Raw genomic sequence first — 115343 nt, 5'->3', positions numbered from 1 at the left:
GTCATTCTCCATTCGTTAAGATCATTGAGAGTTGATGTTGATTGATATCAGCATCTTGTCTCTCACCAATCGAACTTAACGAACATATACTTATTAACGCGGGGTGGAGCAGTTCGGTAGCTCGTTGGGCTCATAACCCAAAGGTCGCAGGTTCAAATCCTGCCCCCGCAATTACCAAGGTCCCGTGGTGTAGCGGTTAACATGCCTGCCTGTCACGCAGGAGATCGCCGGTTCGATCCCGGTCGGGACCGCCATTTCAATTAAGTTTAAATGAATACAAACTTAAGATTGTAAAAAGAGGAAATACATAGTACGATTTATTTGATTATTTTCATCTGGCTTTGTAGCTCAGTCGGTAGAGCAATGGACTGAAAATCCATGTGTCGGCGGTTCGATTCCGTCCAAAGCCACCTTTTTAAAGTAACAGGCTTGATACAAGCAGCTATAATAATGGAGGGGTAGCGAAGTGGCTAAACGCGGCGGACTGTAAATCCGCTCCTTCGGGTTCGGCAGTTCGAATCTGCCCCCCTCCACCATTTAGGGGCATAGTTTAAAGGTAGAACAGAGGTCTCCAAAACCTCCGGTGTGGGTTCGATTCCTACTGCCCCTGCCAATTATAATTTCATTGTGGCGGTCGTGGCGAAGTGGTTAACGCACCTGATTGTGGTTCAGGCATTCGTGGGTTCGATTCCCATCGGTCGCCCCATTTTAATATTAATGGGCTATAGCCAAGCGGTAAGGCAACGGATTTTGATTCCGTCATTCCCAGGTTCGATCCCTGGTAGCCCAGCTTAAGCGGGAGTAGTTCAGTGGTAGAACACCACCTTGCCAAGGTGGGGGTCGCGAGTTCGAATCTCGTCTTCCGCTCCATTTTTATTTTGGCGGCATAGCCAAGTGGTAAGGCAGAGGTCTGCAAAACCTTTACCACCGGTTCGAGTCCGGTTGCCGCCTCCAACATTATGATTCTAGATTTTTTATATCTCAATAGTATTATGAAGACGTGCCGATGTGGCGGAATTGGCAGACGCGCACGACTCAAAATCGTGTTCCTTCGGGAGTGCCGGTTCGACCCCGGCCATCGGTATCCCAAAATCCTTTCTGCGTTATGCAGAAAGGATTTTTTGTTTTAAATTAGTGGGAATAAAGTAAGACCATACTTAATACAATACTAGTGTGCAGCTGGTGAATTGATTGGTAAAGTAAGAATTACGGATGAAACAGTACTGGAGTAAAGTGTTATTATGAAACATAAATTATAGTAAAATCATAAAAGTATTAATTTTTTTGTCGGATTGTGTTGACGTTTCGTAAAATTAATGATAAATTTATATACATTGCTGATGCGGGTGTAGTTTAGTGGTAAAACCTCAGCCTTCCAAGCTGATGTCGTGAGTTCGATTCTCATCACCCGCTCCACAATACATAACCAACGCAGTGTTTCGTTGTTAGCCAACGAAGCATTGCGTTTTTTCTTTGTAGCTTTGTTTGAGAGGTATAAATAAAAGCGGATGAATAAGCTTCATCCGCTTCCTACATACGATTTGAGAGTATTTGAATCGTGCCGGTTCCACCATGAACCTGAATAAACATATCTTTTAACGATGAGGTTAGTCTTTCATGATCACTGCTTGGCAGGCTGGGGCGCAGATAGATAACTTGAACCGCTTCTGTTGTGTCCACCGTGACTGCTGTTCGGACAGAGTCGACGTAAGGGCTGCCAAAGGGGCCTTTTCTGTCGGAGGTTACCAAAAGGTTTTCCAGGGAGTTTGTGCGGCCATTGAGTCCTTCATAGATATCTCCATCCACGCCTAACCGTATGCTGATATCTCCTTCAATCTTTGACTGGTCATACAGCCCGATAGGAGACTGATATTCTAGCGAGAAAAAATTATTAATATCAATTCCGGAGTGGACGCTTTGCAGGTAGTTTTGTTTCTTAATCCTGCGGAAAAGAGCTTCTGCACTGTGACGGTAACGGTTGGGGTCTTTCCCCAGTGCTTTAAAGATGCCTCGCCATTCGTTTATACCGTCAAAGGCGGTAACTGGTTGATCCTGAAGCTCAAAAAAGATTGATTCCTGAAACAGCTGCAGGCGGCCTTTGAGCATTTGTGGCGAATCGCCTATTTGAATATTGTTGTAGTGAATAATGCCAAAAGTAAGCGGCTGTTCATGTGAGAAAAGAGATGGATGAATTGAAATCTTCATAAAAACAGCTCCTGTCTGATAGATGATTTCAGTTTACCATAGATCAATGCTGTTCATGATAGAATAAGGACATATGGAAGGAGGGTTACGATGGATTATCGATTGTTAAAACAGGAAATTATTGAACATGCAGCATCACTTGGAATTGATAAAATCGGCTTTACGACAGCTGATGTATTTACGGAAATGAAAAACCACCTGATTAGACAGGAACAGCTTGGCTATCAATCGGGTTTTGAAGAAAAGGATATCAACAAACGCGTTGATCCATCGCTAACTTTTTCCGAACCGCGCTCTATTATCGCCATAGCTCTTGCATACCCTTCAAAAATGAAGGATGCCCCTAAAAGCATAAAAGGAGCCAGAAGAGGAATCTTCGCCAGAGCGTCATGGGGAACAGACTATCATACGGTCCTCAGAGACCGTTTAAGTAAGCTTGAAGCCTTTATACAGAAACGAGTGCCAAAAGCCCGTTTTCGCTCTATGGTGGACACTGGAGAGCTTGCTGACAGGGCCGTGGCGGAAAGAGCAGGAATAGGGTGGAGCGCCAAAAATTGTGCAGTCATCACACCGGAATTTGGATCCTATGTTTATTTAGGCGAGATGATTACCAATCTTCCTTTTGAGCCGGATGAACCGATGCAGGATCAATGCGGAACATGCAATAAATGTGTGGATGCATGTCCGACCGGTGCACTGGTTCAGGGAGGGCAGCTGAATGCACAAAAATGCATCGCATTTTTAACACAAACAAAGGGATTTTTACCCGATGAATATAGAAATAAGATAGGGAACCGTATTTATGGATGCGATACCTGTCAAACGGTCTGTCCAAAAAATAAAGGAAAAGATTTTCATTTTCATCGTGAAATGGAGCCGGACGGTGAAATCGCAAAACCTCTCCTTGAACCTTTATTGACGATCAGCAATCGTGAGTTTAAAGAGAAATTCGGACATGTTTCCGGTTCCTGGAGAGGGAAAAAACCAATTCAGCGGAATGCGATCATCGCTCTTGCTCATTTTAAAGAAGAAAGCGCTCTTCCTGCTTTAATCGGAGTCATGTCAGAGGATGTGCGGCCGGTAATTCGTGGAACAGCTGCCTGGGCAGCAGGTAAAATTGGCGGTGATCAGGCAAAAGAAGCGCTGTTGAAGCGCCGTCTGGAGGAAAAAGACGAAGAAGTTTTAGCTGAAATTGAAAAAGGTTTGTCCTTCCTGAAGAATTAATCATGTTCCCTAAAAATCCGTCGTAGGATGGCACATAGGGGTGATGAGCATGGCATATAACCGGGGAGCGGCAATTCTTTATGCAGAAAAGTGGTGGGACAGCAGAAATCCCGCTTATCCATCGTTCGAAGTGGACTGCACCAATTTTATTTCGCAGTGTCTGCATGCTGGCGGCCTGCCGATGCATGGCTATCCAAATCGATCGAAGGGCTGGTGGATGCGGACCAATTCCTGGAGTTTCAGCTGGAGTGTTGCGCATTCGTTAAAGTGGTATTTGGATGCCAGCGATGCAGCAGTCCGGGTGTGGGATGTCAGTGAGTTAAAGCAGGGAGATGTTATTTGTTACGATTTTGAGGGAGATGGAAGAATAAATCATACGACGATTGTTACGGCAATCCGGTCAGGTGATCCGCTTGTTAACGCCCATACCAGTGACAGCCGTATGAGAAATTGGGAATATACCGATTCCTCTGCGTACACGCCATCAATAAAGTATTACTTTTACACAATCTCGTGATAAAATGGAGAAATGATTTAAGGAATTGAAATGACTGCTTGAGGTGAAAAGATTGGGAAATCATATTGTTTTGTTTCAACCTGAAATACCAGCTAACACGGGTAACATTGCTCGAACCTGTGCAGCAACAGACACGACGCTGCATTTAATCCGGCCATTGGGCTTTTCAACAGATGATAAAATGCTAAAGCGTGCGGGTCTGGATTATTGGAATTTCGTTAACATCATGTATTATGATTCGCTTGATGAGTTTTTTAAGGAAAATGAGAATGGCGAATTTTTCTTTTTAACGAAATATGGCGAAAAGCCGCACTCTACATTTGATTACACGGATACACAGAAGGACTATTACTTTATTTTCGGCCGGGAAACATCCGGGCTTCCGCAGGATGTAATTGAAAAAAATAAAGATAGAGCTCTCCGGATTCCAATGAATGATCATGTTCGTTCGCTGAATCTTTCTAACACAGCTGCAATATTAGTGTATGAGGCTTTGCGTCAGCAGAATTATCCGGGTGTGAAGTAAAAAATCTGGACAAAATACACTAAAATCCCCTTGAGAAGATGTACATTTTCTCAAGGGGATTTTTTGTGCAGATTTATTTTAAGCGGGTTAGGTGAATCCTTCTGGCTCCAGCGTGACAGACGGGACCATAAAAAAATTCAGCTCGAAAAAGGGTCACAGCCGCGCCCAGAAACGAAAATTTCAATGTATTTTTCGCCCGAACTTGTTTTAGCTGCCGATTTTTGTGCATTTTTTTTGATTTTTTGAAGTGATTCTGTAAAACTGATTTGTAACCACTGAAGGAGGCAAATGAATGAATTCAACTATCGAAACATTAATGAATCATCGGTCGGTTCGTAAATTTAAAGAAATCCCCTTATCCACCGACCAAATCAACACGATCGTACAAGCAGCACAAATGGCTTCTACTTCAAGCTTCATTCAGGCATATACAATTATCGGCGTGACTGATCCTGAGAAGAAAAAGAAACTTGCCGAGCTGGCAGGAGGACAGGATTATGTAGCAGAGAGCGGACATTTTTTTATTTTCTGTGCAGACCTTTACCGTCACTCGTTAATTGGTAAATGGGAGGATGCAGACATTGACGACTCGATTCAATCTACTGAAAAGTTTATGGTCACAGTCATTGATGCAGCTTTAGCAGCACAAAATGCAGCGATTGCCGCTGAATCACTTGGTCTCGGCATTTGTTACATAGGTGGAATCCGGAACAATCTTGAAGAGGTAAACAAGGTGATAGAAGCGCCCGAATATGTGGTGCCCTTATTCGGTCTTACCGTTGGACATCCGGATCAGCAGACAGACATCAAGCCAAGGATGCCGGTTAGCATGGTCTACCAGGAAAATGCGTACCAGCATAACCCTGAAGCAGTGAAAGAAGATATTAAAGCGTATGATGAGCAAATTTCAGCCTACTATGAAAAACGGACGAACGGGTTGAGAAATGATGGATGGTCCGGTCAAATGGCTAAAATGCTTCAGAGAAAAAGCAGGATGTATATGAAAGATTTTATAAAGGAAAAGAAATTAGATCTTAAATAACACGAAAAGCTGCCTTAAAGGCAGCTTTTTTGCGTTGAATTAGTCTTTGGTCGTACCTGGCTTGGAGTCGTAGCCTGCAGTGAAAATAGCTGCTAGGAACGCAACACAGATACCTAAAATTAATGCTGTACCCATTTGTAATGGCCTCCTTATAACGAGAAGTATGAATACTACATTAAATTATACCCTAAAATGCGTCTTAAGTGAATCATCTGTGACTGTTTATTATGGAGAAATCATGAAAATGCTGGCAGGAAAGTATTCAGTGCTTTAACTCTTAATGAAGAATGAGAATTGAAAATCAGTAATAGAGTAATCTGTTCGTGGTTTTTTGTATGAATTAATATTGTCTTTCATGTGAGCAGGGGTTGCCGCATACATTTTCACATAAGGGCCAATAAGGAGGCGACGCAGTTGGATATTTTAAGAAGAATGGCTGAATATAGAAGTGAAGAAGAAAGCTTAAAATGGGAAGGTACTTTTTCTGAATATGTGGAGCTTTTAAAAGAACGACCTTGGGTAGCTCAATCGGCCCACTCCCGCGTTTATAACATGATAAAAGATGCCGGTGTGAAAGAAGTAAATGGAAAACGTGATTATTTATTTTTTAGAAATCAGTTATTCGGTTTATCAGAGCCACTTGAAAAATTAGTAGAAGAATACTTTCACCCTGCCGCCAGACGGCTCGATGTAAAAAAACGAATTTTACTGCTTATGGGACCGGTCAGCGGAGGGAAATCAACGCTGGTTACGATGATGAAAAGAGGAATGGAAGCTTATTCTAGAACCGACAGAGGCGCTGTTTATGCTATTAAAGGATGCCCTATGCAGGAAGATCCGCTTCACCTTATTCCACATGCTTTAAGGGAAGATTTTCAAAAAGAGTATGGAATAAAAATTGAAGGAAACTTATCACCACTGAATTTAATGAGGCTGGAAAAAGAATTTGACGGCCAGATTGAAAATGTTCCGGTTGAACGGATATTTTTCTCTGAGGATAAGCGTGTGGGGATTGGAACATTCAGTCCATCTGATCCAAAGTCTCAGGATATTGCCGATCTGACAGGCAGTCTGGATTTTTCTACGATAGCGGAATATGGTTCAGAATCTGATCCGCGTGCCTACCGTTTCGATGGAGAATTAAACAAGGCGAACCGTGGAATGATGGAATTTCAGGAGATGCTGAAATGTGATGAAAAATTCCTCTGGCATTTACTTTCACTGACTCAGGAAGGAAATTTCAAAGCAGGCAGGTTTGCCTTAATTTCAGCGGATGAAATGATTGTTGCTCACACGAACGAAACCGAATACCGCTCTTTTATTTCCAATCGTAAAAATGAAGCACTTCATTCCCGTATTATTGTTATGCCGATTCCGTATAACCTGCAGGTAACGCAGGAAGAAAAAATATATGAAAAGCTCATTGCTGACAGTGATGTGGCAGGCGTTCATATTGCTCCGCACACCTTGCGAATTGCCGCAATGTTTACGATATTAACCCGATTAAAAGAACCTAAGCGCAAAGACATCGACTTAATTAAAAAAATGCGATTGTATGATGGAGAGATGGTTGAAGGCTTTAATGAAGCGGATGTGCAGGAGCTGAAAACAGAGTATGATGATGAGGGAATGAATGGCATTGATCCGCGTTATGTCATTAACCGCATTTCCTCGACGATTATACGGAAAGAGGTATCGTCCATCAATGCGCTGGATGTTCTGCGTTCTTTAAAAGAAGGTCTTGACCAGCATGCATCGATCACAAAAGATGTGAAAGAGTCCTATCTTGGCTTTATTTCATTGGCAAGACGGGAATTTGATGATATGGCCAAAAAAGAAGTTCAAAAAGCTTTTGTTTATTCATATGAAGAATCAGCTAAGACCTTAATGGATAATTACCTGGATAATGTAGAAGCTTATTGTCATAAATCAAAGCTGCGGGATCCTCTGACCGGTGAAGAGATGACGCCGGATGAGAAATTAATGCGTTCGATTGAGGAACAAATCGGGATATCTGAAAATGCGAAAAAAGCATTCCGTGAAGAAATTCTTATTCGAATTTCGACTTACGCACGGAAGGGGAAACGATTTAATTACCAATCTCATGACCGCCTGCGTGAGGCCATACAGAAAAAACTATTTGCGGATTTAAAAGATGTGGTTAAAATTACCACTTCATCTAAAACACCGGATGAGCAGCAGCTTAAGAAGATGAATGAAGTAATTGCACGCCTGATTGATGAGCATGGCTATAACACATCAAGTGCAAATGAACTGCTTAAATATGTGGGCAGTCTGCTAAACCGCTAACCTGTCTTTGTAAATAATTTTTTGGAAAGAGGAGCCCTCCTCTTTCTTTTTTTATTTTTGACTGAATATTCTAAAAATGATAAAATGGTTGTACAAAAGAATAGTTGAAGGAGGATTACGATGCCTGGGAGGGAACACTTCAAGGAGACGGACCCATTTAGTGTCATGATGACAAGCGACAGGGGAGAACTTGTGTTATTGGGGAAACAAATGGAGAAGCTGCGTTCAGGAGATCAGTTGAAGCAAAATCATCGTCAATCCGATCCCGTACAATTTGAAGAGAAATCGATGAGAGCCAGATCTTAATCTGGCTCTTTTTTATATTTAATGGCAGCTGTCGGACTTCTTCCGATTTTTCTTCATAAATCGTGCTGCTCATGCCGATAATACCAGAAGGGCAGACAATTATTCCTGCAGTGGCTTTACCTGTATCAAGTACAAGATAGCCTTTAATTATTCCTGCTCAAAAATGAAGACAGTTGAAATCAATATTAAATGAAACCTCTTTTGATCTGAATCGTATACTTATAGTAACAAGTTTATTCGGCAGTTATTGGCATAATATAAATCGTTATTAGAGAAAGGACGATTTTAAACATGAAAACATCAACCACACTTAAATGGATCACAGGAGGTTTGGAAGCCTTTTTTTCAATCCCTATACTCGGGGGGATTGTTATCCTGTCATTTGGCTGGACACCGTTATGGATCATGCTCGGACTTCATATTATAACGCTTATTTTTTCAGTTCGTGAATTTGAGGGGAAATCGGGCAGTATTTTAGGAATTGTTACCTGCTTAGTTGGGGTTATTCCGTTTCTTGGGTTTGCGCTGCATGTCGCAACCTCGGTTGTTCTCTTGATCGACGCAGCCCGAACGACTGCCAGGGAAAGAGAAGAAGCAATATAAAGGAAAACTATTCCGGACAAGTGAGTCTGCCTTAAATGGCAGGCTTTTTCTTTTAAATATTAATATTTAAATTTTCTGACTAATTAGCTTTTGATTCTTTTAAAACAGGCAGTTTTAGAACAGCATCGATCCCATCATTTAAGCAATTTCAAGAACAGAACTGACTTCTTCCACTTTTAGTTGTAAATATTTATCGACTCTCGCATACAATGAATTACGAATGGAAGAAGGGAGAGCAGACCATGACAATGGATGAAAGGTCGTCCACAATCCTATCACAAGAAGATTGGTCCCTTCACCGACAAGGACAGGATGATCAAAAGCGGCATCAGGAAAAAGTGAATGAAGCTATTAAGGATCAATTGCCAGAGCTTATTTCTGAAGAAAGCATTGTAATGTCCGATGGCAAGCAAGTAGTGAAGATTCCAATCCGATCCTTGGATGAATACAAAATCCGGTACAACTACGACAAGAAAAAGCATGTAGGGCAGGGAAGCGGAGACAGTCAGGTTGGAGATTTAATCGCCAAAGGCAAGCCTGAACCAGGCCAGGGGCAGGGTGAAGGAGCTGGAGATCAGGCGGGTGTTGATTACGTCGAAGCAGAAGTTTCCCTGTTGGAAATCGAAGAAGCTTTATTTAAGGAATTGTCACTGCCTAAGCTAAAACAAAAAGAAGAGTCAGTTGAGATTACGCGCGATATTGAGTTTAATGATATCCGAAACAAAGGGCTTACAGGAAACATTGACAAGAAGAAAACAATGATGAGTGCCTTTAAAAGAAATGCGATGTCAGGAGCACCGGCGTTCAATCCGATTTTACCTGAAGATTTACGTTTTAGAACATGGAATGAATCAATTGAACGGGAAACTAAAGCGGTAGTACTAGCTTTGATGGATACAAGCGGATCAATGGGAGCATTTGAAAAATATGTAGCCCGAAGCTTTTTCTTCTGGCTCACCCGCTTTTTAAAGTACAAGTATGATCATGTGGAACTGCGTTTTATTGCCCATCACACCGAAGCAAAAGAAGTGGAAGAAGAAACATTCTTCTCCAAAGGGGAGAGCGGAGGAACAATTTGTTCATCCGCTTATCGTAAAGCATTGGAATTAATTCAAAATGAATACCCCGTTCAGCGCTATAATATTTATGCCTTTCATTTTTCTGATGGTGATAACTTAACCTCTGATAATCAACGGTGTCTGCCTCTTATTGAAGAATTGTCCCGATTATGTAATCTGTTTGGATACGGAGAGGTTAACCAATATCAGCGTCAGTCCTCTCTCATGTCTATTTACAAAAACATTCCTGAGGACGAACTGAGGTATTTTATTTTAAGAAGAAAGTCGGATGTATTCTTTGCATTGAAGCACTTTCTAAAAGAAGAAACATAACTAAAATAGCCAGTTAAAGCCGGGGGAGGGGAAAGTTCTTCGGCTTTTTTTCATTGGGGAGAGAGCAGCGAGTGATCTGCTACCAAAAGATAAAAAATGAGATTGGGACAAATGTGTCTCAATTCTTCTAACCGGTTTGGAATTAAAATAGGCTCAATTCACATAACTTTTGGCGTTATGTGAATTGAGCCTCATTCTTATATGGGTTATCTGCTCCCTGGCAACTGCAAAACAGCTTCTGCAGCACGGGTTAGGATTAATGGGGCAGAAATACCAGCTGATAAGCGAATAATACTGCAAAGATGTAGACAAGTATATGAACTTCTTTCCATTTTCCGCGGAAGATTTTTAGGATTGGGTACGAAATAAATCCAAGTGCGATACCAGTCGCGATACTTGATGTCAGCGGCATGCTCAGAATGATGAGAAACGCCGGGAAAGCTTCATCTAATTCATCCCAGTCAATTTTAGCAATACTGCCCATCATCAAGCTTCCGACAATGATTAATGCGGGTGCAGTAATAGCCGACACACCTGAAACAGCACTTACTAACGGACCGAAAAAAGCAGCCAGAATAAAAAGAAATGAAACGGTTAAGGTGGTCAGTCCCGTCCGTCCTCCGGCAGCTACTCCTGCTGAAGATTCGATATAAGCAGACGTTGGGCTTGTTCCGACCATTGCACCTGCTGTAGTGGCAATTGAATCGGCTAACAGCGCCTGTCTTGCTCTTGGCATTGATTTGCCTTTCATGAGGCCTGCCTGCTGCGCAACCCCGATCATTGTTCCAGTTGTATCAAAGATTGTGACCAGCAGAAAAGAAAATACTACTGCGTATAATCCATATTGGATTACGTCTTCAATTGCACTAATGGGATTTGAGACAATAAACCCTTCAGGCATGCTTGGAAATGCCATAATGCCGTCAAAAGAAAGCTGGTTGGTAAAGTAGGCGATTGCACCTGTTATCAGCATTCCTAAAAATAAAGCACCATTTACGCGAAGAACCATTAAGATCAGCGTGATGGCTAGCCCCGAAAACGCAAGGATAACCGGTGCAGAATGAAGGTCGCCAAGAGCCACTAAATTGTCAGGGTGCGCTACGATAATGCCGGTCAATCGCATGCCAATGAAAGCGATAAACAAACCGATTCCTGCTGTAATCCCATGCTTTAGATTGGATGGGATTGCTTCGATCAGTTTTTTTCGGAAAGGTGTCAGAGAAAGAATGGTAAATAAGACGCCGGAAACGAAAACTGCGGCAAACGCTATTTCATACGTTATATTGGGATTGGCTCCAACGACAGAAAAGGCAAAGTATGCATTTAATCCCATTCCGGGTGCGATAGCGATTGGATAATTTGCGCAAAGGGCCATCCAGAGTGTTCCAATGACGGTGGCGATAATCGTTGCCAGGAATACTTGATCAAACGGGACACCTGCGCTTGATAAAATAATAGGGTTAACGACTACAATATAAACCATAGTCATGAAAGTGGTGAATCCAGCCATAATCTCCGTCTTGACGGTTGTTTGGTTATCTTTTAAGTTAAATCGAAACATACATTGTCATCCCCTTGGAAAAAATACGAACAATAAAAAATCACAAAACCAATAATATTCGTTTTTGATACTGAATACAACCCTTTTTTCGAAAAAGATAAAGGAAATTCATGAATATGAATATTTCTTAACGTTGCAATTTTCTAACGATTCGTTAAGATGAGGATAGGCAGTTAAATAATTATTCTTATTGAAAGAAGGATGTCTTATGTACAAAGATCTCAAGGGTAAAACAGCTGCAGAGCAGGCAGAGTGGCTGACCCGCTGTTTAATTGCAGCAAAAAGCTATACAGGCACAAGCGGGGAGTCAGAGAAAGCTGAACTCATTTATTCAATTATTAAATCGTTTCCATACTTTAAAGAAAATCCTGAAGCTGTCTGGGTACAGGAAATACCCAACGATCCTTATAGCCGTAAAAATGTCTGGGCCATCGTATCGGGCGCTCAGGCAAAAACAGTTCTGTTCCACAGCCATATTGATACAGTGGGTACAGATGACTTTGGGATGCTTCAGTCTATCGCCCATGATCCTGATGCACTGGAAGCCTATTTTTCGACTTACAACGGGGATGATTTAGTAAAGGAGCAGGCACTCACTGGGGATTGGCTGTTTGGCCGTGGATCTCTTGATATGCAAAGCGGTGCAGCCATCCATTTAACTAATCTCCTGGAGTTATCGGAGCAAAAGACTGCATTAGACGGTACGATGTTATTTTTGTTTAATCCTGATGAAGAAAGTGAACATGCGGGCATGCTCGCAGCTCTTTTGGAATTAGAAAGATTGAAAACGGAGGGACTGCAGTATGTAGCAGCCATTAACAATGATTTTATTGCACCCATGCATGATAAGGACGAAATAAAATACATTTACACTGGAGCGGCTGGTAAAGTGCTTCCTTCTTTTTATATATACGGCCGTGAAGCTCATGTAGGGGATGTGCTGACAGCGATTGATCCAACTTTGGTGGGGTCCGAAATCAACCGGAAAATCAATCAAAATCTTAATCTGACTGAAGAGCTCGAAGGAGAATACGTTTTGCCTCCTGCCTGTTTATACTTTAAGGAAGATAAGCATGATTACAATGTTCAGACCGCTGTCAGCGCAAGGCTGTATTTTAACTACTTTGTGTTTGAGCAAACGGCCAAAGATGTAATGGATAAATTGCGTGCCATCACGTTGAATACGGTAGAGGAATTAAAGCAGCAAAGTGAACAGCGTTATGATGAACATAGACAAAGACACGGTTTCCCGCCAAGTAAATGGAAGTGGGATATGGAAGTATGCACGTTTGATGAACTTAAAGAGAAACTGAGAGATATGGGACTGCCTGTTGATCAGGTGCTTGATGAAGTGGTTGAAAAGTGGAAGGGGAAGGATCGCAGAGAAACGTCCTTTGCTTTGGTGGAAGCTCTTCAGCAGCTTGATCCGGATAAGACGCCAAGAGTGATCCTGTTTTTTGCACCGCCGTTTTTACCGCATAATTATTTAAATGACCAGTATGAATTTGGCACGGAAATAAAACAAAAGCTCAGTAAACGGTTGAAAATTGTCTCAGATAAAACAAAAGAAACATTTTTAACCAAACGCTTTTTCCCTTACCTTGCAGATGGAAGCTATCTTTCCTTGCATGAGACCGAGGCGGAAGTGGATGTCCTGAGGCAAAATATGCCACGGATGAACGATATTTATCCTCTGCCGCTGGATTTAATCCGCAGCGTTAATATCCCATCTATCAATATCGGTGTATATGGACGGGACGGTCATAAATGGACGGAGAGGGTGTATAAACCGTATACCTTCCACGTGCTTCCAGGGCTGATTAAAGACTTTGCTCTGGACTTAACCACAGAAAAAAATCGAACATAAGGGAATAGCTTCATACAAAAAACAGCGTGAGGAATGCTCCTCACGCTGTTTTTATTTTTTTATACAAATGAAACTAAATCATTAATATCCAATCTGCCTGCAGGGCGGGCATCTTTTGAGCCTTTGCCGACTGTGATCAGCATAACCGGAATGTAACGGTCTGAAATATCGAACTCCTCAACCAGCTGTGTTGCATTAAATCCGCCAATCGGGCATGTGTCCCAGCCTTTTGCTTTTGCTGCCAGCATAAACTGCATTGCTGCCAATGAAGCGTTTGTAAAAGCTGCATCACGGGAAAATTGTTCATTTTCATAAGCGCCTTGTATTTGGCCGTTCAGTGCTTGTTTAATTTCCTCAGACATATGACCAGCTTCAACAGCCGGGTCAAATACCGGGTCTACGTTTTCATTTGCCCGTACATCACCTAAGATGGCAATTACTGCAGAGGCTTCTACAATTTGCTGCTGATTGTAAGCGATCGGCAGCAGACGCTCTTGCGATTCCTTATTATGAAAAGCAAGGAATTGCCAGTGCTGAAGGTTCCAGGCGGATGGAGCCTGCCCTGTAATTTCCAGTAATTCCATAAGTTCTTCACGCGACATCTCTGCATTGGCATCATATTGCTTTGTTGCACGGCGTTCCTGCATAACAGAAAGTACATTTTGCTCTTGAGTTGTAATAGACATCTATTTTTCCTCCTTATAAGTACAATTGATTATAGGTTAGTTACTTTTAGTAAGCAGTGTTTAATATAGTATAGAAATTCAGCATAGTCAAGAGATTGTCCTTTTAACATAGAAGGTCAGCTTGATATTTGGAACTAGCTTTTTTTCTTTACATAAATGTTTCCTTTTCCATAATAATTCTAATCATAGGTTCATTGCAGAGGAAGGCGCCGCCGGCCATTTTGGAAAGCATATTTTAGTCGATTCCACAAAAAAACCCCGGATAATTATCCGGGGCATGTTTATTGTCTATTTTTTATTTTTTGAAGAAATGGGCCATTTGATTTAGCTGAACAGCTTCTTTTGCCATATCACCCGGTTTTCTTGCTTCTCCAATAAAATAGTTCTTAAAATCCATCCCCATAAATTCGAAAATAAGTTGAAATTGCTGGATTAGAGGAAGTGCTTTTAGATTTACTTTATCTCCGCCGCAGGTGATAACATAAGCCGGTTTGTTTTTCATTTCTTCTTTAAAATTTAATTCCGGATCTCTCAGCGCCTGTGACCAGCGATCTACAAAGGTCTTCATATAACCGCTCATTCCATACCAGTAAACAGGTGTAGCAAACAAAATGCTATCCGCCTTAACCATCTTTTTAATCAGATCCCGATGATCATCTTCAACTGAAGTAAAACCATTTGCCGTATGTCTTTCATCCACGATTTGCAAAATGGATTGATTTCGTAAATGAATCCACTCTACTTCTCCGTCGTACGCCTTCGCTGCTTCCTTTGCAAGAAACTCCGTATTGCCGTTTTCTCTAGAGCTGCCGCTTATAATTAATAACATATAATTTCCCCTGCCTTTACGTTTAGTAATGAACATCTAATAAGATACAAATTCTTTTATTCTATGCATCTTTCGCCCGGATATGTGCCTCGTATAACCCAAAAGGGGAAATACCATCACGATCAGATGAAAACTATCTTTTGTTTAAATATTCTTAATTCAGGGCAATATAAAATGGTATGCAGTTTATTCAGAATATGTAAATGTATTAGTTTTATAAACTTAAGGGAGAGATGCGCGTATGTCAAATACTAAATTAGCGGTTATTTATTACAGCTCTACAGGCACCAATTACAAGATGGCGAAATGGGCGGAAGCAGCAGCAAGAGAAGCAGGGGCTGAAGTAAAGGTTTTGAAGGCGGAGGAAACAGCACCACAGGAAGCAATCGCCGGCAACCCGGCATGGAAGGAACATTACGAGGATACGAAGGATGTCCCGATTGTCACCTTGCATGATCTGGAGTGGGCTGATGCCATTATCTTCAGTGCCCCGACCAGATACGGTAGCATTCCGGCACAGTTGAGATCATTTATTGATACAACGGGCGGTCTTTGGTTTAAAAACAAACTTTCCAATAAGGTTGTCAGTGCGATGAGCTCTGCTCAAAACCCTCACGGAGGACAGGAGTCAACGATTCTTTCACTTTACACAACCCTGATGCACTGGGGGGCGATTATTGCAGCGCCAGGCTATACGGATCCAGTGGCCTTTTCATCTGGAGGTAATCCGTACGGCACAAGTGTAACGGTCGATCAGGATGGAAATATGCAGGAGGATGTAGAAGAAGCAGTTAAGCACCAGACCAGACGAACACTTGAAATTGCATCCTGGGTACTGGCTGGATCAAGATAACCCGTAAAAGTACCAGGGCAGCAATCGGGTCACTGAAAATCTGGTGATTTATTGGCAAAGCCGCCGTTCATTCCATTAACCCGGAATTAGCAGCGGCTTTTTTAATTTGAACGAAATCTTGGGGGATCATGGCTGTCAGGTGCAACAACCGTCAGCTCCTCATTTGTAAAAGGATGCTTCAATGAGATGCTCACAGCATGAAGTGCCTGCACAGAGTGCTTCGTTGTTTTTTTGCCGCCATACAAAACGTCGCCAGCCAAAGGGTGTCCCATATAAGATAAATGCACACGAATTTGGTGGGTGCGGCCGGTATCAAGCTGCAGCTCGAGCCATGATAAAGGCTGATTTTTTAAATGCGTTATGGTTTTAAAGTGAGTAACTGCACGCTGACCACTGGGTGACACTCTTTTTCGTGTATTATGGTGTCTGTCATTTCCGATGGGTTCATTTATTGACCCGGACTTTTTTTTCACATGACCTTCTGCAAGCGCCCAGTACGTTCTCTTAATTAAACGCTGTTCCAGCATGCGGTCGAGCAAGGGCTTGACAGCAGAATGCTTGGCAAGCAGAATGGCCCCTGTTGTATCCCGGTCCAGCCTGTGAATGGGCTGAGCATAACCGGAATGACCTTTTTGCATTAAATAATGGACTGCTCCATTGACCAGTGTATTATCCGATGAGAGATCATTCGGATGGGTGTCAATGCCGGCTGGTTTATTAATAATAAGCAGATGCTCATCTTCAAATAATGGCTTGATAGCCAAATCAGCAGGCTTATAGGTGGGAGCATCGCCGGAGAGCCTAATTGTGACCTTATCCCCTTCAGCCAGGGTAGCTTTCCACTGTGTTAAGCTTCCATTTAAATCAATCGCCTTATCCATGCGCCATTGATGGATCAGTTTTTTGCTAAACCCCCATTGTTCCTTAAGCGCCTGTTCAATGGTTTGGCCTGCCAGCGATTCAGTGACGGTAATAGAAAATGCATTTTTACTCATGTGGCCGCTCCTTTACTTTTGAAAAAAACCTCTTCAGTTTAATGAAGAGGTTTTTCTTTATTTATTGTTTCACATTCCGATTAAAGAAATCTTCGTAGTCGCTTTCACTTGCTGATCCAACAATGCCGTCTACCGCTTTTCCATCTTCAAAATGAACAAGTGTAGGGGTGGATTGAATATTGTATTGATCCCAAACATCAAATTCTCTAAGATTCATTTTCACCATATCGACATCCATGTCTTCCGCTAAGGGGGAAAGCATTGGCGTCGTTTTTAAGCAGTGCTGGCAATCCGGGGCGAAAAAGTATACGGTGGTTGGTTCGCCGCTTTCTATCTTCGCCTCCAGATCATCAGGGAGGATCTGATTTTCATAATTGGGATCATCCAGCAGTTCGACTGTGGAAGGGTGAAGATCTTCTTTGCCGTAAGGATTTCCCTCTGTTTTTGATTCGTTTTGCATGTTCGTAATAATAGCAATTGCTCCAAAGATCACGACAATAACAGCTGCAAATATCAGTATTTTTTTCATTGTGATGCTGCTCCTTTCAGTTGCTTCAGAATTGATAAGCTTAATACGAAGATAATCACAAATGCGGTTAGGGCTAAAAAGGGAATAGTAATAAAGCCAAGCAAGTTGATGTATTCACCAGTACAGGGAACTCTCCCGCATGCCGGTGCTGTGTCTGACAGAAAATCTAGTTTCTGTATGCTGTAATGATAAATCGAGATCAGCCCGCCAATGCCGGATAAAATGGCCGAATAAAGTGCTGCTTTTGCGTCCTTCTTAATAATGGCTGCTGCAAGTATAATGACAATCGGGTACATAAAAATCCGCTGGTACCAGCAAAGTTCGCACGGTTCGAAACCCCTTATTTCGGAAAAATAAAGAGATCCCATGGCTGCAACAAACGAAGTCGCCCATACTGCGAATAGCTTATTTTCAATTGACTTGTTCATTTTGATGCCTCTTTTCCTATTTATAAAGCTTTGAATGTTCTCCAAAATTGTAAAAGTTAATTCAAAATAAAACAAGAGATGTTTAATAGATTAAAGAAATTATTTATAGTATTTGTCTATTTTTTGGCAGGTTGCAGCCCTGCACAATGCCAAATGAGCTTGAATTTTTGTAAATCGATCCCCTGTAAAAATATTTCGTTTAAATTTAAACCTGAATGAAGAAGCTTTATCATTTTAAAACCCTCTTTTAGGAGATATACTATTAGAAGGCTGTAATTGGTTTATATCTTTGGGGATACGGGGATATATACCGTTGTGAAGGAGTGGAAAAGTCAGATGTCAGAGAAATTAGATTTGTCTCAATTTGAGAAAAAGATGATCATCAGAAGAATGATTCATCCTGATATAGAAAAGATTATTGCTATGCAGCGCATGTGCTTTCCAGGAATGGAGCCATGGAAAGTGGAACAGCTGGAAAGTCATTTAGATATTTTCCCTGATGGGCAGCTTGTAGCTGAGCTGGACGGGGAGATCATTGGTTCATGCTCCGGCTTAATTATCAATTTCGATGAATACGATGACCGCCATACATGGGATGACGTAACCGATGAAGGATATATTACTAATCATAATCCTGATGGTTATAACCTGTACGGTATAGAGGTTATGGTACATCCAGAATACCGCCGCATGAAGGTTGGGCACCGTTTATATGAAGCGAGAAGAGATCTTGCAAGAGAATACAATTTAAAAAGCATTATTATCGGGGGACGAATTCCCAATTATCATAAATACTCGGAAGAAATGTCTCCAAGGGAATATGTAGATGCTGTTCAGATGCACCGTGTCTATGATCCTGTATTATCTTTTCAGCTGCTGAACGGATTTACATTGATGCGTATTAATCCAAATTATCTGCCGGATGATAAGCAGTCGAACAAATATGCAACGCTGATGGAATGGAACAATGTGGATTACCGACCTAAATCAAAAAGACATTTTAAAACCAGCCATCCAGTCCGAATATGTGTGGTTCAATACATGATGCGCCAAATTGATTCGTTCACAGACTTCGCCAATCAGGTAGAATATTTTACAGACGTGGCTTCCGATGCGCATTCAGACTTTGTTGTGTTCCCGGAGATTTTCACCACGCAGTTAATGTCCTTTTTAAATGAGAAATCTCCAAGTATGGCGGTACGCAAGCTGACGAATTATACAGAGGACTATATTGAGCTTTTCACCGATCTTGCTGTCCGTTACAATGTCAATATTATCGGGGGTTCTCACTTCGTAAAAGAAGATGACGATCAAATCTATAATATCGCTTATTTATTCCGAAGAGATGGCACGATCGAAAAGCAATATAAGCTTCATATTACGCCAAACGAGCGTAAATGGTGGGGAATCAGTGCAGGCGATACCGTACGCGTTTTTGATACGGATTGCGGAAAAATTGCCATTCAGATTTGCTATGATATTGAGTTTCCTGAACTTGCACGCCTTGCAACAGACATGGGCGCTAAAATCATTTTTACTCCGTTCTGTACAGAGGATCGCCAGGGCTATCTGCGTGTCCGATACTGTTCTCAGGCCCGGGCAGTGGAAAATCAAATTTATACGGTTATTTCAGGAACAGTTGGCAATCTTCCTGAAACAGAAAACATGGACATCCAATATGCCCAGTCCGGGATATTTGCACCGTCTGATTTTGAATTCGCCCGCGACGGCATTGTCGGTGAAACAGATCCGAACCTTGAAATGGTTATGATAGGGGACGTTGACCTGGAAATTCTTCGCCGCCAGCGTCAGGGAGGAACTGTCCGCCAGCTTAAAGACCGCAGACACGATATCTATAATATTAACTATAAAAAATAAATGGACAAAGCCTCAAAAGGGAAACCGCCTTTTGAGGTCTTTTTTGCATAATTAACCAACTCTAGTAATTCGGAACATGATACAATAGATTGCAAGGCATGTCCTTAGTTGAAACCTTGGGAGGGAACAGTATGAGCTATCAAGTATCCTATGATAAATGGTTTTCATTTGATCAATTGGATGAAGAAGTCTATTCAGAACTGCAACAGATGAAGGACAATGAAAAAGGGAAAGAAGATGCATTTTACAAAAACCTGGAATTTGGCACCGGAGGCATGCGCGGGGAAATCGGGGCGGGCACAAACCGCATGAATGTGTATACTGTTCGCAAAGCGGCTGAAGGATTGGCACGCTATATTTCTAACCGCGGAGACGAAGCGAAATCCAGAGGTGTTGTATTAGCCTATGACTGCAGAAGAAAATCGCCTGAATTCTCGATTGAAATTGCACGTACACTAGCTTCTCACGGCATACAAACGTATGTCTTTGAATCGCTGCGATCCACACCTGAGCTTTCATTTGCCGTTCGTTCATTACATACTTTTATGGGTGGCATGATTACAGCCAGTCATAATCCCCCTGAATATAACGGTTTTAAAGTATACGGGGAAGATGGTGCACAGCTTAACTTAGCTGATGCAGATGCCGTCATTGAAGAAATCAATGCCATTACAAATGAGCTGGATATTCAGGTGGGTTCGATTGAAGAATTTAAAGAATCAGGGCTAATCAAAATGATTTCCCATGAAGTAGATGACTCTTATGTTGAGCATCTGATTACAGTTTCGGAAAAACCTCAGCTTGCGAAAGAAACAGATCTTAAAGTGGTATTTTCTCCGCTGCATGGTGCTTCAAATGAAATGGTGCAGCGTGGACTAAAAGCACTTGGGTATGAAAATATTCACATAGTAAAAGAACAGGAACAGCCGGATTCTGAATTTCCGACTGTAGCATCACCAAATCCCGAAGAACCTGGTGCATTTGAATATGCAATCCGGGATGGCAAAAAAATCGGTGCAGACCTTCTCATTACAGCAGATCCGGACGGCGACCGTCTTGGGTTGGCCGTTAAAGGCCCGGATGGGGAATATGTTTTGCTTACCGGAAATCAAACTGGTGCGCTTCTTCTTGACTACCTGCTTGGCAGAAAAAAAGACAAAGGCACATTGCCTGAAAACGGACGCGTTTTTAAAACAATCGTCACATCTGAAATTGGCCGTAAAATAGCAGAGCATTATGGCGCATCGACGGAAGATGTCTTAACCGGATTTAAGTTTATCGGGGAAAAAATTAAACATTATGAAGCAACGGGAGAACATACTTTCCTATTTGGCTATGAAGAGAGCTACGGCTATTTAGTCAAAGATTTTGCACGCGACAAAGATGCTGTTCAGGCGGCTCTGGTAGCAGTCGAAGCAGCTGCTTTCCATAAGCAGCAGGGGAATACGATGTATGAAGTCCTTCTGTCTCTTTTTGAGCAGCATGGGTATTACCGTGAAGGACTCGAATCCCTTACGCTAAAAGGAAAAGATGGGGCAGATAAAATTCAGTCCATTCTAACTGCTTTCCGGGAGCATCCAATTCGTGAAGTTGCCGGACTGGCTGTTCATTCGCAAGAAGACTACGGCACTTCAAAGCGCTTACTTACATCACAAGGAACAGAAGAAGATATCCTGCTTCCTCCTTCCAATGTATTAAAGTACTTTTTAGAAGATGGTTCATGGGTGTGCGTGCGTCCTAGCGGAACTGAGCCTAAAGTGAAGTTTTATTTCAGTGTTGTCGGACAAAGTCTTGAGGACAGCAAAGACAAACTTACGAGCATCAAAGAAGCCTTTATGGACAAGGTTAAGTCAGTAATGTAGCTAAAAACGTAACATACAGCTCCCAAATGCGGGGGCTGTATTTTTTTAAGATCTTTTTTCATTCATAAGTCGTAGTCTTCCTTCAGACAATAGGGGAATGCAATTTTGGGTGTTGATGGATATACTAAAAAGGAATAGGGGTGGTAATTTGAAGGACCCGTCGGATGTTATCATTTTAAAAGAAATTGCCGAATTGCTGAATGAAGAAACAGAATTGGAACCCATGCTGCAGGGCGCCCTGGAAAAATTTTTGGCTGGAACAGCGTTTCAAGCTGGATGGATTTTTTTCATTGAAGACAACGGCAGGCACACTTTACTTGCACACAATGACCTGCCTGACGCACTTGTAGAGGAAAACTGCCATTTTATGAAAGCAGGAGGATGCTGGTGTGTAAATCGATTTAAAAAGGGTGCCCTAAAAAAAGCATCTAATATTATAGAATGTAAACGGATTGTAGATGCTATCGATACCAAGCGGAAAGGGACTGGAGGAATTACGCATCATGCAACTGTTCCTCTGCAGTCGGGGGCTGAGCGGTTCGGCCTGCTTAATGTGGCAACGCCGGGCAGAAGTGAATTTGAAGAGCATGAGCTTGCCCTTTTGGAGTCCGCAGCATTTCAGATCGGATCGGCCATTAAACGAATTCAATTAACAAAAAAAGAACAGGAAATTGCTTTAATGCAGGAACGGAACCGATTAGCCAGAGATTTGCATGACTCTGTGAATCAACTGCTGTTTTCCATGACGCTCACTGCACGCGGAGGGGTCGAAATGACCGGCGAGGAGGAAGTAAAAGAAACATTCGTTGGTTTGCAATCCCTTGCTCAGGAAGCTCTGACTGAAATGAGAGCGCTTATTTGGCAGCTGCGTCCCCGAGGGCTGGAAGGGGGAATTATTGAAGCAGTGAAGGGTTATGGAGATGTGTTAGGCTTAGAAGTAACAACAGATATAAAAGGTGTGCTGTCCCTTCCTTCCAAGGTAGAGGAATCAATTTTTCGCATTACACAGGAAGCGTTAACGAATTGCAAAAGACATGCCAATACCGACAAAGTGTCGATCGTTATAGAAGCACTGTCCAATGAAATTATACTGAAGATAGAAGATAAAGGATGCGGATTTCATGCCGAGCATATTCGATCGCTCCCGTCGGTGGGTATGACCAGCATGCAGGAACGCACACGGATGCTTGGGGGTTCTTTTGAAGTTGACAGCGCGCCGGGAAAAGGAACCGCGATCCGGGTTTCTTTACCATATTAGGGGGGAGATGAATGAGCATCAGATTATTAATTGCAGATGACCACCATGTAGTAAGAAGAGGGCTTGTCTTTTTTTTGAAAACACAAAAAGATATTGAAATTGTTGGGGAAGCTAAAAATGGGCGTGAAGCAGTTCAGCTGGTCAAGGAGCTCCATCCCGATATTGTACTGATGGATTTGGTTATGCCGGAGATGGATGGAATTCAGGCCACCCGTGAAATCAAACAATGCTTTCCAAAAACTGAAATCATGATGCTCACAAGTTTTTCTGATCAGGATCATGTGATTCCTGCGATAGAAGCCGGGGCAGCTGGTTATCAATTAAAAGATATCGAACCGGACGAACTGGTAGCATCAATCAGAAAGCTGGTTAACGGTGAAAATACATTGCATCCAAAAGCAACAAATCATTTATTGGCCCGTATTAATAAAAGTGACCCTTCACCTCATGAGGTTCACAAGCTTACGCGGCGGGAGAAGGATGTTTTACTTGAACTTACAAAAGGAAAAAGCAATAAGGAAATTGCCAGTGCCCTTTATATAACAGAAAAAACAGTAAAAACACATATCTCAAATGTATTCACTAAGCTGGAAGTTTCAGACCGTACCCAAGCCGCTCTTTATGCCGTTAAGCATGGTCTGGCTACACATAACGATTAAGGACATAATGAAAAATCTTCCATTCATAAAACAATCATCTTGTTAATGGATGGAAGATCGATTCCTTACAGTATTTTTGCACCTTTTGACCGGAACATGGAAGCGCAGTGTTCTGAATAACGAAATAATTCAGCGTAATCATAGGCAGTCGTTTCTCGTGCTTGTGGATAATGAATTCCTTTTAGCAGCGATTTAATTTTTTTGGAAAGGAGATCATCTTTTGTCCGTACCATTAGTATCAGCATATCATCCCAGGAGTGGCGGTAAAGATAAAGCAGGGTACGATCGTAATCATTGTTCATAAATGTTGTACATCCTCCTTTCAAAGAGGTTATAAATAGTATGTGCCGAAAATCCATATTTCGTTCTAGGAAAAATGAGTGAAAAAATGGGGGCATTGGATCATCTTTTTACAATTTGGAAAAAGTAAAATGATCATTACGAAAACATAAAAAAACACGCTTTCGAAAAAGCGTGTGAGGTAAAAATTTTATTAATCCCGATCGTGATCAATGCTTAGGATTTCACCGGTTTCAGCATCAATTTCAATATCTGTTTCACCTTTATCAGTTTGAACTTCTATGTCATACTCTACCCGATTATCATCGTGGTCACGTTCCACCTTGTTTACCGTTCCGGGAACTTCTTTGGTGGCAATTTCGATGGCTTTCTCTTCTGTAATCAAATCTTCTTCCTTAACGTTTGTTGCATCTTCAGAACGATCGTCATCTCCGTCATCATCTTTTTCTTCTTTAACCTTTAGAAATTCTCCGGTTTCAGCATCCAGATCGATATCGTATTCCATTACCCCATCTTTAATTTCAATTTCGTAAATATCTTTTCTCCATTCCTTATCGAGTTCAATGCTCTCAATTACACCATTGTATTCTGCCAGGGCAAGTTTTTTTGCTTCTTCCATTGTCATTACTTTTGATTCAGTAGAAGTGTTAGATGCAGCAGTTTGCTCCGTGTTGATTCCTACTGTGCGAAAGTTATCAGTCATGGCACCTGCTCCTAACGCTCCGCCTAAAATAATTGTACTCGCGATTGTTCCAACCAAAATCTTTTTATTCATTTTTGTTTCCTCCTCAAATTGTTTTGTATTTGTTATTGATTTCATCTTATCGCGTCAAGATGAGAAGAAAAGGATAGGAACATTAGAATTTAATGAGAAACAAATAAAGGTGTGTATTCATGATCTTATGATTCCGACATATATTTTTATGGAGGGAAGGGACGTGATGGACATGAGTGATAAAGAATTATTAAGAGCAATTGATGAGATTACGGAGGTTGCCAAAGGGTTTGGGCTTGATTTCTTTCCAATGAGATATGAAATTTGCCCGGCATCTATTTTATATACATTTGGAGCTTATGGGATGCCAACGCGATTTTCTCATTGGAGCTTTGGAAAGCAATATCACCGTATGAAGCTTCAATATGACCTTGGGCTGAGTAAGATTTATGAACTGGTGATCAATTCGGATCCCTGTTATGCATTTTTATTAGATACTAACTCATTAATCCAAAATAAATTAATTGTAGCCCACGTACTGGCCCATTGTGACTTTTTTAAAAATAATGTTCGCTTCAGCCAGACGAAAAGGGATATGGTAAACAGCATGACCGCTACAGCCGAAAGGATACGGGCTTATGAATTAGAAATTGGGAAGCATGAAGTGGAAGAATTTCTAGATGCTGTATTAGCGATTGAAGAACATGTGGATCCATCATTTAATCGATCATCGTTCGATTGGAAAGTGGACGAGTGGGAGGTTGAAGTAAAACAAACAAAGAAATCTCCTTACGATGATATTTGGAATATGGAGACTGAGTTATCAAAAACATCGAATATACCGCGGGTGCGCAGAAAGAAATTCCCTCCGGAGCCCGAAAAAGATGTCATGCTGTTCATCCAGCAGTATAGTCGTGAACTGGAGGAGTGGCAGCGGGATATTATGACGATGGTGCGTGAGGAGATGCTTTATTTTTGGCCTCAGCTGGAAACGAAAATAATGAATGAGGGCTGGGCATCTTACTGGCACCAAAAAATTATGCGCGAGCTTGATTTAACAAGTGGAGAATCAATTGAATTTGCCACTTTGAATGCAAATGTTGTCCAGCCATCTAAAACGCAGATCAATCCCTATTATTTAGGAATCAAATTATTTGAGCATATTGAAGACCGCTGGAATAATCCTGATGAAGACGCGATAAGGAATGGGGTAAAACCAAACAGCGGGCGATCGAAAATTTTTGAGGTCAGGGAAATGGAGTCAGACCAGTCCTTTATCCGAAATTACTTATCAAAGGAATTTGTTGAACAGGAAGATATGTTTTTATTCCAGCGTTCTGGCCGCGATTACCGTATTGTGGATAAACAGTGGGAAGGCATAAGAGACGAGTTGGTTTCCTCAAGAGTTAATGGCGGGTTCCCGTATATTGTGGTCGAAGATGGGGATTATCTAAAGAATGGGGAACTTTATTTAATGCATAAATTTGAGGGCATAGAGCTGGATGTTAATTATCTGGAGCGAGTGCTTCCACATGTATACCGCTTATGGGGCAGAACCGTTCATCTTGAAACGATTATCGATGATAAGAGCGTTTGTTTTGTTCACAATGGCCGTACGTTGCAACGCAAGCATTTGCAGTAATCATGAGCAGATCTATTGCAATAAACAAAGAACCCCTTTAAAATTATCTCATATTCAAGATAATTTCTTGATTATCTAAGCCACTTTTAAAGGAGTTTTTTTAAAATGAATGTACTAGTTGTTAAAGCTAATAATCGTCCATCGAATGCATCCGTTTCTTCACACATGTATGAATTATTTTTGGAAGAAATAAAAAAGAATAAAGAAATCAATCTTGACACAGTTGAATTGTTTAACGAAGATCTCCCTTATATTGGACAGGATTTTCTTTCAGCTCAATTTAAATCGGCTCAAAGTGAACCTTTGACTCCGGCGGAAGATAAGGTTTTAAGAATCGCCAATGGTCATCTTGACCGGTTTAAAGCAGCGGATGTGGTAGTGTTCGCGTTTCCATTGTGGAACTTTACTGTACCTGCAGTACTGCATACGTATTTTGATTATCTTTTCCGTGCAGGTGACACATTCAAGTATACTAACGAAGGACCGCAGGGATTATTAACAGATAAAAAAGCCATTATCCTTAATGCAAGAGGCGGAGATTATTCAGCACCTGCCATGCAGGGCCTTGAAATGAGTGTAAACTTTGTTAAAAATGCACTTGGATTCTTTGGTATCTCTGAGCAAACTGATGTTATTATTGAAGGTCACAACCAATACCCTGATCGTGCAGATCAAATTAAACAAGCAGGGTTTGATGAAGTAACAAGAGTAGCGAGTGAATTGTCTTCTACCGTAACTGCTCGATAAATAGGCTTTTCATCAAGCACTCAATAATTAATTCAAAAAGCAAAATGATAATTCACAAAAAATAAAGGATGTTTTCATGAATACGTTCATGAGAACATCCTTTTTGTCATTTAATACACTTTGAACCAGCCTGCAGCTAAAAGTGCATGTAAGGACATAGCAAATCATATGCTGGTAGAGAAACTTTTTAAAGAGTGCATCGCTCGTGTTACTTTTTTTAAACATTCACGTCTGTTAAGGGGTAATAAAAAATAAATAGGTACAGGTGATGAACATGGACTGGTGGGCAGTTATTGTAGCAATTATACTCGGCATAGTGGAAGGGTTAACGGAGTTTGCGCCTGTTTCTTCAACAGGCCATATGATTATAGTGGATGATCTTTGGCTGAAATCGAAAGAATTATTTTCGCCTGATGTAGCGAATACCTTTAAAATTGTGGTTCAGCTCGGTTCCATACTCGCTGTAGTAGTTGTTTTTTGGGATCGATTATGGAGCTTAATCGGAATAGAGCGGAAGGGCGTAAAAAAACAAAACGAAGGTCAATCGTTAAGGCTTCCCATGGTCATTGTGGGATTGATTCCGGCTACAGTGCTTGGTTTTTTATTTGAAGATTTTATTGATGAACATTTATTTTCAATTGAGACAGTTCTAATCGGATTAATTGGCGGCTCTTTTTTGATGATCGCAGCAGACTTGCTACATATGAACAAAAAAAGAGTGACTCATACAGTCGATCAGTTGAGCTATAAACAGGCGCTTATTATGGGATTATTTCAGTGCATTGCTTTATGGCCCGGTTTCTCCCGTTCCGGTTCAACCATTTCAGGCGGTGTGATCGCAGGCATTAGTCACAGGGCATCAGCTGATTTTACATTTATAATGGCGGTACCCATTATGATGGGAGCAAGCGGACTATCTCTGTATAAGAACTGGGAGTATATGACCCCTGAAGCTCTTCCGTTTTTTATTGCTGGATTTATTAGTGCATTTTTATTTGCTTTGATTTCAATTCGATTCTTCCTGGCATTAATCAGTAAGGTACAGCTTGTACCGTTTGCCATTTACCGCATAATACTTGGCGTCATCTTAATGATTATTGTTTATGCATAAAGCAAAAGCACTTTTTTTGTATGTGCTTTGTCAAATTTTAAAGATTAACTTATTCCCGTCCTAATGAAATGTAGGCAAAAACTTAGTAAAAAGAGGGTGGGACAAATATGTCCCACCCTCTTTTTACCGGTTCACTGCGCTTCAGGCGGACGCTTTCCGCAGGGACTCTGCTTTAGCCCTCCTCAGGCTGCGCCTTGCGGGGTCTCAAGCCTCGTCAAATCCTGCAGGAGTCGCCACCTTCCGCTCCGTTCACCTCATCGTAACATTTCAGACTCATTCTACCTCATAATACTTTGGGCTTAATAATCTTTATGTTTCACCATAATAGTAATTCTTAAGTTATTGTGGCTTAGTGGGCGTCATGCTGTTTGCTTTTGCGTACATACCATATGATGAATAAAACAGCGAGAATGCCTAGAGCGATATAAATAACGAAGGAATATACATCCATTAATTCGATTATATCCTCCCACGATTCACCCAGCTGAGCACCAGCAACAACAAGAAGAGTGTTCCAGATGATTGTACCCAGTGTGGTGAAGACTAAAAATAATAGAAAAGGCATATTCGCCATACCGGCCGGGATGGAGATTAAACTTCGCAAAAGGGGGACCATGCGGCAAAAGAACACTGTCCAAATGCCATATTTATCAAACCAGGCATCCGCTTTATGTATATCAGCTTTTTTTACTCGTAATATTTTACCGTACCGATCAATGATTTTTTCCAAACGCTCTACATCCAGCAGTAATCCAAGGCCATAAAGAATCATAGCACCAATAACAGACCCAGCGGTAGAAGCGGTGATTACTCCTACAACTGTTAATTCCGTATTGGTGGTCATAAAACCGCCAAACGGCAAAATGACTTCCGATGGAATAGGGGGAAATAAATTTTCCAGTGCAATAATTAAGAAAATCCCCAAATAGCCATACTGTTCCATAAATGACATAATCCATTCCTGCATTTATTCATCTCCACTCTTTCTATAACAGTATCTTACTAGGAGAATATGTTGCATGTGAGAAAATATATCCCGTTTTCTACTCTTCCAGTAATAATGGATCTGTCAGATTTTAAAATGACTTTATTATTTACTTTATCATTTTTTTAAAAAAACAACCAAGCATATACTAATGGTTTTTACATATTTAAACAAACACTGGACTTCGTATAAAAAAGACGCACGCCTAAAAAAGGGGAGCGTCTTTTCCGTTATTCGATATCCGGCTCTATATGGACATGGATATTAGTGTGAGGACGGCTGTTTTTTAATGCCATTTCCAGTTCTTCTGTAATGTCGTGGCTTTCGATAACATTCAGGTCTGGATCTACTTTAATCGTTAAATCGATAAATGTTAGATTGCCATGAGAACGTCCTTTTATTTCTTTTACTGAACGGACACCTGGAATTTCTTCAACACTCTCCGTTATTTCTCTGACTTCATCTTCATCGAAGCCGTCTGTAAGAGTATGGGTAGCGTCTTTAAAAATCTCGATAGCTGTCTTTAAAATGATTAACCCTACAATTAGAGCAGCCAGCGGGTCAAGCCATGTTACACCCAGGACACTTCCAATAATACCAACCGCTGCACCAATACTTACGAGTGCATCGGATTTGTTGTCCTGAGCAGCTGCAAACAAAGAAGAGCTGCTAATGGCTTTTGATAAGCGTATATTGTATCGGTACACGCCTAACATTACGACAGCACTTCCAATTGCAACCCATGCCGCTAAAAGACTAGGCGGCTCACTGTGTCCGCCCTGAAACAGGATGGTACCTGCCTGCGTTAAAACCTGTAAGGCTACGGCAGCCATAATAAAAGCCGCAACAGTGGATGCAATTGATTCTGCGCGCATATGCCCGTAGTGATGATCTTTATCCGGCGGTTTTCGTGAAACCTTAAGCCCGATTAAAACGGCAATAGATGCAATAACATCTGTAGTATTATTCAGTCCATCTGCTTTTAATGCTTCAGAACCCGTAAAATAGCCAACGGCAAGCTTTATTGCTGCAAGAACAAGATAGGCCCCGATACTAATCCATGCACCGCGCTCACCTCGTTTAAGATTATCGTACAACTCCATGTTAAGGCCTCCAAAAAAAATGATCTTTATAATTATTTCCCATTAACAAGATTATCAGACAAGCATCGTTTGGGTCTAGAGCAACGTTGTAAGCTGATGCCACGCTTATTGCGATCAGGGAAATAAGTTGGTCAAAGGCAATTGAAATCAGAAAACTCGGGAAATAAAACATAAACAAAACTCATTGAGTTACAAAAAGAATGTCCACATTTGAGGACATTCTTTTTGTTGTGCAGATTTTTTTGAGCACTTAGGTTCATTGGAGCGGAAAGCGGCGACTCCAGCGTGAAAAAGCGGGAAGCGTCCGCCTGCAGCGGAAATGAACCGGTCTTTTGTCGTGTCTATGTTTAGTATGCCCCCGAGCCTTTACATAACAGTTTTCCTACACATGATACACTCGCGCCTCATAAGGTTTTAATACAAGCGTAGAAGCATCCTGATGAGCAGCAACCTGGAGGTTTTGAAGAAGAAGGTTTTCGCTCGAAACCTTAATATCAAAATCCTCCATGATCGCATCTTTTTTAGAGAGGTTCGTTATAATTAATACCCGTTCTTTTTTCAGTGTTCTGGTATAAGCAAAAATCTGATGATGATTTGGCAATAGAAGTTCATATTTGCCATAAGTAAATACATCATTATGTTTTTTTAGCTGAATCATTTTTTTATAAAAAGAAAGAATGGAGTGTTCGTCTTTTTGCTGATCCGAAACATTAATATCAGTGTAATTAGGATTTACCTTCATCCATGGTGTACCGGAAGTAAAGCCTCCGTTTGCTTCACCTGACCATTGCATCGGGGTGCGGCTGTTATCTCTTGATGACGCCCACAGGATTCGTAGAATATCGTCATGCGGAACGCCTTCCTCAGTACGAATACGGTACAGATTTTTAGCTGATACATCATCATAATCATCAATTGATTCAAAATGGACGTTCGTCATGCCGATTTCCTGTCCCTGATAGATAAAAGGGGTACCTTGCATAAGAAAGTACATGGCTGCCATAGAGGTTGCACTTTCATACCAGAATTCGTGATCATCACCCCAGGTGGAAACCACCCGCGGTTTATCGTGATTTTCGATAAAAAGGGCATTCCATCCGTTATTCTCCAGACCGGTTTGCCATCGGCTCAGAACGTCTTTTAACTCTATAATATCAAGCTCAAGATTTGTTTCAGCATCCCATAAGCCCAAATGTTCAAATTGAAAAATCATATCCATTTTTCCGTTTTCTTCACCGACCCACAGATCTGCCTCATCAACTGAGACACCGTTTGCTTCACCAACGGTCATCACATCATAGCTGCCATATGTTTTGTTCTTAAATTCTTCTAAAAATGGCTGGATTCCTTCCTGGTTCATATGCATATCAAAAGAAGATACGTATTTTTTCTTTTTAGGGTTTGGCATATCCGGGAAGCCGGGACGTTTTTTAATATGACTCACTGCATCAATTCTAAAACCATCGATTCCTTTTTCAAGCCACCAGTTGACCATATCGTATACTGCTTGCCGGGCCTCAGCATTTTCCCAATTAATGTCGGGCTGTTTAGTCGAGAATACATGCAGATAATATTGATCCGTTTTTTCATCGTATTCCCACGCAGAGCCTCCAAAAATACTTTCCCAATTGTTTGGCTCAGCAACCGTTTTCCCTTGATTGTTTCGAATGCCTTCACGCCAGATATACCAGTCACGTTTAGGGTTATCAATAGAGGAGCGGGATTCTACAAACCAGTTGTGTTCATCACTCGTATGATTTGGAACAAAATCAATAATCAGCTTCATTTCACGTTGATGGACTTCATCCATCAGCTGTTCAAAATCCTCCATTGTTCCAAAGTCATCCATGATATCCTGGTAATCAGATATATCATAGCCATTGTCGTCATTAGGGGATTTGTACATAGGACAAATCCAGATAACATCTATTCCAAGTTCCTTTAAATAATCTAAACGCTGGATAATTCCTTGTAAATCACCGATTCCGTCTCCATTGGAATCTTGAAAACTTCTCGGATATATTTGATAACCAACAGCTTCTTTCCACCAAATTTTTTCCAAAAACCTGCACCTCCGACAATTTGTGCAATCGTTTGCATTACTGATCATAAAAAAATCGGATCATTAATCCGTTTAGATCAAAAACAACCAGACTGTACTTTCTACCCGTATATTTTACCTTTTTATTATAAGGTTAGCAATGATTTTTTTATATAAAAAGCCGGATGTAATGATACCATCCAGCTTTTTGAAATTAAGCTTCTCTTGTTTGAATTGTCCCATTTGCCCGGGTCTCTTCGAGTGTTGATTGTTCTTCTTCAGACATTTTCCACACTTCTAAGTAGAGGATGTGGTAGCCGTCTACATCGTTGACTTTAAATACATAACCCTGTTCATAAAGCTCATCACCAATTTCTGCGTCAAAGTTACGCGTCATAAACCAGCCGCCTATTGTATCGACATCTTCATCATCAATATCAATCCCTAGCAGATCGTTGGCATTTTGCACAAGTACCTTTGAGTCCAGAATGTAGTGATTTTCATTTACTTTTTGAACCTCGGGAATTTCATCTTCGTCGAATTCATCCTGAATTTCTCCGACAATTTCCTCAATAATATCTTCCATGGTCACAAGTCCTGATGTCCCGCCGTATTCATCCAGTAAAATACCCATGTGCATGCGTTCTTTTTGAAACTTAAGCAGCAATTCATTAATGGGAATACTGTCAATAACCTGAATGATGGGGTGAGTATATTCAGCAACCAGTCTGTCGCCATAGTCTTGATTTTCAATAAACGATGTCATCAGTTCCTTCATGTTTATCATTCCGATAACATTGTCTTTATCTCCATCCTCAACTACAGGATAGCGTGTATATTGTTCTTCTTTCATAACCTGGAATACTTCACGTAAGGTAAGGCCGCTGTTCACACTAATTATTTCGGTGCGGGGCACCATAATTTCTTTTGCAACGCGCTCATCAAATTCAAATATTTTATTCACATAGCTGTATTCTGATTGATTGATTTCACCGCTTTTTAAGCTTTCAGATAAGATAATTCTCAGCTCTTCTTCTGAATGGGCAAGTTCGTGTTCAGAAGCCGGCTTTAATCCAAAGAATCCGGTAAACAATCTTGCTGAGCCATTTAAGAACCAAATAAAAGGGAACATGATTCGGTAAAATAGTATAAGCGGCTTAGCAAGAAGCAGGGAAACTGCCTCGGCTTTTTGAATGGCCAGAATCTTAGGTGCTAATTCTCCAATTACAACATGTAAAAATGTAATGATCGAAAAGGCAACGGCAAATGAAATCAAATGAGTAATTGATGATGAAATACCCCAATCAGCCAGGACTGGTGCAATCAGATCTGCTATTGTGGGTTCACCCAACCAGCCTAATCCAAGGGCGGTTACGGTAATACCCAGCTGACAAGCTGACAAATACTCATCAAGATTTGTCGTCACTTTTTTAGCAGCAATTGCTTTTGTATTACCCTCAGCTATCAGCTGATCCAGTCGTGAACTTCGAATTTTAACGATGGCAAATTCTGAAGCAACAAAAAATGCTGTTAGTGCTATAAGAACAGCGACCATGATTAAATTGACTATTTCCAATGATTTGAGACAATCCCAAAGAGAAGGTTCTCTGTTCGTGGGGATGTCTCTCACACCTCCTATTATGATGAAATGTACAACCAATATTTCTTCGCAGTGATGTTATTGAGAAGAAAAAATGAGTTGACAAGGCTCAATTGGAGCTTATTCGTTCAATTCCAGCTGGATGAAAGTATTCTTTTTCCAGCCCTTACGTCTCACGCTTCTGATAAGTAGAATGTGATGAATTGATTTGATGAATTTCCCAATTGGCACTTGAGTCAAGCCAGTGTACCCAATGAATTAAGTGACGATTATTCTTGCCAATGGTAAGCATCACAACCCCATCGAACATTCCCCCAATCAAAATATAATGATTTTATTTTATCATAAATCAATAATAATTAACTAACATTATTTTATTCGGTGAAGGGACTTTATGCGAATGCTTATGGCACTTCATGACCAAGAGACGCCTGATAAATATGATACCAGTGGTGAGGAGTCAGCTTGTGTTTGAGTGAGTTAATAGCAGTCTGTATCCGTTCAACCTTTCCGGATCCAACAATAGGCATAATCGATGAAGGATGATTTAACAACCAGGCGTATAGGACTTCATCCACCGCTTTAATATTTAATTCTTCCCCGACTTCATTTAGTGCTTTTCGAAGTCTTTTTGCTTTTTCACTTTCTCCATTAAATAATTCACCGCCTGCAAGTGGTGACCAGGCCATTGGGGGAGCCTGCATTTCAAGTGAAAGGTCAAGAGTCCCATCCTCAAAATTCTCTAAATTATATGGATTAAGCTCAATCTGATTCGTAATAAGAGGCTGTGATACATACGTTTCCAGCATTTTTAATTGGCTTCTTTTAAAGTTTGATACGCCAAAATGCCGGACTTTTCCTTCGTTAACTAGCTGATCAAACGCTTCTGCCACTTCCTCAGGGTTCATTAAAGGATCGGGGCGGTGAATCAATAGAAGATCGATGTAATCTGTATGCAGGTTTTTTAGCGATTGTTCAACGGAAGTCACAATGTGTTTTTTGCTCGTATCATAATGATGGCTTCTATGTGAAGGGCGATTAGGCGCTTCCAGCACAATGCCGCACTTTGTAATAATCTCCATTTTTTCACGGATAGAAGGCTTAAGGGAAACCGCCTCACCAAACAGTTCCTCACACTGGTATTTCCCGTAGATGTCTGCGTGGTCAAATGTAGTAATTTCCAATTCCATTACCTGTTCAATAAATGAAAGTCTTTCTTCCTTGGTCATATTCCATTCAGACAGACGCATCATACCGTGTATAATTCTGGAAAAATGTAATTCCTCTGTTAACGCTACTCGTTGCATTTTGTGTACCTCCTGCTAGTTAGGATTAAATAAAGTGTAGTATAAAGAAAAAACTAATCCTGCGATCATCGCAGACCTCGTCAAGTCACTCTCACTCATCATGCCGATTAAATACAAAGAGGTAATTAATATGTAGGTATTGTATTTATGTTCAGCAGAGTGATGATGTTTTATTTCAAATATAAATGCCAGTAAACCCAATAGGGGCAATGTGTAAATTACTGCTTTAGCGAGCAGCGGCTCTGCTATAAGAAAGGGGATAAGCAACATAGCAAGCAAAACTCGAATAAATATTAAGCTGCTGTGCTTTTTCATAAGCAGTCCCCCTGTCATTCCCTTTATCGAATCCTGTTAACATTTACGATATGATGATACCATAGATAAACAGGCAGGATTGATAATTCATCTTGCCTTATAATTGCTGAAGTTTAAAAATACCATTGAGCCGTGAGTAAAAGGGGATGAAGCTTATGCGCGAAAAGGCTGTACTTCTGGACAAACAAGATAAATTGCAGCCGTTCAGAAATGAATTTTACCTTCAGGAGGGCCAGATCTATTTAGACGGCAACTCGCTGGGACTGCTTTCTAAAAGAGCGGAGAAGTCCACACTTGATTTACTGAATAGTTGGAAAATACACGGAATTGATGGTTGGACAGAAGGAGAAAATCCATGGTTTACGCTGTCTGAAACACTTGGCGTGCAATCGGCACATCTGGTGGGGGCAAAAAAAAGTGAAGTGATCGTTACAGGGTCTATTACAACAAATCTTCACCAAATGATTGCCAGTTTTTATCAGCCTGCACAGTCAAAGCCGGCTATTTTAGCAGATGAGCTTAATTTTCCTTCTGACATTTATGCAGTACAGAGTCAGCTTGAATTAAAAGGCTTTGATCCGGCACTGCACTTAAAAAAAGTTATTTCACATGATGGGCAGACGCTGGAACTATGTGAGATCAAAAAGGCCATCACAGAAGATGTTGGTCTGATTTTATTGCCATCCGTATTGTACCGGAGCGGTCAATTGCTGCCGATGAAAGAAATCGTTGAATTTGCTCATAAGAAAGATATTATTGTAGGATTTGATTTAGCACATTCAATCGGTGCTGTGCCGCATGAGCTCCATAATTGGGGTGTCGATTTTGCTGTCTGGTGCAATTATAAATATGTTAACAGCGGACCAGGAGGGACGGGCGGGCTCTACGTTCACGAACGCCATCATGGCAAAATGCCTGGACTCAAAGGCTGGTTCGGTTCTGAAAAAGAAAAACAATTCGATATGGATCATGCCTTTACTCCTTCAAACGGGGCTGGAGCGTATCAAATTGGAACACCGCATATTTTATCAAGTGCACCATTACTGGGAAGCCTGTCTATGTTTGAGGAAGCGGGAATTGAGGGAATCAGGAAAAAATCACTTAAGCAGACTGATTATTTAATAGAACTGCTGGAGGAACACGTACCCTCTTATGGACTAAAACTGGTTACTCCAAAATCTCTGAACGAAAGAGGGGGACATATCGCACTTGAGCATCCTTCTGCAGCAAGCATTTGCAAAGCGTTGAAACACTATAACGTGATACCTGATTTTAGAGCGCCCAATCTGATACGGCTTGCACCAGCTGCTCTGTATACGAGTTATGCCGATATTTTTGATGCAGTTATGATTCTGAAGAAAATAATGAAAGACAAAGAGTATGAGCGTTTTCAAAATACCCGTAATGTCATAGCTTAGGAGGAAAAGGATGTCAAAAATTATTGATATATCCATGCCGCTTTCCAATCAAACACCCGCCTGGCCCGGAGATACGCCATTTCATTATGAGGTTTCGTGGACAAAAGAAGAAAGCGGATCTGTTAATGTAGGCAAGGTTGAAACAAGCACTCATGTTGGCACGCACATTGATGCACCGTTTCATTTTGACAATGATGGGAAAAAAGTTGATGAGCTTTCTCTGGACCGGTATATTTCTAAAGCTGTAGTGGTTGATTGCTTAAACAAATCGAAGATACAGGCAAGCGATGTCATTCCTTTTTTGCATGAAGGGGTAACATCAGTCCTGTTTAAAACAACCTATTGGAAAGATCGGCAGGAGTTTCCAAAAAGCATTCCTACTATGGATAGAGAATTGCCAAAAATTCTTGCCGATAAAGGGATTTTGCTGATAGGAGTGGATCTGCCTTCTGTTGATCCAATTAACAGTAAGGAGCTTGATATTCATCACGAGCTCTTAGAACACGATATTTTGATTTTAGAAGGAATTGTCCTGGATCATGTTGATACGGGATTGTACGAACTCATTTCGCTTCCCCTAAAACTGGAGGGGGCTGATGGCAGTCCTGTTCGGGCTGTCCTCAAAAAAGAATAAAAAAAATAGCCCAATCAGCTATATCAGCTAAATGAGCTTAAAGTGGGGAAGAAAAACTTTTTCCAAGATCACGAATTCTAAGGGCGATATCGTCGCAAATTTCCTGAAACAGCAGCCAGGTTTCTGAAGGGTTACTGGATCTTTTTTCCGGGTTAATGATATTCCAGTTTAAAATCTTTTTTGCAATAGTAGGGGAAAGGTAGATTCTTTCATCTTTATCAAAATCCTGTATTAAAATAATCATATCGGCATTTTCCAATTCTTCTATATTTAAATGATGAGGTTTAATGGTTGATAGATCAATGCAAATTTCCTTCATGGCTTCGATAGAGAAAGAATTCACTCGTGCGCTTTCCCAACCGGCACTGCGAAACGTAATGTTTTTTGCATTAAGCCGTGATGCCCACCCTTCAGCAATTAGACTGCGTTCGTGGTTAGATGATATAAAATAAACTGTTTTATTAGCCATATCGCAGATCCCTTTCTGATTGATGTTATAGTTATCTATACCCATACGTCATTCAATTTATGCATTTTTATGAGATTTACCTAATTGAGATTGATATTCTTCGGGCTAGGCATTAAATTGATTATAGCAAAAGTTTTAAAAATACAATTAATACATATTAAAAGGAACGTACATGATTGGAGGAAGTTTTATGAAATTGAACTTAACGGCAAAGATTCTGATAGCTCTGGTGCTTGGTATTATCGTTGGGCTATCATTAAATGTTTTAGCGCCTGATTTATTTTCCACTTTAGATAAATATTTCTTTTCACCTCTTGGAGAAATTTTTCTTAGCTTAATTAATATGCTCGTAGTGCCTATTGTATTCTTCTCACTCGTTCTTGGAGTTGCAGGATTGGGTGACACAAAAAAACTTGGGCGGATGGGAATCAAAACAATTGCTACTTTTCTTATTACGACTGCCATTGCAATCACGATCGGCTTATTCTTGGCTGCTGTTATTCAGCCCGGTTCAAACTCTCCTTTTTCTGAAGAGGAAAGACAAGCGGCTTCGTTTAATGAAGAAGAGACCCCATCTGTTGCAGAAACACTTCTGAATATTATTCCAACAAATCCAGTGGCAGCTTTAGCCGAAGGGAATATGCTTCAGATTATTGCATTCTCTATTTTTATCGGACTGGCTTTAACAGTTCTTAAAGAAAAAACTAAAGGGGTCTATAAGCTATTCGAGCAGGGGAATGACATTATGATGTACCTGGTTGGGGTAGTGATGAAATTTGCTCCATACGGTACATTTGGATTGATTGCTTCTGCCCTTGGAGAAGCTGGTTTTGAATCTCTTCAAAGTATACTAATGTATGTACTCGTTGTACTATTGGCCCTGGTTGTTCATGCCGTCGTAACTTACGGCAGCATCATTTTGTTTTTGGCTAAAAAGAGCCCCATCTGGTTTTACAAAGGTTTCTTTCCAGCCATGACAGTAGGTTTTAGTACGTCCAGCAGTAATGCTACGCTGCCAATTTCAATGGAAACGGCTCAAAAGAATTTAAATGTATCAAAAGCATCCAGTTCTTTTGTTCAGCCTCTGGGAGCAACAATCAATATGGACGGCACGGCCATTATGCAGGGTGTAGCCACAATCTTTATTGCTCAGGTATATGCAGTTGATTTAACCTTTGTTGAACTGCTGACCGTTGTTATGACAGCCGTTCTAGCCAGTATTGGGACTGCAGGGGTACCAGGCGTAGGATTAATATTACTGGCAATGGTACTGAATTCAGTTGGACTCCCGGTAGCCGGCATTGGTCTTATTTTAGGAATTGACCGCCTGCTTGATATGTGCAGAACGGCGATCAATATTTCCGGGGACGCTGCAGTTGCACTATATGTATCTGAATCAGAAAAGAAAAGAAAAATTAAAGAACAACGCGGTGAGGGATAACGAATGTTCACCAAATGAACATTTTCTCAATATGAATTTCTTTTAGATGGAGGTATACTGAATTCATCTGATAGAAAAGGGGCGGCGATTGATGAATCTTGGTTTTGGTGAAATCGTCATAATTCTTTTTGTTGCACTGATCGTTTTTGGTCCCTCCAAGCTGCCGCAGCTGGGAAGAACCGCAGGACTTACACTACATGAATTTAAAAAAGGATTAAACTCTATAATGGAAGAGGATTCAAAAGATAAGAAGGAATCCTGAAAAAACCGTTCTCCTTAATGGGGAACGGTTTTTTCTATGTGCAGGAGATAAAAATCCCTGAAATTTATTTATCAGGGATCACTGCGTCATTTTTTTACGGCTATTCCATGTTCAATCAAGCTGAAAATCATTTCTGACCACTGTTTAGCAGGCACCCGCTCCATATTGGGAATTAATACTGTATTAAAGAAAATACTTGCAACAAGCTGCGAGGACAGATCCTGACGGATTGAGCCTTCTTTTTTAGCATTTTCAATTTCGATCGTTAAGATCTTAAATAATTCCTGTGAATGGCTGTCTAATTCATTTAAATCCTTTATGACCGTTGGGGATTTGCTTTTATTTAAAGCGGGCCGCATTTTGATCATATCGTAGACCTGAGAATACTCCATAAATAAGGTCAGCAGTTCTTTAAGCATTTGAAAGGAAGACGGCTGTGTTTGTATGGCTTTTACCTTTTCCATAACCTCCGTCATTAACAGCCTCATATAATCCGTTATCAATTCATCTTTATTGCTGTAGTATTCATATATTGTACTTCTTGCTACATCTAATTTTTCTGATAATGCTTTAAAATGAAAACCCTCATAACCTTTTTCAAGCAGGAGTTCTTCTGTTGCTTTCAATAGCTCGTTCATATCCATTTTGCGCTGTCTAGCCACATTCCATCATCCTTTAATGATCCATACTTATCTTTTATTATAACCGATAAATTGGGATGAAGGAGGATTTAGCGTGTTTATTCGCAAATAGGACCCTCAAAGCTTGTATTATTTTACTACTAGAACATGACACGGGGCTTCCTGCACTATTTTTTCACTGACACTGCCTAAAAACCATTTTTGAAAGCTGTTTTTTTCTGTGCATCCTACAATAATTAAATCCACTTTATTATAGGAAGCATATTCGACAATCGTTTCAGCAGGGGAGCCGGTCAGTGGATAAAATCCTGATTCGATTCCTCTGGCATCAAGGCTTTTTTTTGCCATTTGCAATGCGTCATCAAGTTCCTCTGTTAAACGATGAGCTGTAACAGAAGTTTGATTAGGCGGAGATGGCCGCATATACGGAGTGCTCATTTTATCAATTCCGGGGGTCATAATCGGTGCTGCTTCTCTTGCGTTGCTATAAATCGTTGTATCCTTTGAATGTTTTTCAGTGGAAACATGCGTAATGGTCAATTCTGCAGCAGGATGAAGCGATAAAATATCTACTGCGGTTTCTAAAGCATTTTGGCTGCTGTGGGTGTGGTCAAAAGCGACAAGAATGTTTTTATACATTAATTTCAGCTCCTTTAACCAATTTAAGTTTTAATTACCCTTACATTGTATTGAATATTCCGATAATAGTAAATAGGTCTGAAAATTGTCAGGAGAAAGTATGGACAATAAAAAAAAGCCTAAAATTAGGCTTTTTAATTATGTTATGAACGGAATAGTATGTGCTTAAGTAAAATATAATTTCGGTAATCGTTTATCCACAAAAAAAGGGAATAGTTATTAACCGATAAGGTTAATTAAGAAAAAGATTACAACGATAGCACCAATAATCATGAGGATAGTTCTTAACATTTCATTCACCCCTTTACTGAGTTCCAAAATAAGAATCAAACTTAAATCGGTTATTAATATGTTCCCCAATAATAGATAAATCAAACACACTCATTTAAATTTATGGGGAAGCTGCGTTATTTTGAATTGTTGCTAATACTTACTGAGGAATTGTTAGAAAAAACTAAAAAATGATTGACAGCGTTGAATTGGTAGGATAATCTAAGTATGTTCAAACAATGGACAAATTTTAAAACACTTAAAGAAGGGAGTTGCGTGTCATGAAAAACTTAATTGCTGTTTCCAAAAATCGTTTTAACCAACTTAATAACACGCAGCGGCAACCTCTTACTTAACAGAAAACATTTCATTTTTATGTTGAAATTTATGAACTGTCATGTTGAAGGCATGGGCTGCGTATCGTAGTCTGTGCCTTTTTTGACGGAAGCATACTGTGTGCTTTTGCGGCCCAGTATGCTTTTTTTTGTTCAATTTAAGGAACTTACAAGTGTTTTAAGCTGCAGTGACTACAGGTACAGCCTGTTTTCATAAATGATGCCAGGAATCCTGAGCATCAACAATAATTAAAGGAGGAAGTAAAATGATGAACATTATTAAGTGGAAGGCAGTAAAAACGGTGGAGCTGGAATCTGGGTAGCTCACCGCATCGGATTGAAGGGAGGCAGATATAAATGTTCGATATATTTTTTAAGCTGAAATGGTTTTTTAAACAGCATTGGAAGCGATACACCATCGCGATTGTTCTCCTGCTGATTGCAAATGTGGTGGAAGTCATCCCGCCGCTCTTAGTAGGTCTGGCGATTGATGATATTTTCCAAGGCGAATTAACTTCAAATTTATTGGTGCAATACGTGCTGATCCTGCTGGGGATCGCTGTGGCGTCTTATCTAATTAATTATGTGTGGCAATATCTCTTGTTTAGCGGCGCAAATGAAATTGAAAGGCGGCTGCGATCCATGTTCATGGGTCATCTGCTCCGAATGACACCGACATTTTATGAGCGCAACAGAACGGGCGATTTAATGGCCAGATCAACAAATGATCTTAAAGCAGTGTCAGTAACAGCAGGTTTCGGGGTGCTGACGTTAATTGATTCCACCGCCTATATGTTAACAATTTTAGTTACCATGGGAATTGTGGTCTCCTGGGAACTAACGCTGGCTGCTATTTTGCCGCTTCCAATATTAGCTGTAGTGATGCAGCTGCTTGGAAAAAGAATTCACGAGCGCTATACAAGTGCTCAGGATGCTTTTGGCGATTTAAATGACCGTGTATTAGAATCCGTTGCTGGAGTGCGGGTTATAAGGGCTTATGTACAAGAACAGGCGGATCAAAAGCAGTTCTATAACGATACTGAAGATGTGTTTCATAAAAACATGAAAGTCGCATTAATTGACGCATTATTTAATCCCTTAACAAAAATTCTAACAGGGATCAGTTATATGATTGGACTTGGTTATGGTTCGTTCCTTGTTTTCAATCAAACGATTACTCTTGGAGAGCTGGTTGCTTTTAATGTTTATTTGGGCATGTTAATTTGGCCTATGTTTGCAGTAGGTGAATTAATAAACATTATGCAGCGTGGAAATGCTTCGATGGACAGAGTCAATGAAACGCTCGGTTATAAAGAAGACGTAGTGGATGTTACCACCCCGATCAACACTGAGAGCGTGAACGAAATCTTTTTTGACCACAGCGGATTTCAGTATCCATCTTCTAATGTGAAAAATTTGGATGCTGTAAACCTCAGCCTGAAACAAGGGCAGACGCTGGGTGTTGTAGGAAAAACAGGGAGCGGAAAAACAACGCTTATAAAACAATTGCTAAAAGAATATCCAATGGGAGAGGGTTCAATTTTACTGGGCAGCGCTCCGATTGATCAGCAGGAAAAAGATCATGTGCGTTCCTGGTTTGGCTATGTGCCACAGGATCACGTTTTATTTTCAAGAAGCATTCAGGAAAATATTTTATTTGGAGCAGAAAATGCGAAAAAGGAAGATATTCTTCGCGCTGTTAAAATGGCTCATTTTGAAAACGACCTGAAGATGCTTCCAGAAGGATTAGAAACGCTTGTTGGTGAAAAAGGTGTTGCCCTGTCAGGTGGACAAAAACAGCGAATATCGATTGCACGCGCCGTGATAAAGGACCCATCAGTACTTATACTGGATGATTCATTATCTGCAGTTGACGCAAAAACCGAATCAAGTATTCTGGAAAATATTCGAAACGAACGCAAAGGAAAAACAACGATCATCACCACACACCGCCTGTCAGCAGTTGAACATGCCGACTGGATCATTGTGCTGGAAGAGGGTCGCGTAACAGAAGAAGGAACACATCATCAATTGCTTGCGAAGAAAGGCTGGTATTATGAACAGTTTCAGCGTCAGCAGATAGAGGGTTCGCTTCTTGAGGAGGTGAGCTCATGAGTGTAGGAAAACGATTATATCACTATGCTTTGTTATTTAAAAAGACCATTATTATCGCTCTTTTAATGCTGACAGTATCCGTTGGTGCAGAGCTTATTGGACCTTTTATTGCTAAGAAAATGATTGATGATCATATTTTAGGGATCGAACAAACATGGTATGAAACGGGAGAAACGAAGGACGCTGTCGCTTATAATAATACCTTTTATAAACGGGGGGACTATCTTCTGCCGGATGAAGCAGGAGGAGAAGAGGCACATATATTCCAAATCGGATTGCGTTTTTTCTTTGTCGATGACAAAGTTACAGCCGATGGGGAACGCTCCTTTAAAGATGGAAAGCTGATATTCTCCTCAAAAGATGGAGAACGTTCATACGATGCATTGGAACTATCTGGATCGCAAATTATGGCATTTTACAAGCCCGAAATTCCAAGGATTATTCAGCTCGTCATTTTGTATTTTGCTTTAACAGTTGTTGCGGCTATTTTCCATTTTGGACAGGATTATCAGCTTCAGCGTTCAGCAAACCGTATTATACAAAAAATGCGTACAGATGTATTCGGTCATATCCAACGTCTGCCGATTCACTATTTTGATAATCTGCCTGCTGGAAAAGTAGTGGCAAGGATCACGAACGATACTGAAGCAATCAGGGAATTGTATGTTCAGGTGCTATCTCAATTTTTCTACAGTGGTGTATACATTACAGGGATATTTGTAGCGCTGTTTATTTTGGATCCAAAGCTTGCAGCAATCTGTTTAATTCTTTTGCCGATATTGTATATTTGGATGACCATCTACCGAAAATATGCTTCTAAATACAATCATGTAGTACGGTCAAAAGTAAGTGAAATCAATGCTTCCATTAATGAATCTATCCAGGGAATGACCATTATTCAAGCATTCCAACGTGAAAAGAAGACGCAGGATGAATTTGAGGTTATGAATAACACTCACTTTCGCTATCAAAACAAACTGCTCAATTTAAATTCATTTATGTCGCACAATCTGGTTGCGATTTTGAGAAACATCACTTTTGTTACCTTCATTTGGTATTTTGGAAGCAGTGCTGTAGGGGGAGAATCTGTCGTGACAGTAGGGATCCTGTATGCATTTGTGGATTACATTACACGAATGTTCCAGCCGGTAACGGGGATTGTAAATCAATTGGCAAATTTAGAGATCGCGCTGGTAGCAGGTGAACGGGTCTTTAGCTTGCTCGATGAAGAAGGTGAAGATGTTAAGAATGACAAAACCCCCCGTTACAAGGGGCATGTAGTATTTGATCAAGTTTCCTTTGCCTATAAAAAGGACGATTATGTTTTAAAAAACTTATCCTTTGAAGCAAAGCCAGGAGAAACAATCGGTTTGGTGGGACATACAGGTTCAGGAAAAAGTTCCATTATGAATTTATTGTTCCGCTTCTATGACTGCCAAAAAGGGTCCATTCAAATTGATGATCAGGACATTAAAACTCTGCCCCGTCAGACAATTCGTGATCATATGGGAATTGTGCTCCAGGATCCCTACCTGTTCACAGGGACTATTGCCTCCAATGTTTCTCTTAATGATCCACGCGTCTCACGGGAGAAAATTGAGGAGTCACTAAAAGCGGTAGGAGCAGATCGTGTACTCAAACATCTTGAGAAAGGTATTGATGAGCCTGTAATTGAAAAGGGGAGCACGCTTTCTTCCGGGCAGCGGCAATTAATTTCGTTTGCACGTGCGCTTGCCTTTGATCCAGCCGTGTTGATTCTGGATGAAGCTACCTCTAGTGTAGACACGGAAACTGAAGCGATCATTCAGGAAGCCATGGACACTTTAAAGACCGGCAGAACTACTTTTATCATTGCTCACCGGTTGTCAACGATCAAAAATGCCGACCAGATTCTTGTATTAGACCGCGGAGCGATCGTCGAAAAGGGATCACACGATGACCTTATGGCCCTTCGTGGCAAGTATTATCAGATGTATAAATTGCAGCAGGGAAATAAGCAGGCAGGATAAATTCTGGACCAACTCTTTTTTTAGAGTTGGTTTTTTTGTGGGAGAGAAGTGGAGAGGTGGGAGGAGGGCTGGAAGTTTGATCGATATAATTGAAATGATGATCGATATAATGCTTCAGATGATCGATAAACGGTGATAGATGTGAGATAAAATGGAGGAAAAAGCCGATTTGATCGATAAAAGAGAAAAGATGAGAGATAAATCCGGAAAGAAGTACGATAAACGCGGAAAAGTGATCGATATTTTGGAAAAGGAGATCGATATAATGCTCCCGCCAGAGTTCGCGCTCCCGCCCAGCATATCTCCTGCTAGAGGTTCATGCTCCCGCCCTGCCTTTGTCTCTGAATTTGACCATAGCCGGCACAAAAAAGCATCCAATCAGGAAAATCCCCTAATTGAATGCTCATACCCATGGCTGTAAACGCAGCTAATCTCCTATCTCCAGCAAAACAGCAAATGAAAACTAATAAGTAATTCCAACTCTTTTTTTCAAGTATTGATCTGACTGTAAAAGAGAGTATGCGAAATCGCCTGTATCGTACATGGAAATGCTTGATGGGCTGTCTGGCAATGTGTTGATTTCTGTACGGTATTTTCCGATGCGTTCGCCGTCCGGCAAATAGGTTGGACAGACGATTGTCCAGTCCATTGATGACTGCTTCAGCATTAAATATGCGCGGCAATGGTCTTCTGCCGCAGTACTTAATCTACGGTTTGATTCTGTTGAATGAAAACGAAGCTTGCCAGGATCTCTTTTTGAGTCCAGTATGCCTGCTGTGCCGATGGTGATGATTTTTGTTATGGATTCTTTCCGCATAGCGGGCAGGATATGAATCATTGATTTTGTAAGAGCATCATTTTTGTCGGTGCCCAGTGCGCTGATTACGGCGTCGCAGCCTTTTATGGTTTTATAAATATCCGCTTTATTGGAAACATCCCCGTAGTGGATATGTAAGTGTTTATGCTTAAGATCTGTTTGACTTCGAAACAGTGCGCGGACGCTGTGCCCGTCTTTAAGTGCCAGTTCAGCGATTACACTTCCTACCCGGCCCGTTGCACCAAATATAGCAATTTTCATGTTAATCCTCCTTTCGTTAAAATCCTCACTGTTATAAGTGTAGCTGATCTTGATTAAATCGAAAAGGTTTCTCCCTCAAGGCTATGAAGTGAGCTTCTTTTGGGAAAATGATACAATGAAAGAGTGAAAACGTTTGTAAGGGGGAGATGAACAATGGATTTTCGTATTGAAAAGGATTCGTTAGGAGAGATTCAAGTTCCTGCAAGCAAAAACTGGGGTGCCCAAACACAACGAAGTAAACAAAACTTTCCAATTGGCATAGAACAAATGCCGCTTGAAATAACGTATTCATTTGCAGAACTTAAAAAAGCAGCTGCTATGGTGAATTTTGATTTAGGAAAATTATCGGTACATAAACGTGATGCCATTTCAAAAGCCTGTAATGAAATTATTGATGGCAAGCTTGATGAACATTTTCCACTTGTTGTATGGCAGACAGGCAGCGGTACGCAGTCGAACATGAATGTGAATGAAGTAGTGGCCCATCGAGCAAATTTATTTTTGCAGGAACAGTCGATCGATGAACAGGTTCATCCGAACGACGATGTTAATATGTCTCAAAGCTCTAATGATACATTTCCAACTGCTATGCATATTGCAGCTTACAAAGCACTATGCAAAAACTTAATCCCTAATTTAAAACTATTAACAGAAACCTTTTTTGAAAAAGAAGAGGCCTTTAAGGAAATAATTAAAATTGGCCGTACCCATTTACAGGATGCTACACCGCTTACGCTTGGCCAGGAAATCAGCGGGTGGCGTGCAATGCTTCAAAAGTCGCGGAGTATGATTCAGGAAGCAAGCAAGCATATTTTATCCCTGGCGATTGGGGGAACTGCAGTCGGCACCGGAATCAACGCACATCCGGAGTTTGGCGACCGTGTTGCAAAGCAGCTTGTGCTGCAAACAGGGTTTCCTTTCTATTCTTCAGACAATAAGTTTCATGCATTAACCAGCCATGATGATATGGTTCACGTACATGGAGCTCTTAAAGCGTTAGCTGCTGATCTAATGAAAATAGGAAATGATGTCAGATGGCTGGCCAGCGGACCGAGAAGCGGCATTGGAGAAATCACCATTCCGGCGAACGAGCCGGGCAGCTCAATTATGCCTGGCAAGGTGAATCCAACCCAAAGTGAAGCGTTAACGATGGTTGCTGCACAGGTTATGGGGAATGATGCGGCAATCGGATTTGCTGCAAGCCAGGGGAATTTTGAACTGAATGTATTTAAGCCGGTGATCATTTATAACTTTTTGCAATCTGTCCGGCTGCTTGGAGACAGCATGAAAGCATTTAATGATAAATGTGCAGTTGGAATCGAACCTAATAAGGATGTTATTGCAGGGCATGTGGATCGTTCACTAATGCTTGTTACAGCTTTAAATCCTCATATTGGTTATGAGAAAGCAGCTCAAATTGCCAAGTTTGCTTTTGAAAAAGAATTAACGCTCAAGGAAGCAGCTATCGAAACCGGTTATGTAACGGAAGATCAATATGATCAATGGATTCAGCCCATTAATATGGTCAACCTGGATAGAGTATAACAAATGCTGACTGGTAAAATGAAACAAGGCGGACTCATTTGAGTCCGCCTTGTTTTATATGGTTATAAGGGGGTAACCAACAGTAATTAGCGAATACGCTGTTCAGTTTCAGCATCAAAGAAATGACACTTGTTCATATCAAATGCAAGTTCAACCTTTTGACCTGCATGGATATCAGATCTTGCATCTACACGGGCAACAAAGTCTTGTTCTCCGATTTTGGAATATAACATAAGCTCAGCACCGGTAAGTTCTGAAACTTCGATATTTGCCAGGAATTTTGATCCAGCTGCCGCTTCAATAAACAGTGGCTCATCGTGAATATCTTCAGGGCGCACGCCAAGAATGATATCTTTTCCAACATAGCCTTGTGCACGCAATTTTTTCATCTTGCCTTCAGGTACAGACAGCACCTGGCCCTTTACGTCAAAGCCTTGCTCTGTTAGTGAACCGCTGAAGAAGTTCATTGCCGGCGACCCGATAAATCCGCCAACGAATACGTTTTCAGGGTTATCGTATACTTCTTTAGGAGACCCTACCTGCTGGATAACTCCGTCTTTCATAACAACGATACGGGTAGCCATTGTCATCGCTTCAGTCTGGTCATGCGTTACATAAATCGTAGTCGTTTGAAGACGCTGATGCAGTTTGGCAATTTCAGCACGCATTTGAACACGAAGTTTAGCATCAAGATTTGATAAAGGCTCATCCATTAAGAATACTTTAGCATCACGGACAATTGCACGTCCAAGAGCAACACGCTGACGCTGACCACCTGAAAGAGCTTTTGGTTTACGGTCTAAAAGCGCTTCAAGCCCAAGAATTCTGGCTGCGTTTTTCACGCGTTTTTCGATTTCAGCTTTATCAAACTTACGTAGTTTCAAACCAAATGCCATATTATCATACACGCTCATATGAGGGTATAAAGCATAGTTTTGGAATACCATTGCGATATCGCGGTCTTTAGGAGCTTTATCATTTACGCGTTCTTCACCGATGTAAAAGTCGCCTTTTGAAATTTCCTCAAGTCCTGCAATCATTCGAAGAGTTGTTGATTTCCCACAGCCGGAAGGACCTACAAATACGATGAATTCTTTATCCTTGATATGAAGATTAAAATCAGATACTGCTGTAACGTCTTTTTCGTATACTTTGTAAATGTTATTTAATTTTAATTCAGCCATTGTGTCATTCCTCCAATATGTACTTCGTTCTGAAAATAATATTACAGATAAATGAAAGCCTTTCCAATGGCAAATGTGCACAAAAAAAAGGAATGCCTTTCGTCAAGGTGACGGGCATTCCTGCATCTGGTTTTAGCTTCGACTTTTTTTGTCTGAATCCCATTGAAGACTTGCGAGATACGCTGTCATACTTCCATGAAAGGATTTTAAATCAATCCCGGTCCGTTCTGAGAACTTATCCAGCCGGTATTGCAAACTGTTGCGATGCAGATACAGAAGCTTTGCCGTGCTGCTTACGTTGGATAAATTTTCAACCAGCGTGCGGATTACGGTGGCTAGCTCAGGATCGCCATCAAATGCATTGTTGATAATTGAAAACTGTGACTGTTTTTCCATATCTGTAAACCGGTCGAGAATTAATAATGGAATGATGGACTGTGTCGTTGACACTTTTTGTCGCTGTATATACGATTTATGCTGATTATACCAGGCGTGTTCCATTAGCAGCTGCTCCTTAGTTGCCTGGTTCGCTTCGTGAAAAGACCCTGCAAAAAAATATGTGCTGACATCTATATCCGTTTCAAGGGCCTGAGATGCGGATGAAAGTTCTTCAAGGGATAGTGTATTGGCTGTTTGGAGTTCGACAACATATCCATTTAATTCATCACGCTGGACAATGGTTGAATCATCTGCGAAAACAAATTGAAGCGGGTGACCTTCCTCAGGAAAAACCGGAGCCTTGCCAAAGGAAAATAATACAAGCCTGAACGCTGTCCCTTCCGGCAGTGGGCAAGTGGTGTTATCTCCAAACAAATAACGTTCCCATTCATTTGAGTGTTGGTAAAGAGGAGCTGCCGCCGGTTCAAGCATCAGTTCCAGCAGACCTGCTTCTTTACTGGACAGCTCAGCCGCTGGAAAAGCGATCAGCTCATCCGATGCATCCCTGTACCATTGATATTGATCGTACTCATTGTCTTTTAAAGAATTGATTTGCCGTGCATTTGGATATTGTTTTAATAATTTTTGTATGACAGACATGGACATCATCCTTATAGGTAATGAACTCATTGTATAAAAGAAACACAGGATTGAAAAGGAGGATACAAAAAAGCGGCCGTTTTTAATGGCCGCTTTTCTGACGGATCAGGATCCGTTTGGTGGTGTTTCCTGCTCAAGATCTCTTGCTTCTTCAATGTTCGGAGTATGATGGAAGCGATGCACCGTGCCTCCGGCCATTCCTTCATTAATAAAGCGGTCAATGTCCATACAGACTTTGTCACGGCCTTCCTGACATGAATCCGGCAAAAAAGATGGTTTGCTCATCTCTACACCCCCTGATGCTTACTATGTGTATAGAAGCAAAAAGCTATACGGCTGTTATGAAAAGGATGCTATGCCTGATCATAAACATGGTAAAGCATCAGATCATGCAGCTGTTTTTTTACGTTTTCTTCGGCTTCCTGATCACGAAATAAAGGGGGCGAAGTCCATTCGATATTTCCTGTCTTATGATAAATGCCTGATATCCTTTGGCCTTCATAAGTAAAGGAAATTAACCATCCCGGTAATTGTTTATTTTCAAACATGGATTGGTAATGAAAATGCTGAATCATACTAAATACCTCCATTATGTATATGTGTTTAACGGTAGTATACCATGCGGCAGCAGCATACGTTTTGCTCATCAAACATATCTTTATGTTTATAGGAGAAGAAAGAACTCTAATTAAAGAACAGGCCAATTAAACCTATTGCTTCCCATTATTGGCCTTTCTGCTATACTGAATTTGGTAAAGATAAAATAGGAATGTTTAGTGGAAGGTGAATAGTTATGGATACACTTTTGATGTTGATCATCATGATTATAATTGGCGCTGGGATAGGTGGTTTTACAAACTCAATCGCAATCAAAATGCTTTTCAGACCTTATAAAGCAATATACCTGGGAAAATGGCGGGTGCCCTTTACACCTGGTTTAATTCCAAGAAGAAGAGATGAATTGGCAAAGCAGCTGGGAATGATGGTTGTTAATCATTTGCTTACTGCACAAAGCCTGAAGGAGCGCTTTTTAAATGAAAAATATGAAAAAGCGCTGACTTCGTGGCTTCAGCAGGAAAGTGACCGGGTTTTTACTTCAGAAAAACCTGTACAAGTCTGGCTTAACCGCTTTGAAATAGAGTCGCCGGTTCCTTACGTGGAAAAGTCTATGGATAACTGGATTGAATCGCAATATGAAACGGTTAAAGAGCGCTACAAGACCCAGACGATCCGTGAAACCCTGCCTGAGAGATGGATTGTGAGGCTGGATGGCAAGGTTGAAGTCGTAACGGATTATATCCTGTCAAAAGGCGTGGATTACTTTTCTTCTTATGAAGGAAAAGAACGGATTCGGGTCATGATTGAGGATTTTTTCAAGACGCGTGGCACATTAGGAAGCATGATACAAATGGTTATGGGAAATACATCATTAACAGATAAAGTACAGCCTGAAATTATAAAGTTTTTGAAACATAAAGGCACACATGATATACTCGAACAGGTTTTGCGTAAGGAATGGGAAAATGTAAAAGACTGGCAGTGGGATCGTGCTTTTTCCGTAGTAACTGACCAGGACCTTATTGTAAGGCTGCAAGGTTTCATGAAGGAACGCATCGATTTAAAAAACTGGCTTACACGTCCTTTGGGACATGCAGTATCACCATTAAGAGAAGCTGCGGTTGACCGGCTTATTCCCAAGCTGGTAGAAGTTGCAAAAGAGATGCTCGCTGATAAGCTGGAGCAGCTGCTGTCAAAAATGCAGCTGCAGGAAATTGTACGGGAACAGGTTGATTCATTTGAAGTTTCGAGGCTTGAGGATTTGATACTGGGTATTTCCAGAAGAGAATTTAAAATGATTACCTATCTTGGTGCAGTCCTCGGCGGAATCATTGGACTATTCCAGGGTTTGATCGTTCTTTTATTAAGATGAGACAAAATAACTAAAAATCATGTTTGAGCACTTATTCATCGGGGAAGAGGGTAAGTGTGATTAAAAAGGAGGTTTTCCGATTGTCAGTAAATCTGTACGATCATGCAAACGAACTAGAGCGTGCAATTCGCCAAAGCGAGGAGTTCACGCAATTACAAGCAATGTACGATGCGGTGAACAGCGATGAGTCCGCGAAAGGTATCTTTGAGAACTTCAGAGACATTCAACTTGGTCTTCAGCAAAAACAAATGAATGGTGAAGAAATTTCTGAAGATGAAATTGCTCAGGCTCAAAAAACAGCTCAGCTGGTTCAGCAGCATGAAATCATTTCAAAATTAATGGAATCAGAGCAGCGCATGAGCATGCTGATTCAGGAATTAAACAAAGTAATCATGAAACCATTAGAAGAACTATACGGTGCAATGGACAATCAAGGTCCTACGCAGTAGTTTCTAATAATTTGCTTTAAGAAAGCAGTCCGGCTAAAGAAATTCGCCGGGCTGCTTTTTTTTGAAACCTGCTGCAAATAAGTTCAGTAAAACTATCTGAAGAGGTGTATTGCTCATACTGGAAATAATATCGGCATAAAATGCTGCACTTAATTGACCTTGGCAGTAAACGTTTGTAAACTTATACAAGTGAAGAATGCCAGAAAGGTGAGAAGTATGAATATTATTGTCAGAGGTCTGAATGACCAGCGTTACCAACGAACACTTCAAAACATTGCAAACTTATTTTATGAAGATACTGCACTGACTGTCTCCAATGAAGAGCTGCGTGATGCGTTTATTATTGATATTGAGGTTACGATAAAAGAGAACAGTATTCATGCTGTGGCAGAAGCTCGCGAGCATGCAATTGCTGCAGAGCGTGAAACTGTTTACCGGTTAGAAGAGACGGAAAAAGAAAGCTTTAAACAAAATAAAAACGTGGTTTCTCATGTGTTCTTGTCTCTCTTGCAGCAATATACAGGAATCACTCAAAAGTGGGGTGTATTAACAGGAATACGCCCTACCAAGCTGATGCACAAACAGCAGATGATAAACACACCACTCGAGGAAACAAGAGCATTTCTTAAAGCTCACTATCAGATCTCAGATGAGAAAATCAGTTTAATGGAAGAAATTGTTCATCGTCAGCTTGCCATGATTCCAGATTTGTATGATCTGCAGGATGAAGTAAGTATTTATATAGGCATTCCGTTTTGTCCTACAAAGTGTGCTTATTGCACGTTCCCTGCATTTGCTATACAAGGAAAGCTTGGAAAAGTGTCCGCCTTTTTAGCGGGCCTCCATTATGAGATTCAGGAAACCGGACGCTGGCTGAAAGAAAGAGGCGTTAAAATTACGACCATTTATTTCGGCGGAGGAACACCAACTGCTATTACGGCTGAGGAAATGGATGCTTTATATGAGGAAATGTATCAATCCTTCCCCGATGTAAAACAAGTCAGAGAAGTCACGGTTGAGGCAGGCCGTCCGGATACAATATCCCCTGAAAAGCTTGATGTATTAAATAAGTGGAAGATTGACCGCATTTCGATCAACCCTCAATCCTATACAGATGAAACGTTAAAAGCGATTGGACGGCATCATACAGTGCAGGAAACCATAGATAAATTTCATTTATCGCGGCAGCATGGAATGAATAATATCAATATGGATTTAATCATTGGACTGCCCAATGAAGGAGTACCTGAGCTTCAACATTCATTGGATGAAACGGAAAAGCTTATGCCTGAGTCGGTAACGGTTCATACATTATCCTTTAAACGAGCTTCTGAAATGACGCTGAACCGTGAAAAATATAAAGTTGCCGATCGGACAGAAGTAGAAAAAATGATGGATCTTGCGCAAAAGTGGAACAAGGAGCATGGATATGTACCTTATTATCTCTACCGACAGAAAAACATTTTAGGCAACTTAGAAAATGTGGGTTATGCAAAGCCTGGAGAAGAAAGCTTATATAACATTATTATAATGGAAGAAGTACAAACCATTATTGGATTAGGCTGCGGTGCTGCAAGTAAATTCATTGACCCTGAAACCGGTAAAATAACTCATTTTGCCAATCCAAAGGATCCCAAATCGTATAATGATGGATTTATGGATTATACACAGAAAAAAATTGATTATCTTAATGCTATTTTTCCAAAAAAACTGAAAAATTTATAAAACGGTGTCTGTGCTTACTTAGAGATTTTATCTTTTTGCAGGAGTTTGGCAATCTTATCTAGAAATAATGAATGAACATTCATTTAAAGGGGATGAGATTGTGGCAATTAAAACAGATTATAATTCGATTAAGGTGGAGATCGAGGGCACAACAGGGTGGATAACATTAAACCGGCCTGAAAATCTAAATGCACTCCAGCTGGAGATGATGGAAGAGCTGGTAGAAACACTGAAGGAATTAAATCGGGATCCTGATATTTATCTGGTGGTTTTAAAAGGGGAAGGCCGGGGCTTTTGTTCAGGCGGAGATATTAAAACCATGCTTTCAATGGAAGGTGAAGGCCAATTCCAAACTTTTATGGAGATTATCTCAGAACTCTCTCTGGTGCTGTATTCGATGGATAAGATTACAGTAAGCGCGATTCATGGTGCGGCAGCTGGTTTGGGGTTCAGTATTGCACTTGCTACAGATTTCATTGTGGCAGAAGAAGGCAGCAAAATTGCGATGAACTTTATCGGCATTGGCCTGGTTCCGGACGGTGGAGGCCATTTCTTTTTAAAGGAACGAATTGGTGCCCAAAAAGCAATGCAGCTTATTTGGAAAGGTGAAGTAATGAATGGCCAGGAGGCCTACGCTTTGGGTTTAATCGACAAAGTGGTGGCTGAGAATAAAGGGCTCGAGGAAGCAAGGAAATTAGTTGCGGGATTTCAAAGGAGCCCACTGAAAGCGATGATGGAGACAAAGTCAATTCTCCGGTCCAATCAGGTTAGTGAGTTAAAGGCCGTTTTGGCGTCTGAGCAGGAATCGCAATGGAGAATGCGGCAGACTGAGGATCACAAAGAAGGCATTAAAGCATTTGTTGAAAAACGTAAACCAAACTTTAAAGGGCAGTAAAGGGATAAGCCGGTGAGAAATGGGTCTCACCGGCTTTTTTGCTGTTCAGGTATGAAATAGCAGCAGTTTTCCCCGTGGGGATACGAGCCGGTGTGTTCGTTGAGTCAAGCCCTCTTCATCAAAGCGCTTTTTCCCGATTTCTTTTGCCTCTTCATCTTGTTCAGCTTCAAATGAGTGCTCAAAAAGCAAGCTTCCCTTTTCATCAAATGCAGTCATTTTGTAAACAGCCATTCTCCCAACCCCTTATATTTATTTAATGGAACTGTTTTTATTCTTACATATTCTGTCCGAACTAGTAAAGAGGGGGAGGGAAAAGTGAAAAAAATGAATCTATTTCCATATTGAATCGTATAAAATATGGATAGAGGATGAAGGAGGTTTCTTAATGACATTACATATTAATCAGGTGACAAAACGTTTTGGCGGACACTTGGCTGTAGATAAACTGTCCCTGACTATTCCTGAAAAATCAATGTTCGGATTTCTTGGGGCTAACGGAGCCGGCAAAACAACTACTTTTCGTATGATGCTTGGCTTGCTTGATGCCTCGGAAGGAAAGATTACCTGGAACGGTCAGTCAATTGGCTATCATAATAGCAATAATGTGGGATATCTTCCTGAAGAACGGGGACTTTATCCTAAAATGAAAGTAAAGAATCAAATTATTTATTTAGCAAGATTAAGAGGAATGGACAAGAAAGAAGCTGAAAAAGAGCTTATTTATTGGCTGGACCGGTTTAAGGTTCCGGAATATGAAAATAAAAGAGTGGAAGAACTCTCAAAAGGAAATCAGCAGAAGATCCAATTCATTGCAGCAATCCTGCATAAACCTGAACTGATTATTTTAGATGAACCTTTTAGCGGCTTGGATCCCGTAAATGTGGAACTGCTGAAAGACGCGGTCAGAGATATTCAGCAGCGGGGGGCAACTATTATTTTTTCCAGCCATAGAATGGAGCATGTGGAAGAACTTTGCGAGAGCTTGTGTATTATTCATAAAGGAAAACCCATTGTTGACGGCGGTTTGCGAGAAATTAAGCGTTCTTTTGGAAAGAAAAACCTATTAATCGATGCCGATTTTGATCTCACCTATTTACACTCATTTCCTGATGTCGTTAAAATGAAAAAACGGATGGACGGGGTAGAGCTTCAAATCAAAAATGAGGAAGTATCACAGGCTATTCTGCGAGAAATTAGCGGGAAAGGATTTATTCGTCAATTTTCTTTAGAAGAGCCTTCATTAAATGATATTTTTATCGAGAAAGTGGGTGCTTCTTTTGAATAGATTCGGATTGATTTTAGCGAAGACCTATGGAGAAAAATTCAAGTCAAAGGCATTTTTAATCACGACCATAATATTTGCGCTTTCAATCATTGTAGGAACAAATTTCCAAACTATTATGGACTCATTTGGTTCAGACGATGGGGAGAGCGGCAGTGGAGAAGGCTGGACGGTTGCTGTTTATGATGAAGAAGGAAGTGTGGCTGCAGCACTTGAGCAGCAGATTCATATTGTAAATCAAAATATAACCATTGAAAATAGTGATAAAGAGCTGGAAGAACTGGAGCGGCAGGTGGAGGCAGGAGAGTACGATGCACTGTTAACCGTTTCACTGCAGGACAGCGGTAAAATCTCAGCAAACTATTTGTCAGAATCGCTTAGTACAAACGGCAATTCAGCAGATCTTCAGCTTTCCTTGCAAACCATTCAGTCAAACCTTGCAGCAGCAAAATTGAACTTAAGTGCAGATGAACTGGCTACGTTAAATATGCCGGTGGCGTTTGAGCAATCATCCTTTTTGGAAACCGCTAAATCCGAAGAAGAATTGAATGAAGCAAGAGGCCTGGTTTATATCATGATTTTTGTTATCTATATGTCTGTCCTCATTTACTCACTTATGATAGCTACTGAAGTAGCAACAGAAAAATCGTCCAGAGTAATGGAAATATTGGTTTCAAGTGTTCCGCCAATACAGCAGATTTTTGCTAAGATAGTGGGAATTGGCCTTTTAGGTCTGACTCAGCTCGCTTTTTGGGCGATCACTGGTTTCATCTCCATAAGATTCAGCAGGGATTCACTTGAGGGGGGTATCTACAGCCTGTTTGATTTTTCAGCAAACAGCATTGAGACGATTTCCTTTGGCATTATCTTTTTCCTGCTGGGGTACTTTCTATTTGCAACGCTGGCCGCTTTTTTGGGATCCCTGGTCAGCCGGACAGAGGATATTCAGCAAATGATGATGCCGGTCAACCTGTTAATTATTGCTGGTGCCATGCTGGCATTCTACGGGCTGGCAGATCCTGAAGCCAATTTTATTACCATTACATCTTATATTCCATTTTTTAGTCCGCTAGTAATGTTTACCCGTGTAGGAATGCTCAATATACCCCTTTGGGAACCTATGGTTGCTATTGCTTTGACGCTTGCAGCGATTTTCATTATTGGCTGGTTCGGAGCAAAAGTATACCGGGGCGGCGTGCTAATGTACGGAAACAGCTCTTCGTTTAAGGATATGAAGAAGGCGTTGATCCTTTCAAAAAAAGAAAAGTAGAAATCGGCCCTTTGAGGCCGATTTTTTTAATATGATATACTGACACAGAACTTTTCAGATAGCCTGATAGTTAAGCTTCGGGTATGATAGAAACATACTGCTTAATTGTTATGAAAGGAATTAATTGAATGTCAGGAAAAGGATTAAAAAGCACAAAACGCCGGGGACCACTTTTTTTATTAAGCTTTAATTTGTTTATTGTCATGGTGGGAATAGGGCTGGTCATACCTATACTCCCTTTTTATGTTGAGAAATTTAACGCTGATGCGCAAACGCTGGGTTTTTTAGTCGCGGTGTTTGCTTTAATGCAATTTCTATTTGCGCCTTACTGGGGCAGACTGTCTGATAAAATTGGACGGAAGCCGCTCATTACAATTGGGCTGATTGGCTTTGCCGCAGCTGAATTTATTTTTGCCTTTGCAACAGGTCTATGGATGTTATTTCTGTCGCGTATAATGGCAGGGATTTTTGGATCAGCACTCATGCCTACAGCAATGGCCTATGTAGCAGACGTAACCGATGAAAAAAACCGTGGACGGGGAATGGGGATTTTGGGAGCAGCTATGGGACTTGGCATCGTAGTAGGTCCTGGAATTGGAGGATGGCTTGCAGAATACGATTTATCTTACCCATTTTTATTTGCTGGCTGCGCTGCTGCTGTTGCGGCTCTTGTCTCTGTTGTTTTTCTTCCGGAGTCTTTTACAAAAGAAAGAAGAGATGCACTGGAGGAAGAACCGCGCTTATCACAATATAAAAAAATAAAACAAGCGCTTGGCAGTCCGGTTGGCTTTCTTCTGATTCTTGTATTTATCATGAGTTTCGGACTTGCAAATTTTCAGGCCATATTTGGATATTATGCACTTGAACGGTATGGATATGGTCCCAAAGAGGTAGGGGTTATCATTCTTATTGTCGGGATCGTCGGCACACTTGTTCAAGGTGTGGGTGTCGGCAGAATGACCCGTGCATTCGGAGAAGAAAAAGTAGTGACGATCGCTTTGGTTATCAGCGCAGCAGGTTTCGTAATCATGACACTTGCTCAATCATACGTCATGGTTATTGTGACAACAGGAATCTTTTTTATAGGAAATTCCTTGTTGCGGCCATCATTGAATTCATTAATTTCCAAAATGGCTGGTTCCAGGCAGGGCATGGTCATGGGGCTGAATAATTCGTTTCTAAGTTTAGGTAATGTAGCAGGGCCTATTTTAGCGGGTTATTTGTTTCTTAAAAACATTCATGTGCCCTATTTGTTTGGCGCCTCGGTCATGTTGTTCGGTTTAATCGCAACACGTATATGGATTGCGGGAAAAAGAAAGAGGGTAAATGGCACAGAGGTAGCATAATTAATGAATAAGTAAAGGAGCTGTTTGTAAGATGAAAGGAATTACCTACTTAAATCCCGGCGATCCGGTTGATCAATATCTATTAATTAAGCAATCTACTAAAGGTGTAACGACTACAGGAAAACCATTCTTAACGCTTATTTTTCAGGATAGAAGCGGAGATATAGAAGCGAAGCTGTGGGATGCCGGAGATGAAGATGAAAAAAAATACCAGGCACAATCCATCGTAAAAGTCGCAGGAGAAATCCATAACTACAGGGGAAAAAACCAACTGCGATTAAGACAAATTCGTCCGGCATCACCAAGCGATGGAGTATCAATTGGAGAGTTTCTTGAGACAGCGCCCGTCCCAATAGATGAAATGATGGATCAGCTGACTCAATATATATTCGAAATGAAAAATCCAACCATTCAAAGGCTGACAAGGCATCTTGTTAAAAAGCATCAAAAAGAGTTTATGGAATTCCCTGCAGCTACTAAAAATCATCATGAATTTGTTTCAGGGCTGGCCTATCACGTGCTTTCCATGCTGCATATAGCTAAATCCCTTACAGCTTTATACCCTTCATTAAATAAAGATTTGCTTTACGCGGGAATCATTTTGCATGACATGGGGAAGGTAGAAGAGCTTTCAGGGCCGGTTTCAGCCTCTTACACGCTTGAAGGAAACCTGCTTGGGCATATTTCCCTTATGATTAATGAAATTGGACAAGCAGCAGAAGAACTCGATTTAAAAGGAGAAGAAATTCTTATGCTTCAGCATATGGTTCTTTCCCATCATGGTAAGGCCGAATGGGGTTCTCCAAAACCTCCTATGATCAGGGAAGCAGAAATTCTGCATTATATCGATAATCTTGATGCAAAGATGAACATGATGGATCGGGTACTCACTCGTACGAAGGCAGGAGAATTTACAGAAAGGGTATTTGCTCTTGAGAACCGCTCTTTTTACAAACCGCTCATGTATGAGGATGATCAAGAATAATTATTGGCATATTCTTCTGACCAAGTGCATAGGCTGTCCATAACCAGTTAAAATAACTGATTAAGCTTATATGGTCTAATTAGGAGGAGTAGCTATGTTTCCATTATGGGTAGATCTGACAATTGGTGGTATTGCTGTTAGTGCTGTAATGATGGTTAGAGCAGCGTATTTAGATAAGAAGGTAGAGAAAGAATGGATCGAAGAACATGGACAAACATACATTAAGCGAATGGTAGAAGAAAAGAGAAAAAGATTATTGTACCGAGAAGAAGAGTAGCTGAATAATGAAAAAGGCTGTCCCGCTTTTTTGACCTTCATGTGTCAAAAAGTAGGACAGCCTGTTTTTATGCATTTTATTCTGCGTCAGTGTCTTCAGCAGGCTCTTCTTCTGGTGCTTCTTCTGTGGTACCAGGTTCAGGCGTCTGCGCAGGTGCTTCCAGCAGCGAGTCAAAGCTTGAAGAAAGCTCTTCATCTTTAATATCTATCTCAGCATCGCGAAGAATGCCTTGGACAATTGGTGTAATCTGTGTTTGGTCTGCCTTGCTCATCTTGATATCATGTGCAATATCATCGCGCATTTCTTCCAGATCAGCTACTTCAACTTCCTTCGTTTCTGTTACTTCAATAATATGAAATCCAAAGCTTGATTGCACAGGATCACTAATTACGTTTGGTTCCAGATTGAAAGCTGCTTCTTCAAAAGCAGGATCCATTTGCCCGGGACCAAAGAAGCCAAGTTCTCCGCCTGATTCCTGTGCGGCTGGCTCAGTGGAATATTCTTTAGCAAGCTCTGTGAAATCCCCGCCTTCTTCAAGCAATTTCTTCACTTCAAGTGCCGTTTCTTCGTCTTCAACTAAAATATGTCTGGCATTAACTTCTTTTTTCATTTGGTCATACTTTTTTTCAATTTCTTCATCTGTTACTTCAATATCTGCTACTAAAGCATTTTCCTGAAGCTTATTTAATCGCAGCATTTCACTGAAAGATTCTTCTGTGTGGCCCTGCTGTGCAATCACAGCATTAAACTGTTCCTCACCGCCATATTGTTCTTTCATTGCTTCGATATCAGCCTGGATTTCTTCATCTTCCACCGGATATTTTTCTTGGAGAATATCCTCTAAAATCATCATTTGCAGCGCTTGTTCACCAACAGTGCTCTTCATTTCTTTGTAAAACTCTTCTTTGGTAATATCACCAGCTGATGTTGTCGCAATTACATCTCCGCCGGCATTATCATCGCTGCAAGCTACCAAACCGGCAACCCCTGCAACCAATGATGCCGTAGCAATCCATTTTTTCATTTTTTCCTCTCCTTATGCCTGATAAAACGCAGGTGTAAAAATCTACAAATCATACTATACCATACTTCAATAGAACGGAGAACGCCTTTCTAATCACTTTTTACAGCACCCGGGTAGAATTCATGGAATCTTCAATGTTTTTATACAATTATTTAATAATCCATTATTCAGCCCATGCCAATTCTTCTTTCTCTGAATAGCATAAATAAGAAAGAGAGGAGGGGTTAAGATGGGATACGGATATGGTGGAGGCTTCGCTCTAATCGTTGTGCTCTTTATTTTGCTGATTATTGTAGGTTCTGCTTGGTTTTAAAATAAACTGAATTGAAGGGAGGAAATAATATGTCAGGTGGCGGCGGATACTACGGAGGTTTTGCGTTAGTTGTTGTGTTGTTTATACTTTTGATTATCATTGGCTCAGCTTGGTTATAGAATCTAAATAAGAGGCTGAACCAGCATAAGACTTACGTTGAATTCGGATTTTCCTGGATTTCAAAGTACCTTATTGATGGAAAAATTTCGTCTCCTTCGAGATATATAGCGTTAAGCTGTAAAAAGAAAACGAACTGACTTAAAACGTCAGTTCGTTTTCTTTATCTTAATTCCAATGGAGTTTGTGCTTATTTTATGTGTAAAGCACTTCTACATATGATGAAATCAGTAAAACTAGAATTAGGATATTAATGGTACGAAATACCTTTGGCTGTTTTTCATCAGGTATTTCTTTTTGCACACATAATTTATTCGTCATACGGTTAATCGAATATAAGATAAATATAGTAAACAAAATGAATAATGATACTACGGAGACCATTGCCAAACCCCTCCTATCCTCTAGTTACTACAATACCAAAAGATGAGCAGAAAAAACAGGCTAAGCTTCTATTCTTTTTATCTGGAAAATGAAACTCCCTCAAGGCAAACTGCTGTTAAGTCAGTAGAATGAGGGAGTAATAGCATCTAAGCATGGTTATATTCGGTATTTTTTACAGGAACTAATATCTCGTAGCCGTCATCATCTTCTTCAATAAACGACTCTTTTGGTGATTTGAACAGGCACTTTGCGTACAGGAAATCAACTAAACAGATGCCGCAATGAAACGCTGTCAGCATGGTGAAATAATGTGAATAACTTGGGTAAGCAGCTGCTCCCGTCAGCAGCATTCCATTAAGCATAACGAAAGGAGAGACCAATGCTAAAACAAACGATGACTTAGGAATTGGTTTTTTCACTCTGACTGACATGATTGGAACAAAATAAAACTGATATCGTGTCTTAAGCTTAATATCATTTATATATTTAACCAGCGGCAATATGTGAAAAAATTTATGTGCAGGGTAAATCAAAAAGAATCCTAAGGCAAAAAGAGAAAAATATTGATCATTTAATTGAGTTTCTCTTGTGATTTGAGAGAATACATGTAAAAAAGAAAAAACAGCCAGGACAAGGATCAGAGAAAACATAAAGATCCGATAGAATCCGTACTGTTTCTTAACATTTATCGATTTCCAGCAATGCATTTTAAATCGCCCTCCAATATCGACGACCGACGTATTTAACAACCTGAAAGTTACTTTACTCCCCTTATATACAAAAATCAATACCTTTTTATAAAATTTACAAAACAATAGCAATAGGGAGCTGTATGGGGAGCAGGACATTAGCGGGAGGGGGGATAATAATACCATTTTTTCGGTGATATCAGTCTCTGGAGGTTAGGCGGACTTACTGATCATTTGAAAAAAAATATCAATGACCAATTTCGGCTATTATATGTTTTATGCTTACGGACGGGCTCATACTACGCATTTTTTCCTCAATCAAATTTTTAAAAAAATTAATAAAAAAAAGCCGCTATAAATCGCGGCTCGTCGGGTTAAATAGAATAGTTAAGATGAAGGTGCAGCTTCTTCAATTGGCGGATGCGTGGAAGATTTTTGAAGTTTTCCATCGGTTTCAGTAAATTCATTTTCAATATTATGAAAGGACTTTTCGAAAATTTTCATAAAATCATCCCCGTAAATATTTTTAACAATGGACATCATTTCCATCATTTCAGGGAATTTACCGTAAATCTCCCGGAGAGGGGAAGCGCCTTGAAAAACAGCATTTGTTTCAGGAGAATAATTTTCCATTAATTCTAATAATAAATTGTCTCCTTTTTCTGTGAGCTTAATGTACGTATTCCTCTTATCGTTTTCCCGTTTGGAAAACTGAAGATATCCGCGCTCTTCAAGCTTTTTTGAAAAGTTGAAGGCCGTAGACACATGCATAACCCCGAACTTTGCCACATCGGAAATTGAAGCCCCTTTTAAGTGATAGGCAATCCATAAAATATGGTGCTCATTAATATTTAGATCATAAGGCTTTATCCAAGTTTGCCAGTCCTTCTCGATTGCTTTCCAAAGAGCCTTACTTAATTGGGCCATGCGTTGACTGAAGAGCATGGCTTCTTTCATGGAATAAGTTTGTTCATCCAAATAGCTCACCTGCTTTGCACTGAATTGGGCGTTTCGAACAAGATAATAAGGAATGATAGTAATGTTCTTAATATTATAGCAATAAAGTAAAAATAAAAAAAGACAAGAATTTATTTAATTTTCTAACTAATAATTGACCATTAGACAGCAAACGGATAATATTCCGATTGTGAAAGTCCATATCTGCAGATCACCTAAATAAGTGCTCAGCAGATGGATTAATCAAGAGCTTAACCTGAACAAAAAATAAAAACAACCCGAGATGGGTTGTTTTTATCGTGCAATTAGTTATGTTGTCTGTTTTTCATCCTGATTAATCGTGCGTTCCAATTCTTCCATTGTAGCTTGTATTGCAGCAAGTTCATCCTGAAGATTTTTAATGGCAGGATCAGACTCCTGCTTCCAGGACTGAATGGATTCTTTTAATTCTTCAATGACAGAGGAAATGGATTCTTTGCCTTCTTTTGAAACCTGATGGATCGATTCCTTTACCTGCTGAAGGTTCATTTGAACTTCAAGCATATGTTCTGACCAATTTTCTTTTTTATCTTTGATTTGTCCCCGGAATTCCTGTCCGGATTGAGGAGTGGACAACAGAGTAGCCGATGCTCCCGCTACAAGTCCTACCAAAAGTCCGCATGATAATAATTTAAAATTCATCTGTAACACATCCTTTTATGAGATTTATCCGGTTTAATGAGGAGAGTTTAATCATAAGGTATAGAATGTACCCCTTATATAAAGGAGGATTCTTACATGATCATTAAATGGATTTTTTTATTATGTACAATTGCCCTGATATGTCTGTCTATTTTACTAATTTTAAAAATTTCCTCAAAAATGATGTATCCACCCAGACAGGTGAGAATTAGAAACGCTTTACTGAGTACTGCCGCAAGTCTCCTCTTCTTTTCTTTAACCTATTTTACCTGGTAGTAAACTAAGGAAAAAAGAACCCGCCTAATAGACGGGCTCACTGGGATTATGCGGCAGGCTGCATTAGACTTGAGCGCTTCATAATAGACTTAACAACTGGATACATGATCCCCATCAATAACCCGTTCAGAACTGTTGCAGGTAATACAGCAGTAACTGCCAAAGCGAGGATAGGTGCTGGAAGACCAACAAGCAGGGCTGCTGATCCCAGGAAAAGAATCCCTGAAATCACTGTTCCAACAACAGATAGAAAAGCTGCGCCATAGACAGTGTGTGCGTATTTTGCAGTCAGTATAACCATTCCGTAAAAAAGAAATGCTGTTAACGGTTTATCAATTAAATTAGGCAGGAAACCACCAGGAAAGGTAGTAGTCAAGCCGGAAAGAAGTCCAGTTGCAATTCCTAAAAGAAGAACATTTTTAACACCCGGGAACAGCAAAATCCCCAGAAACATCATTAGCAGCGACATATCCGGTTTCATGCTTAAACTCCCTGGAAGCAATAAATGCAGTGTTGCGCCAATCCCTACAAATAATGATAACGCCACTAGTGTTCTTGTATTCATTTCTCATCTCTCCTCAGCTAATCTCTGTCTCCTCCCAGCATATCCTTTTGACTGCTGGCGAAAAGTATAGTTATTATATCACAAATCTCCTCATATTCAGTACCAGTTTGTTTAATTAACTAATCGAGGCGGATATATTTTCTGCAATGGTTTTTAACCCTTCATGGGTATATTGGTCCGAGTGAGTTTCCCATGAAGGTTTGAATCCATCTTCTTCACCATGGCGGGGCAGAATATGTAAGTGGAAATGGAAGACGGATTGTCCGGCATATTCACCGTTATTGTTCAATAAATTAACGCCTTTTAAATTAAATGTTTTCTTCATTCCATTTGTTATCTTTGGAACAACTGAAAATAAATGGCCGGCGATTTCTGGCGTCAGTTCATGAATATCTTTTTTATGTATTTTTGGTATAACCAGCGTATGGCCTTTTGTAACCTGGCTAATATCCAAAAATGCCAGCACATGTTCATCCTCATAGACCTTCGATGATGGAATATCCCCATTAATTATTTTGCAAAATATGCAGTCACTCATGTTACCCATCCTTTCATAAATGGAATCTGTTTTTATTTTATCACAGTGGCATACTTTTTTTCTTTTATGACATGTTTATAATGAATTCATTAAGATGCTTTTTAAAAAGGAGAAACTGCATACGAACGAATGGCAGCTGGCAAAGGAATACAATGAAAAGTTGTGCAGGGCGGTATTCTTTAAAATCTGCTACAATATCGTTAACGAAGCAGGAAAGGGAGAATACGATGTCACTTTTAAAAATCAACTCACTCGTTGGCGGATACACCCGTAAACCTGTGTTAAATAATATCAGCTTCCAAATGGATTCTCAGCAGATCGTCGGGCTGATTGGCCTTAATGGTGCAGGGAAGAGCACAACGATCAAACATATTATCGGATTAATGGAGCCGCATTCAGGGACGATTTCAATAAATGATCTGCAGTTAAAAGACAATCCGGATGAATATCGTAAAAAGTTCTCATATATACCCGAAGCACCAATCCTATATGATGAACTGACGCTTGAAGAGCACTTAAAGCTGACGGCTATGGCATATGGTATTGAAGAAAGTACATATGAAAAAAGAATTCCGGCGTTACTGGAAAAGTTCAGAATGAATGGGAAAATGAAGTGGTTTCCTGCGCATTTTTCTAAAGGCATGAAGCAAAAGGTTATGATTATGTGTGCATTTTTGACCAATCCAAGTCTTTATATTATCGATGAACCGTTTGTAGGGCTGGACCCTCTTGCCATTCAATCTCTCCTTGATCTGATGGAGGAAATGAAACAAGGAGGAGCAAGTATACTAATGTCCACCCACATTTTAGCTACAGCAGAGCGGTACTGTGATTCTTTTATTATTTTGCATGAAGGGGAAGTGCGGGCTCAAGGAACATTAAATGAGCTTCGTGTACAATTTTCAATGCCGGGTGCCACATTAGATGATATTTATATCCAGCTGACAAAGGAAGAGTCCAATGAAACACGTTCATGATTTATGGGCAAGCCGCCTGCAGGATTATAACCGGGAGCTTCAAAAGTATTTGCGTTACATACTCAACGGACATTTAATGTTCGTGTTGATTTTCGCTATTGGAGGCGGGGGGTATGCCTACAGCAACTGGGTAAGCACGCTTGATGAAAGTTTTAATGCTCCTGTCATAATGGCAGTACTAATTGGGGTCATTGTAACGATGAGTCCGATTTATACGTATTTAAAAGAGCCGGATAAAGTATATTTAACCCCTTTGGAAGGGCAAATGAAGCGGTACTTTTTAAGTGCTATTGTAAGCAGTTTTTTCTTTCAGTCCTACCTTGTACTTGTGGCACTTGCCGTTTCAATGCCCATGTATGTAAAGGTTCAAGGCGGAACGTTTACAGCGTTTTTCTGGCTGCTGGCTGTTGTATTAGCACTTAAGGTCTGGAATTTAATTGTCCGCTGGACAGTGCTGAGATATCAGGAACTTTCTACACACAGGACAGATATGGCAGTTCGTCTCGTTTTAAATGTGGTGTTTTTATGGGCAGTGTTTGCCAAAGCTTCTTTATGGCTGCCAGTTATAATTGGCATCGTGCTTGTGGTTTATTTAATTGCTTTTAGGAAATTAACCGCCCATAAAACGATTAAATGGGAGCTGCTTATCGATTTGGAGCATGCAAGGCTGCACCGATTTTACCGATTTGCTAACCTTTTCACCGATGTGCCTCATTTGAAGGGACAAGCTAAACGCCGGCGGTGGCTTGATCCGTTTCTGCAGCGGTCGCCGTTTGGGCAGAAACATACCTACCGCTATTTATATGTGCGTACTTTTCTGCGCTCTGATGAGTATTTTGGCTTGTGGATTCGTTTATCTGCGATCGCTTCTGTCATTATTATCGGCTCGGGAGTCCTATGGGTTAAAGCAGCTGTTGCCGTTTTATTCTTATATTTAACGGGCTTCCAGCTGATCCCGATGCTTAAGAAACATGAACTGAAAATTTGGCCTGATTTATATCCTCTGCCTTCAGGATACAAAAATGCTTCTTTTAAAGGAGTATTATCCACCGTCCTGATCGTTCAAGGCGCCTTGTTTATTATCGTGAGTGCATGGGGGGCAGCCTGGTTTGATGCCTGTGTAACCGCTTTTGCGAGCTTATTATTTTACGCGGTATTTATGTACTGGTATGTGCCGGCGCAGATTAAAAAATGGTACACACCCTTGAACTAGTCAAATAATTTAAAAGCCGGCAGCGTCCCTAGTGACGCTGCCGGCTTTGTTCTTTTATTTAACTTTGAGCATTAATTGCTGCAACACCCAGTGTTTTAGCTGCAATTAGCATGGCTTTTTCATTAAAATCAAACTTGGGATGGTGATGCGGGTATGGACTGCTTACACCATCCTGCTGGGCACCGGTAAAGAAAAAGGCTCCTTTTCTTGCTTCTAAATAATAAGAAAAGTCCTCTCCGCCCATTTCGGGTTCGATTTCTTCAATTAACGTTACTTCCGGCACCAGCCTGGCCTGGGCAGCCACATGATGCGTTTCTTCCTCATGGTTGACGACAGCAGGGTATCCTCTGAAGTATTCATATTCATACCCGCAGCCTGCTGAAAGACATGTACCTTTGACAACCCGTTCAATTTCCTCCTCAATTTGCGTCCGGACTTCCGGATTAAAGGTACGGACTGTACCGATTAATTTTGCGGAGTCTGCAATCACATTAAACGCATTGTCCGCTACAAACGACCCAACAGTTACGACTGCTGAATCTATGGGATTTACACGTCTGCTGACAATTTGCTGCAGATTAGAGACAAGCTGTGACCCGGCCACAATTGCATCTTTTGTTTTGTGGGGCTGGGCACCATGGCCGCCTGCGCCCTGAATGATGATTTCAAAACGGTCTGCAGCTGCCATCATTGCTCCTGCACGGTATTGAATTTTACCCAGCGGTGCTGTTGCCCATAAATGAGTTCCAAATACGAGGTCTACACCTTCCAGACAGCCGTCTTCAATCATTGGTTTGGCTCCGCCCGGTGCGTATTCCTCAGCGTGCTGGTGAATGAGCACATACGTGCCTGTCAACTCCTCTTTTAGTTCATGTAACGCCTTTCCAAGATGAAGAAGGGAGGCAGTATGTCCATCGTGTCCGCATGCGTGCATCTTATTCGGAACGGTTGATCTATATGGAACATTTTTTTCATCCTGAATGGGAAGGGCATCAAAGTCTGCCCGTAAGGCAATCGTTTTGCCTGGCTTGGCTCCAGTTATGGTTGCGACAACCCCATTACCGCCAACGCCAGTCTTTGTTTCGACCCCAAGTTCTTTATAGAAAGCAGCAATGAAAGCAGAGGTTTCTGTTTCCTCGAACGAAAGTTCAGGATGCTGATGTAAAAATCGTCTGACATCAACCATATCTGAATAATAGGAATCAAGTTTAGCAAATAATGTATGTATTGTCATAGTAGTCTCCTTTCGTTTAACGAAGCAATAAGTTCAGAGCAAGTATAACATTTTTGAATAATTTTCACACTCTTTCGACAATATCAAAATTGGATTATAATAGAGAAAATAACATATTTTTAATGATTGCGAGGGAGGCTGGCGGCATGAAGCGTTATTTCTATCCTTTAGGTGCAGTAACTTTTTTTGCTTCACTTTTATTAATAGCCGGTATCCAAACTGATTCAGTTGCTAAGATTGATCATTTCGGTGATGGGCTGATTGAACCTCTGCACTTTGTACAGATCTTTAATTTTATTGGAACTCAGCTTTTTTTAGGAATTATAAGTATTTTGACTGTCCTTTTTTTATGGTTTCGCCGCAATAATTATATAGGGATGGTGCTTCTTTTGATTGCGGTGGCTGGCGGGAATGTACTAAACAAGTGGATGAAAAACTGGATAGGAAGGGACAGGCCTCAGGTTGAGCACGCCCCGGACAGTTTTGGATTTCCAAGCGGACATGCCATGATCAGTCTGATTGCAGCTATTGTTATTGTTTTTTTAGTTTCCGAACAGGTCTACAGCAATACAAAAAAAGTGGTATTGTATTTTGTCGCGATCACATTGTCCTTATTAACGGGCTTAAGCAGGCTTGCAAGTGAAGTTCATTACTTTACAGATGTGGTCGGCGGCTGGCTTTTGGGATTTACTTATGCGATATTGTGCTTATTAGTGTACGAGTGGCTTTTAAAAAGAAGAAGGTCTCTGAGGGCAAAAAGGGATTTTTAAGAAAGCAGATTGAAGGAATTAATGGGGGAAACAGAATAAAGCCAGCCTGCTGGACAGGCTGGCTTTATTTTTATTCTTCGGGCTGTCCGATGTATTTTGTGACAAAAGATGAACGGGGAAACATTGTCTTTTGATGATCCAGCCCCTGACTTGTGCCTCGTTTTTCATGGGCTTTGTTATAGGCTTGTGAACTTTGCCAGTCTTGAAATGATTTTTCATTGTCCCATTGGGTCAGTACAACATATGTGTCTGAATTTAGCGGGCGCAGGACGCGAATAGCAATAAAACCCGGCTCCTTATCAATCAATCCAGCCCGGCTTTTAAACCGGTCTTCAAAAACGGGACGTCCTTCATCTGACACAGGAATGTTATTAAAAACAAAATACCCTTCATTTGTTAACATGCCCGATTGCTCAAAGACCTCATAACTTCTTGGCTGAGTGAAGATAGAACTGCCTGCTGTTTCATGAATTAACAGGGAAGTATCATCACCCTGCAGTTGAATTAAGGTTTCACCCGGATTTTTATCAATAAGCTTATGTAAAAAATCAGGTGTACCGGATGTCATAAAAATGTTCATATTTATTACCCCCTTTTTCTTAGTTTAAATTCACCCATAAGATTTGTCACGTAATCCAGTTAAGGGACTTATTAAAATAAAAACTCATTCCAAACTCAGTTGTTGATATTTGCAGCACGCTAAACAAAGCGAAAATAAAAAGAGTCGATTTTATGACATTTCTTTTTGTTTGCTATACAGCCTTCTGGAAAAGGGATATAGTGAGAAATAGTGAGGAAAATGGAGCGGAACTGTGAGTTGTGAACACAGACAACAGCAGGCGTTTTAGCTAAAATAAACGGTACGAGGTCGAAAGGTGGATGTTTGAATCTATGAAAGCATTTAATGATACATTTTTGCGCGCAGCACGAGGAGAAGAGGTGTCCCATACACCAGTTTGGTATATGCGGCAAGCTGGCCGTTCTCAGCCTGAATATCGCAAAATAAAGGAAAAGTACTCTTTGTTCGAAATTACTCATCAGCCTGAGCTTTGTGCTTATGTGACGAGGCTGCCTGTAGAAAACTACAATGTTGATGCTGCTGTATTATATAAAGATATTATGACGCCCCTTCCTGCGATGGGTGTAAATGTTGAAATAAAGTCTGGAATCGGTCCTGTAATTGATAACCCAATTCGTTCTGTTCAGGATGTCGAAAGACTGGGTATGATTGAGCCGGAAGAAGACATTCCCTACGTGCTTGATACGATTCGATTATTAACAAAAGAGCAGCTTTCTGTGCCGTTAATCGGTTTTGGGGGTGCTCCTTTTACACTTGCAAGTTATATGATTGAAGGCGGTCCTTCAAAAAACTACCATAAAACAAAAGCATTTATGTACCAGGAATCAAAAGCATGGTTTGCTTTAATGGATAAATTAGCTGAGATGACGATTCGGTATACAAAAGCTCAAATTGCTGCCGGAGCAGGAACAATACAGATCTTTGACTCGTGGGTTGGTACGCTGAATGTAACAGATTACCGCTATTACATTAAACCAGCGATGGATAAGATTTTTACTTCTCTTCGTAGTGAAGGTGTCCCGCTGATTATGCATGGTGTTGGTGCCAGCCATTTAGCAGAAGAATGGCATCGCCTGCCAGTAGACGTAGTCGGTTTGGACTGGCGGTTATCCATTCAGGAGGCACGTGAAAAAGGATTGACGAAAGCACTGCAAGGCAATCTTGATCCATCTTTGCTCCTGTGCGACTGGTCAATTATTGAAGGCCATGTAAAGCCGATTCTTGAACAGGGCATGATGCACCCGGGCCATATTTTTAATTTGGGTCACGGCGTATTCCCTGAAGTAAAGCCTGAAACGTTAAAGCGTTTAACTGCGTTTGTACATGACTATACACAAAGATAAGCATATTAATGAAGCTTAATTAGTTAACTTATCAAACTTAACATGATAAATATTAGAAGCTACTATTAATTTCACGAGGTGAAACAATCATGTCTAAAAAGAAAATGGGTTTGCTTGTAATGGCATACGGAACGCCTTATTCAGAAGAAGACCTGGAACGTTATTATACTCATATCCGGAGAGGCCGCAAGCCGTCTCCAGAGCTCCTGGAGGATCTTCGTTCAAGATATGAAGCAATTGGAGGTATTTCTCCTCTTGCAAGAATTACACAGGATCAGGCAAATGCCCTTACCAAACGATTAAACGAAGTGCAGGATGAAGTAGAATTTGTTATGTATCTTGGCTTAAAGCATATTGAGCCTTTTGTTGAAGATGCTGTGGAGCAAATGCATAAAGATGGAATTGAAGAAGCCGTCTCCATTGTTCTTGCACCGCACTTTTCCACTTACAGCGTAAAATCCTATAACGGCCGTGCAAAAGAAATGGCTGAAAAAATCGGCGGACCGGTTATTACATCCATTGAAAGCTGGTATGATGAGCCGAAATTTATTCAATACTGGTCAGAAAAAGTACAGGCTGTATTTGATGATATGAGTGTGGAACAGCGTGAAAAAGCTGTCTTAATTGTATCTGCCCATAGTTTGCCGGAAAAGATCTTGGCCGGCGGGGATCCTTACCCGGAACAATTAAAGGAAACGGCTGATTTAATTGCAGAGCAGGCTGATGTGCAAAATTATGAAATTGGCTGGCAAAGTGAAGGGAACACACCTGATCCATGGTTAGGTCCGGATGTTCAGGATTTAACCCGAACGCTGCATGAAGAAAAAGGGTACGAGACATTTGTTTATACACCGGTTGGTTTTGTTTCTGATCATCTGGAAGTCTTATACGATAATGACTATGAGTGCAAAGTAGTAACCGATGATATCGGTGCAGGGTACTATCGCCCTGAAATGCCTAACACTCAGCCGCTTTTTATTGATGCAATGGCAGATAAAGTCTTAAAGCATATTAAGTAATACGATACTAGGAATAGAAAGTGATGAGTAAAGTGTCTTCATTCAAACAGAAGATTGTCGTTGTTGGAGGCGGAATAACAGGCCTGACAGCAGCATATACCATTCAAAAAAAAAGCCGGCACGAAAAGCTGGACTTAGACATAACTCTTGTTGAATCAAGTCACCGCCTAGGCGGTAAAATTCAAACTGCCCAAAAAGAAGGATTCGTGATTGAAAAGGGACCGGATTCCTTTTTGGAACGCAAGGAAAGTATGGCCCGTCTCATCAAAGAAGTAGGTCTTGCTGATCGTCTTGTTCCAAATTCCACCGGCCAATCTTTTATCTTGATGAATGACAAGCTTCACCCAATGCCGGGCGGAGCCATCATGGGGATTCCTACTCAAATTAAACCGTTTATGACAACAGATCTTGTTTCGATGACAGGTAAGCTGAGAGCAGGAGCAGACTTCGTTTTACCGCGGTCTAAGGAGCGGGGAGACCAGTCGCTTGGTGGATTTTTCAGACGCCGGCTGGGCAATGAGGTAGTGGAAAACTTAATCGAACCGCTGCTTTCAGGCATTTATGCCGGCGACATTGATCAGCTAAGCTTAATGTCGACATTTCCTCAGTTCCATAAGATGGAGCAGGATCACAGAAGTCTGATTTCAGGCATTAAAAAAACGAATCCGTCTGCAGCACAGCCGAAAAAGCAGCTGGGTCCAACACGTAAAAAAAGCTTATTTTTGACGCTGACTTCAGGACTGCAATCCCTAATTGATACATTGGAAGAGCATCTGGATCAAACGTCCATTCTCAAGGGTGTAAAGGTTGAAAGTATTGAAGAAAACGCTCAGGGACCTCATCGCTACTCTCTCAAAATGAATAGCGGAGAAACGCTCGAAGCAGACAGCATCATTTTTTCAGTCCCTCATTTTGTTGCATCATCGATCTTTCAAAAACAACATATCCTTACTGAGTTTAAAGATGTTCCAGCTACTTCTGTTGCGACAGTAGCAATGGCTTTCCCGCAAGAGGCTGTAACCGGAGTGCCGGATGGAACTGGGTTTGTTGTTTCAAGAAACAGCGATTATACAATCACTGCCTGCACCTGGACGCATAATAAGTGGCCTCATACCACTCCTGAAGGGAAAGTGCTCTTAAGATGTTATGTAGGACGTTCAGGTGATGAAGCAGTCGTTGACCTGGCTGATGATCAAATAGAAGAGATTGTGCTGAATGATTTAAATAATATTATGGGAGTTTCGGCTAAACCGGATTTCACGATTGTAACCAGATGGAAAAAAGCGATGCCTCAATATACGGTGGGCCATAAGCAGCGGCTCGCTAAAGTGCGGGCAGAATTAGAATCTAACTTTCCAGGCGTGTATCTTGCTGGAGGATCTTATGATGGAATCGGTCTTCCTGATTGCATCGATCAGGGGGAAAGTGCAGCAGCAAAGGCTATCATACATCTAATGAAAGGACATAAGAGCTAAGCTCTTGTGTTCTTTTTTTGTTATAGTCTTTGTAAACGTGAAGGTGTTAAGCGGTATCCTGGTTTGTGGCGGGCTCCACACCGCAGCAGCCCGGAGTTTCACACTTTCAGCTCCTGTCCATGTGGCAGACCAATGATACAGAGGGATACTAACAGGGGTTTATAAAAAAAGCGGTGCCATAACAAACAGGCACCGCGAAAAGAAATTTTGCAACTATGCTTATTTAAAGATGCCAAATGGCTTTCCAATAGGAAGTGTGATTTTACCAAAATGAGTGTTTAACACATTTGCTGCAGAACCATAGAAACTGAAAACAGCAATAAGCAGTTCAGCGATGGCCGCCAATAAATGCATAGCTTCCGGTGCAATTCCCAACGTGGAAAATGCCAGGCCGATAAATAAGAAATCAATTAGAACAAATATAAAGAATAGGACTTTGTTTGTTTCCATCGCAGCTACAGTCATGAATAGACTGAAGATCAGATAGCCGACATAGGCTATACCCAGCTGATTTGGATCAGCAGCAGCTGCTGCAGCTTCCCCGAAGACGCCATACTCGATTAACCACGATGTGCCTATTCCAAGCCAAAACAATCCAAACGCACCAAAAGCAGTGGTGCCAAATGTATTATTATGTTTTGCGTCTTGTATACTTGCAAATAACTGAGCAAATCCTCCGAGAAAAATAGCCCAGGGTATAACAAAGGATACGCCATCTGTCCATCCCAGCTTTGCTGAAGATGCCACAAGGGTTACCATTGCCAGACCAAATAACCCGATAGCGGAAGGGTCCGCTGTTGTAATTTGAACACGTTGACCAGCTTGATGTTGACTCATAATTCGATTACCTCCTATAAACATACTTGACTAATTTACATAATAAAAGTGTAGGAGGCAATAGAAAAAATGATGTAAGCGAAACTTTCATAAAAAGACTATTTTTTAAAAAGATTGTAATAATTTAATAGTAGAAAAAAATTTTTAAAAAACATACTTTTTCACCAGGCATAGCGATCCACCCGATCCTGAATAGATGTTGATTAAAAACAAATATAAAAAACCCTCACGGCACAGATGCAGTGAGGGTTATTCCTAGTATATGAGTTTATTAATGTGATGCCTTGCATTTATCACATGTAGTACCGTAAGCTTCGGCTTGTTCTTCCATTTTTTCTCCACAAGAGACACATTTTTTGGGCGGCAGGTTTCTGAAAAATTCCATTACGTTTTCAAGCATCCATCTCATCCCTTTCCGATTAGCTGTTATACAACTAATTATTATATAATGTAGTGTATTATAACAGTTGTACTTTCGTCAAGGCTTTTAAACAGCTAATTGCTCATTAATGAAAAAATAGTTCAAATGAAGTATAGTATTAGTAGCGAAAAAGTCAGCCGGATGAAGGAGGAACACGCAGTGAAGGTTACAGTAGTGGGCTTTTGGGGAGGATATCCCAAAGTTAATGAGGCAAGCACGGGTTATCTGGTAGAGCAGGATGGCTTCAGTCTATTAATTGATTGCGGCAGCGGAGTCCTCAGCCAAATCCAGCGATATCTTGCTCCTGAAGAATTAGATGCTGTTGTGATTTCTCATTACCATCCTGATCATACAGCGGATATAGGTGTGCTCCAGCATGCGCTGCTTATTCAGCACTTTTTACAGGAAAAGCGATTCCATGTTCAAGCATTTGGCCATATTGAAGATCAAGCTGGATTTAACGCGCTTGAATATAAAGATTTAATGTCCAAAAACGCCTATAATCCTAACGAAGTTTTACAGCTGGGACCCTTTTACTTAACATTTCTTAAGACGATCCATCCTGTGCCCTGTTATGCAATAAAAGTGGAAAGTGATACAGCGAAGCTGGTTTTCACAGCTGATTCAGCTTATCAGGAATCGTTTATTTCATTTGCTCAAGGAGCTGATTTATTAATTTCTGAATGCAATTTTTACAAGGGGATGAATGCGGCTCAAGCAGGACATATGACTAGTGAAGATGCAGCCGCCATTGCACAGTCTGCCAATGTTAAGATGCTATTGCTTAGTCATCTTCCTCATTTTGGGGATTTGAATCAACTGGCTGAGGAAGCAAAAGAAACCTATTCCGGTGAGGTGCTGCTTGCTTCATCAGGTCTGACTATTACCTATACTCAAGGGGGAGCACCAAATGTTGTACATCGATAATAAAGGAATAACTGATCCGCAAATTAACCTGGCCATTGAAGAGTATGCGTTAAAAAAGCTGAATATTAATGAAGATTATTTATTGTTTTATATTAATCAGCCTTCAATCATCATTGGCAAGAATCAAAACACAATTGAAGAAATAAACACTGATTATGTAGAGAAAAACAATATAAAGGTTGTCCGCAGGCTTTCAGGAGGCGGAGCTGTTTATCATGATTTTGGAAATCTGAATTTCAGCTTTATCACCAAAGATGACGGAGACAGCTTTCATAACTTCAAAAAATTCACAGAGCCTGTTGTAGAAGCCCTTCACCAAATAGGAGTACCGGCAGAATTAAAAGGCCGTAATGATTTGCTTGTTGGAGAGAGAAAGATTTCAGGAAATGCTCAATTCTCAACCAAAGGCCGGATGTTCAGTCATGGCACGCTGATGTTTGATTCTGAAATCGACCACGTTGTTTCCGCGTTGAAAGTGCGTAAAGACAAAATTGAATCAAAGGGTATTAAATCAATCAGAAGCCGTGTAGCAAATATTTCTGAGTTCATGGATGAAAAAGTGACAATCGAAGAATTTAAACAGCTTATTTTAAGCCATATTTTTGGCGGAAGTGAACATATTGAAGAGTATGTGCTGACAGAAGAAGACTGGGAAAATATCCATGCGCTTTCAAAAGAACGTTATCAGGAATGGGAATGGAATTACGGAAAATCACCAAAATTTAATTTGCAGCATTCACACCGTTTTCCTGTAGGAAACGTGGACGTTCGACTAGATGTCGACAAAGGGAAAATTCAAAACTGTAAAATTTATGGCGATTTCTTTGGGGTAGGTGACGTAGAAGAAATTGAAAATAAATTAACCGGTCTACGGTACGAAAGAGAGCTTATTGAAGAAGCGCTCAAAGATGTAGAGATGAAGCATTATTTCGGACGAATTGAGAAAGAGGAATTTATTGATTTACTTTATTAATTTTCTAATCTGTAATCGTTTATCTTCACATTAAGCTGATGTCGTGTACATCAGCTTTTTTTTCAGGGTAGGGGGAAAAGTTGATGTTGAAATGGATCGTGCTTGCATTGGTTCTGACTGGTCCAGTTTTTAACTGGCTAGGACATAATATAATGATTGGATATGTGGTGAGTTTAATTAGCGCAGCTATGTTTATCATAATGGATATAAAGGACAAAAATTCGAAATGAAAACGCTCTCTTGATAATAGATTAAGAGTTGGATATAATTAGTTAGAATATTCTTTACTATTTTTTTATAACAAATATGAATGAATGATCATTCATAAATTACATCAAAGGGGATGTACATATGAATTTATCAGATCGATTAAAAGAGACTGCCGCGGCTAATGCAGACAAAACGGCTTATGTGTTTTTAGATCAGTCTTCTTCTTATGGGGAATTAAATGATGCAGTTAACAAAATGGCCAACAGTCTGCAGGCCATGGGTGTGAAAAAAGGGGATCATGTTGGTCTGCTGCTTGGGAATTCACCCCACTTCGTCATTACGCTTTATGCTGCACTTCGGGTGGGGGCAACTGCCATACCGATTAATCCTATTTATTCTCCAGATGAAATTGTCTATATTTTACGTGATGGGGACGTAAAAGTAGTAGTAGCATTGGATCTGTTGCTGCCGTTAGTGGAAAAAGCGCAGGAGGCACTGCCTGATGTTCAGCAGTACATACTTTGTGAAACCAGCCCCGAGACGCCTGAAAAACTAAATTCATTAGATGTCAGCATTAAACGGAAGATCATCAGTTTTACAGAAGCGATTACCCCTCATTCTGCTTTATTTGAAGGACCTAAGCTTGCAGAAGAGGACATTGCGATCATTCTATACACTTCCGGTACGACAGGAAAACCAAAAGGGGCCATGCTGACACATCGCAATGTTTATTCCAATGCCAGTGACACTGCTGCGTATTTATCAATTACGGGAGATGACAGAGTGATAGCGGCTTTGCCTATGTTTCATGTATTTGCTTTGACAGTCGTCTTAAATGCACCGTTAGTTAATGGGGGTACTATATTAATTGTGCCGCGTTTTAGTCCAAAGGATGTTTTTGAAATAGCACAAAAACATAAAGCAACTGTTTTTGCGGGTGTTCCGACTATGTACAATTTTCTGTTGCAGTATGAGGATGCGAAACCGTCAGACTTTTCATCCATTCGTTTGTGCATTTCCGGAGGTGCATCGCTGCCAGTCGCTTTATTACATAGTTTTGAGGACAAGTTTAATGTCAGGATGTCAGAGGGATACGGATTGTCTGAAGCGTCGCCTGTAACCTGCTTTAATCCACTTGACCGGGAACGGAAAGCCGGATCAATCGGAATATCCATTACCAATATTGAAAATAAAGTCGTTAATGAACTCGGCGAAGAATTGCCGGCAGGGGAAGTAGGAGAATTAATTGTACGCGGCCCCAATGTCATGAAAGGATATTATAAAATGCCGGAAGAAACAGAAGCGACAATCAAAGACGGGTGGCTTTACACTGGCGATTTAGCCAAAAAAGATGAAGAAGGATACTTTTTCATCGTTGATCGTAAAAAGGACATGATCATAGTTGGCGGTTATAATGTTTATCCAAGAGAGGTTGAAGAAGTATTATATGCGCATGAAGGTATTGTGGAAGCAGCGGTCGTTGGAGTGCCGGATCCGAATTACGGAGAAGCTGTACAATGCTTTGTCGTAAAAAAAGATGCTTCCTTAACTGAAGAGGATCTTCTTGCATACTGCTTAGAGCGGCTGGCCAAATATAAAATTCCAACTGTTGTGGAATTTATTGAAGAACTGCCTAAAAACACAACAGGTAAAATTCTTCGCCGTGCATTGCGGGATCAGGTAAGACAAGGGTCCTAATAAAGCATTAATACGAAGGTGCTGTGCAAGAAACACATTAAAAGGGAACCGGTTAATTTTCGCAGCAGGCAAGTGTAGATAAAAGAAGAATGCCCCCGTGAGGCATTCTTCTTTTATTAGATATGATTACGTTCATTTAAGATTTTGTTTGATAATCCCCTGTAACGCAATCCCCCTAAAAGTACGAGAAAAGCAGCTCCCGCCGCAATCCACCACTCCGCAAACCACACGCCGGCATGCAGTGTCAGAAGGGGGATGGCTGTTAGAAAAGCTGTATCCCTTCTTTTTGTAACAAGATCCTGCAAAGCCAGGGCTTTCCGATCATTTTCCTGCTGCATGCGTCGGTAGCGCCGAGGTTCATCCAAGACTTCCTGAATTTTTATTGGGTAGGAAAGCAGCGGCTGAAAATACCGTCTAATATATTCAAAGGCAGAGTCTGAAAACGACTCATCCTCGTTTCGGCTTTTTACCCAATTCAATACAGTTGGTCTTGCCATTTCGATAAGGTCTGCTTCAGTGTAGATACTGTAAATTACTCCGGTGAAAATAGAAATTGCACGTCCAAAAAAGGCAAATTCAGTTGGCAGCTGAATAGGCTGTTTTCTGACGATATCCTGCATATCATTTAGCAGCTGCTCCATTAACAGGCTGTCCCCGTTCTTCCACTCATTACTTTTATAAAAAACGACTAATCGTTCAATGATTTCTGCCAGCAGCTCTTTGTCTGCATGCGGGAGAAGAAACTTCATCGATTCGAGCGCTTTTACTACCTGCTCGTAGTCTTCAAAAATGATGCCCTCTACAGCCTGTTGAACCGCATCTGCATCCTTTTGGCTAATCATTCCCACCATGCCAAAATCAATCAGTACAATCGTTCCATCACTTTTTAGCAGAATATTCCCGCTGTGGGGGTCTGCGTGAAACATGCCTTCGTTTAGAAGCTGTTGAATAAAAAGATTAAGGATGCGACTGGCCAGCTTTTTGGGGTTAATGTTATGCCGTTCCAGAAAAGGTTGGTCGGTTATTTTCGCTCCTTCAATCCATTCCATTACTAATACACGGTGTGTGGTGTAATCGGAATGGTAGAAGGGTACTTCAACACCATCTGTCTGACTGAATCTTTCACTAAACGATACCCCATTTGCCAGTTCTTTCTTAAAATTAAGTTCATCACCAATGACTTTGGTCATTTCATGGTACAACGAGACCAAATCCATTTGTTTGCCAATCGAGGTAAATTGTTTAGCAAGCCAGATTACAATTCTCATTGCTTTAAAATCCGTGCGTATGATCGATTCAATCCCGGGACGCTGCACTTTTATTGCGACGGCATCACCATTATGCAGCCAGCCCTTATACACATCTCCTATGGATGCAGATGCTGCCGGTTCAGCAGATACTCTCTGAAGAATGGTGCTGTAGTCTGTGTTCCATTCTTCTTCGATGACTCTTCTTGCTTTTTCCCAAGGAACAGCAGGCACCCGGTCTGTCAGCCCCTCCAGCTCGGCCAAAAACGACTTAGGCATAATATCGGCCCGTGTAGATAGAAATTGACCAAGTTTAATCATAAGACCTTCCAGTTTTAATGCTGTTTTTTTGTATTCCCGGGCTTGCTTAGCTGCCAGGTCATCCCATTTCTTTTCCACCTCTTTATTCCATTTGCCTTTATATTTTTTCTGGAATCTGTATGTTTGGAGAAAAAATTTTGCCGCCATCCATACAATTTTATATATACGATAAAACGCTGCCCGTTTCGTTGGGATCACTCCTTGTAAGGTAAAGTACTAGTATCAGTTTATTCGATAGAATAAAAGTTTCAACATACTATGGGTTTACCACGGGTTGTGCTGCCTAAACTGGAGAAGTAATGCGCTGTTTCCATGAGAATGATATAATTAGAATGTAAGGGTTTACATTAAAGACGGACATAAAGGGGAGAATACATACATATGGAAAAGATTCTGCTTGAACAAAAAGATCATCTGGCGATTGTAACACTGAACCGCCCGGATTCAATGAATGCATTTAACTGGGATACACTAATGGAACTGGAACAGATCGTGGAATCACTGCGTATTAATCCCGATGTAAGGGTTGTTGTGTTTACAGGGGCCGGGGAGAAAGCATTTAGTGTGGGAGCTGATTTAAAGGAAAGAAAAACATTAAATGAGCAGCAGGTAAGAAGAAATGTAAATAAAATAGGAGAGGTATTCAGTGCGGTGGAAGCACTTCCCCAGCCTACTATTGCTGCAATGAATGGTCATGCGTTCGGGGGAGGGATGGAACTGGCGCTTGCCTGTGACTTTCGGATTGCGACGGAAAAAGCAATGATGGGTTTAACAGAGACGAGTCTGGCCATTATACCGGGTGCGGGAGGAACGCAGCGGCTGCCCAGGTTAATTGGTGAATCCAAAGCAATGGAACTTATTTTAACGGCTAAACGCTTAACCGCTGCAGAAGCACAGGAGTGGGGAGTCGTTACCAGAACAGCCCCTCAGGAGACTTTTTGGAAAGAAGTGAACAATCTGGCTGAAGCAATGCTTGCGAATGGTCCTGTTGCCCTTTTACAGGCAAAATATGCGATAAAAACCGGAATGAATGCGGATCTGAATACGGGTCTGCAAATTGAACGAAAAGCATATGAGCTTACCATTCCAACAGAGGACCGGATAGAAGCGCTAATTGCTTTTGGTGAAAAAAGAAAGCCGCAGTTTAAAGGGAAATAACGTAAAAAGCGGGCTCCAGATCAAACTGGAGCCCGCTTTTTACGTTTCCAGGTAATGAATAACCATTTGACAGGTTATTTTATGGGTGCCCCTATTTTCGTATTTGTGTACGGAGTCAGCTTTAAAGCGTATTGAATCGTTTGGTGAAAGTTTATATTCTTCTTGTTGAATTGTGATATGGAGTTCTCCCCGCGTAACGGTTATATACTCTTCAACCGTCGCACCGTGGCTTTCACTAACGTATTCACACCCTGGATCTAATTCGATCATAAAATATTCCCACTGACGGACGGGGTCATAAGTAAAAATAGGAAGAACCCGGTATTTTCCGTCGTCTTCTTCCAGTACTTCGATCGATTCAGCCCTAATAACGCTGACCTGTGATGAGGGCACAGCCAACAAAGAAGAAAATGACACCTTTAACCCATTTGCTATTTTCCAAATAGTCCCTACCGACGGATTAGACTCACCGCGCTCTATTTGTCCAAGCATGGCTTTGCTGACACCTGTATGATGAGCCACCTGATCAAGTGTCCAGGCCCTTTTCTTTCGAAGAATCCGTAAATTGACTCCTAATTGTTTTTTTATTTCATCCATATTATTTCACTCCAAGGGTTGTAGTGGATAACGCATATTTGTATACTATAATATAAATATATTATAACGTACATATATCTACTATACTAAACCAATTTCAACTATTAAAAAAGGGGTGGTTCTTAATGCAAATGGCTGTACAAGCATCAACAAGGACAGAATTTATACGGGGAATGCAGGCAGGGATGAGCATTGCCATCGGTTATTTGCCCGTAGCACTTACCTTTGGGTTACTTGCTAAAACCACAGGTCTTACATTTATTGAAACAGTGCTAATGAGCATCATGGTGTTTGCAGGTGCTGCACAGTATATCTCACTATCATTGCTCGCAAGCGGAATCGGCATCGGTATTATTATTTTTAATACTTTTATTGTGAATATACGCCATTTTTTAATGTCTGCTTCTTTAAATGAAAAAATGGAGAAAGACTCACTTGCTAAAAAAGCAGTTTATGCTTTTGGTTTGACTGATGAAACTTTTGCGGTTATTGCGGCGCGAGAAGGAAAGTCTACAACTTCTTTTGCTTATGGCGTCATGCTGGTTGCTTATGGAAGCTGGGTGATAAACTCTGGTGCAGGGCATTTAATTGGCGCCAGTATTCCAATGTTTCTGCAGGCGGCAATGTCAATTGCTCTGTACGCTATGTTTGTAGGGCTCTTAATGCCGTCACTAAAAAAAAGCGCAAAGGTTGTTTATTTAGCTTTGGTTGCAGCTGCGGTCAACTGCCTGTTTACATTTACGGGTGTGCTCGAAACGGGCTGGGCGATTGTGGCTTCTACACTTATTTCTGCAGTCCTGGTTGAAATTATGGTAGCTGGGCGTAAAAAGGTGGGAATAATATGAGTATGGCTATGTTTATTTTAATTATCGGAATGGCGATTGTTACCTATATTCCTCGGATGCTCCCTTTAACGCTGCTGGAAGGAATTGAACTGCCGGTCTTTTTTCAGTCTGTTTTGCGTAATATTCCGTATGCAGTTTTAGGAGCATTGATATTTCCGGGAATTCTGCTGATACGTCAAGGAGATCTTTGGTTTGGTGTGGCAGGAACGGCAGCGGCCTTTGCCATTGCATGGACAGGAGCGAACGTCATGATTGTCGTAATGGGCTCAATTGTTGTATTATCTTTTTACTTACTCGTTTTATAAGTGCTTTTAGGACAACCCGTTTCAAAAAGGGATCAGAGGCAGGGTGAAAGGAGACAAAATTACGTGATCGCTCGATTTAAATATGCGATAAAACGATTTTTTAAAGAAGGATTTTATGATCAATCTGCTCAGACAGCGTATTATTTTATGTTATCGATATTTCCTTTTTTGTTTATGGTGGTATCCATTGCAAGTTTCTTTCCAATCAATTCTAAGGATTTAATCGCCATCATTCAGCCCTATGCTCCACCGAGCACGTATAATTTAATTGAAACAAATTTGATTTCTATATTAGATTCTGGACAAGGGCAGATACTATCTATAAGCGCGCTGTCGACATTTTGGATATCATCCATGGCAATCCAGTCTCTGGTCCGCTCGTTAAACGATGCTCATGGCATCAAACGCAAACAAAGCTTTTTAAAAGGACTGTTTAGTGATTTTTTTCTGACAGTGGGGCTGATTTTTATTCTGCCGCTCACCATCCTGATACCAATCATTGAAAAGTTTGTTCGAAGATGGGCTGAAAAAGTAATTTTAGTTCCTGTAGACTGGCTACAGTTATGGGGGCCAGTAAGATGGGGGATTGGTTCTTTAGTTCTTCTTCTGTTCTTTTGGGCTGTCTACAGGTATCTGCCCAGCCGCAGGCTTATGTGGAGATCTGTTTTTCCCGGTGCATTATTCGTTACAATCGGATGGCAGGTCATCTCAGAAGGGTTTTCTATTTTTGTAGGGTACAGTAATTATACGCAATTATACGGGCAGCTGAGTTCTGTTATGGTGCTGTTGGTCTGGTTTTATTTAACAGCATTTATATTGCTGTTTGGAGGATTGCTAAACGCTTATAAGCAGGATAAGTAATATTCATATTCATGCAGGGGGAATCGATATGTCGTCTATTGTGTTGTTTGATGGTGATTGTCATATTTGCAATTGGAGCATTCAATTCATCATGAAGCGGGACCCGCACGGTAAATTTAAATTTGCTTCTTTGCAGGGAGAGATTGGTCAAAAACTTAGAAGAACGTATAAAGTAAATCCCATGCTTGATTCAGTACTATTAGTTCAAAATGACCGTATGTGGAGCAAATCAACAGCTGCTTTACGAATATGCCGAAGCTTAACCGGTCCGGCACGCTTACTGTCTTTATTAATTTTCGTGCCAAGACCCATACGGGATACTTTATATAACTTTATTGCACGCAATCGATTTCATTGGTTTGGGAGAAAAAACGAGTGTCAATTACCAACTAAAGAAGAGCGAAGAAGGCTGTTGGATTAGCCGTCTTCGCTCTTTAATTCGTGATGTAAACCATGTTTTTTTCCTGTAATTGTATCTTTAATGACTTGAATGCAGAGGACAAGACAAAGCATTCCCATCATCCACAAAAGACCCGCAACCCCCATGAGAAAATGAATCTGATCAATAACATTGTCGATTGGAGTCATAGAACCTGACTGATCTCCAAGACCCATCCAAAACAAAATATGTGCACCGATCATAAAAACTAAATGAGCGATGAGCCAAAGAAATGCGCTTTTCATTTTTGGAGCAATTTTAACTGACCATATGGTAAAAGCGATCACTGCAAGCACTGCCGCTACAAAACCCCATTCCATTATTGCTAAAAAGGTGCTGTTTAATTCGTATCCGTTCATAGTTCAATCTCCTTGCCTGATAAATGATCTATCTCTATTATTCATGAATGAGGGATCTAATGCTACCCTGAATCCATGGCGATTTAATGAAGTTATCAATTCATCACTGAGCCTCTCTCTTATAATCATCAAAAAAGCCCTGCAAAGTTTTTACTTTGCAGGGCTTAAAAACTGTTTTTATAATTCCTGAATATACATTGTATAAATAGAATTATGCCGCTTTTTAACTAAAATAAGGAGCAGTGCGCGTCAAACTTGTTGATTTAACGATTGGACCCCCTAGCCTGTAATTTAATCCAATAAAGGAAGGGGGTTCACATTCTACACACCGTGTGTGTCCTCTAACGTATTTAATTCGGCTGAAAACTTCATGAACGCATCCTGGTCATTTTGATCGAGTGCGTCATTAATTGCCGTTAAAAGCTGTTCTTTACGATGCTTAACCAGTATTTCGTTGAGAACCATGTCAACGTAAATCTCCATCATCGTCATTTCGCTTGATTGTTTTTGAGGGACGGTTGACTCATTCATAAACTCTGCGAACGATTTGTTGTTTTCCATCTTCATCACCTCTACTACTTTTTTTCATTATAGTGAATAATCTGAATAATTTCAACCCAAAAGTTTTTTTCTTTTAAGAATAAATTTCCAGTTAATAAATTAAGGAAAAAAGTAATTAAAAATTCTGTTATTTAATATATACAAATACCTATATTTTATTTATAATATTCGTATATTCATGACAAAAGGAGTGGTTAAATGGAAAGTGCAGCCGGATTATTTTCACATTTGCAAAACCCAATCTACATTATTAATTCTCAAACAATGCTATTGGAGCCTTGCGAGGAAGGATATAAGAAGAAAACAAAAGTATATGAAAAGGATGCTCCGCCGTTTATTGCAGACCATCCTCCTCAGGAAATTATTCAGCAGTCCTGTTTATATTTTCTTTCATCCTATGAAGGCCGTAAAATCTCTACCAAATCACTTACAAATATTCGCCACAAGCCTCCTATTGTGATTGACCCCGTAACAGGCGTATATTTTTTCTCTACCCACTCTGATACCAACGATCAAAACCGCTGGCTTTCCCTGCAACATCTAAGGGGCTATGAATCCTCCGCTAATAACACAACATTAGTAACTCTTTCCGGCAATATAGAAGTGACGCTGCCAACATCGCGGAAATCCTTTATCCAGCAATATCTGAAAGCCTCGCATCTTTTTTGCAGAACCCAATTTAATTTTGATGAAATACGTGAAAAGACAGAACCTGCGTATACTGTAGAAAGCCAGGCAAGCCGACTAATATTTCTGGAATATCTTAATCGCATTGAAAGGGATCATAAATAATTTACGAAAAAGAAATGCCTGCAGAAGGAGGATAAGCTTTTCCATGGTTCCGGGCCTTTACCCTCTCAATCAGGTAAAAACGCAGTAAATTCTCAACATGATTTCGAAGACGGGGGTTAAAATAATTATGTTTTTCTTCGTACCCTTTATAGACAAATAAATAAAGGGTGAATGCTTCATCGGACTGAAGTTTCACTACCTTCATTTCTTTCTCCCGCATATAGCTTTTAACTTTGGTGAGATCCCGCTGCACAGCTTTCATCGTGTCTTCAATCAATTCTAAATAAGGCTTATTTAACTTAAAAGGACTTTTTTCTACAATGAGGCGGTCTCTTTCCAGGACCGTTAACAGCATGGGAAGATAAAAAGCATTTTCAAACTTGTCACGATCCTCTGCTGGAATCCTCGTCATTTCAATCTCCTCCAAAAAGAACGTATGTTCTTATATAGTATTTTACAAGTTATTTTAGAACTTACAACAGGAATTATTTTCTTATTACTATTTGCATTATTCTCGAAAAAATCTGATAATATAACAACATGGTTATCTCGATAATCGAAAGAGTTTATTCCAGTTGGAGGGGTATTTGTGAAGGAGAAGCGTACTATTACGGCAGAGGATTTATATTCAATTCAGTCAGCAACCGATCCAAGATGGTCACCGGACGGACAGGAAATTATTTTTGTGAAAACACATATTGATCCTAAGAAACATTCATACATATCAAACCTGTTTCATCTGGATGCAGCGACAGAGGAAACAACGCAATGGACATTTGGAGAGAGTAAGGTATCTTCCCCAAGGTGGTCACCGGATGGTGAAAAGATACTATTTGTTTCAAATAAAAGCGGAAAAAACCAGCTTTACTTTTTATCTAAAAGAGGTGGAGAGGCAAAACAGATAACGGATGCGGAGCATGGAGCGGGTAATCCGGTTTGGGCGCCATGCAGCGAAAGAGTCGCCTTCACGACTTTGTTGAAAAAAGGGGAGTCGATTCCAAAAGATAAAACAGAAAAAGAAGATGACGAGAAGGATGAACTAAAGCCAACCGTGATCAACACGATGAAATATAAGGCAGATGGAACGGGTTTAGTAGATGAAAAAGAACAGCATATAGCTATTGTAAATATAACTACTCTGGACATAACGCAGCTGACAGAAGGTGAGTCAAGCTATACACTTTTTGACTGGTCGCCGGATGGAGAGCATATCGCTTACTCCACTGATGATCAAGAGGACAAGAAGGATTATTCATTTAACAACGACCTTTATCTTTTTAACCTGAAGAATCAAACAAGGGAAAAAATAGAGACGAAGGAAGGCTATGCTGGGGGAGCGGTATGGTCTCCCGATGGAAAAAAAGTCGCTTATACAGCAAGCGACCGCATCTATGAAAATGCCTCCCATACAAAGCTGTGGGTGTATGATGTCAATTCAAAAACGCAGCAATGCATTACGGAGGGGATTGATGCGCCGGTTGGAGATTACGTTGTGGCTGATGTTCATCAGGGGGCATCGTTGCAGAATGTGATCTGGTCAAGCAATGAAAGCTTTTACTTTATAATCAGTGATCAGGGAAGTGTGTCGCTTTATTACGGGTCGGTAAACGGTGAGGTTTATCCTGCGTTTAGCGGTGATCATCATATGTATGATTACGATGTACATGGTGAATCCCAGCAGGTCGTTGCAGCAATAAGTACCCATACAAATCCTGGTGATCTTCATATTATTCATGTCCCTACAGGTAAAAATAAACAAGTCACACATACAAATGATAACTGGCTGCAGGAGGTTGAAGTTGTTCAGCCCGAAGCAATTTCCTATGAAAGCGCAGATAATATGAATATCCAAGGCTGGCTAATGAAGCCTCCCGGATTTACAGAGGGTGAAAAGTATCCTATGGTCCTGGAAATTCACGGTGGTCCACATGCTATGTATGCAAATACATTTTTTCATGAAATGCAGCTGCTGGCAGCGCAGGGTTACGTTGTATTATATGTAAATCCCAGGGGAAGCCATGGGTATGGTCAAACATTCGTGGACGCAGTTCGAGGCGATTACGGGGGAGGAGATTACCAGGATCTAATGGCAGCAGTCGACTATGCACTCCAGGAATATGACTTCATCGATCAGGAGCGGCTGGGTGTGACTGGCGGAAGTTATGGCGGTTTTATGACCAATTGGATTGTAGGGCATACTGATCGGTTTAAAGCAGCGGTAACACAGCGGTGTATCAGCAACTGGATCAGCTTTTACGGTGTAAGTGATATCGGCTACTACTTTAGTGAATGGCAGATACAAGCTGACTTAAACGACATTGATACATTATGGAAGCATTCTCCTTTAGCTTATGTTAATACAATAAACACTCCGCTGCTGATTATGCATAGCGAAAAGGATTATCGTTGTCCAATTGAACAGGCTGAGCAATTATACATTGCATTAAAAAGGCAGGAGAAGACCACCGTGTTTGTGCGTTTTCCTGAATCAGATCATAATCTTTCAAGAACAGGCAAGCCTGCATTACGAATTGAACGGCTGCAGCACATCACAAAATGGCTGGCTCAATATCTATAATGGTAAAATAAACAGCGGACTGCTCCCATTAGGCGCAGTCCGCTGTTTATTTGGAGATAAAAAGGGGAAAAATGAAGGCACACCAATCGTAGACACTAAAGAAATTATGCTATACTAAAAGCAGTATGGCAGCTGGTGATTTTAATTTGAGGAGCATATACATGGCGCTTGAAACTCTTTTAGCATGGTTTACGGTAGAAAATCTTCGTGATGTGATCGGTGAATATCGGTCATTTGGTCCGCTGTTAGGCATATTACTACCTATTATAGAAGCGTTTTTACCGTTTTTGCCGCTTGTTGTATTTGTAGTGGCGAATGCCAACGCTTATGGATTACTCATTGGTATCCTTCTATCATGGGCGGGAGCTTCGATAGGTGCATTAATGGTATTTCTATTAATTAGAAAGTATGGAGACAAACGCTTTTTAGCTTTTTTGCGAAATCAAAAGCAAATTAGTAAATTAACAAAGTGGGTGGAGAGACACGGATTCGGTCCGCTCTTTCTGTTATTATGCTTTCCATTTACCCCTTCTGCTATAGTCAATGTAGTAGCAGGATTATCAAGAATCAGTATTTTTCAATATATGCTTGCAGTCGTTACAGGGAAATTAGTCATGATATCAACCATTTCATTTATTGGCGCTGATCTGGTCTCTTTAATCAGAGAACCAGTGAAAACTGCTATTGTGTTAGCTTCAATTGTTATATTATGGCTTATAGGCAAGAGAGTTGAGGCAAGAATAAACAAAAAAGCGGAACATGATACAATTGTTACCGAAAAAAAGATCGATGATGATACATCCGTGAAAATTGAAAGGTTGGAGAATGAATGGAATCGTGGAAAAAAGAAGGCTTCGAATGGATCAAAGCACTAGCGGTCGGAGTAGCGATTGTATTGGTTGTAAGGATTTTCTTGTTTTCAAATTATGTAGTTGAAGGAGTCTCCATGCAGCCGACACTTCAGGACGGCAATAAGCTGGTTATTAATAAGATCGGATACCAGGTGGGGGATTTAGAGAGATTTGATGTAATTGTCTTTCATGCTAATGAATCAGAAGACTATGTAAAACGCATAATTGGTCTCCCAGGCGATGAAGTAACTTATGTAGATGATCAATTATATATAAATGGTGAAGCTTATGATGAGCCATATTTAAATGAATTTCGGGAAAGCAATACAGATGAAAGACTGACTGGTGATTTTACGCTTGAAGAGTTAACCGGCGAAACGGTCGTGCCCGAAGGAGAAATATTTGTAATGGGAGATAATCGAAAAGAAAGCCTCGATAGCCGGATATTTGGATTCGTGGACCAGGATTCTATAGTAGGGAAAGTAAATCTCCGCTACTGGCCATTAGATAAAATGGAAGTAAAATTTTATGAATAAGCATGGAGACTGGTCTGCAGAGACTGGTCTTTTTTTATGGTTGAAGTCTCTCCAGTGCTCTTTTTTCGCGGAGAAGCCTTTCAAAAATTTCAGCCTCCTGTAAATAAAGGATTGTCACTTTTTGTCTAGAATAGTATTAAGAGAGGTGATGAAGAGATGTTATTAGTAAATGAAAATATTCAGCTGGGGCCTGTCTATGACAATGAATTTGAAAAAATAGAAAAGTGGTATTTACACGAATCGCTCGTAAGACGCTTGGATGCCATGCCATATGATTTCCGGACACCGGAGGAGTTGAAAAAATGGTGGAGGGAAAAAGATGGCCGTTCACACCGGTTTGGGATTCGCTTGAAACAAAGCGATGAGTTAATTGGATTTGTGGAGTTGGACGGTATTCTTTGGAATCATCGTAATGCATGGGTTTCAATCGCGATTGGAGAATCAGTTGAATGGGGCAAGGGATACGGAAAAGAAGCGATGGAGTGCTGCATTCGATATGCTTTTTTAGAATTGAATCTACACAGGCTGCAGCTCACTGTTTTTTCCTACAATGAATCCGCCATGCGACTATATGCAGCGCTGGGGTTCACCAAAGAAGGTGTACACCGGGAATTTATTGAACGAAATGGAAAAAAACACGATATGATTCTTTATGGTCTCCTTCGATCTGAATGGGATGAAACCATTCCGCCTCCCCTATAGCCCGTGAGTCTCATAGTAGAACATACGTTTTCTCTTATGCTATGATAGATTAAGAGAGTTTGCAAAAAAGGAGGGACAACAGGTGAGCTTAACCATTAAAGCAGGCAGGTCAGGCTCAGGTAAAACATCCGCCATAATGGAAGAAATTCAACAGCAGTTGACTACTGATCCAAGCGGCAGTCCGATCGTTTTACTTGTTCCGGAACAAATGACTTTTCAAACTGAATATCGTATGGCATCTGGTGCAGGAGGGATGATACGTGCTCAGGTATACAGCTTTACCCGGCTGGCCTGGAGAGTGCTTCAGGATACTGGAGGAGCTGCCAGGCAGCATGTAAATTCAACGGGTGTTAATATGTTAATCCGTAAAATTATTAATGATCAAAAGGATCGGTTGAATCTTTTTTCACGGGCAGCTGGAAAGCATGGCTTTATTCAGCATGTGGAATCGATGATTACTGAATTTAGAAGATATTGCATTCAGCCTGAGGACCTGCTTTTGCAGGCTTCGGATTTAAGCTCTATGAATGCACCTAAATCACTTGTTGACAAACTGAGAGACCTGGAGAATATATACCGTGATTTCGATGAGTTAGTAACGGGAAAATACATTGATTCTGAGGATTATTTTAGATTGCTCGCAGAGAATATAGTAAATTCGGATTGGTTAAAGGAAGCAGAAATCTACATAGATGGTTTTCATAGCTTCACCCCACAGGAATATCTTGTTCTCGGGCAGATTATGGCCAATGCAAAAAAAACAACAATTGCCTTAACAGTTGATGAAAAGCAATCTGCCCCTGAACTTTTTCGACAAACCCATGAAACCTTAACGCGAATAAAAGAACTGGCTCAGGAGAAAAAGGTGTCGGTTAATGTAGATAATGAGCAGGGGAACTCCAGATTTAATAACGAAAGTCTTGCGTTTTTAGAAAAGAATTTTGAAGATCGTACAGCTTCTTTTGAATTGAAATCCAATTTCGTTTTGCTTGAAGCAGCTAATAGGCGTTCAGAAGTGGAAGGAATTGCCCGGGAAATAAGGCATTTATGCAGAGAAAAAGGCTTTCGTTACAAGGATATAGCCCTACTCATTCGAAATGGATCCGCTTATCATGATGTAATTGAACCTGTCTTTCAGGATTACGATATTCCTCACTTTATTGATAAAAAGAGGACAATGTTAAATCATCCTTTAGTGGAATTTATTCGTTCCACCCTCGAAATGATCGTCAAAAATTGGCGATATGAGTCCGTCTTCAGAGCGGTAAAAACCGAACTTTTTTATCCTGATATGACAAGAGTAATGAAAGTCCGACAACAAATGGACCGCTTGGAGAATTACGTGCTCGCCTATGGAATACATGGTGACCGATGGATCAGGCAGGACCGTTTTCGATATCGTCGTTTCAGGGGTCTGGACTTTGCTGATTTGCCCCAGACAGATGAAGAACAGATGATTGAAAATGAACTAAATGACGCCAGAAGTCTTATCACAGAGCCAATGTCCCGTTTTCAAAGAAGACTCACAAAAAATAAAACGGCAAAAGGAAAAAGTCAGGCCCTGTATCAATTTTTAGAGGAATTGGCCGTGCCGGAAAAGCTTGAACAGTTTGCTGAAATGGCAGAAGAAGAAGGAAACCTTGTTCAGGCAAGAGAACATGACCAGGCATGGAATGCCATTATGGATCTGCTGGATCAAATGGTTGAAATGCTGGGAGAAAATCAAATGGATAATGCTGAATTTGCTGATTTGCTGGAAGCGGGGCTGGAATCATTGGAATTTTCTCTTGTCCCGCCTTCTATTGATCAGGTGATTGTAGCTGATTTGGAAATGTCCAGACTTCCTGATATTAAAGTTGCCATTGTAATGGGGGTAAATGACGGCGTAATGCCTTCGAGAGGACAGGACGATGGAGTGCTGGCAGAAGATGACCGTGAGTGGCTTGAACGTACAGGGATGAACCTTGCGCCAAATGCCAGAATGAAATTATTAGATGAAGATTTTATTGCTTACCGGGCATTTACAACACCTGCAGAATGGCTTTATGTATCTTATCCGATAGCAGATGAGGAAGGGAAATCACTCCTGGCCTCTCCATACATCAAACGATTGGAAGGCATCCTTCCCAAACACCGCAAAGCCCTGCTCGTAAATGATGCAGTGGAGCTTTCAAGTGAAAAGCAGCTTGAATATATCAGCCATCCAACGCCTGCTGCTTCATTTTTAACCACTCAGCTGCAGCAGCTAAAGCGGAATTATCCAATGGCTGATTATTGGTGGGATGTATATAATTTTTATGTGCAGCATGATGTTTGGAAAGAATCAAGCAGAAGAATTTTATCAAGTCTATATTATCAAAATCACACCAGCCCCTTGTCAGAAGCGACTACAAAAGAACTATATGGCTCATCCATCCTGGCCAGCGTGTCAAGGATGGAGAAATTAAACAGCTGTGCTTTTTCTCATTTTGCAAGCCATGGATTAAAGCTTAAAGAACGCAGCGTATACAGACTGGAATCACCGAATATTGGGGAGCTTTTTCATGCTGCCTTAAAGTGGATATCCGAACAGCTGATCATCCGGAAGATTGATTGGAAAAAAGTCACGAGAGAGCTTTGCAATCAGCTGGCGCGCGAAGCTGTGGCGCATTTGGCACCAAAGCTACAGCATGAAATCCTGCTAAGCTCTAACCGGTATCATTACATTGCTAAAAAACTGGAAGCGGTGATTGGGCAAGCATCCTATATTATTAGCGAGCACGCCCGTTCAAGCGGATTTGTTCCAATCGGTGTAGAAGTTGGATTTGGTCCCAGACAAGAATTGCCGCCGCTTGAATTTAAATTATCAAACGGCACAACCATGCAATTGCAGGGCAGAATTGACCGTGTAGATACTGCAAGTATTGATGAAAGGGTTTATCTCCGGGTAATCGATTATAAATCAAGTGCACGCGATTTGGACTTTACGGAAATTTATTACGGACTTTCCCTGCAGATGCTGACTTATTTAGATATTGCCTTGTCTAATTCCAAACAGCTCGTCAAAGCGGAAGCTGATCCGGCTGGCATATTGTATTTTCATCTCCATAATCCCATGATAAAGAGCAAAAAGCGTTTGTCTTTAGATGAGATCGAAGAAGAAATGCTGAAGCAATATAAAATGAAGGGGTTAGTACTTGGGGATGAAGAAGCAGTAAGGCTTATGGACCAGACGCTTGAACAGGGACAGTCCTCAATTATTTCAGCCGGGCTAAAGAAAGATGGTTCATTGAGGTCGGATTCAAAAACAGCCAGCAGGGGACAGTTCCAGGCGATGAGAAACCATACCAGGGAATTGTTCCAATCGTCAGGTGATCGAATTATGACTGGCGATGTAAAAATTGATCCGTATGAATTCAAAAAAAGAACCCCCTGTCAATTTTGTTCTTATCGTCCGGTATGCCAGTTTGATCCGGCGCTTGAAGATAATCAGTACAGGCAGCTTCAAACTAAAAATCCAGAAGATTTATTAATGTCACTAAGAGAGGAGGAATGGCGTCTTGATACCGATTAAACCAGAAAATGCAAAATGGACAGATGACCAGTGGCAGGCCATATGGGCAAAAGATCAGGATATCTTAGTTGCCGCGGCTGCAGGTTCAGGTAAAACGGCTGTTTTAGTTGAGCGGATGATTCAAAAGGTATTAACAGACAACAATCCCATCAATATAGATGAATTGCTTGTTGTTACTTTCACCAATGCCTCCGCAGCTGAAATGAGGAGCCGGGTGGCCGAGGCGCTGGAGCGATCGCTTATGGAATATCCTGATTCAACTCATCTTAAAAGGCAAATGAGTTTAATTAATAAAGCATCTATCTCCACCCTCCATTCTTTTTGTTTAGAGGTCATTCGAACCTATTATTATTTAATCGATATCGATCCAGGCTTTCGCATTGCGGATGATACAGAAGCTGAATTATTAAAAGACGAAGTGCTGGAAGAATTACTTGAGCAAAAGTACGGTGAGAACGACCATGAATTTGTTCAACTTGTGGAAGCTGTGACAAATGATCGCAGTGATGATGCGCTAAATCAATTAATCCGCAAGCTGTATACTTTTTCCCGTTCACATGCGGATCCTGAAAAATGGTTAAAAAAAATAGTTGAACTTCATAATGTTGAGAAGGATTATGATATAAATGATCATCCGTTAGTGGATTATTTGCTCTTCCATATTCAATTGGAAATACAGGGAGCCATCCAGCTGAGCAAGCTTTCACTTGAAGCAGCTAACCAGCCGGGCGGACCTTATCCAAGAGCAGAAAATTTCCAGCATGATTTACTGCAGTTGAATGAATTGGCCAATGCTGCTACCTGGACAGAGCTGGACGAACAGCTTAAGACCATCTCCTTTACAAGGCTGAAAACCTGTAAGGGAGATGAATTTGATGAGAGCCTTCTGGAGCAGACAAAAAAATGGCGGGACCAGGCAAAAAAAATGATTGATGCGGTAAGGGAGAATTTCTTCGTTCGCAGTCCTGACAGGTACCTGGAGGACATGAGGAGTATGACCGGTCAGCTAAGAGTGTTAATCGGGCTGGTTCAGGAATTCAAACTACATTTTTCAAAAGAAAAAGAAGAGCGGGGACTCGTTGATTTTGCAGATTTAGAGCATTATTGTCTCGACATCTTATCAGTCAAAAGTGAACATGGAAGCGATGAATTAATGCCTTCGGAAGCAGCACAGCACTATCAAAGGAAGTTTAAAGAAGTGCTGGTGGATGAGTATCAGGATACAAATATGGTCCAGGAGACCATCCTTCAGCTGGTGAAAAGCGGAAGCGAGAAGGATGGCAACTTATTTATGGTGGGAGATGTTAAACAATCGATCTATCGTTTCAGACTGGCAGAACCAAATTTATTCTTAAGAAAATATCGGACTTTTTCCGGTCAAAACTCCGGGTTTAAAATAGATTTATCTCAAAATTTCAGAAGCCGCCCGCAAATACTGGATGCTACAAATTTTGTATTTCGTCAGATTATGGGAGAGCAGGTTGGTGAAATAGCCTATAATCAGGAAGCGGAACTGGTAAAAGGGGCACCTTATCCGGAAATGGATGTACCGGTCAGGCTGACTATAATTGATCAGGCAAATCCAGCAGCTGAAAATGAATTTGCAGTGGAAGCCATGGATGAAAGAGAGCTTGATAAATCAAGACTTGAAGCGCGGTATATGATTAAGAAAATCCGCCAAATGGTCGATGAAGAAATGCAAATTTATGATACTAAAAAAAATGGGTACAGAACGATTGAGTATCGCGATATCGTGATTTTAACACGGTCGATGACGTGGACTCCCGATATTATGGAAGAATTCCGTTTTGCAGGTATTCCCCTTTACGCGAATATATCTTCAGGATATTTTGAAGCGACTGAGGTAGCGATCATGATCTCCCTGCTAAAGATTATCGATAATCCACACCAGGATATCCCTCTTGCTTCTGTTTTGCGCTCGCCAATCGTAAAATGCACAGAAGAGCAGCTGGGAAACATCAGGACCGCTGCTTCCTCCGGCTCTTATTGGGATGCTGTTCAGGCATTTACAACAGCTGGAGGCAAACTGGAGGATGAAGAACTGCGCTCAAAATTAGAGTGGTTTATTCATTCATTGTCTAAATGGAGAACCCTGGCAAGAAGAGGGGCAATGTCCGATCTTGTCTGGCAGCTCTACCGTGATACTCAGTTTTACGATTTTGTAGGCGGAACCCCCGGCGGCAAGCAGAGACAGGCAAATCTCCGCGCACTTTATGACCGTGCAAGACAATATGAATCTACTTCTTTCCGTGGATTATTCAGGTTTTTGCGTTTTGTTGAAAGAATGAGAGAACGGGGGGACGATCTGGGTGCTGCAAGAGCCCTGAGTGAACAGGAAGACGTCGTTCGATTAATGACCATTCATTCCAGTAAAGGGCTCGAGTTCCCCGTGGTGTTTTTATCAGGAGCAGCACGCTCCTTTAATGAAATGGATCTGCGAGGCCGTTTTCATCTGGATAAGGAGTTTGGATTAGCGATGCCTTATGTTCAACCGGATAAGAGGGTTAGCTATGAAACGCTTCCTCAGCTGGCTTTCAAGGAGAAGAAGAGGCTTGAAAACCTTGCGGAGGAAATGAGGGTTCTGTATGTGGCAATGACCCGTGCTAAAGAACAGATTCATCTGATTGCCACGGTTGCGGATGCAAAAAAAACAATTGATAGATGGCAGACATCGATTAATCATTCCGATTGGCTGCTTCCTGAGTTTACTAGAAAAGCGGCAAAATCCTACCTCGACTGGATTGGCCCATCACTCGTGCGCCATCATGCGTCGACTTCGATTCAGCGGGAAGAACCGCAAAAAAAGCTGCATGACGCTTCGAAATGGGACATTCAACTTGTTGCAGCTCAGGATATTGATGTTATTGAACAGGAGGACCTTGTCCAGGATGATTATTTGTCATTTGTGAAAAAACATCAGCCTGTTCCTGTTAAAAGTGATGAATACGAAACAATTGTGAACCGGCTTACTTGGACATATCCATATGAGCAGGCGACAAAAAGACGTTCCAAGCAATCTGTATCAGATATTAAACGGATGAATGAGGTACGGGACGAAAGAAGCGCTTTTGATTTTGCAGGAAGACCATCAAAAAAAATGTTCGATCGTCCTAAATTCATGCAATCTGCCACTATCACTCCTACAGAAAAAGGAACCATTATGCATACTGTGATGCAGCATGTTCCGCTGCATGAGCCGCCTGAACTGAAATCTATTCAGCTATTGCTTGAGGAGCTAGTGCGAAAAGAGCTCTTAACAAAAGAGCAGAGCGGAGCTGTTAATCAACAGCAAATTGTTGATTTTTTTCGATCAGAAATAGGGATGAGGATGCTAAAAGCAAAAAAGGTGAAAAGGGAAATTCCTTTCACGTATGCTGCAAGTGCGTTTGATTTAGGGATTTCTGCAAACAGGCAGGATCCGTTGGACAATGTGATTGTACAAGGTGTAGTAGATTGCTTGTTTGAAGATGATAAAGGGCTTGTTTTGCTCGATTATAAAACAGACCGTATTACTGATCGTTTTGAGGGCGGTATGGATCAGGCGAGGAGTGTGATGAAAAAAAGATATTCAATTCAATTATCTTTATATAAGCTGGCACTGGAAAAAATTCTGTTGCAGCCTATCGACGAAACGGTTCTATACTTTTTTGACGGCGGGGCTGTATTGCCTATCCGTGAGTAATCAGGGATAAAAGCAACTGAGCCTGTCACATTGCAAAAGGGGATCTGATATGAATGAAATTCTGGAAAGGCTAAAGAGAATAGGCGTGCATAACTTAAGAAATAATCATGAAGTTATGCTGGAAATTCATCATGATAAAATGAGCCATACTGCCGAGATAGATACTCATTTGAATGAGCTTTTAAATGAATTGAAAAATAGTGAGCTGCAGAAGGTAAGGTTAGAATGCCCTCAAACTATGCTGGATCGTTTAAATAAAATAAAGAAAAGAATGAAAATTGTTGGAGAAAGAGTCATCTATACAAGACCTTTTCCAGAACCTATGGATATTTCAGTTTCGGATTATGAAATATGGCCAACTAGAAATCCAAAAGCGATTTCACTTTTATCTGCAGTTATGGCCAGAAGTTTCAATGATGCAGAAAAGTTTTTAATAAATATGGAAGCTGAACTGCCCTTGCAGGCAGATAAAATGTATACTGTTTATTTTGTACGTAGTGAGCCCGCTGGTTTAGTCTTTCCCCATATTGAACCGGACTCCAATAAGGAGGGGCGTATATTCTGGATAGGCATCCATCCAAAGTATCTTGGACAGGGACTGGGTAAAAACCTTCACCTAATCGGGCTAAATAGATTGCAAGAAGACTTTGGAGCAAAATCCTATCTTGGAGCCACTCAAGTAGACAATGTTCCCATGAGAAAAATAATGATATCAAATGGGTGCGTACAAAATAAACATCATGTTGTTTCTGTGGAATTTAAGGTTGCGGCAACAGGATTTTAGACATAACAAAAGAGCTTGGGAAATTACCAGGCTCTTTTGTGTATTATAAAACGGCTTCACATCAGTTATTTCCTACAATAGGCTGATCAACACCATTAGTGGAATAGGTCTGGTTTAAGCTGAACCCATTATTGTTCACATGAAATGGTCCTGTACTAAATGAACCTGATCCGGCAGTGTTTTTGGATGCGCTTTTAGGAGAGATAACAGCTGTATCACCAAATTGTACGGTGCCGCCGCCAATATTGAGTATTTGGATAGGTCCTGTTAAACAAGGCAATGTTGTCACTCCTTTGCATTGGCATTATCTTCTATTTGTCTAATATGCTTTACACGCGATACCATTCGTATATGTTTTGAATCTCCCACATGCAACATGGATGAATTGGCAATACCTTTCAGGTCAAAGGATTCAATCAAATTTATGCTTGGCTGAACTAAACAGTGAAACGGCAGTTCAACAGGCTGTGCAGGCAGCCTATGAAAAATATTAAACATGGAAAACGGCGCTTCATTTCCAAAAAACTGTTCTTCTTGTCTTTGTACGGCGATAACTTTTGCACTACTGTCAATCATGCAGGTGTCCCCAAATTGAAGGACAGCATTTGAAGATACGGTCGTAATGGATAAATTGCCGATTTGGGAAGACATGGTTTAACCCTCCGGCTGCAACGGAACAAATGGACCAATGATGAGTGATTCAGGTGGTGTATCAAAAGCAGAATCAAGCTGAATTGAACAGACATCTCCCATATGAAGCAAAGATGATGAGGAGATGCTTAAAATCTGCAGGTAAGCTATATTATTTTCCTGTTCGTAAACAATCATGGTTGACCTTCCTCTCCGTTGGGGGATGGCTGCTGAGCCCGCAAAGCATGCAAAGCATGAGATACATCCCGTTGGATCATTGCAGTTAACTGCTCATTGGACAAAGGGGACGGTCCCCTGTGGTTCGTTTGAATATGTTCAATTCGTTGAGGGAGCTGTTGTAAAAGCTGTTCGGATATATTATCCTTCGGGATCGGATTGCCTACAGGATCGAAAATGACCTGGCAGTCCGAAAAAACCAGCGGAATCTGCTCATTAATAAATTGTTTTGTTTGATCGTGGATTGAATGATTGGGCTGAAGACCGGGAATTTCCACTTCTCCGTGCCGGGCTAATTCTGTTGGGGACAGACCGATTGATAACGTTCCCTCAAGTGTCTCCACCTTTAACTGGTCAAACTTGTATTCTATTTTTTCAATGTGCACAGTAGAGGGGACGGGAGTTCTTTCTTCGAATTTTTTCTCCATTTTTTCCAGCCGTTCCATGCACTCAGCCAGCTGCTGCTGTAGAATGGATATTTGATAATAGAGCTGCTGCATCACATCACCTCCATATTATCGAGGATTAACTAACGGAACCGTGGTTGTTTTCCCCTGGGTAATGGGTACTGGTGCGGGACCGGTGAATTTTCCTGAATTAGCAAGCTCGGCGCGGGATTGAATGGTGCCGGCTGTACCGATTTGTAAAATGGAGGAATTGGACATGCTTCCTATTTTGATCATGTTTATTGTAATTTGCTGGTGAATGGTCCAGTGAAGTTGTGTCATAACAAAAACCCGCTTATATTCTGGTCTGCCTGGTCGCTGTCCCAGGTGTTGGTAGCTGAATGATGATTTTCAACGAATAATCCATCTCCCGTGTTAAAAGAGCCTGCTCCGGCAAATGTTTTTGTCGTTGAAGTAGGAGTGATAGAGTAGCAATCCCCAACATGCATTACAGCACTTGATCCGATACTGACTATTTGGATTGAACCTACGATTGCTGGCATAAAGGACATCCTTTCGCGAAATAATCCAAATGATGTTACATTATATGTTGGATACATAGGAACGTGCAGGAAAAGAAAACGGAGGAATCGAAATGAAAAATATTCAACCTGTTGAATCGCCTGACAGGATCGCTTCATTGGATGTAATGAGGGGATTTTCACTATTAGGAATTTTTATCGTCAATATGATTGCGTTTCATTCACCCATGTACTATTATGACCCTTTTTCCTGGTGGGGAGATTCGTTAAATCGTCCTGCCTACTGGTGGATTGATGTGTTTGTTCAAGCTAGTTTTTATCCACTGTTTACAATTATGTTTGGGTATGGATTGGCAATGCAATATCAAAAATCAGTTGAAAAGGGAAGAAATTTTTATCCATTTGCCATTAAGCGATTAGGCGTTTTGCTGGTCATAGGAATTATACATGCATTCGTAATCTGGTCCGGTGATATTTTAATCAGCTATGCGGTAGTAGGTTTATTGTTTATTTGGTTGCTGAAGCTCAGCGGTAAGTGGCTCATTATTTTAGGAACAGTGTTATTTTTATTACCTCAATCACTGATATCTCTGGTGCTACTTGTAGCCTCAGCGGTTGACCCGACAAGTGTTACGCATTTTAATGCTGTACAGGATATCCAGTCCTCCATTGAAGCTTATGGAAATGGCACTATAAATGAAATATTCACCCAAAGATTTAGCGACTGGAAATATGCCAACAATCCATCAGCATTTATTTCTCTTATTATTGCATTGCTGCCCTTAATGATGATTGGGGGCGGAGTTTCTAAAATGAGGCTGTTAGAAAGAGCGAAGGATAAGAAGAAAACACTGACCGTCATTTTGCTGGTCAGTCTCCCTGTTGCTCTTGTTTTAAAAACATCCCCTTATTGGGGCGAAAAAAATCTGGCTTATTCCTTTTTGCAGGATTTTGTAGGCGGTCCACTTTTGTCGATTGCTTATATGGCGCTAATTGCTCTCCTTATGACGTTTACATCCAGTGAAAAGTGGCTTCGTCCCTTTGCACAAACTGGTAAAATGTCTTTAACCAATTACTTGATGCAATCCGTCATTGGCACCCTGATCTTCTATAATTACGGGTTAGGTTTATATGGGCAGGTGTCACTGTTGACAGGAACGCTTCTGGCAGCAGGGATTTTTATTCTTCAGGTTATCATCTCGGAAATCTGGCTCTCAAAATTTCGACGTGGTCCGATCGAATTCGTGTGGAGACGACTTTCATATGGGAAAATTGTAAAATAACCATATACGTTTCGCTGAAAAAATGTATAATAGAAGAATAATTCAGACTTTAAGGAGTGTTCCCCTAATGAAATTTCTATCTTTTCGTTTTGAAGACAAACTACTTTATGGAGTGAAGGTTAAAAGAGAAGAAGCAGCATGGAATATCGTGAGAATTCACAAGGAATTAATTCCTAATGAACAAGTGCCTGCTACTCTTTTAGAAGGTATTCAAAACGGAATGGAGCTGCAGGAAACAGTAAGAAAATGCATTCGTGCAGCTGAAGAAAGTGATCATGCGGCGAGATATAAAGTCAAATTCAGCGATTTGGTATGGGAAGCGCCTGTTCCAAGAACACCGAAAAATGTCATTTGCATCGGGAAAAATTATCGCGATCATGTTATTGAAGTGGGGTCTGAGGAGGATTTACCATCAGATGTGGTTGTCTTTACAAAGTCCGCTACTTCCATCATGGGCGATAATTCATTAATCCCATCTTATGAAGAGTTAACAAGTGAGCTAGATTACGAGGGGGAACTGGCTGTTGTAATCGGTAAAAAAGGAAAAAACATTCCTAAACAGCAGGCTTACGACTATATATTTGGTTATACAATTCTAAATGATGTCACTGCAAGAGACATGCAATCCAGGCACAAGCAGTTCTTTTTGGGAAAAAGTCTGGACAATACATGCCCTATGGGACCGTACCTTGTCTCAAAGGATGAAATCCCTTATCCGGGACAACTTAGTATCGTAACGAAAGTAAATGATGAAATTCGCCAGGATGGCAATACGAAAGATATGATTTTCCCTATAGAGGAGATTATCGCGACCCTGTCAAAAGGAATGACGCTGGAACCAGGTGACGTTATTGCAACTGGAACTCCTGCTGGTGTGGGAAAAGGATTTAATCCTCCAAAATACTTGAAAAAGGGAGATCAAGTTAAAATCTCTATTCAGGGTATCGGCACACTGACGAATGAAATAGGTGAATAAAAGAAAGCGGCTGCCTCTGCAGCCGTTTTCTTTTTATTGCTAAAGCGATAATCAACAGTCATGTTTAAAAAAGTCTAGTAATTAAAATGCCGATGGAATGTCAATAAGATGACAAGGTTTATACAATATTAAATGGGGGGATATGGTACGATAGACTAGTAATGCATTTATTTAATAGTGGGAGGTATATTATGTTTGAAACAACGCATCTTCATATTACTACGTGGGTAATAGGATTAATTCTTTTCTTTGTGGCTTATGGATTACATAAAAGCGGGAAAGCACAAGGGAGCAAGATTTCACACATGGCATTGCGTTTATTCTATGTGTTAATTATTGTTACTGGTGCTGCTTTATTTTTCATTCATTCCTCAATTGATGCAGCTCTGTATGGCGTGAAGTTTATACTTGGTGTGCTGGTCATTGGGTTTATGGAAATGGTTTTGGTACGTACAAAAAAAGGGAAGAAAACTCAGGTCATGTGGATTCTGCTCCTGCTGGCATTAGCTGGAACACTTTATCTTGGTTTCAGTCTCCCTGTTGGATTCAATTTCTTAGGTTAAGGAAAGCCGCTTTTTAGCGGCTTTTTTTATATTTATTTAAAATGGGAATGTGTCTCAATCTCTTTTAACCGGTTCACTGCGCTCCAGGCGGGCGCTTTCAACATGCACGGCACTGACTGAGCCCTCCCGTGTGCGCTAAACGCCTTCAAGCGGAATTAACTATCAAAACCATAAAATAAAACGTGATGTTCCAAGTGCAGCATTGGAAATTGTATTCATACCGACACATGTGTATAATTAAACTAAATACCTACTTGTATAGGTTCTGTATAATGTATGTACAGACTTGTTCATTCATGAATGTGTGGAATGGAGGCGTAAAAATGCCTGGAAAAATTGCAATTATTGGTGCAGGTCCTGGTGGCCTTGCGGCTGCGATGCTGCTTGCCAGCAAAGGATATAAAGTTGATGTGTATGAAAAACAGCCTTTTGTTGGCGGGAGAAACAGTTCATTTCAATTAGATGGCTACACTTTCGATGTGGGGCCTACATTCATGAGTATGCCGGAGATTGCAGAAGAAATCTTCCTGGAAGCAGGACGGAATTTGCATGATTATCTTGATTTAAAAGAACTGCCTATGATGTATGAACTTGTATTCCCATCTAAAAATGTAAAAATGTATCGCGATCCTTCAAGAATGAAGGAGGAAATTGAGCGGCATTTTCCAGGGGATAGTAAAGGCTACGATGCCTTTATGAAAGACACCAGAGTTAAAATGGATCATTTACGTCCTATTTTGCAAAATAAAATGGATCATTACTATGAATACCTCAGCTTTAAAATTCTCAAGGCCCTGCCCCAGCTTTCACTGGGCAAGAGCTTATATGATGTATTAAGCCAATACTTCAATCATGAAGAGCTTAAACTTGGATTTACCTTTCAGGCAAAATATCTGGGAATGTCGCCTTGGGAATGTCCAGGAGCTTTTTCAATTCTTTCATTTATGGAGCACGAATATGGGATTTTTCACCCAATCGGCGGTGTTAACCAATTGTCCAAAGCGATGGCACAGGCAGTGGAGGAACTTGGGGGCAGTATTCATTTAGGCAACGGTGTGAAGAAGCTTCTGATTGAAAAAAATAAAAAAGTAAAAGGTATTTTGTTAGAGGATGGAAAGGAAATTCATTGTGATGAGGTGGTCATTAACGGAGATTTCTCACATGTGATGACGAACCTTGTAGATGAAGGTGTTTTAACAAAATACAGTCCTAAAAAACTGGCAAAAAAGAAATACTCCTGTTCAACATTTATGATATATCTGGGTGTAAATAAAACATTTGATCTTCCTCATCATACGATTTCGTTTGCTGATGATTATAAAAAGAATGTTGAAGAGATTACAAAATCGAAAATACTTTCAGATGATCCCTCCATTTATATTCAAAATGCATCTGTCACGGACCCTACACTTGCACCGGCTGGTAAATCAGCTTTATATATTTTAGCGCCTGTTCCTAATAATATAAGTAAGATTGATTGGGAAAAGCATGAACAAACATTTCGTAATCTAGTATTAGACTCAGTTGAAGAAAAAACAGGTTTTAAAGATATTCGTAAACATATTGAGGCGGAAAGAATCATTAGTCCAATAAATTGGGAGAATGATTTTAATATATTTGAAGGAGCGACATTTAGTTTAGGACATCACTTAACTCAAATGATGGCTCTGCGACCTCATAATAAGTTTGAAGAGCTGGAGAATACATGGCTGGTTGGAGGCGGTACGCATCCTGGAAGCGGATTGCCAACCATACTAGAATCAGCAAGAATTACAACTACTATGCTGATGGACGAGACTCCTCTCGCATCCAATAAAACACCAGCATCGTCGGCAAATGCGCTATGAAAAAAATTGTTGTAGCCGGTGGAGGAGTGGGGGGCATGATGTCTGCCCTGCTGCTCTCCAATAAAGGTTTCGATGTTACATTATTTGAAAAAGAATCAGAACTGGGTGGAAGGCTGGCCTTTACCGAACATCAAGGGTATAAAGTGGATAAGGGGCCGACCATTGTATTGCTGCCTGAAATGCTGCAGCAATTAATGGAAGAAGCGGGAATCGGTCCAGAAGAATACGAGCTTATCCGCTGCGATCCGCTGTATGATATCCATTTTTCAAATGGTCAAACCTATACAAAATTTGCTAATATAAAAGAGCAATTGATGGAAATTGATCGGGTTTTTCCGGAGGATCATCAAAACTTCATCCGGTTCATGGATGATATGAATATACGTTTTAATGAAGGGAAACCCCGATTTTTAGAACAGCCATTCTTAAATAGATGGGAAGCCATTCATCCGAATACATTAAATGCACTTCGAAAGCTGAAAGCATTCCGATCAGTGAAAAAACAATTGGACTTCTATTTTGAAAACGAAAACATGAAAACTGCATATGCCCTGCAGACTCTTTATATAGGTGGAAATCCTTTTACCACGCCTGCTATCTACAGTCTGGTATCATTCAGTGAGCATCAGCATGGGATCTACTATGTTAAGGGTGGTTATGCAAGTTTAGTAAAAGTGTTTGAAAAAGCACTGAAAGAAAAAGGAGTCAACGTATTTAAAAATACACCGGTTCAGGCTATCGGCATGACTGATAACAGGATTGCTTCGGTCACAGCGGGTGAAGAGAATATTGAGGTAGATGCAGTAGTGCTTAACGGTGATTTTCCTTTAGCGGAGTCATTAATTAAAAAGCCTGCACGCACATATCAGCCCTCATCGGGTTGCCTGCTGCTCTACATGGGTATAGATGGAATCTATGAAGATAAAAAAGTCCACCAATTTTTTATGGGTGATGATTTCCATCTTAATATGAAACAGCTGTTTAAGGATAAAACCATACCAACTGATCCGTCTTATTATGTATTTCACCCATCAAAGATTGATGACAGTCTGGCTCCGGAGGGAAAGGGAGTATTATATGTTCTCATTCCTGTCCCTTCAGGAGACCACATTGACTGGGATAAAGAAAAAGAATACCTTGCTGAAAAAGTCTTAAGTTCCATGGAGCAAAGGGGATTCACTAATTTAAAAACACGTACAGAATGGATGCAAATCAGAACACCAAAAGAAGCGATGATTGAAGGGCTGTTTTCAGGCGGAAGCTTTGGCATTTCGCCATCACTGTTTCAGTCGGGGCCATTTCGCCCTCAGTATCAGCCGCATACGGAAATCGACAATTTGTATGCAGTAGGAGCATCCATACACCCTGGGGGAGGGATCCCCATTGTAATGCAGGGGGCGAAGTTGCTGGCAGATGGAATAGAAGGGAAGTATCTTACAAGGGATGTGATTAGAAATGAATCGATTAAAAGCTTTTGAAGAGTGTGAGTCGATTATAAAGCTTCATTCCAAAACGTTTCATCGTGCTTTTTCGTTGCTGCCTAAAAATCAGCGAAACGCTGTATGGGCGATTTATGCATTTTGCCGGACGGTAGATGATATCGTGGATGAAAGCGATCATCCCGAAGAAGACCTTCTGGAATTTGAAGAGGAGTTCAAGCTTTTTCTGTCTGGAGATATAGATAGCAACAGCCCACAGTGGGTAGCATTGCACGATGTTTTTTGCAGCTATGAAATGAATACACAGGCATTCATTGACATGATAAAGGGGCAGAGGATGGATATTGAGGATAGACGGTACGAATCCCTTGAAGATGTCCTTGATTATTCCTATCACGTTGCCAGTACCGTTGGGCTTATGCTGCTTCCTGTGCTTGCTCCTAAAAATCAAACACAGTTAATGGATGGGGCAGTTCAATTAGGATATGCCATGCAATTAACGAATATCCTCCGGGATATAGGTGAGGACTTTGAAAGAGGCAGGGTATATATTCCGAAAGAGCTGATGGACAAGCATGGATATACATATGAAATGCTTGCAAACCACGATAACGGACCGGCATTCCAGTTAATTTGGGAGGAGATGGCGGTTTTAGCCGAAATGTACTATGAACGTGCCTTGGCAACGATCAATCTCTATCCTCTGTACAGTCGGCCTCCGGTTAAAGGGGCGGCAGTTTTGTACCGTGCCATATTAGATGAAATCAGGAAAAATAATTACAATGTATTCACTGCTAAAAACTACGTTTCTTCTAAGAAAAAAGAAAAGATTCTATCCTCTCATTTTAATTAAAAAATTCAATTACAATGACAAACCAAAAAAGGCAAATGACTCTGATTTTGTTCAGAGTCATTTGCCTTTTTGTTTTAAAATAGTATACATCGAGCATCTAAGCCCGCATGGTTAAACGGTTTTCCTTTGCTTTGGTTTTTCTATCGTGCTGCCTAACTGGTTTAGCCTTTCAACAAGGTCGCCAGGTGCGTTTTTGGTTTGAGATGAACTTGATGATGCTAATGACTCTTTAAATTCATATGCGTTAGATCCATGTTCAGCGTAGTCAAGTCCAACCAGTTCTTCTTCTCTTGACACCCGGATGCCGCCTGCAGCTTTTAAAATAAATACACTTGCTCCTGCTGTGACAGCCGTCCAGATAATAACAGCACCAATTCCAATTGCCTGCACCCCTAATAGTCCAAGTCCGCCGCCATAAACTGCTCCATTTGCTGTGTCAAATAAGCCTACAGCAAGCGTGCCCCAGATACCGCAAATGCCGTGAACGGCAATTGCACCAACCGGATCATCTACGCGTAAGACTGCGTCAATAACGCGGATGCCTTCAACCAGGATGACCCCTGCAATAAGACCAATTACAATTGCTCCGATGAATGAAACGTTGGCAGTACCTGCAGTAATCCCTACGAGTCCGCCAAGTGCGCCATTCAATGTGATGGAAGGATCAATTTTCTTAAATCGAATTCTTGAATAAAGAGCGGATGAAATAACACCGCCGGAAGCCGATAAAAGCGTAGTGGAAATCACAATCGGAACTAATGTTGGATCAGCTGCCAGGGAGCTTCCTCCATTAAATCCAAACCAGCCGAACCAAAGGATAAAGACTCCAAGTGAACCGATGGGGATATTATGTCCCGGTATGGCATTAACACCTTTGCCGTCATATTTTCCAATTCGGGATCCTAAGAACAGCACGGTAACAAATGCGCCAACTGCACCGGTTAAATGAACAACGGTTGATCCAGCAAAGTCGACAAAGCCTAGTTCGGAAATCCATCCGCCGCCCCAAATCCAATGACCCACAATCGGGTAGATAGCGCCAGTCATGACCATTGTAAGAAGCAGGTAGCTGCTAAGCTTCATGCGTTCAGCAACCGCCCCTGAAATGATGGTGGCACAGGTTGCAGCAAATACTGCCTGAAATACAAAGAATCCAATATCCTCGACTCCTGATAAAGCAAAGCCGCTCGTGCCGAAAAAGCCATTTGAATTACCGAACATAAGACCGTAGCCAATAAGGAAATATAAAATGGAGCCGAGTGAGATTGTAAGTACATTTTTCATAATAATATTTAATGAGTTCTTTGCCCGGGTAAAGCCCGCCTCTACCATTGTGAATCCAGCGTGCATAAAAAATACAAGAATCGTTGCAATCATGACCCACATTGTATCAACAGACAACTGAACACTTTCTGCCGTAACAGGGGCTGCTAATGCACTGGTTGATAATAAACTGCTTGCAAGTATAATAGACCCAATTTTTTTCTTCATTGTTGCACCTCCGTAATGTTGTCTATAAAACGGCTTCTTTTCCCCGTTCACCGCTGCGAATTCGGATAACTTCTTCAATCTGTGAGATAAATATTTTTCCGTCTCCGACTTGACCTGTGGCACAAGCTTCAAGGATGGCTTCAACAATTTCATCCACCTTGTTTTCCTCAGTAATCATTTCTACTTTAATGCGGGAAACCAAGGGTAATTCATAGCTGGTGCCTCTGAAATTTCCCCTTTTCCCTTTTTGGTTGCCGCATCCTGCAGCTTCAAAGACTGTCAGACCGCTGATTCCGATATGAACTAATGATTGGCGAAGCTCTTGAAAAACTTCAGGACGTACGATTGCTTCAATCTTTTTCATTCTAACAACTCCTCATGTTAGGTTTTATGACATCAACTTATGTTACTAATAATATTCAGAAAATTAATAAAATGCAACCCTTTTTCGTAAAAAAATAAAATAAATGTTAGAAAACCTCACATAAAAAGGATTTGTCCGAAGACAAATCCTTTTTTGTTTATGATTCAGTGGGTTTTTCATTTTGAATAAAATGTGAACGAACCCATACTTTTGAACGCCATCTTTTAAGCATTAAAATACCTCTGAGCCATTCATCCAATATAAAAGCGATCCATACGCCAATAAGGCCAAGACCAAAAACAATTCCGAGCAGGTAGGAGAGGAAGGCGGCAACGCCCCACATGGAAACAATTCCTACATAAACAGGAAACCGTACATCCCCTGCAGAACGAAGAGCGCTGATAACGACTAAGTTAAAGCTTCTTCCCGGTTCTAAAAGTATGGTTAGCAAAATCAGGACTGAGCCAACAGCCATAATATCAGCATTTTCGGTGAAAATGCCAAACAATTGGTCAGATAACAGGTAGAAGATGACTGCAATAAAAAAGGAAGTGAAAACCGCCAGCTTTAAACTTCTGATGCAACGCTTATAAGCTGCTTCATATTGACCTGCTCCCACCATACGACTAATCAAAATCTGCGTGCCCTGGCTGATGGCTACTGAAAATAAGAAAATGAACATCATGATATTTTGAGTATACACTTTGGTGGTGATGGCCTCCGTGCCTATGATGGCAATAAATGCGGTAATGACGATTTGGGAAGCGTTATAAGATAATTGCTCTCCGGCTGAAGGTATACCAATTTTTAATAAATTTTTCAGATGTTCGGAAGGAATGGAGAAGAGCTCTTTAAACGGAAGTTTATTGGGTATACGATTGATTAATATAATTAAGATAACGACGAGGCCGATAAATCTGCTGGCGACAGTGGAGTAGGCGACACCTTCAACACCCAAAACAGGAAAACCATACGGACCAAAAATAAATAAATAGTTCCCTGCAACATTAAGGATATTCATTCCCAATGTTACATACATTGCGTCTTTTGAATAGCCGTAGCTCCGAAGGATTGTACCTGCTGTCATAATTAATGCTTGTATAAACGATAAGCCTCCTACAATTTTCAAATAGAAGCTCGCTTCCCCAATAAGTTCCGAAGGAATATCCATCAGCGCTAAAATCTGTTCGTCCAAAATGAAAATTGCGACACTGAGAAGAATGCCAAATACAAGGTTTGCTGCGAGTGAAATGACAGATATTTCAGCTGCTTTCCTTTCAAGGCCAGCTCCTAAAAATTGAGCTACTAAGATGGAAGTGCCTGTTGCTACAAATCCAAACATGACAATGATTAAAAATAAAATTTGATTGGAGACACCAACAGCTGCAACGCTGTTATCAGAATACTGGCTTAGCATTAACGTATCGGCGTTGCCCATCAGCATGTGAAGAGATATTTCAATGAAAATGGGCCATGTTAAAGCGAATAGAGTGAGTTTTGCGGGTTTTTTCATGTTGTTCCTCCTTGCAAAACATATAGCTAAGGGACTGACTAATTACCTTAAATGTCAGTCCCTTTTAAATAGTTATTGGTGGTGTAATTTAATGATCTTGGTCTCCATCGGCTGCAGTGTAAATTTACCATGTTTCCAGTCGATGGTATTGCCAGAAAGTAAATCAATGGCATCCTGTTGTTTATAATTGATTGGGAGCTTAACATGGTCCTTCTTATCACTTACATTTAATAAAACCAGAATGGTATTGTTATCATCTGAACGTGTATAACCAATGCTTTGCTCGCTTAAATCAGAAGGAAGGAAAATTAAATTCCCCTCATTGGCCAGTAGCGGTTCATTTTTCCGGAGCTGTATGAGCCTCTGAACATGGTCGCGAAGCATTCTGTCCTGTTTTGTTTCATCCCACTCCATGCACTTGCGGCAGCCCGGATCCTGATCTCCGGTAAGTCCGATTTCATCTCCGTAATAAATACATGGCGTTCCGTAAAAGGTTAACAAAATAGAAAAAATTTGCTTTAACCGGACTGGATCCTCCTGACATTCTGTCAAAATCCGGGGGGTATCATGGCTCCCTATCAGATTAAACGTCACCTGATTGATGTTCTCCGGATACATATGCTGTACCCTTGTCATATTTTCCACAAATTCTTTAACCGTTAAATCCCGGCGTGCAAATAACCGGTGGATATTATTGCTGAGAGGGTAGTTCATCACGGCATCAAACTGATCACCTTTTAGCCATGGGATTGAATCATGCCAAATTTCTCCCAGTATATAAAGGTCTGGATTGATTGATTTTACTTCGGATCGGAATTCCCGCCAAAAAGCCTGATCTACTTCATTGGCAACATCAAGTCTCCAGCCGTCTATATTAAACTCCCTGGCCCAATATCGGCCGGTTTCCAATAAATAATTTTTTACTTCAGGATTTTCAGTATTAAATTTCGGCATCGTATGAGTAAAACCAAAAGTGTCATAATTTGGATCAGGCGAAATTTGCACGGGGAAATCCCATAGATGAAACCAATCTTTATACCGTGATGCTTCCCCTTTTTCCAAGACATCCTGGAAGGGAGGGAAGTAATAGCCGCTGTGATTAAACACTGCATCGAGCATAACCCGGATTCCTCTTTTTTGACATTCTCCGATCAGTTCCTTTAGCTTTTTCTTGTCGCCAAATTGTTCATCGATTTCAAAATAGTCAATTGTGTCATATTTATGGTTGGAGGAAGCCTTGAAAATTGGGGTGAAATAAATGCCTGAAATTCCTAAGTCCTGTAAATAATCGAGATGGTCCAAAACCCCCTGCAGGTCTCCGCCAAAAAAACTATCTACTTTAGGATCTTCACTGCCCCAGGGTTTCGTACCCTTAGGATCGAGTGATTGGTCGCCATTGGCGAAACGTTCGGGGAAAATTTGATACCATACCGTATTTTTGACCCACTCTGGAGCACGGAAAATATCTGCTTTATTTATGTAGGGAAAACAAAAATATTCTCCGATGTCTTCAGGAGGTGAATGATGAAACCCTTTTTCTCCATAGAAAACGCTTTCTTTCTTATTATATAGAGAGAATCCATAACGCAATCGTTTGTACTCCGGCTCCACATTGGCAGTCCAGTAGTCAAACAATTGATCGCTTCCGCTTTTTGTCATAGAAATAGAGGTAAAGTTCCATGAGCCCTCGCTCCAATCGTATGGATCTCCAATCAGCAGGTCGACTCCTTGTACGTCCTGTTTTTTTGTTTTTAAACGGATATGCAGTTCTTTTTCATTTAATGCATACGCATCGACGCGGTCCGCTCTGTGTGATACGGCTTCTTTAAACATATGTTCCAGCTCCTTCTCAAAAAATCCAAAATGAAATCGCTATTCTGACTGTTTATAAGATTATTCGATAGACTTTAGTCTGTCAACGCAATACTAAGAGTGAAAAATCTAAATACCAATATGAAAACAGAGGCAGGCATAAGGAAGGATAGGCAGCATACAATATTTAATAAAATAGGTATTAAAGCGATTTCATTATATTTAGAAATTAAAAAATAACTGTTGTAATCTTCTAAAAAGTGATTATAATAAAAGTAGGTTGTGCAATCGTTTTCATTAAAAATGAAAGCGGTTTAATGTTGATGGCAAGAGCCCTTAACATTTTTTTAAAAAATAATGTGCAAACGTTTGTACAAACCACGGAAAAAACCTTTAGGAGGGGTCAATGTTGAAAAAGTATTTTGCAATATTTGCTATGATTCTGCTTTTAGTAGGAATTTTAGCTGCTTGTGCACCAGAGCGTGAAGAATCAGGCGGAACTAATGATGGGGAAGGTTCCGGCGGAACAACTGAAGAAGAAAAACCAGATGTATTAAAAGTTTGGGTAAATGATGATGAAACACAAAAAGCGGCTACACAGAAAATTTTTGATAAATATACTGAAGAAACAGGCATCGAAATTGACGTTACGCCAATGAACATGCTTGATGCAGTACAAGCACTTGATCTTGATGGACCTGCAGGGAACGGACCGGATTTGTTTTTCCAGCCGCATGATCGAATTGGCGATCTAATAAACCGCGGACTTGCTGCACCAGTTGACCTGGGTGAAGCGGAAGGCGATTATTCTGAAACAGCTGTTGAAGCGGTAACGTTTGATGGCGAAACATATGGAGCGCCGCTCGTTGTTGAAACATATGGCGTATTCTACAACAAAGAGCTTGTGGACGAAGCACCTGCAACACTTGAAGAACTGACTGCAATTGCTGAAGAACAAACGGATGAAGCAGCGGGAACTTATGGGTTCTTAACAGAAGCCGCTAACTTCTACTTCGCTTATCCGTTCTTCGGTTCATATGGGGCATATGTATTTGGCAATGAAAACGGATCGTATGACACTGCTGATATTGGGCTGAATAATGAAGGCGCAGTTGAAGGAGGTAAAATGGTTCAATCCTGGTTTGAAGAGGGGTATATTCCGGTGGAAATTGACCCGGATATTATGAACGGCCTTTTTACCGATGGAAAAGTTGCAACTGTTATCACAGGTCCGTGGAGTATTCCTTCATATAAAGAAGCCCTGGGCGACAACCTGGGAGCTGCAGTATTGCCAGAGATAAATGGTGAAAATGCAACTTCTTTTGTAGGTGTTAAATCCTGGATGGTTTCTGAGTACTCTGA

At 40.8% G+C, this 115343-nt stretch carries 114 protein-coding genes, 12 tRNA genes and 1 pseudogene (2 of these 127 cut by a window edge); 77 read left to right on the top strand and 50 right to left on the bottom strand.

Annotated elements, in window-relative coordinates:
* The 12 genes from E2R51_RS07060 to E2R51_RS07005 all read left to right on the top strand — a co-directional run.
* A tRNA-Val gene (locus E2R51_RS07060) sits at window positions 1-11 on the top strand; it begins 62 nt to the left of the window's first position.
* A gap of 86 nt (window positions 12-97) precedes the next feature.
* A tRNA-Met gene (locus tag E2R51_RS07055) sits at window positions 98-171 on the top strand.
* A gap of 7 nt (window positions 172-178) precedes the next feature.
* A tRNA-Asp gene (locus E2R51_RS07050) sits at window positions 179-254 on the top strand.
* 83 nt (window positions 255-337) lie between these two features.
* Window positions 338-410: transfer RNA gene (locus E2R51_RS07045), tRNA-Phe, on the top strand.
* Window positions 411-452: 42 nt separating this feature from the next.
* Window positions 453-536 (top strand) — tRNA-Tyr (locus tag E2R51_RS07040).
* 3 nt (window positions 537-539) lie between these two features.
* Window positions 540-613, top strand: a tRNA-Trp gene (locus tag E2R51_RS07035).
* Window positions 614-630: 17 nt separating this feature from the next.
* Window positions 631-706 (top strand) — tRNA-His (locus E2R51_RS07030).
* A gap of 12 nt (window positions 707-718) precedes the next feature.
* Window positions 719-790 (top strand) — tRNA-Gln (locus E2R51_RS07025).
* A 5-nt stretch (window positions 791-795) separates the two neighbouring features.
* Window positions 796-870: transfer RNA gene (locus E2R51_RS07020), tRNA-Gly, on the top strand.
* Window positions 871-880: 10 nt separating this feature from the next.
* A tRNA-Cys gene (locus E2R51_RS07015) sits at window positions 881-954 on the top strand.
* 48 nt (window positions 955-1002) lie between these two features.
* Window positions 1003-1084, top strand: a tRNA-Leu gene (locus E2R51_RS07010).
* Window positions 1085-1342: 258 nt separating this feature from the next.
* Window positions 1343-1416, top strand: a tRNA-Gly gene (locus E2R51_RS07005).
* 114 nt (window positions 1417-1530) lie between these two features.
* On the opposite strand, the gene E2R51_RS07000 is transcribed toward E2R51_RS07005, so the two are convergent.
* Window positions 1531-2205 carry a B3/B4 domain-containing protein gene (locus tag E2R51_RS07000; protein WP_133376277.1) on the bottom strand — a complete coding sequence of 225 codons (675 nt, stop codon included), beginning with the start codon at window positions 2203-2205 and terminating at the stop codon, window positions 1531-1533.
* Between the two features lie 90 nt (window positions 2206-2295).
* Between E2R51_RS07000 and queG the strand changes: the two genes are divergently transcribed.
* The 8 genes and pseudogenes from queG to yhbH all read left to right on the top strand — a co-directional run bounded on the left by queG (window position 2296) and on the right by yhbH (window position 10124).
* Complete coding sequence (gene queG / locus E2R51_RS06995; protein ID WP_133376276.1) at window positions 2296-3429, top strand: tRNA epoxyqueuosine(34) reductase QueG; 1134 nt, start codon at window positions 2296-2298, stop codon at window positions 3427-3429.
* Between the two features lie 55 nt (window positions 3430-3484).
* Window positions 3485-3946 (top strand): annotated as a pseudogene (locus E2R51_RS06990) (amidase domain-containing protein); the annotation flags it as partial.
* A 52-nt stretch (window positions 3947-3998) separates the two neighbouring features.
* A complete protein-coding gene (trmL, locus tag E2R51_RS06985) occupies window positions 3999-4472 on the top strand; it encodes a tRNA (uridine(34)/cytosine(34)/5-carboxymethylaminomethyluridine(34)-2'-O)-methyltransferase TrmL (protein ID WP_133376274.1) in 474 nt (157 codons plus the stop codon).
* Window positions 4473-4764: 292 nt separating this feature from the next.
* The gene (gene nfsA, locus E2R51_RS06980; protein ID WP_133376273.1) at window positions 4765-5514 is read left to right on the top strand and encodes an oxygen-insensitive NADPH nitroreductase; all 750 of its coding nucleotides are present in this window, start codon (window positions 4765-4767) and stop codon (window positions 5512-5514) included.
* A 432-nt stretch (window positions 5515-5946) separates the two neighbouring features.
* Entirely contained in the window at window positions 5947-7824 is a 1878-nt protein-coding gene (locus E2R51_RS06975; RefSeq protein WP_483299918.1) for a PrkA family serine protein kinase, read from the top strand.
* Between the two features lie 120 nt (window positions 7825-7944).
* Window positions 7945-8130 carry a hypothetical protein gene (locus tag E2R51_RS06970; RefSeq protein WP_133376271.1) on the top strand — a complete coding sequence of 62 codons (186 nt, stop codon included), beginning with the start codon at window positions 7945-7947 and terminating at the stop codon, window positions 8128-8130.
* Window positions 8131-8421: 291 nt separating this feature from the next.
* On the top strand, window positions 8422-8733 hold the full coding sequence (locus E2R51_RS06965; RefSeq protein ID WP_133376270.1) for a hypothetical protein: 312 nt from the start codon (window positions 8422-8424) through the stop codon (window positions 8731-8733).
* Between the two features lie 242 nt (window positions 8734-8975).
* On the top strand, window positions 8976-10124 hold the full coding sequence (gene yhbH, locus E2R51_RS06960) for a sporulation protein YhbH (protein WP_133376269.1): 1149 nt from the start codon (window positions 8976-8978) through the stop codon (window positions 10122-10124).
* Between the two features lie 256 nt (window positions 10125-10380).
* On the opposite strand, the gene E2R51_RS06955 is transcribed toward yhbH, so the two are convergent.
* Window positions 10381-11685 (bottom strand): NCS2 family permease, encoded by a 1305-nt coding sequence (locus E2R51_RS06955; RefSeq protein WP_133376268.1) that lies wholly within the window; start codon window positions 11683-11685, stop codon window positions 10381-10383.
* A 208-nt stretch (window positions 11686-11893) separates the two neighbouring features.
* Here E2R51_RS06955 and E2R51_RS06950 point away from each other — a divergent pair, with 208 nt between their 5' ends.
* Entirely contained in the window at window positions 11894-13552 is a 1659-nt protein-coding gene (locus tag E2R51_RS06950; protein WP_133376267.1) for a M20/M25/M40 family metallo-hydrolase, read from the top strand.
* A 59-nt stretch (window positions 13553-13611) separates the two neighbouring features.
* Here E2R51_RS06950 and E2R51_RS06945 read toward each other — a convergent pair whose 3' ends face one another.
* Entirely contained in the window at window positions 13612-14238 is a 627-nt protein-coding gene (locus E2R51_RS06945) for a nitroreductase family protein (protein WP_133376266.1), read from the bottom strand.
* Window positions 14239-14533: 295 nt separating this feature from the next.
* The gene (locus E2R51_RS06940) at window positions 14534-15067 is read right to left on the bottom strand and encodes a flavodoxin family protein (protein ID WP_133376265.1); all 534 of its coding nucleotides are present in this window, start codon (window positions 15065-15067) and stop codon (window positions 14534-14536) included.
* Window positions 15068-15308: 241 nt separating this feature from the next.
* On the opposite strand from E2R51_RS06940, the gene wrbA reads away from it, so the two are divergent.
* Window positions 15309-15920 carry an NAD(P)H:quinone oxidoreductase gene (gene wrbA / locus E2R51_RS06935; protein ID WP_133376264.1) on the top strand — a complete coding sequence of 204 codons (612 nt, stop codon included), beginning with the start codon at window positions 15309-15311 and terminating at the stop codon, window positions 15918-15920.
* Window positions 15921-16021: 101 nt separating this feature from the next.
* Here the strand turns inward: wrbA and E2R51_RS06930 are convergent, their stop codons facing one another.
* The 3 genes from E2R51_RS06930 to E2R51_RS06920 form a co-directional block, all read right to left on the bottom strand.
* A complete protein-coding gene (locus E2R51_RS06930) occupies window positions 16022-16915 on the bottom strand; it encodes an RluA family pseudouridine synthase (protein WP_133376263.1) in 894 nt (297 codons plus the stop codon).
* A gap of 61 nt (window positions 16916-16976) precedes the next feature.
* On the bottom strand, window positions 16977-17444 hold the full coding sequence (locus E2R51_RS06925; protein ID WP_133376262.1) for a thioredoxin family protein: 468 nt from the start codon (window positions 17442-17444) through the stop codon (window positions 16977-16979).
* A complete protein-coding gene (locus tag E2R51_RS06920; RefSeq protein WP_133376261.1) occupies window positions 17441-17872 on the bottom strand; it encodes a disulfide oxidoreductase in 432 nt (143 codons plus the stop codon). Before E2R51_RS06920 ends, E2R51_RS06925 begins: the two co-directional genes overlap by 4 nt.
* A 336-nt stretch (window positions 17873-18208) precedes the next feature.
* On the opposite strand from E2R51_RS06920, the gene E2R51_RS06915 reads away from it, so the two are divergent.
* The 4 genes from E2R51_RS06915 to E2R51_RS06900 all read left to right on the top strand — a co-directional run bounded on the left by E2R51_RS06915 (window position 18209) and on the right by E2R51_RS06900 (window position 23529).
* Window positions 18209-19750 (top strand): bifunctional GNAT family N-acetyltransferase/carbon-nitrogen hydrolase family protein, encoded by a 1542-nt coding sequence (locus tag E2R51_RS06915; RefSeq protein ID WP_133376260.1) that lies wholly within the window; start codon window positions 18209-18211, stop codon window positions 19748-19750.
* 131 nt (window positions 19751-19881) lie between these two features.
* A complete protein-coding gene (locus E2R51_RS06910) occupies window positions 19882-21612 on the top strand; it encodes a phospho-sugar mutase (protein WP_133376259.1) in 1731 nt (576 codons plus the stop codon).
* Window positions 21613-21760: 148 nt separating this feature from the next.
* Window positions 21761-22870: a GAF domain-containing sensor histidine kinase gene (locus E2R51_RS06905; protein WP_483299911.1), complete on the top strand. Its 1110-nt coding sequence runs from the start codon at window positions 21761-21763 to the stop codon at window positions 22868-22870.
* Window positions 22871-22881: 11 nt separating this feature from the next.
* Window positions 22882-23529 carry a response regulator gene (locus tag E2R51_RS06900; protein WP_133376258.1) on the top strand — a complete coding sequence of 216 codons (648 nt, stop codon included), beginning with the start codon at window positions 22882-22884 and terminating at the stop codon, window positions 23527-23529.
* 65 nt (window positions 23530-23594) lie between these two features.
* Here the strand turns inward: E2R51_RS06900 and E2R51_RS06895 are convergent, their stop codons facing one another.
* Both E2R51_RS06895 and E2R51_RS06890 read right to left on the bottom strand, forming a co-directional pair.
* A complete protein-coding gene (locus E2R51_RS06895; RefSeq protein ID WP_133376257.1) occupies window positions 23595-23831 on the bottom strand; it encodes a YhdB family protein in 237 nt (78 codons plus the stop codon).
* A gap of 191 nt (window positions 23832-24022) precedes the next feature.
* A complete protein-coding gene (locus tag E2R51_RS06890) occupies window positions 24023-24604 on the bottom strand; it encodes a PepSY domain-containing protein (RefSeq protein ID WP_165967158.1) in 582 nt (193 codons plus the stop codon).
* A 163-nt stretch (window positions 24605-24767) separates the two neighbouring features.
* Here E2R51_RS06890 and E2R51_RS06885 point away from each other — a divergent pair, with 163 nt between their 5' ends.
* The 3 genes from E2R51_RS06885 to E2R51_RS06875 all read left to right on the top strand — a co-directional run bounded on the left by E2R51_RS06885 (window position 24768) and on the right by E2R51_RS06875 (window position 28044).
* Entirely contained in the window at window positions 24768-26186 is a 1419-nt protein-coding gene (locus tag E2R51_RS06885) for a SpoVR family protein (protein ID WP_483299910.1), read from the top strand.
* Between the two features lie 105 nt (window positions 26187-26291).
* Window positions 26292-26933 carry an FMN-dependent NADH-azoreductase gene (locus tag E2R51_RS06880; RefSeq protein WP_133376255.1) on the top strand — a complete coding sequence of 214 codons (642 nt, stop codon included), beginning with the start codon at window positions 26292-26294 and terminating at the stop codon, window positions 26931-26933.
* Window positions 26934-27207: 274 nt separating this feature from the next.
* Window positions 27208-28044, top strand: coding sequence for an undecaprenyl-diphosphate phosphatase (locus tag E2R51_RS06875; RefSeq protein ID WP_133376254.1), 837 nt, complete (start codon window positions 27208-27210; stop codon window positions 28042-28044).
* Between the two features lie 349 nt (window positions 28045-28393).
* Here E2R51_RS06875 and E2R51_RS06870 read toward each other — a convergent pair whose 3' ends face one another.
* The 6 genes from E2R51_RS06870 to E2R51_RS06845 form a co-directional block, all read right to left on the bottom strand.
* Window positions 28394-29011: a DedA family protein gene (locus E2R51_RS06870; RefSeq protein ID WP_133376253.1), complete on the bottom strand. Its 618-nt coding sequence runs from the start codon at window positions 29009-29011 to the stop codon at window positions 28394-28396.
* Window positions 29012-29259: 248 nt separating this feature from the next.
* On the bottom strand, window positions 29260-30132 hold the full coding sequence (locus E2R51_RS06865; RefSeq protein ID WP_133376252.1) for a cation diffusion facilitator family transporter: 873 nt from the start codon (window positions 30130-30132) through the stop codon (window positions 29260-29262).
* Window positions 30133-30514: 382 nt separating this feature from the next.
* Window positions 30515-32194 carry a glycoside hydrolase family 13 protein gene (locus E2R51_RS06860; RefSeq protein ID WP_133376251.1) on the bottom strand — a complete coding sequence of 560 codons (1680 nt, stop codon included), beginning with the start codon at window positions 32192-32194 and terminating at the stop codon, window positions 30515-30517.
* A 193-nt stretch (window positions 32195-32387) separates the two neighbouring features.
* Window positions 32388-33749 (bottom strand): hemolysin family protein, encoded by a 1362-nt coding sequence (locus tag E2R51_RS06855; RefSeq protein ID WP_133376365.1) that lies wholly within the window; start codon window positions 33747-33749, stop codon window positions 32388-32390.
* Window positions 33750-34177: 428 nt separating this feature from the next.
* Window positions 34178-35080 (bottom strand): aldo/keto reductase, encoded by a 903-nt coding sequence (locus E2R51_RS06850; RefSeq protein WP_133376250.1) that lies wholly within the window; start codon window positions 35078-35080, stop codon window positions 34178-34180.
* 15 nt (window positions 35081-35095) lie between these two features.
* Window positions 35096-35395 carry a hypothetical protein gene (locus tag E2R51_RS06845; protein ID WP_133376249.1) on the bottom strand — a complete coding sequence of 100 codons (300 nt, stop codon included), beginning with the start codon at window positions 35393-35395 and terminating at the stop codon, window positions 35096-35098.
* 146 nt (window positions 35396-35541) lie between these two features.
* On the opposite strand from E2R51_RS06845, the gene kynU reads away from it, so the two are divergent.
* Together kynU and kynB are read left to right on the top strand one after the other, a co-directional pair.
* On the top strand, window positions 35542-36813 hold the full coding sequence (gene kynU / locus E2R51_RS06840) for a kynureninase (RefSeq protein ID WP_133376248.1): 1272 nt from the start codon (window positions 35542-35544) through the stop codon (window positions 36811-36813).
* 10 nt (window positions 36814-36823) lie between these two features.
* A complete protein-coding gene (gene kynB, locus E2R51_RS06835; protein WP_133376247.1) occupies window positions 36824-37447 on the top strand; it encodes an arylformamidase in 624 nt (207 codons plus the stop codon).
* A gap of 37 nt (window positions 37448-37484) precedes the next feature.
* Here the strand turns inward: kynB and E2R51_RS06830 are convergent, their stop codons facing one another.
* A complete protein-coding gene (locus E2R51_RS06830; RefSeq protein ID WP_165967157.1) occupies window positions 37485-37916 on the bottom strand; it encodes an arsenate-mycothiol transferase ArsC in 432 nt (143 codons plus the stop codon).
* A 190-nt stretch (window positions 37917-38106) separates the two neighbouring features.
* Between E2R51_RS06830 and E2R51_RS06825 the strand changes: the two genes are divergently transcribed.
* Window positions 38107-39357: a dicarboxylate/amino acid:cation symporter gene (locus E2R51_RS06825; RefSeq protein ID WP_133376245.1), complete on the top strand. Its 1251-nt coding sequence runs from the start codon at window positions 38107-38109 to the stop codon at window positions 39355-39357.
* A gap of 91 nt (window positions 39358-39448) precedes the next feature.
* Complete coding sequence (locus E2R51_RS06820; RefSeq protein WP_133376244.1) at window positions 39449-39619, top strand: twin-arginine translocase TatA/TatE family subunit; 171 nt, start codon at window positions 39449-39451, stop codon at window positions 39617-39619.
* Between the two features lie 86 nt (window positions 39620-39705).
* Here E2R51_RS06820 and E2R51_RS06815 read toward each other — a convergent pair whose 3' ends face one another.
* Window positions 39706-40281 (bottom strand): TetR/AcrR family transcriptional regulator, encoded by a 576-nt coding sequence (locus E2R51_RS06815; RefSeq protein ID WP_133376243.1) that lies wholly within the window; start codon window positions 40279-40281, stop codon window positions 39706-39708.
* 108 nt (window positions 40282-40389) lie between these two features.
* The gene (locus E2R51_RS06810) at window positions 40390-40899 is read right to left on the bottom strand and encodes a universal stress protein (RefSeq protein WP_133376242.1); all 510 of its coding nucleotides are present in this window, start codon (window positions 40897-40899) and stop codon (window positions 40390-40392) included.
* Between the two features lie 962 nt (window positions 40900-41861).
* Between E2R51_RS06810 and E2R51_RS06805 the strand changes: the two genes are divergently transcribed.
* From E2R51_RS06805 to E2R51_RS06795, 3 genes are all read left to right on the top strand, one after another.
* Window positions 41862-43619 carry an ABC transporter ATP-binding protein gene (locus tag E2R51_RS06805; RefSeq protein ID WP_133376241.1) on the top strand — a complete coding sequence of 586 codons (1758 nt, stop codon included), beginning with the start codon at window positions 41862-41864 and terminating at the stop codon, window positions 43617-43619.
* Window positions 43616-45628: an ABC transporter ATP-binding protein gene (locus E2R51_RS06800; RefSeq protein WP_133376240.1), complete on the top strand. Its 2013-nt coding sequence runs from the start codon at window positions 43616-43618 to the stop codon at window positions 45626-45628. The genes E2R51_RS06805 and E2R51_RS06800 overlap by 4 nt, the downstream gene beginning before the upstream one ends.
* 151 nt (window positions 45629-45779) lie before the next feature.
* On the top strand, window positions 45780-46049 hold the full coding sequence (locus tag E2R51_RS06795) for a hypothetical protein (protein WP_133376239.1): 270 nt from the start codon (window positions 45780-45782) through the stop codon (window positions 46047-46049).
* Between the two features lie 42 nt (window positions 46050-46091).
* Here the strand turns inward: E2R51_RS06795 and E2R51_RS06790 are convergent, their stop codons facing one another.
* The gene (locus E2R51_RS06790) at window positions 46092-46706 is read right to left on the bottom strand and encodes an NAD(P)-dependent oxidoreductase (RefSeq protein WP_133376238.1); all 615 of its coding nucleotides are present in this window, start codon (window positions 46704-46706) and stop codon (window positions 46092-46094) included.
* A 153-nt stretch (window positions 46707-46859) separates the two neighbouring features.
* Here E2R51_RS06790 and fumC point away from each other — a divergent pair, with 153 nt between their 5' ends.
* Complete coding sequence (gene fumC / locus E2R51_RS06785; protein WP_133376237.1) at window positions 46860-48251, top strand: class II fumarate hydratase; 1392 nt, start codon at window positions 46860-46862, stop codon at window positions 48249-48251.
* Window positions 48252-48337: 86 nt separating this feature from the next.
* Here the strand turns inward: fumC and E2R51_RS06780 are convergent, their stop codons facing one another.
* From E2R51_RS06780 to E2R51_RS06765, 4 genes are all read right to left on the bottom strand, one after another.
* On the bottom strand, window positions 48338-49435 hold the full coding sequence (locus E2R51_RS06780; RefSeq protein WP_133376236.1) for an ABC transporter ATP-binding protein: 1098 nt from the start codon (window positions 49433-49435) through the stop codon (window positions 48338-48340).
* 132 nt (window positions 49436-49567) lie between these two features.
* Window positions 49568-50473 carry a helix-turn-helix domain-containing protein gene (locus E2R51_RS06775; protein ID WP_165967156.1) on the bottom strand — a complete coding sequence of 302 codons (906 nt, stop codon included), beginning with the start codon at window positions 50471-50473 and terminating at the stop codon, window positions 49568-49570.
* Window positions 50474-50578: 105 nt separating this feature from the next.
* Window positions 50579-50758, bottom strand: a complete 180-nt coding sequence (locus tag E2R51_RS06770) for a hypothetical protein (protein ID WP_133376234.1) — start codon at window positions 50756-50758, stop codon at window positions 50579-50581.
* A 68-nt stretch (window positions 50759-50826) separates the two neighbouring features.
* Complete coding sequence (locus E2R51_RS06765) at window positions 50827-51048, bottom strand: DUF5342 family protein (protein ID WP_133376233.1); 222 nt, start codon at window positions 51046-51048, stop codon at window positions 50827-50829.
* 218 nt (window positions 51049-51266) lie between these two features.
* On the opposite strand from E2R51_RS06765, the gene E2R51_RS06760 reads away from it, so the two are divergent.
* The 4 genes from E2R51_RS06760 (at window position 51267) to E2R51_RS06745 (ending at window position 55472) form a co-directional block, all read left to right on the top strand.
* Window positions 51267-52403 carry a DUF445 domain-containing protein gene (locus tag E2R51_RS06760; protein WP_133376232.1) on the top strand — a complete coding sequence of 379 codons (1137 nt, stop codon included), beginning with the start codon at window positions 51267-51269 and terminating at the stop codon, window positions 52401-52403.
* An 80-nt stretch (window positions 52404-52483) separates the two neighbouring features.
* A complete protein-coding gene (locus tag E2R51_RS06755; protein ID WP_133376231.1) occupies window positions 52484-52852 on the top strand; it encodes a YlbF/YmcA family competence regulator in 369 nt (122 codons plus the stop codon).
* A gap of 216 nt (window positions 52853-53068) precedes the next feature.
* Window positions 53069-54577: a coproporphyrinogen III oxidase gene (locus tag E2R51_RS06750; protein ID WP_133376230.1), complete on the top strand. Its 1509-nt coding sequence runs from the start codon at window positions 53069-53071 to the stop codon at window positions 54575-54577.
* Window positions 54578-54677: 100 nt separating this feature from the next.
* The gene (locus tag E2R51_RS06745) at window positions 54678-55472 is read left to right on the top strand and encodes an enoyl-CoA hydratase (RefSeq protein WP_240732971.1); all 795 of its coding nucleotides are present in this window, start codon (window positions 54678-54680) and stop codon (window positions 55470-55472) included.
* Between the two features lie 45 nt (window positions 55473-55517).
* Here the strand turns inward: E2R51_RS06745 and E2R51_RS06740 are convergent, their stop codons facing one another.
* Window positions 55518-55703 (bottom strand): YhzD family protein, encoded by a 186-nt coding sequence (locus E2R51_RS06740; RefSeq protein ID WP_133376228.1) that lies wholly within the window; start codon window positions 55701-55703, stop codon window positions 55518-55520.
* Between the two features lie 154 nt (window positions 55704-55857).
* Here E2R51_RS06740 and E2R51_RS06735 point away from each other — a divergent pair, with 154 nt between their 5' ends.
* From E2R51_RS06735 to E2R51_RS06715, 5 genes are all read left to right on the top strand, one after another.
* The gene (locus E2R51_RS06735; RefSeq protein ID WP_133376227.1) at window positions 55858-56757 is read left to right on the top strand and encodes an ABC transporter ATP-binding protein; all 900 of its coding nucleotides are present in this window, start codon (window positions 55858-55860) and stop codon (window positions 56755-56757) included.
* A complete protein-coding gene (locus E2R51_RS06730; RefSeq protein WP_306462114.1) occupies window positions 56741-58024 on the top strand; it encodes an ABC transporter permease in 1284 nt (427 codons plus the stop codon). The genes E2R51_RS06735 and E2R51_RS06730 overlap by 17 nt, the downstream gene beginning before the upstream one ends.
* A 128-nt stretch (window positions 58025-58152) precedes the next feature.
* Window positions 58153-59370, top strand: coding sequence for an MFS transporter (locus E2R51_RS06725; protein WP_133376225.1), 1218 nt, complete (start codon window positions 58153-58155; stop codon window positions 59368-59370).
* A gap of 31 nt (window positions 59371-59401) precedes the next feature.
* Entirely contained in the window at window positions 59402-60355 is a 954-nt protein-coding gene (gene yhaM / locus E2R51_RS06720) for a 3'-5' exoribonuclease YhaM (protein ID WP_133376224.1), read from the top strand.
* A gap of 94 nt (window positions 60356-60449) precedes the next feature.
* Complete coding sequence (locus E2R51_RS06715; protein WP_133376223.1) at window positions 60450-60632, top strand: sporulation YhaL family protein; 183 nt, start codon at window positions 60450-60452, stop codon at window positions 60630-60632.
* 76 nt (window positions 60633-60708) lie between these two features.
* On the opposite strand, the gene E2R51_RS06710 is transcribed toward E2R51_RS06715, so the two are convergent.
* Entirely contained in the window at window positions 60709-61656 is a 948-nt protein-coding gene (locus E2R51_RS06710; RefSeq protein WP_133376222.1) for a peptidylprolyl isomerase, read from the bottom strand.
* A gap of 229 nt (window positions 61657-61885) precedes the next feature.
* Between E2R51_RS06710 and E2R51_RS06705 the strand changes: the two genes are divergently transcribed.
* Both E2R51_RS06705 and E2R51_RS06700 read left to right on the top strand, forming a co-directional pair.
* Window positions 61886-61969 carry a YjcZ family sporulation protein gene (locus E2R51_RS06705; RefSeq protein ID WP_041058971.1) on the top strand — a complete coding sequence of 28 codons (84 nt, stop codon included), beginning with the start codon at window positions 61886-61888 and terminating at the stop codon, window positions 61967-61969.
* A 29-nt stretch (window positions 61970-61998) separates the two neighbouring features.
* A complete protein-coding gene (locus E2R51_RS06700; protein WP_133376221.1) occupies window positions 61999-62088 on the top strand; it encodes a YjcZ family sporulation protein in 90 nt (29 codons plus the stop codon).
* Window positions 62089-62281: 193 nt separating this feature from the next.
* On the opposite strand, the gene E2R51_RS06695 is transcribed toward E2R51_RS06700, so the two are convergent.
* The 6 genes from E2R51_RS06695 to E2R51_RS06670 all read right to left on the bottom strand — a co-directional run bounded on the left by E2R51_RS06695 (window position 62282) and on the right by E2R51_RS06670 (window position 66176).
* Window positions 62282-62470 (bottom strand): hypothetical protein, encoded by a 189-nt coding sequence (locus E2R51_RS06695; protein WP_133376220.1) that lies wholly within the window; start codon window positions 62468-62470, stop codon window positions 62282-62284.
* 146 nt (window positions 62471-62616) lie between these two features.
* Window positions 62617-63177, bottom strand: coding sequence for a DUF3267 domain-containing protein (locus E2R51_RS06690; RefSeq protein ID WP_133376219.1), 561 nt, complete (start codon window positions 63175-63177; stop codon window positions 62617-62619).
* 369 nt (window positions 63178-63546) lie between these two features.
* Window positions 63547-64137 carry an HTH-type transcriptional regulator Hpr gene (locus E2R51_RS06685; RefSeq protein ID WP_133376218.1) on the bottom strand — a complete coding sequence of 197 codons (591 nt, stop codon included), beginning with the start codon at window positions 64135-64137 and terminating at the stop codon, window positions 63547-63549.
* A gap of 288 nt (window positions 64138-64425) precedes the next feature.
* Entirely contained in the window at window positions 64426-64797 is a 372-nt protein-coding gene (locus E2R51_RS06680; protein ID WP_133376217.1) for a YtxH domain-containing protein, read from the bottom strand.
* 322 nt (window positions 64798-65119) lie between these two features.
* Window positions 65120-65638, bottom strand: a complete 519-nt coding sequence (locus tag E2R51_RS06675; protein WP_133376216.1) for a tryptophan transporter — start codon at window positions 65636-65638, stop codon at window positions 65120-65122.
* A gap of 115 nt (window positions 65639-65753) precedes the next feature.
* Window positions 65754-66176: an HIT family protein gene (locus E2R51_RS06670; protein ID WP_483299909.1), complete on the bottom strand. Its 423-nt coding sequence runs from the start codon at window positions 66174-66176 to the stop codon at window positions 65754-65756.
* A gap of 227 nt (window positions 66177-66403) precedes the next feature.
* On the opposite strand from E2R51_RS06670, the gene E2R51_RS06665 reads away from it, so the two are divergent.
* Both E2R51_RS06665 and E2R51_RS06660 read left to right on the top strand, forming a co-directional pair.
* Window positions 66404-67153, top strand: coding sequence for an ABC transporter ATP-binding protein (locus E2R51_RS06665; protein ID WP_133376214.1), 750 nt, complete (start codon window positions 66404-66406; stop codon window positions 67151-67153).
* Window positions 67137-68366, top strand: coding sequence for an ABC transporter permease (locus E2R51_RS06660; RefSeq protein ID WP_133376213.1), 1230 nt, complete (start codon window positions 67137-67139; stop codon window positions 68364-68366). The genes E2R51_RS06665 and E2R51_RS06660 overlap by 17 nt, the downstream gene beginning before the upstream one ends.
* A gap of 58 nt (window positions 68367-68424) precedes the next feature.
* Here E2R51_RS06660 and E2R51_RS06655 read toward each other — a convergent pair whose 3' ends face one another.
* Window positions 68425-69600 (bottom strand): M20 family metallopeptidase, encoded by a 1176-nt coding sequence (locus E2R51_RS06655; protein WP_133376212.1) that lies wholly within the window; start codon window positions 69598-69600, stop codon window positions 68425-68427.
* A gap of 146 nt (window positions 69601-69746) precedes the next feature.
* On the opposite strand from E2R51_RS06655, the gene E2R51_RS06650 reads away from it, so the two are divergent.
* Window positions 69747-70370: a phosphatase PAP2 family protein gene (locus E2R51_RS06650; protein ID WP_165967155.1), complete on the top strand. Its 624-nt coding sequence runs from the start codon at window positions 69747-69749 to the stop codon at window positions 70368-70370.
* A gap of 70 nt (window positions 70371-70440) precedes the next feature.
* Here the strand turns inward: E2R51_RS06650 and E2R51_RS06645 are convergent, their stop codons facing one another.
* The gene (locus tag E2R51_RS06645) at window positions 70441-70950 is read right to left on the bottom strand and encodes an antibiotic biosynthesis monooxygenase family protein (RefSeq protein ID WP_133376210.1); all 510 of its coding nucleotides are present in this window, start codon (window positions 70948-70950) and stop codon (window positions 70441-70443) included.
* Window positions 70951-71261: 311 nt separating this feature from the next.
* On the opposite strand from E2R51_RS06645, the gene hemE reads away from it, so the two are divergent.
* The 3 genes from hemE to hemY all read left to right on the top strand — a co-directional run bounded on the left by hemE (window position 71262) and on the right by hemY (window position 74787).
* The gene (hemE, locus tag E2R51_RS06640; protein WP_133376364.1) at window positions 71262-72293 is read left to right on the top strand and encodes a uroporphyrinogen decarboxylase; all 1032 of its coding nucleotides are present in this window, start codon (window positions 71262-71264) and stop codon (window positions 72291-72293) included.
* Window positions 72294-72382: 89 nt separating this feature from the next.
* Window positions 72383-73312: a ferrochelatase gene (hemH, locus tag E2R51_RS06635; RefSeq protein WP_133376209.1), complete on the top strand. Its 930-nt coding sequence runs from the start codon at window positions 72383-72385 to the stop codon at window positions 73310-73312.
* A gap of 32 nt (window positions 73313-73344) precedes the next feature.
* A complete protein-coding gene (gene hemY / locus E2R51_RS06630) occupies window positions 73345-74787 on the top strand; it encodes a protoporphyrinogen oxidase (RefSeq protein WP_133376363.1) in 1443 nt (480 codons plus the stop codon).
* A gap of 219 nt (window positions 74788-75006) precedes the next feature.
* Here the strand turns inward: hemY and E2R51_RS06625 are convergent, their stop codons facing one another.
* Together E2R51_RS06625 and yhfH are read right to left on the bottom strand one after the other, a co-directional pair.
* The gene (locus tag E2R51_RS06625) at window positions 75007-75624 is read right to left on the bottom strand and encodes an acetate uptake transporter (RefSeq protein ID WP_133376208.1); all 618 of its coding nucleotides are present in this window, start codon (window positions 75622-75624) and stop codon (window positions 75007-75009) included.
* A gap of 271 nt (window positions 75625-75895) precedes the next feature.
* Window positions 75896-76024, bottom strand: a complete 129-nt coding sequence (yhfH, locus tag E2R51_RS06620; protein ID WP_133376207.1) for a protein YhfH — start codon at window positions 76022-76024, stop codon at window positions 75896-75898.
* Between the two features lie 180 nt (window positions 76025-76204).
* On the opposite strand from yhfH, the gene E2R51_RS06615 reads away from it, so the two are divergent.
* From E2R51_RS06615 to E2R51_RS06605, 3 genes are all read left to right on the top strand, one after another.
* Window positions 76205-76972, top strand: a complete 768-nt coding sequence (locus E2R51_RS06615; protein ID WP_133376206.1) for an MBL fold metallo-hydrolase — start codon at window positions 76205-76207, stop codon at window positions 76970-76972.
* Window positions 76956-77945 (top strand): lipoate--protein ligase, encoded by a 990-nt coding sequence (gene lplA / locus E2R51_RS06610; RefSeq protein WP_133376205.1) that lies wholly within the window; start codon window positions 76956-76958, stop codon window positions 77943-77945. Before E2R51_RS06615 ends, lplA begins: the two co-directional genes overlap by 17 nt.
* Before the next feature lie 351 nt (window positions 77946-78296).
* Window positions 78297-79853: a fatty acid--CoA ligase family protein gene (locus E2R51_RS06605; RefSeq protein WP_133376204.1), complete on the top strand. Its 1557-nt coding sequence runs from the start codon at window positions 78297-78299 to the stop codon at window positions 79851-79853.
* Window positions 79854-79969: 116 nt separating this feature from the next.
* On the opposite strand, the gene E2R51_RS06600 is transcribed toward E2R51_RS06605, so the two are convergent.
* Complete coding sequence (locus E2R51_RS06600; protein WP_165967154.1) at window positions 79970-81499, bottom strand: ABC1 kinase family protein; 1530 nt, start codon at window positions 81497-81499, stop codon at window positions 79970-79972.
* Between the two features lie 303 nt (window positions 81500-81802).
* On the opposite strand from E2R51_RS06600, the gene E2R51_RS06595 reads away from it, so the two are divergent.
* A complete protein-coding gene (locus tag E2R51_RS06595; RefSeq protein ID WP_133376202.1) occupies window positions 81803-82579 on the top strand; it encodes an enoyl-CoA hydratase-related protein in 777 nt (258 codons plus the stop codon).
* A gap of 39 nt (window positions 82580-82618) precedes the next feature.
* Here the strand turns inward: E2R51_RS06595 and E2R51_RS06590 are convergent, their stop codons facing one another.
* On the bottom strand, window positions 82619-83176 hold the full coding sequence (locus E2R51_RS06590) for a helix-turn-helix domain-containing protein (protein ID WP_133376201.1): 558 nt from the start codon (window positions 83174-83176) through the stop codon (window positions 82619-82621).
* Window positions 83177-83301: 125 nt separating this feature from the next.
* Between E2R51_RS06590 and E2R51_RS06585 the strand changes: the two genes are divergently transcribed.
* The 4 genes from E2R51_RS06585 to E2R51_RS06570 all read left to right on the top strand — a co-directional run bounded on the left by E2R51_RS06585 (window position 83302) and on the right by E2R51_RS06570 (window position 85608).
* Window positions 83302-84021 (top strand): AzlC family ABC transporter permease, encoded by a 720-nt coding sequence (locus tag E2R51_RS06585; protein ID WP_133376200.1) that lies wholly within the window; start codon window positions 83302-83304, stop codon window positions 84019-84021.
* Window positions 84018-84326: an AzlD domain-containing protein gene (locus tag E2R51_RS06580; protein WP_133376199.1), complete on the top strand. Its 309-nt coding sequence runs from the start codon at window positions 84018-84020 to the stop codon at window positions 84324-84326. Before E2R51_RS06585 ends, E2R51_RS06580 begins: the two co-directional genes overlap by 4 nt.
* 63 nt (window positions 84327-84389) lie before the next feature.
* Window positions 84390-85187 (top strand): YihY/virulence factor BrkB family protein, encoded by a 798-nt coding sequence (locus tag E2R51_RS06575; protein ID WP_133376198.1) that lies wholly within the window; start codon window positions 84390-84392, stop codon window positions 85185-85187.
* A gap of 28 nt (window positions 85188-85215) precedes the next feature.
* The gene (locus E2R51_RS06570; protein WP_133376197.1) at window positions 85216-85608 is read left to right on the top strand and encodes a thiol-disulfide oxidoreductase DCC family protein; all 393 of its coding nucleotides are present in this window, start codon (window positions 85216-85218) and stop codon (window positions 85606-85608) included.
* Here the strand turns inward: E2R51_RS06570 and E2R51_RS06565 are convergent.
* Window positions 85605-85985, bottom strand: coding sequence for a hypothetical protein (locus tag E2R51_RS06565; protein WP_133376196.1), 381 nt, complete (start codon window positions 85983-85985; stop codon window positions 85605-85607). The genes E2R51_RS06570 and E2R51_RS06565 overlap by 4 nt on opposite strands.
* A 321-nt stretch (window positions 85986-86306) precedes the next feature.
* Window positions 86307-86546, bottom strand: a complete 240-nt coding sequence (locus tag E2R51_RS06560) for an IDEAL domain-containing protein (RefSeq protein WP_165967153.1) — start codon at window positions 86544-86546, stop codon at window positions 86307-86309.
* Between the two features lie 198 nt (window positions 86547-86744).
* Here E2R51_RS06560 and E2R51_RS06555 point away from each other — a divergent pair, with 198 nt between their 5' ends.
* A complete protein-coding gene (locus tag E2R51_RS06555; protein ID WP_133376194.1) occupies window positions 86745-87338 on the top strand; it encodes a competence protein ComK in 594 nt (197 codons plus the stop codon).
* A 1-nt stretch (window position 87339) separates the two neighbouring features.
* On the opposite strand, the gene E2R51_RS06550 is transcribed toward E2R51_RS06555, so the two are convergent.
* Entirely contained in the window at window positions 87340-87750 is a 411-nt protein-coding gene (locus E2R51_RS06550) for a YhjD family protein (protein WP_133376193.1), read from the bottom strand.
* A 177-nt stretch (window positions 87751-87927) separates the two neighbouring features.
* On the opposite strand from E2R51_RS06550, the gene E2R51_RS06545 reads away from it, so the two are divergent.
* The 7 genes from E2R51_RS06545 (at window position 87928) to E2R51_RS06515 (ending at window position 100045) form a co-directional block, all read left to right on the top strand.
* Window positions 87928-89916 carry a S9 family peptidase gene (locus E2R51_RS06545; protein WP_133376192.1) on the top strand — a complete coding sequence of 663 codons (1989 nt, stop codon included), beginning with the start codon at window positions 87928-87930 and terminating at the stop codon, window positions 89914-89916.
* 161 nt (window positions 89917-90077) lie between these two features.
* The gene (locus tag E2R51_RS06540; protein WP_133376191.1) at window positions 90078-90791 is read left to right on the top strand and encodes a TVP38/TMEM64 family protein; all 714 of its coding nucleotides are present in this window, start codon (window positions 90078-90080) and stop codon (window positions 90789-90791) included.
* Entirely contained in the window at window positions 90746-91303 is a 558-nt protein-coding gene (lepB, locus tag E2R51_RS06535; protein ID WP_133376190.1) for a signal peptidase I, read from the top strand. Before E2R51_RS06540 ends, lepB begins: the two co-directional genes overlap by 46 nt.
* 156 nt (window positions 91304-91459) lie before the next feature.
* On the top strand, window positions 91460-92005 hold the full coding sequence (locus tag E2R51_RS06530) for a GNAT family N-acetyltransferase (protein ID WP_133376189.1): 546 nt from the start codon (window positions 91460-91462) through the stop codon (window positions 92003-92005).
* An 82-nt stretch (window positions 92006-92087) separates the two neighbouring features.
* Window positions 92088-95558, top strand: a complete 3471-nt coding sequence (addB, locus tag E2R51_RS06525; RefSeq protein ID WP_133376188.1) for a helicase-exonuclease AddAB subunit AddB — start codon at window positions 92088-92090, stop codon at window positions 95556-95558.
* Entirely contained in the window at window positions 95545-99261 is a 3717-nt protein-coding gene (addA, locus tag E2R51_RS06520; RefSeq protein ID WP_133376187.1) for a helicase-exonuclease AddAB subunit AddA, read from the top strand. Before addB ends, addA begins: the two co-directional genes overlap by 14 nt.
* A gap of 49 nt (window positions 99262-99310) precedes the next feature.
* Window positions 99311-100045, top strand: a complete 735-nt coding sequence (locus E2R51_RS06515; RefSeq protein WP_133376186.1) for a GNAT family N-acetyltransferase — start codon at window positions 99311-99313, stop codon at window positions 100043-100045.
* Between the two features lie 61 nt (window positions 100046-100106).
* On the opposite strand, the gene E2R51_RS06510 is transcribed toward E2R51_RS06515, so the two are convergent.
* Genes E2R51_RS06510 through E2R51_RS06485 form a run of 6 tightly spaced genes read right to left on the bottom strand, consistent with a single transcriptional unit; the run spans window position 100107 to window position 101861 of the window.
* Window positions 100107-100325: a spore germination protein gene (locus E2R51_RS06510; protein WP_133376185.1), complete on the bottom strand. Its 219-nt coding sequence runs from the start codon at window positions 100323-100325 to the stop codon at window positions 100107-100109.
* A gap of 5 nt (window positions 100326-100330) precedes the next feature.
* A complete protein-coding gene (locus tag E2R51_RS06505; RefSeq protein ID WP_133376184.1) occupies window positions 100331-100696 on the bottom strand; it encodes a spore germination protein GerPE in 366 nt (121 codons plus the stop codon).
* Window positions 100697-100699: 3 nt separating this feature from the next.
* Window positions 100700-100873, bottom strand: coding sequence for a spore gernimation protein GerPD (locus tag E2R51_RS06500; protein WP_133376183.1), 174 nt, complete (start codon window positions 100871-100873; stop codon window positions 100700-100702).
* Window positions 100870-101412, bottom strand: coding sequence for a spore germination protein GerPC (gene gerPC / locus E2R51_RS06495; RefSeq protein ID WP_133376182.1), 543 nt, complete (start codon window positions 101410-101412; stop codon window positions 100870-100872). The genes E2R51_RS06500 and gerPC overlap by 4 nt, the downstream gene beginning before the upstream one ends.
* A gap of 15 nt (window positions 101413-101427) precedes the next feature.
* Window positions 101428-101640, bottom strand: coding sequence for a spore germination protein GerPB (locus E2R51_RS06490; protein ID WP_133376181.1), 213 nt, complete (start codon window positions 101638-101640; stop codon window positions 101428-101430).
* Window positions 101637-101861: a spore germination protein gene (locus E2R51_RS06485; RefSeq protein ID WP_133376180.1), complete on the bottom strand. Its 225-nt coding sequence runs from the start codon at window positions 101859-101861 to the stop codon at window positions 101637-101639. Before E2R51_RS06485 ends, E2R51_RS06490 begins: the two co-directional genes overlap by 4 nt.
* Window positions 101862-101953: 92 nt before the next feature.
* Here E2R51_RS06485 and E2R51_RS06480 point away from each other — a divergent pair, with 92 nt between their 5' ends.
* The 6 genes from E2R51_RS06480 (at window position 101954) to E2R51_RS06455 (ending at window position 108801) form a co-directional block, all read left to right on the top strand.
* Complete coding sequence (locus E2R51_RS06480) at window positions 101954-103123, top strand: DUF418 domain-containing protein (protein ID WP_133376179.1); 1170 nt, start codon at window positions 101954-101956, stop codon at window positions 103121-103123.
* A 67-nt stretch (window positions 103124-103190) separates the two neighbouring features.
* The gene (locus E2R51_RS06475) at window positions 103191-104099 is read left to right on the top strand and encodes a fumarylacetoacetate hydrolase family protein (RefSeq protein ID WP_133376178.1); all 909 of its coding nucleotides are present in this window, start codon (window positions 103191-103193) and stop codon (window positions 104097-104099) included.
* A gap of 191 nt (window positions 104100-104290) precedes the next feature.
* Window positions 104291-104662, top strand: coding sequence for a YisL family protein (locus tag E2R51_RS06470; RefSeq protein ID WP_133376177.1), 372 nt, complete (start codon window positions 104291-104293; stop codon window positions 104660-104662).
* 323 nt (window positions 104663-104985) lie between these two features.
* Complete coding sequence (locus E2R51_RS06465) at window positions 104986-106509, top strand: phytoene desaturase family protein (RefSeq protein WP_133376176.1); 1524 nt, start codon at window positions 104986-104988, stop codon at window positions 106507-106509.
* A complete protein-coding gene (locus tag E2R51_RS06460; protein WP_133376175.1) occupies window positions 106506-107987 on the top strand; it encodes a phytoene desaturase family protein in 1482 nt (493 codons plus the stop codon). Before E2R51_RS06465 ends, E2R51_RS06460 begins: the two co-directional genes overlap by 4 nt.
* Window positions 107965-108801 carry a phytoene/squalene synthase family protein gene (locus tag E2R51_RS06455; protein ID WP_133376174.1) on the top strand — a complete coding sequence of 279 codons (837 nt, stop codon included), beginning with the start codon at window positions 107965-107967 and terminating at the stop codon, window positions 108799-108801. Before E2R51_RS06460 ends, E2R51_RS06455 begins: the two co-directional genes overlap by 23 nt.
* Before the next feature lie 111 nt (window positions 108802-108912).
* On the opposite strand, the gene E2R51_RS06450 is transcribed toward E2R51_RS06455, so the two are convergent.
* The 4 genes from E2R51_RS06450 to E2R51_RS06435 all read right to left on the bottom strand — a co-directional run bounded on the left by E2R51_RS06450 (window position 108913) and on the right by E2R51_RS06435 (window position 114002).
* Window positions 108913-110292 (bottom strand): ammonium transporter, encoded by a 1380-nt coding sequence (locus E2R51_RS06450; RefSeq protein ID WP_133376173.1) that lies wholly within the window; start codon window positions 110290-110292, stop codon window positions 108913-108915.
* Window positions 110293-110314: 22 nt separating this feature from the next.
* Complete coding sequence (locus E2R51_RS06445; protein ID WP_133376172.1) at window positions 110315-110656, bottom strand: P-II family nitrogen regulator; 342 nt, start codon at window positions 110654-110656, stop codon at window positions 110315-110317.
* A gap of 157 nt (window positions 110657-110813) precedes the next feature.
* A complete protein-coding gene (locus E2R51_RS06440; protein WP_133376171.1) occupies window positions 110814-112169 on the bottom strand; it encodes an MATE family efflux transporter in 1356 nt (451 codons plus the stop codon).
* Between the two features lie 72 nt (window positions 112170-112241).
* A complete protein-coding gene (locus tag E2R51_RS06435) occupies window positions 112242-114002 on the bottom strand; it encodes a glycoside hydrolase family 13 protein (protein ID WP_133376170.1) in 1761 nt (586 codons plus the stop codon).
* Between the two features lie 388 nt (window positions 114003-114390).
* Here E2R51_RS06435 and E2R51_RS06430 point away from each other — a divergent pair, with 388 nt between their 5' ends.
* Window positions 114391-115343 carry the 5' portion of a sugar ABC transporter substrate-binding protein gene (locus E2R51_RS06430; protein ID WP_133376362.1) on the top strand. The gene runs 319 nt beyond the window's last position, so 953 of the gene's 1272 nt are visible here — the first part of the coding sequence; it begins with the start codon at window positions 114391-114393; its stop codon lies beyond the right edge, outside the window.

Origin of the sequence: Jeotgalibacillus sp. S-D1, from assembly GCF_004358665.1 — a bacterium.
Taxonomy (GTDB): Bacteria; Bacillota; Bacilli; order Bacillales; family Jeotgalibacillaceae; genus Jeotgalibacillus.
The sequence above is the reverse complement of the archived record's forward strand: the minus strand, read 5'-3'. Positions and strand labels throughout refer to the sequence as shown.

Bases quoted from the DNA above. Each gene is read 5' to 3' on its own strand.
- fumC (WP_133376237.1), top strand. From the start codon at position 46,860: ATGGATTTTCGTATTGAAAAGGATTCGTTAGGAGAGATTCAAGTTCCT.
- E2R51_RS06915 (WP_133376260.1), top strand. From the start codon at position 18,209: ATGTCAGAGAAATTAGATTTGTCTCAATTTGAGAAAAAGATGATCATC.
- E2R51_RS06710 (WP_133376222.1), bottom strand. From the start codon at position 61,656: ATGAAAAAATGGATTGCTACGGCATCATTGGTTGCAGGGGTTGCCGGT.
- E2R51_RS06895 (WP_133376257.1), bottom strand. From the start codon at position 23,831: ATGAACAATGATTACGATCGTACCCTGCTTTATCTTTACCGCCACTCC.
- E2R51_RS06490 (WP_133376181.1), bottom strand. From the start codon at position 101,640: ATGACACAACTTCACTGGACCATTCACCAGCAAATTACAATAAACATG.
- E2R51_RS06515 (WP_133376186.1), top strand. From the start codon at position 99,311: ATGAATGAAATTCTGGAAAGGCTAAAGAGAATAGGCGTGCATAACTTA.
- E2R51_RS06735 (WP_133376227.1), top strand. From the start codon at position 55,858: ATGACATTACATATTAATCAGGTGACAAAACGTTTTGGCGGACACTTG.
- E2R51_RS06740 (WP_133376228.1), bottom strand. From the start codon at position 55,703: ATGGCTGTTTACAAAATGACTGCATTTGATGAAAAGGGAAGCTTGCTT.
- E2R51_RS06865 (WP_133376252.1), bottom strand. From the start codon at position 30,132: ATGGAGTTGTACGATAATCTTAAACGAGGTGAGCGCGGTGCATGGATT.
- hemH (WP_133376209.1), top strand. From the start codon at position 72,383: ATGTCTAAAAAGAAAATGGGTTTGCTTGTAATGGCATACGGAACGCCT.
- E2R51_RS06825 (WP_133376245.1), top strand. From the start codon at position 38,107: ATGAAATTGAACTTAACGGCAAAGATTCTGATAGCTCTGGTGCTTGGT.
- E2R51_RS06500 (WP_133376183.1), bottom strand. From the start codon at position 100,873: ATGATTGTTTACGAACAGGAAAATAATATAGCTTACCTGCAGATTTTA.
- E2R51_RS06715 (WP_133376223.1), top strand. From the start codon at position 60,450: ATGTTTCCATTATGGGTAGATCTGACAATTGGTGGTATTGCTGTTAGT.
- E2R51_RS06965 (WP_133376270.1), top strand. From the start codon at position 8,422: ATGAAAACATCAACCACACTTAAATGGATCACAGGAGGTTTGGAAGCC.
- E2R51_RS06850 (WP_133376250.1), bottom strand. From the start codon at position 35,080: ATGCAACGAGTAGCGTTAACAGAGGAATTACATTTTTCCAGAATTATA.
- E2R51_RS06440 (WP_133376171.1), bottom strand. From the start codon at position 112,169: ATGAAAAAACCCGCAAAACTCACTCTATTCGCTTTAACATGGCCCATT.
- gerPC (WP_133376182.1), bottom strand. From the start codon at position 101,412: ATGCAGCAGCTCTATTATCAAATATCCATTCTACAGCAGCAGCTGGCT.
- E2R51_RS06690 (WP_133376219.1), bottom strand. From the start codon at position 63,177: ATGCATTGCTGGAAATCGATAAATGTTAAGAAACAGTACGGATTCTAT.
- E2R51_RS06675 (WP_133376216.1), bottom strand. From the start codon at position 65,638: ATGAATACAAGAACACTAGTGGCGTTATCATTATTTGTAGGGATTGGC.
- E2R51_RS06890 (WP_165967158.1), bottom strand. From the start codon at position 24,604: ATGAATAAAAAGATTTTGGTTGGAACAATCGCGAGTACAATTATTTTA.
- E2R51_RS06705 (WP_041058971.1), top strand. From the start codon at position 61,886: ATGGGATACGGATATGGTGGAGGCTTCGCTCTAATCGTTGTGCTCTTT.
- E2R51_RS06810 (WP_133376242.1), bottom strand. From the start codon at position 40,899: ATGTATAAAAACATTCTTGTCGCTTTTGACCACACCCACAGCAGCCAA.
- E2R51_RS06625 (WP_133376208.1), bottom strand. From the start codon at position 75,624: ATGAGTCAACATCAAGCTGGTCAACGTGTTCAAATTACAACAGCGGAC.
- yhaM (WP_133376224.1), top strand. From the start codon at position 59,402: ATGAAAGGAATTACCTACTTAAATCCCGGCGATCCGGTTGATCAATAT.
- E2R51_RS06505 (WP_133376184.1), bottom strand. From the start codon at position 100,696: ATGTCTTCCCAAATCGGCAATTTATCCATTACGACCGTATCTTCAAAT.
- E2R51_RS06875 (WP_133376254.1), top strand. From the start codon at position 27,208: ATGGACTGGTGGGCAGTTATTGTAGCAATTATACTCGGCATAGTGGAA.
- E2R51_RS06945 (WP_133376266.1), bottom strand. From the start codon at position 14,238: ATGTCTATTACAACTCAAGAGCAAAATGTACTTTCTGTTATGCAGGAA.
- E2R51_RS06800 (WP_133376240.1), top strand. From the start codon at position 43,616: ATGAGTGTAGGAAAACGATTATATCACTATGCTTTGTTATTTAAAAAG.
- E2R51_RS06655 (WP_133376212.1), bottom strand. From the start codon at position 69,600: ATGACAATACATACATTATTTGCTAAACTTGATTCCTATTATTCAGAT.
- E2R51_RS06445 (WP_133376172.1), bottom strand. From the start codon at position 110,656: ATGAAAAAGATTGAAGCAATCGTACGTCCTGAAGTTTTTCAAGAGCTT.
- yhfH (WP_133376207.1), bottom strand. From the start codon at position 76,024: ATGCTTGAAAACGTAATGGAATTTTTCAGAAACCTGCCGCCCAAAAAA.
- E2R51_RS06845 (WP_133376249.1), bottom strand. From the start codon at position 35,395: ATGAAAAAGCACAGCAGCTTAATATTTATTCGAGTTTTGCTTGCTATG.
- E2R51_RS06530 (WP_133376189.1), top strand. From the start codon at position 91,460: ATGTTATTAGTAAATGAAAATATTCAGCTGGGGCCTGTCTATGACAAT.
- E2R51_RS06775 (WP_165967156.1), bottom strand. From the start codon at position 50,473: ATGTCTGTCATACAAAAATTATTAAAACAATATCCAAATGCACGGCAA.
- E2R51_RS06870 (WP_133376253.1), bottom strand. From the start codon at position 29,011: ATGCAGGAATGGATTATGTCATTTATGGAACAGTATGGCTATTTGGGG.
- E2R51_RS06920 (WP_133376261.1), bottom strand. From the start codon at position 17,872: ATGAACAAGTCAATTGAAAATAAGCTATTCGCAGTATGGGCGACTTCG.
- E2R51_RS06780 (WP_133376236.1), bottom strand. From the start codon at position 49,435: ATGGCTGAATTAAAATTAAATAACATTTACAAAGTATACGAAAAAGAC.
- E2R51_RS06795 (WP_133376239.1), top strand. From the start codon at position 45,780: ATGGAGGAAAAAGCCGATTTGATCGATAAAAGAGAAAAGATGAGAGAT.
- yhbH (WP_133376269.1), top strand. From the start codon at position 8,976: ATGACAATGGATGAAAGGTCGTCCACAATCCTATCACAAGAAGATTGG.
- E2R51_RS06955 (WP_133376268.1), bottom strand. From the start codon at position 11,685: ATGTTTCGATTTAACTTAAAAGATAACCAAACAACCGTCAAGACGGAG.
- nfsA (WP_133376273.1), top strand. From the start codon at position 4,765: ATGAATTCAACTATCGAAACATTAATGAATCATCGGTCGGTTCGTAAA.
- E2R51_RS06940 (WP_133376265.1), bottom strand. From the start codon at position 15,067: ATGTTATTAATTATAAGCGGCAGCTCTAGAGAAAACGGCAATACGGAG.
- E2R51_RS06560 (WP_165967153.1), bottom strand. From the start codon at position 86,546: ATGGAAAACAACAAATCGTTCGCAGAGTTTATGAATGAGTCAACCGTC.
- E2R51_RS06475 (WP_133376178.1), top strand. From the start codon at position 103,191: ATGAAATTTCTATCTTTTCGTTTTGAAGACAAACTACTTTATGGAGTG.
- E2R51_RS06605 (WP_133376204.1), top strand. From the start codon at position 78,297: ATGAATTTATCAGATCGATTAAAAGAGACTGCCGCGGCTAATGCAGAC.
- E2R51_RS06580 (WP_133376199.1), top strand. From the start codon at position 84,018: ATGAGTATGGCTATGTTTATTTTAATTATCGGAATGGCGATTGTTACC.
- E2R51_RS06910 (WP_133376259.1), top strand. From the start codon at position 19,882: ATGAGCTATCAAGTATCCTATGATAAATGGTTTTCATTTGATCAATTG.
- E2R51_RS06645 (WP_133376210.1), bottom strand. From the start codon at position 70,950: ATGAACATTTTTATGACATCCGGTACACCTGATTTTTTACATAAGCTT.
- E2R51_RS06925 (WP_133376262.1), bottom strand. From the start codon at position 17,444: ATGAAAAAAATACTGATATTTGCAGCTGTTATTGTCGTGATCTTTGGA.
- E2R51_RS06550 (WP_133376193.1), bottom strand. From the start codon at position 87,750: ATGACGAGGATTCCAGCAGAGGATCGTGACAAGTTTGAAAATGCTTTT.
- E2R51_RS06460 (WP_133376175.1), top strand. From the start codon at position 106,506: ATGAAAAAAATTGTTGTAGCCGGTGGAGGAGTGGGGGGCATGATGTCT.
- E2R51_RS06750 (WP_133376230.1), top strand. From the start codon at position 53,069: ATGAATATTATTGTCAGAGGTCTGAATGACCAGCGTTACCAACGAACA.
- E2R51_RS06450 (WP_133376173.1), bottom strand. From the start codon at position 110,292: ATGAAGAAAAAAATTGGGTCTATTATACTTGCAAGCAGTTTATTATCA.
- E2R51_RS06565 (WP_133376196.1), bottom strand. From the start codon at position 85,985: ATGAACGGATACGAATTAAACAGCACCTTTTTAGCAATAATGGAATGG.
- E2R51_RS06595 (WP_133376202.1), top strand. From the start codon at position 81,803: ATGGAAAAGATTCTGCTTGAACAAAAAGATCATCTGGCGATTGTAACA.
- E2R51_RS06880 (WP_133376255.1), top strand. From the start codon at position 26,292: ATGAATGTACTAGTTGTTAAAGCTAATAATCGTCCATCGAATGCATCC.
- E2R51_RS06465 (WP_133376176.1), top strand. From the start codon at position 104,986: ATGCCTGGAAAAATTGCAATTATTGGTGCAGGTCCTGGTGGCCTTGCG.
- E2R51_RS06650 (WP_165967155.1), top strand. From the start codon at position 69,747: ATGAAGCGTTATTTCTATCCTTTAGGTGCAGTAACTTTTTTTGCTTCA.
- E2R51_RS06930 (WP_133376263.1), bottom strand. From the start codon at position 16,915: ATGAGTAAAAATGCATTTTCTATTACCGTCACTGAATCGCTGGCAGGC.
- E2R51_RS06805 (WP_133376241.1), top strand. From the start codon at position 41,862: ATGTTCGATATATTTTTTAAGCTGAAATGGTTTTTTAAACAGCATTGG.
- E2R51_RS06700 (WP_133376221.1), top strand. From the start codon at position 61,999: ATGTCAGGTGGCGGCGGATACTACGGAGGTTTTGCGTTAGTTGTTGTG.
- E2R51_RS06770 (WP_133376234.1), bottom strand. From the start codon at position 50,758: ATGAGCAAACCATCTTTTTTGCCGGATTCATGTCAGGAAGGCCGTGAC.
- E2R51_RS06950 (WP_133376267.1), top strand. From the start codon at position 11,894: ATGTACAAAGATCTCAAGGGTAAAACAGCTGCAGAGCAGGCAGAGTGG.
- E2R51_RS06470 (WP_133376177.1), top strand. From the start codon at position 104,291: ATGTTTGAAACAACGCATCTTCATATTACTACGTGGGTAATAGGATTA.
- E2R51_RS06760 (WP_133376232.1), top strand. From the start codon at position 51,267: ATGGATACACTTTTGATGTTGATCATCATGATTATAATTGGCGCTGGG.
- lepB (WP_133376190.1), top strand. From the start codon at position 90,746: ATGGAATCGTGGAAAAAAGAAGGCTTCGAATGGATCAAAGCACTAGCG.
- E2R51_RS06725 (WP_133376225.1), top strand. From the start codon at position 58,153: ATGTCAGGAAAAGGATTAAAAAGCACAAAACGCCGGGGACCACTTTTT.
- E2R51_RS07000 (WP_133376277.1), bottom strand. From the start codon at position 2,205: ATGAAGATTTCAATTCATCCATCTCTTTTCTCACATGAACAGCCGCTT.
- E2R51_RS06540 (WP_133376191.1), top strand. From the start codon at position 90,078: ATGGCGCTTGAAACTCTTTTAGCATGGTTTACGGTAGAAAATCTTCGT.
- wrbA (WP_133376264.1), top strand. From the start codon at position 15,309: ATGTCAAATACTAAATTAGCGGTTATTTATTACAGCTCTACAGGCACC.
- lplA (WP_133376205.1), top strand. From the start codon at position 76,956: ATGTTGTACATCGATAATAAAGGAATAACTGATCCGCAAATTAACCTG.
- kynB (WP_133376247.1), top strand. From the start codon at position 36,824: ATGTCAAAAATTATTGATATATCCATGCCGCTTTCCAATCAAACACCC.
- E2R51_RS06820 (WP_133376244.1), top strand. From the start codon at position 39,449: ATGAATCTTGGTTTTGGTGAAATCGTCATAATTCTTTTTGTTGCACTG.
- E2R51_RS06975 (WP_483299918.1), top strand. From the start codon at position 5,947: ATGGCTGAATATAGAAGTGAAGAAGAAAGCTTAAAATGGGAAGGTACT.
- queG (WP_133376276.1), top strand. From the start codon at position 2,296: ATGGATTATCGATTGTTAAAACAGGAAATTATTGAACATGCAGCATCA.
- E2R51_RS06660 (WP_133376213.1), top strand. From the start codon at position 67,137: ATGAAACACGTTCATGATTTATGGGCAAGCCGCCTGCAGGATTATAAC.
- E2R51_RS06480 (WP_133376179.1), top strand. From the start codon at position 101,954: ATGAAAAATATTCAACCTGTTGAATCGCCTGACAGGATCGCTTCATTG.
- E2R51_RS06765 (WP_133376233.1), bottom strand. From the start codon at position 51,048: ATGATTCAGCATTTTCATTACCAATCCATGTTTGAAAATAAACAATTA.
- E2R51_RS06435 (WP_133376170.1), bottom strand. From the start codon at position 114,002: ATGTTTAAAGAAGCCGTATCACACAGAGCGGACCGCGTCGATGCGTAT.
- E2R51_RS06970 (WP_133376271.1), top strand. From the start codon at position 7,945: ATGCCTGGGAGGGAACACTTCAAGGAGACGGACCCATTTAGTGTCATG.
- E2R51_RS06670 (WP_483299909.1), bottom strand. From the start codon at position 66,176: ATGAGTGACTGCATATTTTGCAAAATAATTAATGGGGATATTCCATCA.
- E2R51_RS06680 (WP_133376217.1), bottom strand. From the start codon at position 64,797: ATGAATTTTAAATTATTATCATGCGGACTTTTGGTAGGACTTGTAGCG.
- E2R51_RS06570 (WP_133376197.1), top strand. From the start codon at position 85,216: ATGTCGTCTATTGTGTTGTTTGATGGTGATTGTCATATTTGCAATTGG.
- E2R51_RS06455 (WP_133376174.1), top strand. From the start codon at position 107,965: ATGAATCGATTAAAAGCTTTTGAAGAGTGTGAGTCGATTATAAAGCTT.
- E2R51_RS06555 (WP_133376194.1), top strand. From the start codon at position 86,745: ATGGAAAGTGCAGCCGGATTATTTTCACATTTGCAAAACCCAATCTAC.
- E2R51_RS06830 (WP_165967157.1), bottom strand. From the start codon at position 37,916: ATGGCTAATAAAACAGTTTATTTTATATCATCTAACCACGAACGCAGT.
- E2R51_RS06695 (WP_133376220.1), bottom strand. From the start codon at position 62,470: ATGGTCTCCGTAGTATCATTATTCATTTTGTTTACTATATTTATCTTA.
- E2R51_RS06590 (WP_133376201.1), bottom strand. From the start codon at position 83,176: ATGGATGAAATAAAAAAACAATTAGGAGTCAATTTACGGATTCTTCGA.
- E2R51_RS06585 (WP_133376200.1), top strand. From the start codon at position 83,302: ATGCAAATGGCTGTACAAGCATCAACAAGGACAGAATTTATACGGGGA.
- hemE (WP_133376364.1), top strand. From the start codon at position 71,262: ATGAAAGCATTTAATGATACATTTTTGCGCGCAGCACGAGGAGAAGAG.
- E2R51_RS06665 (WP_133376214.1), top strand. From the start codon at position 66,404: ATGTCACTTTTAAAAATCAACTCACTCGTTGGCGGATACACCCGTAAA.
- E2R51_RS06790 (WP_133376238.1), bottom strand. From the start codon at position 46,706: ATGAAAATTGCTATATTTGGTGCAACGGGCCGGGTAGGAAGTGTAATC.
- E2R51_RS06900 (WP_133376258.1), top strand. From the start codon at position 22,882: ATGAGCATCAGATTATTAATTGCAGATGACCACCATGTAGTAAGAAGA.
- kynU (WP_133376248.1), top strand. From the start codon at position 35,542: ATGAAGCTTATGCGCGAAAAGGCTGTACTTCTGGACAAACAAGATAAA.
- E2R51_RS06485 (WP_133376180.1), bottom strand. From the start codon at position 101,861: ATGCCAGCAATCGTAGGTTCAATCCAAATAGTCAGTATCGGATCAAGT.